This is a genomic window from Shimia litoralis (assembly GCF_005518135.1).
Lineage (GTDB): Bacteria > Pseudomonadota > Alphaproteobacteria > Rhodobacterales > Rhodobacteraceae > Shimia_E > Shimia_E litoralis.
Genome location: NZ_SULI01000003.1, coordinates 171,543 through 283,459, shown reverse-complemented (window position 1 = coordinate 283,459; position 111,917 = coordinate 171,543). Strand labels below are relative to the sequence as shown.

At 55.1% G+C, this 111,917-nt stretch carries 121 protein-coding genes and 1 tRNA gene (2 of these 122 cut by a window edge); 84 read left to right on the top strand and 38 right to left on the bottom strand.

Annotated features, from left to right (window positions below):
- A protein-coding gene (locus FAP39_RS04875; RefSeq protein ID WP_246058937.1) for a DUF167 domain-containing protein crosses the window boundary here: on the top strand, window positions 1-65 show its 3' end. The gene continues 190 nt to the left of window position 1, outside the view; 65 of the gene's 255 nt are visible here — the last part of the coding sequence; its start codon lies beyond the left edge, outside the window; its stop codon occupies window positions 63-65.
- Here the strand turns inward: FAP39_RS04875 and FAP39_RS04870 are convergent.
- Window positions 55-303, bottom strand: coding sequence for a hypothetical protein (locus FAP39_RS04870; RefSeq protein WP_138015289.1), 249 nt, complete (start codon window positions 301-303; stop codon window positions 55-57). The genes FAP39_RS04875 and FAP39_RS04870 overlap by 11 nt on opposite strands.
- A gap of 141 nt (window positions 304-444) precedes the next feature.
- Between FAP39_RS04870 and FAP39_RS04865 the strand changes: the two genes are divergently transcribed.
- The 7 genes from FAP39_RS04865 (at window position 445) to FAP39_RS04835 (ending at window position 3,105) form a co-directional block, all read left to right on the top strand.
- Entirely contained in the window at window positions 445-1,149 is a 705-nt protein-coding gene (locus FAP39_RS04865) for a M48 family metalloprotease (protein ID WP_138015257.1), read from the top strand.
- A 5-nt stretch (window positions 1,150-1,154) separates the two neighbouring features.
- Window positions 1,155-1,511, top strand: coding sequence for a YigZ family protein (locus tag FAP39_RS04860; RefSeq protein WP_138015256.1), 357 nt, complete (start codon window positions 1,155-1,157; stop codon window positions 1,509-1,511).
- 96 nt (window positions 1,512-1,607) lie between these two features.
- Window positions 1,608-1,871, top strand: coding sequence for a DUF6455 family protein (locus FAP39_RS04855; RefSeq protein ID WP_138015255.1), 264 nt, complete (start codon window positions 1,608-1,610; stop codon window positions 1,869-1,871).
- Window positions 1,868-2,143: a DUF6455 family protein gene (locus FAP39_RS04850; RefSeq protein ID WP_138015254.1), complete on the top strand. Its 276-nt coding sequence runs from the start codon at window positions 1,868-1,870 to the stop codon at window positions 2,141-2,143. Before FAP39_RS04855 ends, FAP39_RS04850 begins: the two co-directional genes overlap by 4 nt.
- Window positions 2,140-2,409, top strand: a complete 270-nt coding sequence (locus FAP39_RS04845) for a DUF6455 family protein (protein WP_138015253.1) — start codon at window positions 2,140-2,142, stop codon at window positions 2,407-2,409. Before FAP39_RS04850 ends, FAP39_RS04845 begins: the two co-directional genes overlap by 4 nt.
- Window positions 2,410-2,434: 25 nt before the next feature.
- Window positions 2,435-2,689 (top strand): DUF6455 family protein, encoded by a 255-nt coding sequence (locus tag FAP39_RS04840; protein ID WP_138015252.1) that lies wholly within the window; start codon window positions 2,435-2,437, stop codon window positions 2,687-2,689.
- A 53-nt stretch (window positions 2,690-2,742) separates the two neighbouring features.
- A complete protein-coding gene (locus FAP39_RS04835; protein ID WP_138015251.1) occupies window positions 2,743-3,105 on the top strand; it encodes a diacylglycerol kinase in 363 nt (120 codons plus the stop codon).
- Window positions 3,106-3,127: 22 nt separating this feature from the next.
- On the opposite strand, the gene FAP39_RS04830 is transcribed toward FAP39_RS04835, so the two are convergent.
- Window positions 3,128-4,156: a COG3904 family protein gene (locus FAP39_RS04830; protein ID WP_138015250.1), complete on the bottom strand. Its 1,029-nt coding sequence runs from the start codon at window positions 4,154-4,156 to the stop codon at window positions 3,128-3,130.
- Between the two features lie 189 nt (window positions 4,157-4,345).
- Entirely contained in the window at window positions 4,346-5,755 is a 1,410-nt protein-coding gene (gene rimO / locus FAP39_RS04825; protein WP_138015249.1) for a 30S ribosomal protein S12 methylthiotransferase RimO, read from the bottom strand.
- Window positions 5,756-6,073: 318 nt separating this feature from the next.
- Between rimO and FAP39_RS04820 the strand changes: the two genes are divergently transcribed.
- On the top strand, window positions 6,074-6,829 hold the full coding sequence (locus FAP39_RS04820) for a pentapeptide repeat-containing protein (RefSeq protein WP_138015248.1): 756 nt from the start codon (window positions 6,074-6,076) through the stop codon (window positions 6,827-6,829).
- A 26-nt stretch (window positions 6,830-6,855) separates the two neighbouring features.
- Here the strand turns inward: FAP39_RS04820 and FAP39_RS04815 are convergent, their stop codons facing one another.
- Window positions 6,856-8,070, bottom strand: a complete 1,215-nt coding sequence (locus tag FAP39_RS04815; RefSeq protein WP_138015247.1) for an IS256 family transposase — start codon at window positions 8,068-8,070, stop codon at window positions 6,856-6,858.
- A 126-nt stretch (window positions 8,071-8,196) separates the two neighbouring features.
- Here FAP39_RS04815 and FAP39_RS04810 point away from each other — a divergent pair, with 126 nt between their 5' ends.
- From FAP39_RS04810 to FAP39_RS04800, 3 genes are all read left to right on the top strand, one after another.
- The gene (locus tag FAP39_RS04810) at window positions 8,197-8,757 is read left to right on the top strand and encodes a hypothetical protein (protein WP_246058935.1); all 561 of its coding nucleotides are present in this window, start codon (window positions 8,197-8,199) and stop codon (window positions 8,755-8,757) included.
- 72 nt (window positions 8,758-8,829) lie between these two features.
- Window positions 8,830-10,743, top strand: coding sequence for an AsmA family protein (locus tag FAP39_RS04805; protein ID WP_138015246.1), 1,914 nt, complete (start codon window positions 8,830-8,832; stop codon window positions 10,741-10,743).
- 240 nt (window positions 10,744-10,983) lie between these two features.
- Entirely contained in the window at window positions 10,984-11,739 is a 756-nt protein-coding gene (locus FAP39_RS04800) for a prephenate dehydrogenase/arogenate dehydrogenase family protein (protein ID WP_212743402.1), read from the top strand.
- 61 nt (window positions 11,740-11,800) lie between these two features.
- Here FAP39_RS04800 and FAP39_RS04795 read toward each other — a convergent pair whose 3' ends face one another.
- Window positions 11,801-12,385, bottom strand: coding sequence for a GcrA family cell cycle regulator (locus FAP39_RS04795; protein WP_138015244.1), 585 nt, complete (start codon window positions 12,383-12,385; stop codon window positions 11,801-11,803).
- A 128-nt stretch (window positions 12,386-12,513) separates the two neighbouring features.
- Here FAP39_RS04795 and FAP39_RS04790 point away from each other — a divergent pair, with 128 nt between their 5' ends.
- Entirely contained in the window at window positions 12,514-13,314 is an 801-nt protein-coding gene (locus tag FAP39_RS04790) for an ABC transporter permease (protein WP_246058934.1), read from the top strand.
- 17 nt (window positions 13,315-13,331) lie between these two features.
- Here FAP39_RS04790 and FAP39_RS04785 read toward each other — a convergent pair whose 3' ends face one another.
- A complete protein-coding gene (locus FAP39_RS04785) occupies window positions 13,332-14,204 on the bottom strand; it encodes a DMT family transporter (protein WP_138015243.1) in 873 nt (290 codons plus the stop codon).
- Between the two features lie 299 nt (window positions 14,205-14,503).
- On the opposite strand from FAP39_RS04785, the gene FAP39_RS04780 reads away from it, so the two are divergent.
- The 4 genes from FAP39_RS04780 to gndA all read left to right on the top strand — a co-directional run bounded on the left by FAP39_RS04780 (window position 14,504) and on the right by gndA (window position 19,395).
- Window positions 14,504-15,685: an aspartate aminotransferase family protein gene (locus tag FAP39_RS04780; protein WP_138015242.1), complete on the top strand. Its 1,182-nt coding sequence runs from the start codon at window positions 14,504-14,506 to the stop codon at window positions 15,683-15,685.
- 4 nt (window positions 15,686-15,689) lie between these two features.
- Window positions 15,690-16,616 carry an ornithine carbamoyltransferase gene (gene argF / locus FAP39_RS04775; RefSeq protein ID WP_138015241.1) on the top strand — a complete coding sequence of 309 codons (927 nt, stop codon included), beginning with the start codon at window positions 15,690-15,692 and terminating at the stop codon, window positions 16,614-16,616.
- A gap of 257 nt (window positions 16,617-16,873) precedes the next feature.
- Window positions 16,874-17,902, top strand: coding sequence for a 2-dehydropantoate 2-reductase (locus FAP39_RS04770; protein ID WP_138015240.1), 1,029 nt, complete (start codon window positions 16,874-16,876; stop codon window positions 17,900-17,902).
- Between the two features lie 80 nt (window positions 17,903-17,982).
- On the top strand, window positions 17,983-19,395 hold the full coding sequence (gene gndA, locus FAP39_RS04765) for an NADP-dependent phosphogluconate dehydrogenase (RefSeq protein ID WP_138015239.1): 1,413 nt from the start codon (window positions 17,983-17,985) through the stop codon (window positions 19,393-19,395).
- A 72-nt stretch (window positions 19,396-19,467) separates the two neighbouring features.
- On the opposite strand, the gene FAP39_RS04760 is transcribed toward gndA, so the two are convergent.
- From FAP39_RS04760 to FAP39_RS04745, 4 genes are all read right to left on the bottom strand, one after another.
- Window positions 19,468-20,949, bottom strand: coding sequence for an inorganic phosphate transporter (locus tag FAP39_RS04760; RefSeq protein ID WP_138015238.1), 1,482 nt, complete (start codon window positions 20,947-20,949; stop codon window positions 19,468-19,470).
- Between the two features lie 90 nt (window positions 20,950-21,039).
- The gene (locus tag FAP39_RS04755) at window positions 21,040-21,498 is read right to left on the bottom strand and encodes an NUDIX hydrolase (protein ID WP_138015237.1); all 459 of its coding nucleotides are present in this window, start codon (window positions 21,496-21,498) and stop codon (window positions 21,040-21,042) included.
- Window positions 21,499-21,592: 94 nt separating this feature from the next.
- Complete coding sequence (gene hrpB, locus FAP39_RS04750) at window positions 21,593-24,037, bottom strand: ATP-dependent helicase HrpB (RefSeq protein ID WP_138015236.1); 2,445 nt, start codon at window positions 24,035-24,037, stop codon at window positions 21,593-21,595.
- A gap of 53 nt (window positions 24,038-24,090) precedes the next feature.
- Complete coding sequence (locus FAP39_RS04745) at window positions 24,091-24,762, bottom strand: DUF3108 domain-containing protein (RefSeq protein WP_171006777.1); 672 nt, start codon at window positions 24,760-24,762, stop codon at window positions 24,091-24,093.
- Window positions 24,763-24,909: 147 nt separating this feature from the next.
- Between FAP39_RS04745 and meaB the strand changes: the two genes are divergently transcribed.
- The 4 genes from meaB (at window position 24,910) to FAP39_RS04725 (ending at window position 27,404) form a co-directional block, all read left to right on the top strand.
- Window positions 24,910-25,893, top strand: a complete 984-nt coding sequence (gene meaB, locus FAP39_RS04740) for a methylmalonyl Co-A mutase-associated GTPase MeaB (protein WP_138015234.1) — start codon at window positions 24,910-24,912, stop codon at window positions 25,891-25,893.
- A 212-nt stretch (window positions 25,894-26,105) separates the two neighbouring features.
- Entirely contained in the window at window positions 26,106-26,396 is a 291-nt protein-coding gene (gene rpmB / locus FAP39_RS04735) for a 50S ribosomal protein L28 (RefSeq protein WP_138015233.1), read from the top strand.
- A gap of 58 nt (window positions 26,397-26,454) precedes the next feature.
- Window positions 26,455-26,844: a hypothetical protein gene (locus FAP39_RS04730; protein WP_212743401.1), complete on the top strand. Its 390-nt coding sequence runs from the start codon at window positions 26,455-26,457 to the stop codon at window positions 26,842-26,844.
- 59 nt (window positions 26,845-26,903) lie between these two features.
- Complete coding sequence (locus tag FAP39_RS04725; protein ID WP_138015232.1) at window positions 26,904-27,404, top strand: copper chaperone PCu(A)C; 501 nt, start codon at window positions 26,904-26,906, stop codon at window positions 27,402-27,404.
- 85 nt (window positions 27,405-27,489) lie between these two features.
- On the opposite strand, the gene FAP39_RS04720 is transcribed toward FAP39_RS04725, so the two are convergent.
- Window positions 27,490-28,188 (bottom strand): NAD-dependent deacylase, encoded by a 699-nt coding sequence (locus FAP39_RS04720; RefSeq protein ID WP_138015231.1) that lies wholly within the window; start codon window positions 28,186-28,188, stop codon window positions 27,490-27,492.
- 122 nt (window positions 28,189-28,310) lie between these two features.
- Between FAP39_RS04720 and FAP39_RS04715 the strand changes: the two genes are divergently transcribed.
- Both FAP39_RS04715 and FAP39_RS04710 read left to right on the top strand, forming a co-directional pair.
- Window positions 28,311-29,012 carry a 2-dehydro-3-deoxygalactonokinase gene (locus tag FAP39_RS04715; RefSeq protein WP_138015230.1) on the top strand — a complete coding sequence of 234 codons (702 nt, stop codon included), beginning with the start codon at window positions 28,311-28,313 and terminating at the stop codon, window positions 29,010-29,012.
- On the top strand, window positions 29,009-29,470 hold the full coding sequence (locus FAP39_RS04710; protein WP_138015229.1) for a low molecular weight protein-tyrosine-phosphatase: 462 nt from the start codon (window positions 29,009-29,011) through the stop codon (window positions 29,468-29,470). Before FAP39_RS04715 ends, FAP39_RS04710 begins: the two co-directional genes overlap by 4 nt.
- 30 nt (window positions 29,471-29,500) lie before the next feature.
- Here FAP39_RS04710 and FAP39_RS04705 read toward each other — a convergent pair whose 3' ends face one another.
- Window positions 29,501-31,903, bottom strand: a complete 2,403-nt coding sequence (locus FAP39_RS04705) for an FAD-dependent oxidoreductase (protein WP_138015228.1) — start codon at window positions 31,901-31,903, stop codon at window positions 29,501-29,503.
- A 185-nt stretch (window positions 31,904-32,088) separates the two neighbouring features.
- Here FAP39_RS04705 and FAP39_RS04700 point away from each other — a divergent pair, with 185 nt between their 5' ends.
- Window positions 32,089-33,621: a trimethylamine methyltransferase family protein gene (locus FAP39_RS04700; protein WP_138015227.1), complete on the top strand. Its 1,533-nt coding sequence runs from the start codon at window positions 32,089-32,091 to the stop codon at window positions 33,619-33,621.
- Between the two features lie 32 nt (window positions 33,622-33,653).
- Here FAP39_RS04700 and FAP39_RS04695 read toward each other — a convergent pair whose 3' ends face one another.
- Window positions 33,654-34,619: a LysR family transcriptional regulator gene (locus FAP39_RS04695; protein WP_138015226.1), complete on the bottom strand. Its 966-nt coding sequence runs from the start codon at window positions 34,617-34,619 to the stop codon at window positions 33,654-33,656.
- Window positions 34,620-34,710: 91 nt separating this feature from the next.
- Here FAP39_RS04695 and hisD point away from each other — a divergent pair, with 91 nt between their 5' ends.
- From hisD to cuyB, 3 genes are read left to right on the top strand one after another with little or no spacing between them, the layout of a single operon-like run.
- A complete protein-coding gene (gene hisD, locus FAP39_RS04690) occupies window positions 34,711-36,018 on the top strand; it encodes a histidinol dehydrogenase (protein ID WP_138015225.1) in 1,308 nt (435 codons plus the stop codon).
- 4 nt (window positions 36,019-36,022) lie between these two features.
- Complete coding sequence (gene cuyA, locus FAP39_RS04685) at window positions 36,023-37,027, top strand: D-cysteate sulfo-lyase (protein ID WP_138015224.1); 1,005 nt, start codon at window positions 36,023-36,025, stop codon at window positions 37,025-37,027.
- On the top strand, window positions 37,024-37,707 hold the full coding sequence (cuyB, locus tag FAP39_RS04680) for a cysteate racemase (RefSeq protein WP_138015223.1): 684 nt from the start codon (window positions 37,024-37,026) through the stop codon (window positions 37,705-37,707). The genes cuyA and cuyB overlap by 4 nt, the downstream gene beginning before the upstream one ends.
- On the opposite strand, the gene FAP39_RS04675 is transcribed toward cuyB, so the two are convergent.
- Together FAP39_RS04675 and FAP39_RS04670 are read right to left on the bottom strand one after the other, a co-directional pair.
- Window positions 37,704-38,024 (bottom strand): hypothetical protein, encoded by a 321-nt coding sequence (locus FAP39_RS04675; protein ID WP_138015222.1) that lies wholly within the window; start codon window positions 38,022-38,024, stop codon window positions 37,704-37,706. The two genes, cuyB and FAP39_RS04675, sit on opposite strands and share 4 nt — an antisense overlap.
- Window positions 38,025-38,141: 117 nt before the next feature.
- A complete protein-coding gene (locus FAP39_RS04670) occupies window positions 38,142-38,789 on the bottom strand; it encodes a hypothetical protein (RefSeq protein WP_138015221.1) in 648 nt (215 codons plus the stop codon).
- A 163-nt stretch (window positions 38,790-38,952) separates the two neighbouring features.
- On the opposite strand from FAP39_RS04670, the gene FAP39_RS04665 reads away from it, so the two are divergent.
- The 7 genes from FAP39_RS04665 to FAP39_RS04635 all read left to right on the top strand — a co-directional run bounded on the left by FAP39_RS04665 (window position 38,953) and on the right by FAP39_RS04635 (window position 42,786).
- The gene (locus tag FAP39_RS04665) at window positions 38,953-39,273 is read left to right on the top strand and encodes an antibiotic biosynthesis monooxygenase family protein (RefSeq protein WP_138015220.1); all 321 of its coding nucleotides are present in this window, start codon (window positions 38,953-38,955) and stop codon (window positions 39,271-39,273) included.
- Between the two features lie 73 nt (window positions 39,274-39,346).
- Window positions 39,347-39,754: a universal stress protein gene (locus tag FAP39_RS04660; protein WP_138015219.1), complete on the top strand. Its 408-nt coding sequence runs from the start codon at window positions 39,347-39,349 to the stop codon at window positions 39,752-39,754.
- Window positions 39,755-39,779: 25 nt separating this feature from the next.
- Window positions 39,780-40,187: a universal stress protein gene (locus tag FAP39_RS04655; RefSeq protein WP_138015218.1), complete on the top strand. Its 408-nt coding sequence runs from the start codon at window positions 39,780-39,782 to the stop codon at window positions 40,185-40,187.
- Between the two features lie 5 nt (window positions 40,188-40,192).
- Window positions 40,193-40,693, top strand: a complete 501-nt coding sequence (locus tag FAP39_RS04650) for a hypothetical protein (RefSeq protein ID WP_138015217.1) — start codon at window positions 40,193-40,195, stop codon at window positions 40,691-40,693.
- 30 nt (window positions 40,694-40,723) lie between these two features.
- On the top strand, window positions 40,724-41,305 hold the full coding sequence (locus FAP39_RS04645; RefSeq protein ID WP_138015216.1) for a rhodanese-like domain-containing protein: 582 nt from the start codon (window positions 40,724-40,726) through the stop codon (window positions 41,303-41,305).
- 66 nt (window positions 41,306-41,371) lie between these two features.
- Complete coding sequence (locus tag FAP39_RS04640) at window positions 41,372-42,187, top strand: sugar phosphate isomerase/epimerase family protein (RefSeq protein WP_138015215.1); 816 nt, start codon at window positions 41,372-41,374, stop codon at window positions 42,185-42,187.
- 41 nt (window positions 42,188-42,228) lie between these two features.
- Window positions 42,229-42,786: an NYN domain-containing protein gene (locus FAP39_RS04635; protein ID WP_138015214.1), complete on the top strand. Its 558-nt coding sequence runs from the start codon at window positions 42,229-42,231 to the stop codon at window positions 42,784-42,786.
- Between the two features lie 54 nt (window positions 42,787-42,840).
- On the opposite strand, the gene uvrB is transcribed toward FAP39_RS04635, so the two are convergent.
- A complete protein-coding gene (uvrB, locus tag FAP39_RS04630) occupies window positions 42,841-45,024 on the bottom strand; it encodes an excinuclease ABC subunit UvrB (protein ID WP_138015213.1) in 2,184 nt (727 codons plus the stop codon).
- A 631-nt stretch (window positions 45,025-45,655) separates the two neighbouring features.
- Here uvrB and FAP39_RS04625 point away from each other — a divergent pair.
- From FAP39_RS04625 to FAP39_RS04600, 6 genes are all read left to right on the top strand, one after another.
- Window positions 45,656-45,967: an ETC complex I subunit gene (locus FAP39_RS04625; protein ID WP_138015212.1), complete on the top strand. Its 312-nt coding sequence runs from the start codon at window positions 45,656-45,658 to the stop codon at window positions 45,965-45,967.
- A 125-nt stretch (window positions 45,968-46,092) separates the two neighbouring features.
- A complete protein-coding gene (locus FAP39_RS04620; RefSeq protein WP_138015211.1) occupies window positions 46,093-46,599 on the top strand; it encodes a toxin-activating lysine-acyltransferase in 507 nt (168 codons plus the stop codon).
- On the top strand, window positions 46,599-47,627 hold the full coding sequence (locus FAP39_RS04615) for a Hint domain-containing protein (RefSeq protein WP_138015210.1): 1,029 nt from the start codon (window positions 46,599-46,601) through the stop codon (window positions 47,625-47,627). The genes FAP39_RS04620 and FAP39_RS04615 overlap by 1 nt, the downstream gene beginning before the upstream one ends.
- 127 nt (window positions 47,628-47,754) lie before the next feature.
- A tRNA-Arg gene (locus FAP39_RS04610) sits at window positions 47,755-47,832 on the top strand.
- Between the two features lie 457 nt (window positions 47,833-48,289).
- A complete protein-coding gene (locus FAP39_RS04605; protein WP_138015209.1) occupies window positions 48,290-49,111 on the top strand; it encodes a bifunctional allantoicase/(S)-ureidoglycine aminohydrolase in 822 nt (273 codons plus the stop codon).
- A 112-nt stretch (window positions 49,112-49,223) separates the two neighbouring features.
- A complete protein-coding gene (locus FAP39_RS04600; protein WP_138015208.1) occupies window positions 49,224-50,225 on the top strand; it encodes a type I glyceraldehyde-3-phosphate dehydrogenase in 1,002 nt (333 codons plus the stop codon).
- On the opposite strand, the gene FAP39_RS04595 is transcribed toward FAP39_RS04600, so the two are convergent.
- Complete coding sequence (locus FAP39_RS04595) at window positions 50,222-51,994, bottom strand: SLC13 family permease (RefSeq protein ID WP_138015207.1); 1,773 nt, start codon at window positions 51,992-51,994, stop codon at window positions 50,222-50,224. The genes FAP39_RS04600 and FAP39_RS04595 overlap by 4 nt on opposite strands.
- 134 nt (window positions 51,995-52,128) lie before the next feature.
- On the opposite strand from FAP39_RS04595, the gene FAP39_RS04590 reads away from it, so the two are divergent.
- Complete coding sequence (locus tag FAP39_RS04590) at window positions 52,129-52,869, top strand: YebC/PmpR family DNA-binding transcriptional regulator (protein WP_138015206.1); 741 nt, start codon at window positions 52,129-52,131, stop codon at window positions 52,867-52,869.
- Window positions 52,870-52,962: 93 nt separating this feature from the next.
- Here FAP39_RS04590 and FAP39_RS04585 read toward each other — a convergent pair whose 3' ends face one another.
- A complete protein-coding gene (locus tag FAP39_RS04585; RefSeq protein ID WP_138015205.1) occupies window positions 52,963-53,853 on the bottom strand; it encodes a LysR family transcriptional regulator ArgP in 891 nt (296 codons plus the stop codon).
- A 95-nt stretch (window positions 53,854-53,948) separates the two neighbouring features.
- Here FAP39_RS04585 and FAP39_RS04580 point away from each other — a divergent pair, with 95 nt between their 5' ends.
- The 3 genes from FAP39_RS04580 (at window position 53,949) to betC (ending at window position 57,160) form a co-directional block, all read left to right on the top strand.
- Entirely contained in the window at window positions 53,949-54,545 is a 597-nt protein-coding gene (locus FAP39_RS04580) for a LysE/ArgO family amino acid transporter (protein ID WP_138015286.1), read from the top strand.
- A gap of 100 nt (window positions 54,546-54,645) precedes the next feature.
- Window positions 54,646-55,551: a DMT family transporter gene (locus FAP39_RS04575; protein ID WP_138015204.1), complete on the top strand. Its 906-nt coding sequence runs from the start codon at window positions 54,646-54,648 to the stop codon at window positions 55,549-55,551.
- 100 nt (window positions 55,552-55,651) lie between these two features.
- On the top strand, window positions 55,652-57,160 hold the full coding sequence (gene betC, locus FAP39_RS04570) for a choline-sulfatase (RefSeq protein WP_138015203.1): 1,509 nt from the start codon (window positions 55,652-55,654) through the stop codon (window positions 57,158-57,160).
- A 119-nt stretch (window positions 57,161-57,279) separates the two neighbouring features.
- On the opposite strand, the gene betI is transcribed toward betC, so the two are convergent.
- On the bottom strand, window positions 57,280-57,888 hold the full coding sequence (gene betI, locus FAP39_RS04565) for a choline-binding transcriptional repressor BetI (RefSeq protein ID WP_138015202.1): 609 nt from the start codon (window positions 57,886-57,888) through the stop codon (window positions 57,280-57,282).
- Between the two features lie 300 nt (window positions 57,889-58,188).
- Here betI and betB point away from each other — a divergent pair, with 300 nt between their 5' ends.
- From betB to FAP39_RS04550, 3 genes are all read left to right on the top strand, one after another.
- Window positions 58,189-59,640, top strand: coding sequence for a betaine-aldehyde dehydrogenase (betB, locus tag FAP39_RS04560; protein WP_138015201.1), 1,452 nt, complete (start codon window positions 58,189-58,191; stop codon window positions 59,638-59,640).
- Window positions 59,641-59,723: 83 nt separating this feature from the next.
- Window positions 59,724-61,382, top strand: a complete 1,659-nt coding sequence (gene betA, locus FAP39_RS04555) for a choline dehydrogenase (protein ID WP_138015200.1) — start codon at window positions 59,724-59,726, stop codon at window positions 61,380-61,382.
- Window positions 61,383-61,482: 100 nt separating this feature from the next.
- Window positions 61,483-61,719, top strand: a complete 237-nt coding sequence (locus FAP39_RS04550) for an HP1242/YdcH family protein (RefSeq protein WP_138015199.1) — start codon at window positions 61,483-61,485, stop codon at window positions 61,717-61,719.
- Here FAP39_RS04550 and FAP39_RS04545 read toward each other — a convergent pair.
- The 3 genes from FAP39_RS04545 to FAP39_RS04535 form a co-directional block, all read right to left on the bottom strand.
- Window positions 61,704-62,549 carry an alpha/beta hydrolase gene (locus FAP39_RS04545; protein ID WP_138015198.1) on the bottom strand — a complete coding sequence of 282 codons (846 nt, stop codon included), beginning with the start codon at window positions 62,547-62,549 and terminating at the stop codon, window positions 61,704-61,706. The two genes, FAP39_RS04550 and FAP39_RS04545, sit on opposite strands and share 16 nt — an antisense overlap.
- A 33-nt stretch (window positions 62,550-62,582) precedes the next feature.
- Window positions 62,583-63,983, bottom strand: coding sequence for a helix-turn-helix domain-containing protein (locus FAP39_RS04540; RefSeq protein WP_138015197.1), 1,401 nt, complete (start codon window positions 63,981-63,983; stop codon window positions 62,583-62,585).
- 160 nt (window positions 63,984-64,143) lie between these two features.
- The gene (locus tag FAP39_RS04535) at window positions 64,144-65,361 is read right to left on the bottom strand and encodes a multidrug effflux MFS transporter (RefSeq protein WP_138015196.1); all 1,218 of its coding nucleotides are present in this window, start codon (window positions 65,359-65,361) and stop codon (window positions 64,144-64,146) included.
- 172 nt (window positions 65,362-65,533) lie between these two features.
- On the opposite strand from FAP39_RS04535, the gene FAP39_RS04530 reads away from it, so the two are divergent.
- The 7 genes from FAP39_RS04530 (at window position 65,534) to FAP39_RS04505 (ending at window position 71,510) form a co-directional block, all read left to right on the top strand.
- Window positions 65,534-67,066, top strand: a complete 1,533-nt coding sequence (locus tag FAP39_RS04530) for an acyl-CoA carboxylase subunit beta (protein ID WP_138015195.1) — start codon at window positions 65,534-65,536, stop codon at window positions 67,064-67,066.
- A 164-nt stretch (window positions 67,067-67,230) separates the two neighbouring features.
- Window positions 67,231-67,587 carry a hypothetical protein gene (locus tag FAP39_RS04525; RefSeq protein WP_138015194.1) on the top strand — a complete coding sequence of 119 codons (357 nt, stop codon included), beginning with the start codon at window positions 67,231-67,233 and terminating at the stop codon, window positions 67,585-67,587.
- The gene (locus FAP39_RS04520) at window positions 67,580-67,990 is read left to right on the top strand and encodes a DUF6497 family protein (protein ID WP_138015193.1); all 411 of its coding nucleotides are present in this window, start codon (window positions 67,580-67,582) and stop codon (window positions 67,988-67,990) included. Before FAP39_RS04525 ends, FAP39_RS04520 begins: the two co-directional genes overlap by 8 nt.
- A gap of 214 nt (window positions 67,991-68,204) precedes the next feature.
- A complete protein-coding gene (locus FAP39_RS17475; protein ID WP_171006775.1) occupies window positions 68,205-68,351 on the top strand; it encodes a hypothetical protein in 147 nt (48 codons plus the stop codon).
- Window positions 68,352-68,423: 72 nt separating this feature from the next.
- A complete protein-coding gene (locus tag FAP39_RS04515; protein WP_138015192.1) occupies window positions 68,424-68,780 on the top strand; it encodes a hypothetical protein in 357 nt (118 codons plus the stop codon).
- The gene (locus tag FAP39_RS17960; protein ID WP_171006774.1) at window positions 68,777-69,463 is read left to right on the top strand and encodes a hypothetical protein; all 687 of its coding nucleotides are present in this window, start codon (window positions 68,777-68,779) and stop codon (window positions 69,461-69,463) included. The genes FAP39_RS04515 and FAP39_RS17960 overlap by 4 nt, the downstream gene beginning before the upstream one ends.
- Before the next feature lies 1 nt (window position 69,464).
- Entirely contained in the window at window positions 69,465-71,510 is a 2,046-nt protein-coding gene (locus tag FAP39_RS04505) for an acetyl-CoA carboxylase biotin carboxylase subunit (protein ID WP_138015190.1), read from the top strand.
- A gap of 84 nt (window positions 71,511-71,594) precedes the next feature.
- Here the strand turns inward: FAP39_RS04505 and FAP39_RS04500 are convergent, their stop codons facing one another.
- Window positions 71,595-72,047: a DUF4174 domain-containing protein gene (locus FAP39_RS04500; RefSeq protein ID WP_138015189.1), complete on the bottom strand. Its 453-nt coding sequence runs from the start codon at window positions 72,045-72,047 to the stop codon at window positions 71,595-71,597.
- Between the two features lie 111 nt (window positions 72,048-72,158).
- Here FAP39_RS04500 and FAP39_RS04495 point away from each other — a divergent pair, with 111 nt between their 5' ends.
- From FAP39_RS04495 to FAP39_RS04465, 7 genes are all read left to right on the top strand, one after another.
- The gene (locus FAP39_RS04495; RefSeq protein WP_138015188.1) at window positions 72,159-73,094 is read left to right on the top strand and encodes a hypothetical protein; all 936 of its coding nucleotides are present in this window, start codon (window positions 72,159-72,161) and stop codon (window positions 73,092-73,094) included.
- Window positions 73,095-73,104: 10 nt separating this feature from the next.
- Window positions 73,105-75,231, top strand: a complete 2,127-nt coding sequence (gene scpA, locus FAP39_RS04490; RefSeq protein WP_138015187.1) for a methylmalonyl-CoA mutase — start codon at window positions 73,105-73,107, stop codon at window positions 75,229-75,231.
- A gap of 213 nt (window positions 75,232-75,444) precedes the next feature.
- Window positions 75,445-76,050 (top strand): VOC family protein, encoded by a 606-nt coding sequence (locus FAP39_RS04485; protein ID WP_138015186.1) that lies wholly within the window; start codon window positions 75,445-75,447, stop codon window positions 76,048-76,050.
- Window positions 76,047-76,526 carry a GNAT family N-acetyltransferase gene (locus FAP39_RS04480; protein WP_138015185.1) on the top strand — a complete coding sequence of 160 codons (480 nt, stop codon included), beginning with the start codon at window positions 76,047-76,049 and terminating at the stop codon, window positions 76,524-76,526. The genes FAP39_RS04485 and FAP39_RS04480 overlap by 4 nt, the downstream gene beginning before the upstream one ends.
- Before the next feature lie 42 nt (window positions 76,527-76,568).
- The gene (locus FAP39_RS04475; protein WP_138015184.1) at window positions 76,569-77,249 is read left to right on the top strand and encodes a molecular chaperone DjiA; all 681 of its coding nucleotides are present in this window, start codon (window positions 76,569-76,571) and stop codon (window positions 77,247-77,249) included.
- Window positions 77,249-78,274, top strand: a complete 1,026-nt coding sequence (locus FAP39_RS04470) for an endonuclease/exonuclease/phosphatase family protein (protein ID WP_138015183.1) — start codon at window positions 77,249-77,251, stop codon at window positions 78,272-78,274. The genes FAP39_RS04475 and FAP39_RS04470 overlap by 1 nt, the downstream gene beginning before the upstream one ends.
- 37 nt (window positions 78,275-78,311) lie before the next feature.
- Window positions 78,312-78,668 (top strand): hypothetical protein, encoded by a 357-nt coding sequence (locus FAP39_RS04465; RefSeq protein WP_138015285.1) that lies wholly within the window; start codon window positions 78,312-78,314, stop codon window positions 78,666-78,668.
- 45 nt (window positions 78,669-78,713) lie between these two features.
- On the opposite strand, the gene FAP39_RS04460 is transcribed toward FAP39_RS04465, so the two are convergent.
- The 4 genes from FAP39_RS04460 to FAP39_RS04445 all read right to left on the bottom strand — a co-directional run bounded on the left by FAP39_RS04460 (window position 78,714) and on the right by FAP39_RS04445 (window position 84,315).
- Window positions 78,714-80,255 (bottom strand): Ppx/GppA family phosphatase, encoded by a 1,542-nt coding sequence (locus tag FAP39_RS04460; RefSeq protein ID WP_138015182.1) that lies wholly within the window; start codon window positions 80,253-80,255, stop codon window positions 78,714-78,716.
- Between the two features lie 52 nt (window positions 80,256-80,307).
- Window positions 80,308-82,482 carry an RNA degradosome polyphosphate kinase gene (locus FAP39_RS04455; RefSeq protein ID WP_138015181.1) on the bottom strand — a complete coding sequence of 725 codons (2,175 nt, stop codon included), beginning with the start codon at window positions 82,480-82,482 and terminating at the stop codon, window positions 80,308-80,310.
- Between the two features lie 92 nt (window positions 82,483-82,574).
- Complete coding sequence (locus FAP39_RS04450) at window positions 82,575-83,246, bottom strand: P-loop NTPase family protein (RefSeq protein ID WP_138015180.1); 672 nt, start codon at window positions 83,244-83,246, stop codon at window positions 82,575-82,577.
- 1 nt (window position 83,247) lies between these two features.
- Window positions 83,248-84,315: an AI-2E family transporter gene (locus FAP39_RS04445; RefSeq protein ID WP_138015179.1), complete on the bottom strand. Its 1,068-nt coding sequence runs from the start codon at window positions 84,313-84,315 to the stop codon at window positions 83,248-83,250.
- Window positions 84,316-84,532: 217 nt separating this feature from the next.
- On the opposite strand from FAP39_RS04445, the gene proS reads away from it, so the two are divergent.
- The 3 genes from proS (at window position 84,533) to FAP39_RS04430 (ending at window position 88,016) form a co-directional block, all read left to right on the top strand.
- Complete coding sequence (gene proS, locus FAP39_RS04440; protein ID WP_138015178.1) at window positions 84,533-85,870, top strand: proline--tRNA ligase; 1,338 nt, start codon at window positions 84,533-84,535, stop codon at window positions 85,868-85,870.
- 183 nt (window positions 85,871-86,053) lie between these two features.
- Window positions 86,054-87,340, top strand: a complete 1,287-nt coding sequence (locus FAP39_RS04435; protein ID WP_138015177.1) for a lipoprotein-releasing ABC transporter permease subunit — start codon at window positions 86,054-86,056, stop codon at window positions 87,338-87,340.
- A complete protein-coding gene (locus FAP39_RS04430) occupies window positions 87,333-88,016 on the top strand; it encodes an ABC transporter ATP-binding protein (protein ID WP_138015176.1) in 684 nt (227 codons plus the stop codon). Before FAP39_RS04435 ends, FAP39_RS04430 begins: the two co-directional genes overlap by 8 nt.
- Before the next feature lie 31 nt (window positions 88,017-88,047).
- On the opposite strand, the gene FAP39_RS04425 is transcribed toward FAP39_RS04430, so the two are convergent.
- The gene (locus tag FAP39_RS04425; RefSeq protein ID WP_138015175.1) at window positions 88,048-88,464 is read right to left on the bottom strand and encodes a PaaI family thioesterase; all 417 of its coding nucleotides are present in this window, start codon (window positions 88,462-88,464) and stop codon (window positions 88,048-88,050) included.
- Window positions 88,465-88,624: 160 nt separating this feature from the next.
- Between FAP39_RS04425 and FAP39_RS04420 the strand changes: the two genes are divergently transcribed.
- From FAP39_RS04420 to FAP39_RS04410, 3 genes are read left to right on the top strand one after another with little or no spacing between them, the layout of a single operon-like run.
- The gene (locus tag FAP39_RS04420) at window positions 88,625-88,987 is read left to right on the top strand and encodes a c-type cytochrome (RefSeq protein WP_138015174.1); all 363 of its coding nucleotides are present in this window, start codon (window positions 88,625-88,627) and stop codon (window positions 88,985-88,987) included.
- Window positions 88,988-89,011: 24 nt separating this feature from the next.
- On the top strand, window positions 89,012-89,419 hold the full coding sequence (locus tag FAP39_RS04415) for a c-type cytochrome (RefSeq protein ID WP_246058932.1): 408 nt from the start codon (window positions 89,012-89,014) through the stop codon (window positions 89,417-89,419).
- Entirely contained in the window at window positions 89,416-89,823 is a 408-nt protein-coding gene (locus tag FAP39_RS04410; protein ID WP_246058930.1) for a c-type cytochrome, read from the top strand. The genes FAP39_RS04415 and FAP39_RS04410 overlap by 4 nt, the downstream gene beginning before the upstream one ends.
- On the opposite strand, the gene FAP39_RS04405 is transcribed toward FAP39_RS04410, so the two are convergent.
- The 5 genes from FAP39_RS04405 to FAP39_RS04385 all read right to left on the bottom strand — a co-directional run bounded on the left by FAP39_RS04405 (window position 89,820) and on the right by FAP39_RS04385 (window position 92,922).
- Window positions 89,820-90,482, bottom strand: a complete 663-nt coding sequence (locus tag FAP39_RS04405) for a DNA-3-methyladenine glycosylase I (RefSeq protein ID WP_138015173.1) — start codon at window positions 90,480-90,482, stop codon at window positions 89,820-89,822. The genes FAP39_RS04410 and FAP39_RS04405 overlap by 4 nt on opposite strands.
- 48 nt (window positions 90,483-90,530) lie before the next feature.
- The gene (locus FAP39_RS04400) at window positions 90,531-91,589 is read right to left on the bottom strand and encodes a YeeE/YedE family protein (protein WP_138015172.1); all 1,059 of its coding nucleotides are present in this window, start codon (window positions 91,587-91,589) and stop codon (window positions 90,531-90,533) included.
- Between the two features lie 75 nt (window positions 91,590-91,664).
- Window positions 91,665-92,003, bottom strand: a complete 339-nt coding sequence (locus FAP39_RS04395; protein ID WP_138015171.1) for an ArsR/SmtB family transcription factor — start codon at window positions 92,001-92,003, stop codon at window positions 91,665-91,667.
- Window positions 92,004-92,059: 56 nt separating this feature from the next.
- The gene (locus tag FAP39_RS04390; RefSeq protein ID WP_138015170.1) at window positions 92,060-92,557 is read right to left on the bottom strand and encodes a GlcG/HbpS family heme-binding protein; all 498 of its coding nucleotides are present in this window, start codon (window positions 92,555-92,557) and stop codon (window positions 92,060-92,062) included.
- Entirely contained in the window at window positions 92,554-92,922 is a 369-nt protein-coding gene (locus FAP39_RS04385) for a thioredoxin domain-containing protein (RefSeq protein ID WP_138015169.1), read from the bottom strand. Before FAP39_RS04385 ends, FAP39_RS04390 begins: the two co-directional genes overlap by 4 nt.
- Before the next feature lie 70 nt (window positions 92,923-92,992).
- Between FAP39_RS04385 and FAP39_RS04380 the strand changes: the two genes are divergently transcribed.
- The 16 genes from FAP39_RS04380 (at window position 92,993) to FAP39_RS04305 (ending at window position 106,718) form a co-directional block, all read left to right on the top strand.
- Window positions 92,993-93,730: a cytochrome c biogenesis CcdA family protein gene (locus tag FAP39_RS04380; RefSeq protein WP_138015168.1), complete on the top strand. Its 738-nt coding sequence runs from the start codon at window positions 92,993-92,995 to the stop codon at window positions 93,728-93,730.
- A gap of 85 nt (window positions 93,731-93,815) precedes the next feature.
- Window positions 93,816-94,394 (top strand): thioredoxin family protein, encoded by a 579-nt coding sequence (locus FAP39_RS04375; protein ID WP_138015167.1) that lies wholly within the window; start codon window positions 93,816-93,818, stop codon window positions 94,392-94,394.
- Between the two features lie 181 nt (window positions 94,395-94,575).
- Window positions 94,576-95,049 (top strand): sulfur oxidation c-type cytochrome SoxX, encoded by a 474-nt coding sequence (gene soxX / locus FAP39_RS04370; protein WP_138015166.1) that lies wholly within the window; start codon window positions 94,576-94,578, stop codon window positions 95,047-95,049.
- A 31-nt stretch (window positions 95,050-95,080) separates the two neighbouring features.
- The gene (soxY, locus tag FAP39_RS04365) at window positions 95,081-95,512 is read left to right on the top strand and encodes a thiosulfate oxidation carrier protein SoxY (RefSeq protein WP_138015165.1); all 432 of its coding nucleotides are present in this window, start codon (window positions 95,081-95,083) and stop codon (window positions 95,510-95,512) included.
- Between the two features lie 19 nt (window positions 95,513-95,531).
- The gene (gene soxZ / locus FAP39_RS04360) at window positions 95,532-95,861 is read left to right on the top strand and encodes a thiosulfate oxidation carrier complex protein SoxZ (protein WP_138015164.1); all 330 of its coding nucleotides are present in this window, start codon (window positions 95,532-95,534) and stop codon (window positions 95,859-95,861) included.
- 73 nt (window positions 95,862-95,934) lie between these two features.
- On the top strand, window positions 95,935-96,783 hold the full coding sequence (gene soxA, locus FAP39_RS04355; RefSeq protein WP_138015163.1) for a sulfur oxidation c-type cytochrome SoxA: 849 nt from the start codon (window positions 95,935-95,937) through the stop codon (window positions 96,781-96,783).
- Between the two features lie 114 nt (window positions 96,784-96,897).
- Window positions 96,898-98,595 carry a thiosulfohydrolase SoxB gene (gene soxB / locus FAP39_RS04350; protein ID WP_138015162.1) on the top strand — a complete coding sequence of 566 codons (1,698 nt, stop codon included), beginning with the start codon at window positions 96,898-96,900 and terminating at the stop codon, window positions 98,593-98,595.
- Window positions 98,596-98,678: 83 nt separating this feature from the next.
- Entirely contained in the window at window positions 98,679-99,944 is a 1,266-nt protein-coding gene (soxC, locus tag FAP39_RS04345) for a sulfite dehydrogenase (RefSeq protein WP_138015161.1), read from the top strand.
- Window positions 99,928-100,983: a c-type cytochrome gene (locus FAP39_RS04340; RefSeq protein ID WP_138015160.1), complete on the top strand. Its 1,056-nt coding sequence runs from the start codon at window positions 99,928-99,930 to the stop codon at window positions 100,981-100,983. The genes soxC and FAP39_RS04340 overlap by 17 nt, the downstream gene beginning before the upstream one ends.
- A gap of 3 nt (window positions 100,984-100,986) precedes the next feature.
- Window positions 100,987-101,697 (top strand): c-type cytochrome, encoded by a 711-nt coding sequence (locus FAP39_RS04335; RefSeq protein WP_138015159.1) that lies wholly within the window; start codon window positions 100,987-100,989, stop codon window positions 101,695-101,697.
- A gap of 30 nt (window positions 101,698-101,727) precedes the next feature.
- Window positions 101,728-102,996, top strand: coding sequence for an NAD(P)/FAD-dependent oxidoreductase (locus FAP39_RS04330; protein ID WP_138015158.1), 1,269 nt, complete (start codon window positions 101,728-101,730; stop codon window positions 102,994-102,996).
- Between the two features lie 240 nt (window positions 102,997-103,236).
- Window positions 103,237-103,869 carry an ATP-dependent Clp protease proteolytic subunit gene (locus FAP39_RS04325; protein ID WP_138015157.1) on the top strand — a complete coding sequence of 211 codons (633 nt, stop codon included), beginning with the start codon at window positions 103,237-103,239 and terminating at the stop codon, window positions 103,867-103,869.
- A gap of 139 nt (window positions 103,870-104,008) precedes the next feature.
- On the top strand, window positions 104,009-105,277 hold the full coding sequence (gene clpX, locus FAP39_RS04320; RefSeq protein ID WP_138015156.1) for an ATP-dependent Clp protease ATP-binding subunit ClpX: 1,269 nt from the start codon (window positions 104,009-104,011) through the stop codon (window positions 105,275-105,277).
- 117 nt (window positions 105,278-105,394) lie between these two features.
- The gene (locus tag FAP39_RS04315; protein ID WP_138015155.1) at window positions 105,395-105,778 is read left to right on the top strand and encodes an NADH:ubiquinone oxidoreductase subunit NDUFA12; all 384 of its coding nucleotides are present in this window, start codon (window positions 105,395-105,397) and stop codon (window positions 105,776-105,778) included.
- A 17-nt stretch (window positions 105,779-105,795) separates the two neighbouring features.
- A complete protein-coding gene (gene mlaD, locus FAP39_RS04310; protein ID WP_138015154.1) occupies window positions 105,796-106,245 on the top strand; it encodes an outer membrane lipid asymmetry maintenance protein MlaD in 450 nt (149 codons plus the stop codon).
- The gene (locus FAP39_RS04305; protein ID WP_246058928.1) at window positions 106,242-106,718 is read left to right on the top strand and encodes a DUF2155 domain-containing protein; all 477 of its coding nucleotides are present in this window, start codon (window positions 106,242-106,244) and stop codon (window positions 106,716-106,718) included. Before mlaD ends, FAP39_RS04305 begins: the two co-directional genes overlap by 4 nt.
- Here the strand turns inward: FAP39_RS04305 and aat are convergent.
- The 4 genes from aat to FAP39_RS04285 all read right to left on the bottom strand — a co-directional run bounded on the left by aat (window position 106,682) and on the right by FAP39_RS04285 (window position 109,915).
- Window positions 106,682-107,293: a leucyl/phenylalanyl-tRNA--protein transferase gene (gene aat / locus FAP39_RS04300; protein ID WP_246058927.1), complete on the bottom strand. Its 612-nt coding sequence runs from the start codon at window positions 107,291-107,293 to the stop codon at window positions 106,682-106,684. The two genes, FAP39_RS04305 and aat, sit on opposite strands and share 37 nt — an antisense overlap.
- Before the next feature lie 50 nt (window positions 107,294-107,343).
- Window positions 107,344-108,696, bottom strand: coding sequence for an acetyl-CoA carboxylase biotin carboxylase subunit (accC, locus tag FAP39_RS04295; protein WP_138015152.1), 1,353 nt, complete (start codon window positions 108,694-108,696; stop codon window positions 107,344-107,346).
- Window positions 108,697-108,705: 9 nt separating this feature from the next.
- Window positions 108,706-109,197 (bottom strand): acetyl-CoA carboxylase biotin carboxyl carrier protein, encoded by a 492-nt coding sequence (gene accB / locus FAP39_RS04290; protein ID WP_138015151.1) that lies wholly within the window; start codon window positions 109,195-109,197, stop codon window positions 108,706-108,708.
- 175 nt (window positions 109,198-109,372) lie between these two features.
- Window positions 109,373-109,915, bottom strand: coding sequence for a LuxR C-terminal-related transcriptional regulator (locus tag FAP39_RS04285; RefSeq protein WP_138015150.1), 543 nt, complete (start codon window positions 109,913-109,915; stop codon window positions 109,373-109,375).
- Window positions 109,916-110,031: 116 nt separating this feature from the next.
- Between FAP39_RS04285 and FAP39_RS04280 the strand changes: the two genes are divergently transcribed.
- Window positions 110,032-111,531: a class I adenylate-forming enzyme family protein gene (locus tag FAP39_RS04280; RefSeq protein WP_138015149.1), complete on the top strand. Its 1,500-nt coding sequence runs from the start codon at window positions 110,032-110,034 to the stop codon at window positions 111,529-111,531.
- 66 nt (window positions 111,532-111,597) lie between these two features.
- Here FAP39_RS04280 and FAP39_RS04275 read toward each other — a convergent pair whose 3' ends face one another.
- On the bottom strand, window positions 111,598-111,917 hold the 3' portion of the coding sequence (locus FAP39_RS04275) for a 3-oxoacid CoA-transferase subunit B (RefSeq protein ID WP_138015148.1). 310 nt of this gene lie beyond the right edge of the window; 320 of the gene's 630 nt are visible here — the last part of the coding sequence; its start codon lies off the right edge, out of view; its stop codon occupies window positions 111,598-111,600.

The following is a 111,917-nucleotide window of genomic DNA, read 5'->3' as shown; positions in this document are numbered from 1 at the left end:
AATCACGTGTGGCACTGGTCAAGGGGCAGGTGTCTCGAGACAAGGTGTTTGTGGTCACGGATTAGATTCAGCATCGCGCTGAAGCGTATACACGCCCTCGGGTAAATCCAGCGCGGCGGCCAGTTCCTGAACCTGTCCCAGTGAAAACGTGATTTTCTGAACCTGATCTGTGCGCGGATCCAATTGTTCTACGGTCACACAATCTTCGAACATGTTGATTGTGATGTCTTCCACAAGCGGTGCAGTCCCCTCATCGACAAGGGTTACAACGGTTGCGTCAAATTCGTGCTCGATGCTGAACATAACCATAGAGTAGCGATTGTGATCGCAATAACAAGCCTCAACCCCGGTGTGTCCGATGAACGCCTTTGCAAAATAGGGCTGGAAACCGTGTGGTCCGCGGCCTAGTTTTAAATCTGTATTGCCAAGAAAGTACCCTGTGCCATGCGATGGATGATTGTTGCCGCAGCGATTGGCGGGCTGACCGCCTGTACCACAACGACCACGTCACCGACGCCACAGGCGGCTCCGGCTGCCAAACCCGTTGCCACGATCAGTGTGGCCCAAGCCCAAAGCCGACTTGCCCCGATCAAGCGCCGAATGGAGCCCGTGGCCGAACGCGAATGCAAACGGCTGACACAGGGGGTGAATTGTGACTTCCTGATTTCTGTTGACCCGCGCCAGAACGCGGCGCCCAATGCGTATCAATCCCTGAGCAAATCTGGTCGTCCGACCATCACCTTTACTGCGGCGCTCGTTTCGCAGGCGCGAAATAACGATGAACTGGCATTTGTGATGGGCCACGAGGCTGCGCATCACCTTATGGGTCACCTGGCGCGCCAGCAGCGTGATGCGATGGCAGGGGCCGCGATTGCGGGTATTCTTGTCGCTGTGGCAGGGGCTGATGCCAGCACGCTCGAGGCAGCTATGGATTTGGGCGCAGGGGTCGGCGCACGCAGCTATTCCAAAGCCTATGAATTGGAAGCAGACCAATTGGGCACAATCATTACGCATAAAGCAGGCTATAGCCCGGCGCGGGGTGTTGAATTTTTCTCGCGTATTCCTGATCCCGGCAATGTCTTTTTGGGCACGCACCCGCCCAACGCCCAGCGTGTTGCGATCGTGAAAAAGACCGCAGCAGGCTTGTAGACGTGATGCGTCAACTGACAAATGTGATCACCGATCGCGGGTCGAAATACGCCGTATCCGGGGGCGCAGCGCGCTCGCGTGCCGAGGTGGACGCCTTTCTCAAGGCGCTTAAAAAGGACAGAAAATTTGCCAAAGCCACCCACAACACTTGGGCGGTTTTGATGGACGAGTCTGGCCCGCTAAAGGGGGATGACGGTGAAAGCGGCGCGGGAATGGTCATTCTGCGCATGCTGGAACGCGAAGGTCTCAAAGATCATGTCATCGTCGTAACGCGTTGGTATGGCGGCGTAAAATTGGGCGGAGACAGGTTCCGGCGCGTTCAGGATTGTGTGCGTGCTTATCTCGGCGAGCTTCGCAGCTAGACCCAAAATACCGCTGACTGCACGAATTGACGCAGGTCAAGGGCATCGCAAAAAGGCTGTGTTAGCCTGAATCCCATGCAACAAGCGGAGCATGGGATGCCTGATATCGCAAAAATGAAACGGCATGCGTCACTGGTGGACACAGCTGCGGCGCGTCTGGGAATTGATCTCGAGGAACAGGCGCTGTCCGGTGCGCTGCGTTTTGACGAAATTTCGGATGCGGTGCTGAAATGTATGAGCTGCACCAATCCTGATGATTGTGCCCATTGGTTGTCCCGCAACGAACCTGTCGCTGAAAGTCCTCCGGTCTACTGCCGCAATAAATCCCTGATGCGTCGCCTCAAAGAGGTGCCTGCATGAGACCTCTGGGCGATCAAAATGTGCATTTCTGGCTCGCGCAGCGAATGGCCAAGGCGACGGAAACGGATTTGGTTGCCGCCACAGATGCCGCGCACCTCTCCCAGCAGGAATGGGCCGATCTCGTGGCTCAATGTCGGACCTGTGACTGGGCAGATGGGTGTAAGCGGTGGCTGCAAACTCCGCATGATACACACGATGCCCCCCCGAATACATGCGTCAACCAGCAGAGGTTTGTCGCCCTAAAATCTGCCATGGAGGCGTTGGATCAATGAGTACACTTCATCAAATGGGGGATCCGGCACGCCATTTCTGGATGACCCGCAGCGTGGCCCGTACGATGGGCGTTTCGTTAAGTGAAGCGATGGCCGAAGGCCGACTGTCCCACAAAGATTATGCGGATTTGGTCACAAATTGTCGAAGCTGCTGTTTCGTAGAGACCTGCGAACAGTGGCTGGCGGAACAATCCGGTCGCGCAGATGCGGCCCCGCCATGTTGTCAACACGCCCAGCTTTTTTCATCCCTCAAGGATGTGTCCTGAAGGGCCAAGAGATTAGGAAATACAGATGAACATATTCAAGAAAATGGACGATCACGCCCAACTGATGGGCGATATGTCCGAAAAAGTCGGCGTTAAATGGAGCGAGAAACTGGCAGACAATCCAGAGCTTGCCAAAACATATCGAAGTGCCGTGATGACATGCACGCACTGTCAGTCCGTCGGGGAGTGCAAGGGCTGGCAGGCCACGCATAAAACCGCAGACGATGCGCCAGATTATTGCCTGAACAAGGACTTTCTGGCTGGACTTAGCCAAGGCTAAAGTGCTTGAAATGTTGGGTTTATCCGGTCCATTGTATTTGGATCGGAGGGCCAATGATCTATTTTCTCAAACGTTTACGGCTGCGCATCATCTGGAGCTGGGCAGGCTGCCAGAATGCGTGGCGCAACGAACATTCTTTTCGCTCTTGGGTCTGGGCCAATCTGATCTCGGGTGGCTTGGCGATTTTGTTGCCATTGGCCACGGGCGAACGCGCATTGATTTTGGCGCTGGGCGTGCTGGTTCTGGCGGCTGAATTGTTCAACACAGCGATTGAACGTGCCGTTGATTACATCTCGACCGATGAGCACCCTCTGGCAGGCCAAGCCAAGGACGCAGGCAGCGCTGCGGTGGCAGTCACTGCGGTGGCCGCGGGCGTCGCTTGGTTGGTGATACTCCTACGCCTTCTCGGCGCTTAGTTCGATACATTCGATCTTTTGCTTATAGGCAAAGCTTGAATGCTGCGGACAACATCTTGCGATCCATATCACTTAGCTCGAAATGCGTGCTGTATGACCCACCTTCGGCACGGCTAAAGCGAAAACCTGTGGCCAGCGTCTTGGCCCCAGAGATCGCGTTGGCGATATCTCTCGGGAGAGTGACTTCCAAATAGGCCTGTTGCTTTGAGGCGCGGATTTTCACATTTTTGGCAGCGACCGTCAGGTTCTTGGTATCTGTGTTGACAACCATATCCACGGGATCGCTCTGCGAAAGGCCGTGCTGCGGTGCATAAAACAACAGCTTGGCCTTGCCCTTTTTGCAAAACGCGGTGACCTGCTGAACCAAATCATACGGGTCGGTTTTGGTTTTACGAACGGACGCAGCGACAACACCGTTGCCATAAGGTTCTAAAAAGAAATCCTGATATCCGTGTGGTGTGACCAGGTCATATTCTTCGGCTTCTTCAGCGGGCACAAAATACATCTCGCCTTCGCCTGCGGTACTGGCCAGCGAGAATACACGCGCATCCACATTCATCTCGATAAGATAGCGGATCAAACCGCCCGAGACGGATTGGGCAGAATGGCCGTCCATGGTCTGACCTTTGATGAAAAATCGGTGAAACCCAAGTTTGCTTCCCTCAGTGAGGTGCCGGTTGTTCCCCCCGACAAACGCATAGGCACAAGCGCTTTGACAGGTCGCGGGCCCGGGCAGCCCCGTACGGTTGCGTACGGCATCCCCATTCCCCACAACGGTATTAAGATTGAGGCTACGAAACACACGCCCCAAGGCGACTCCGGCACTCAGGCTTCCGCCTGGACTGTTGAGCAGGATTTGATTGCCGTCGATTTGCCCTGTGCCCCAAAATTCCGAGAACCGCTTGGGCGTGTCTTTGGTGATGGTGCCTTGTGCGATCACATAACAACTTTCGACCGCATTTCCCGCGCACTCGAGTTCAAACGTCATGTCAGAGGCTTGGGCAAAGGTTGGTAACGACAGGCACAAGGCCGCGGCAAGGGTTTTGAACATAATGAGCCTTTTGATAAATTCAGGATCACTCAAGCAAAATCAGATCGAAATGTGAATGGGGATTTGCGGCGGTTGGCAATGGGATGCAGGGAAATGAGCTCTGATCGCGTGGATCAAATAGGCAGACGGCGGCATTCTCCGACAATAACCGGAGGACGCCGCACAGGTGCTGTCGGATGTGGGGCGGACCTAGGCGGTCGGCTTGAGCGCCCCCCACAGGTCGTATTCGCCCGCCTCATCCACTTCGACCGTGACGATCTCGCCCACGGTCAGTCCCTCGGTGCCTTCGTCAATAAACAGGTTTCCGTCGATTTCGGGCGCGTCGGCCTTGGTGCGGCACGTCGCAATCCCGTCCTCATCAATGTCGTCCACGATGACGTCCATTGTCTGGCCAACCTTGGCTTGCAGCTTGGCCTCGGAAATCGCTTGTGCCTTTTCCATAAACCGATCCCAACGCTCTTGCTTGACCGCTTCGGGCACATGATCGGGCAGGGCGTTTGAACGTGCACCATCGACATTTTCGTACTTAAAACACCCGACGCGATCCAGTTGTGCCTCGTCCATCCAATCCAACAGATGCTGGAATTCGGCTTCGGTTTCACCGGGATATCCGACGATAAAGGTCGATCGCAGGGTGATATCGGGGCAAATGTCGCGCCACGCGGCGATCTCGGTCAGGGTCTTGGCGGTGTGGGCAGGGCGCGCCATCCGTTTGAGCACATCAGGGTGCGAATGCTGGAACGGGATGTCCATATAGGGCAATAGCGCATTGTCTGGGTCCGCCATCAGCGGGATCAGGTCGCGCACATGCGGATACGGATACACATAATGCAGCCGCACCCATAGATCGCGCGCGTTACCCAATTGCCCCAACTCGCGTGCCAGATCGGTGATATGGCTGCGCACCTCGCCGTCTTTCCACGGGTTCACATCATATTTGCGATCCAGCCCATAGGCCGAGGTATCCTGCGAGATCACCAACAATTCGCGCACACCTGCGGTCACCAGCTTTTCAGCCTCGCGTAATACGGCATGGGCGGGGCGGCTGGCCAGCTTGCCACGCATATCGGGAATAATGCAGAATTTGCACTTGTGGTTACAGCCCTCTGAAATCTTAAGATAACTAAAGTGCCGCGGTGTCAGTTTGACACCAGAGGCGGGCAGCAAATCAATGAACGGGTTGGGGTCGGCAGGCACGGCGCTGTGCACGGCATCCAGGACCTGTTCGTATTGATGCGGGCCAGTGACGGCCAAAATCTTGGGATGGTGTTCGCGAATGTAATCGGGTTCGGCACCCAAACACCCCGTGACGATCACCTTGCCGTTTTCATTCAGGGCCTCGCCGATGGCATCAAGGCTTTCGGCTTTGGCGGAATCCAGAAATCCACAGGTGTTCACAATGACCGCATCGGCCCCGGAATAGTCGGGCGAGACCCCGTATCCTTCGGCCCGCAGGCGGGTCAGGATGCGTTCGCTGTCAACCAAGGCTTTTGGACAGCCAAGCGAGACCATACCGATGGTCGGCTGGCCGGGGCGTTGATCGCTAAGGACGCGGGCATTGGCGAGGTCGGGGCGCAAGCTGGGCGGGTTCTGGGTCATGTGGCGGCATATAGGCGATATCCACGGTTTTGGGAATTGCTGATTTTTGCGGGGTCCGTCATGTTAGGGTTGCATGTGAGTAAGAGGCAAAGCGGTATGGGCGAGTTAAAGCCAGCAAACCAGAACCCTTGGTATGTTCTGATGACGCAATTTGGGGAGCAGACAGGGGATAAAATCGATTGGGTCTTGCACGAGAAGAACCGCGAGGCGTGGAATAAGCAGTATGTTGCTGTTTTACCTTCGAGCGTGAATGAGGCGTTTAGAGAGTTTAGACTCCCTATTCATTCAAGAGATGGGTATCGCGCGCCGACGATCCCCGTGACCGACTCTTTTTCAACAGCCTTTGCGGCAAGAAACGGAGAAGCTGACGCTATTCCCAAATTACCGGGCCCAGGTATTCCGATCGAATTTGATGGCCACCACTTTGAGCATCTCTTTTGCGCAAAGGGAATGATTTTTCCAAAGGGTCTCACATTCGAGAATTGCCGGTTTTCACGCGACGTAGATTTGCGGCAGGCCGGAGTTGCGGGTGATCTGCGTATGTTCAAGTGTACGCTTGAACAACAGCTTGGCGCAGAGAGACTGTTTGTAACTGGTGGCCTTAGGATTAAGCGTAGCTCGCTGGTGGGCTTTGACCTCATGGGGGCAAAGGTCTCCGACGATATCGAGATGGAAAATATCAAGGTGCAGGGGCCGACCAATCTGGCGGATGTTCAGATCGAGCAGAACCTACGTGTTGTAGATGCGAACCTTGCAGAGGAGTTCGATTGCACCTCGCTTGAGGTAAGAGGCACATCGTCCTTTGCAAATCTGAAGGTCAGAGGAGGGACATACTTCCAACAGGCCGTTTTTGAAAAAGCTGCGATTTGGCAGCTTTCAAGGTTTGATGGCGATGCGTTTTTTGCAGGAAGTCAGTTCAAAGCCCAAGCGACATTTCGGGCCGTGACGTTTGAGGCGAGGGTCGGATTTGAGGCGTGTCAGTTTGATGGCGTAACTGATTTTGCGGAAAGCAAATTTTTGGGGCAGGGCACCCCGCAGCTTGCGATCAGGGAGTATCCGAAACTCTGTGTATGAGGCTCAGCCCATGCAGGTTTGACGGGTCATCTGTTGAACCGTTCTGGGTATAGGATAGCGAACTGATTGCGAGCGGCAACCCATTCTCTGACACATCTGCCCGCCTTTTCGAAGCTGCGGATCGCCAGATAGATCAGCTTGGTTGCGGCATCGTCGGTTGGAAAGCTACCGCGCGTTTTGGTGGTTTTTCGGATGACGCGGTTCAGGCTTTCAATCGCATTTGTCGTGTAGATTATTTTGCGGACTGCGGGCGGGAAGGCAAAGAACGGGATGACTTCTTGCCATGCACGCCGCCAGCTTGGGGCGATTGAAGGGTATTTCTGACCCCATTCCGCCTCAAAATCAGCGAGGGCCTTCTCGGCCTCAACATCATCTGTGGCCTGATAAACCCGCTTCAGATCTTTGGCGACGTTCTTGCGATCCTTCCATCCGCAGAAGTTCAGGGAATGACGCACCAGATGCACGATGCAGGTCTGGACGGTCGTATCAGGGAAGGCTGCATTGATGGCATCAGGGAAGCCTTTGAGGCCGTCGACAACGGCGATCAGGATGTCTTCGACCCCGCGATTGCGCAGATTGTTCATCACCGAGAGCCAGAATTTGGCCCCTTCATTGGCGGCGATCCACAGCCCCAGAACCTCGCGTTCGCCCTCGGCGTTGACGCCCAGGGCCACGTAAACGGCCTTGTTTTTGACCTGGCGGCTTTCTGCGTCGCGGATTTTGACGCGTAGGGCATCGAGAAAAACAATCGGATACATCGGTTCCAGAGCGCGGTTCTGCCAATCCGATACCTCCTCCAGAACGGCATCGGTGACCCGGCTGACAAGATCGGCTGATACCTTCAGGCCGTAGACCTCCTCAAGGTGGGCGCGGATATCGCGGGTTGATAATCCGGCGGCATACAGACCGATGATTTTGTCATCCATGCCGTCGATCCGGGTCTGGCCCTTCTTGATCAGCTCAGGCTCAAAACTGCCGTCCCGGTCGCGGGGGACATCAATCGGCAACGCCCCATCATTGCCCTTCAGCGTTTTGCGCGTCGTGCCATTGCGGCGGTTGTTCTGTTGGTTCGAGGGTTCCGCATCCGGTTCATAGCCCAGATGGTCGGTCAGTTCCGCACCCAGCATCCGCTCCATCAGGCGGACCTTCAGCTCCTTCATCAAGCCTTGATCGCCCAGTAAATCGTCCGCGTTCTCAACGCCGCTCAGCAGCTCGTCTAAAACGTCCTTGGAAATCGTCATTGTGGTCATGCTCCTTCAGTTTGGAAGCATGGGCCAAATTACTCATACACAGAAGATCGGACACTCTCTGCGATCATTCGTTTCAACGACAGCGGCTTTGCGAAACCCACGTCTTTTAGGCAATGCGTGTTCACGCAATCCTTCCCCGAGTTCACAAATGTTGACTTTCATCCTGTGACAGATTTCACGGCAGAGACAAAAAACTGGCCTGATCAGATTGTCGAACCGCAAAAAGAAGCGCGGGAAACCTGTGGGATTATTCGCAATCTTCTTACCAAAAAGGGTCTGCACGAGGATCAACATTTCTTTTTTCGGCTAGAAATGAGTTTCGCGGCTGCGCAATCTGATCCGCTCAAACGGCTGACGTATTGGATCTATGAATTGTTGTCAGATTACGGGGACTCGATCCAACGCCCTGTGATTGGGTTGGCATGGGTCTGGGCGCTGGGGTTTGCGGCCTTTTGCGGGTATTTCGCAAGCATCGGCGCTTACAATATCTGGACCGCGATAGGGTTAAGTTTCTCTAATCTCTTTCCACTATTTGGTTTCGGGCGGCTTCATCTGAACTCGGTTATTGATACCTTACCACAGGCGTTGACGGCATTGTCGGGGTTTCAGACGGTGGTTAGCTTTCCCTTGCTGTTTTGCCTTGGGCTTGGGCTGCGTCAAAGGTTTCGGTTGCGATAACAGGGCTTTGTGTTGCGGGGGGGCGGGTGCGCGGCTAGGCTGAGGAAAACAGGTTGTTTTACGAGGTGCCCGATGCGTTTGATCCGTATTCTGTTGATGGTTGTTGTGGCCGTTGTGATTGGTCTTGTGGTCTTGGTTGTGGCCTTGCCCGGCGAAAAGATCGCCAAAATCGCCGCGGATCAGGTCAAAGCCCAAACGGGTCGTGATTTGGTCTTCAAAGGTGATGTCGGAATAAGCTGGTATCCGGTGTTTGGCGTGTCGACCGGCCCCGTTAGCCTGAGCAACGCCGACTGGTCAGACGCAGGGCCGATGTTTTCTGCAGAGAGCGCCGCAATCGGTGTGGATGTGATGGCAGCGATCGGGGGCAATATCCGGATCACCAAGATCGAGGCCGCGCGCCCCGAGGTGTTGCTTGAGCTGGCCAAAGACGGGCGCGCCAATTGGGAACTTTTCCCGACGTCCGGCGGGGGTGAACAACCCGAAACCGCCGAGACCGCCAGTGGCTTTGGCGCGATCACTTTGGAACACCTTCTGATTTCTGATGCCAAGCTGCGCTATGTGGATCATGGCGGGGATAGCTTTGAACTGGCCAAGCTTGATGTAGATTTGCGGTGGCCTGACATCTCTGGCCCTGCGGATATTGCGCTGACGCTTCGTCCGGCGAAAGACGACGTATCGATTTCGGGGCAGGTGGCTGATCTGCAAGGTTTGCTTGAGGGGCGTGTGTCTAATGTGACCCTGAACCTCGCGACTGCCGGCGGCAAAGTTACGTTTGACGGACGCAGCAGTATCACCCCAGAAATTGCCGGCAACCTCACCATAGACGCGCCGAACCCGGATGCGGTGATGGCGGCGCTGGGGCTGGATGCGACGGGGCTTGCGGGACCGGTTGGCCTAGAAGGCGTCATCACTCTGACGAAAGCTGGCCAGATAAGCCTGCGCAAAGGTGTGGTCCGTGCATTGGGCAACACGGTGAGTGTGCAGGCCGATTTGGAGACCAGCGGTACACGCCCAAAGGTGACGGCCCAAATCGCAGCGGGCAAGCTTGACCTAAGTGCCTTTGGGGGGGCGTCTGAGGGCGAGACCAGCACCGCGGCTGGAGACAGCGGCTGGTCCAAAGCCGCAATTGATGCCAGCGGTTTGTCAGCGGTGGATGGCGAAGTCTTGTTGGTGGCGGATGCAATTGATCTGGGCAATCTCAAGCTTGGCAAATCTCGGATGGTTGCCACGATCGACAATGCACGCGCTGTCTTTAGCCTGCGCGAGATCCAAGCCTATGAGGGGATCATTACAGGCGAGTTTGTGGCGAACAACCGAAATGGACTTTCTGTCGGGGGTAAAATGTCGGCCAAAGGGCTCGAGCTGAAAACCTTGCTGGCGGATACGATGGATTTGTCGCGGTTCTCGGGCAAGGTGACCACCGATGTTGCATTTTTGGGGGTAGGGCAGTCTGTGCATGCGATCATGAATTCCCTCAAGGGCAATGGCTCTGTTGATGTGGGACAAGGCACCATTTCTGGACTGGATTTGGATCGTTTGTTGCGCGGCATGCCGGGCGGTGGCACCACAGTGTTTGACAGCCTGACGGGCACCATGGTGATTGAAAAAGGTGTGATGACCAATCAGGATTTGTTGTTGTCACTTCCAAGTGTTCTGGCCAAAGGCGATGGATGGGTTGGATTGGGTGCGCGCAACCTTGACTATCTGTTTACCCCGCAAATTCGCCGCAGTGACGAACAAGGTCTGGCCGTACCGATCCGTATCAAAGGCAGTTGGGACGATCCAAGCATCCGGCCAGAGCTTGATAAAGCGCTGGGCGTTGATCTGGACGCTGAGAAAGAAAAGCTCAAAGACAAGGCGGATGAAAAGCTAAAGAAAGAGCTGGGAATTCAGGACCAAGAGGGCGTGTCGAGCGAAGAGGCCGTCAAAGACAGTCTTGAAGATGCCGCCAAGAAAGAGCTTCTTAAAATTCTGGGCGGAAACTAGGCGCAGCTGGGCGGGTGGATATGCCGACGGGGTAGAACCAATTGGTTGACGCTTCTTGACAGGCACCCGACCAATATGAGACCTAACCCGCATGACACGTCATTGCCTCTTTTCTATCGCGTATTATCCCCTGCTCACATAAGTGGCGGGGTCGTAAGTATATTCAATCGCCGCATGGTCGGGGATTGAATACAGAGGCAGATTTTCCCGATTGCGCGGCCCAGTACACGGGAAATTGTTGTGGAACTTTTGGAAAGACAACGTTTGGGAATTGTCGGCTTTGGGGCCTTTGGTCGGCTTGTGGCAGAGGTGCTTGGACCGCATTTTGATCTTAAGGTGCATGACCCCGCCTATACACACGCAACGCTGGCAGATGGATCAGACATTGCGATGGGGCCTCTGCAAGATATCGCGCGCTGTGATGTGGTTGTGCTTGCGGTGCCCGTGGCGGCGATGCGGGGGCTTTGCCTGGAACTCGGGCCGATGCTGGCAGAGGGCACCCTGTTGGTGGATGTCGGTTCGGTCAAAATGCACCCTATGGCGATTATGGTGGAGCTTATTCCAGCGCATATCGAAATTGTTGGAACGCATCCGTTGTTTGGCCCGCAGAGTATTGGCAATACAGTGGCCGGGAAAAAGATTGCACTTTGTCCTGTGCGGGGCACGCGCTGGCGCTGGGTTTCGGCCTTTCTACGCCGCCTTGGATTGGACGTGATTGTCACGACCGCGCGGGAACATGACCAAGAGTTGGCGACCGTTCAGGGCCTGACCCACTTGATTGCCAAGGTGATTGTGGAAATGGGTCCGCTGCCTGACCGAATGACCACTGCCAGCTTTGATTGTCTGGTGGATGCAGTGAATATGGTGAAAGATGACTCGGCTGCGGTGCTTGATGCGATTGAGGCCTCCAATCCATATGCCGCTGACGTGCGAGACACTTTTTTTGAGAGGGCAGCCCATCTGCGTGGTCAGTTTGACGCGCAATCAACGCCCTAATGAAAATACCCTCCAAAGCATGGCTTTGGAGGGTACATCACATAGGTTTCCGTGCTGGCGTTCAGCGTTTGCGATCGCGGCGCGACGACATCGGTTGGAAGGCAACGCCGACGTGGGCCTCGCAATATGGCTTGCCCGCTTGCACATTCAGGCCGCAGAACCAAAATTCGTCTGTGGCCGGATCGCCAACGGGCCATTTGCACGTGTGTTCGGTCAGTTCCATCAAAGACAGCTTTTTCGCGGTCTTCTCGACTTCGTTGACTTTGGCCAAAGCCTCGGGGCTGATTTCATTGGCAGACGGTTGCGGTGGCAAAGGTTGTCCCGCAGGAATAATCGCCCGTCGCGCCGCAGACATTGCTGGCTTTTGCGGCACAGCGGGTTCTGTCTTTGGTTCGGGTTTAGGTTCAGGCGCAGGTGCCGGCTTGACCGCGACCTTGGGTTTTGGCGTCGGCTTGGCCTTTGGCTCTGCCTTCGGTTTTGCATCGGCTTTGTTGGGCGTTGTACGATTGGACAGGCCCAAGCGATGGACTTTGCCGATCACAGCATTGCGTGTCACACCGCCAAGCTCTTTGGCGATCTGGCTCGCAGACTGGCCTTCGCCCCACATTTTTTTCAACAGCTCTACACGCTCGTCGGTCCAGGACATACACTGTTTCCTTAGCTAAAAAGCGGTCCTCTCCGGAACCGCCTCGCATTTCTTCGTCAGAGCCCTATTTTAGACACCCCTGCCCGAGTTACAAGGCAGAGAATCAGTCTATCGGGGGCCAAGAGGCAATGAATCAGGTTGAAATGGGTGTTCGTCGGTTCGGTCGGGTCAATTGGCTTGGGCTGTACACGCTGGCATCGCGAGAAATTTCGCGGTTTGTGGTGGTGTGGACACAAACGCTTTTGGCACCCTTGGTGACGGCGGGGCTGTTTCTTATGATCTTTAACATTGCGATCGGGCCGCGTCGTGGCGACGTAATGGGCGTGCCCTTTATCGAGTTTCTCGCGCCGGGTATCCTGATGATGGCGGTCATCCAAAATAGTTTTGCCAATACGTCCTCGTCGTTGGTGATCTCAAAGGTTCAGGGCAACATCGTCGACACGTTGATGCCCCCGCTTGCGCCGCTTGAATTGGTTCTCGGGTATCTTGCCGGTGGTGTGGCGCGTGGGCTGTTTGTGGCAAGCGCCATCTCGGTCGGGCTTTGGCTGACACTTGGGATCGGTATTTCACATCCCGTTTGGGCGCTGGTATTCGTGACGCTTGGCGGTGTGTTTTTGGGGGCTGTTGGGGTGATCGCTGGTATTTTCGCGAACAAATTCGATCAGATGGCGGCCATCACCAACTTTATTGTGACACCTTTGGCTTTCTTATCCGGTACGTTTTATTCGGTTCAGGCCCTGCCACCGGTTCTTGAAACTTTTACACGTCTAAACCCAATCTTTTATCTGATTGATGGGGCACGGTTTGGTTTGATCGGCGTCTCAGACTCGAACCCTTGGTTGGGGTTGGCGGTTGTGTCCGGTGCTTGTGCCGTCCTGATTTTTGCGGCGTGGCAAATGATCCGAACAGGATATCGGCTTAAGACCTAGGCGACCTTCGCGGGTCTCTAGCGCCGTGTTTCCCGCCACGCCAGAATGGCCGCGCTGATCAGGATCAGGGCGGCGCCAGCCCAAGAAATGGCGTCTGGGATCACGTTGAACAAGATCACGTCGTAAAGCGTGGCAAAGGCTAACGTCGTATAAAAAAACGGCGACACAAAGCTGGCATCCGCAAAGCGCATCGCATTCACAAAGCACGTTTGCGCAGCGGCCATCAGCGCCCCAATCGCAGCAAGAGCGATCCATTGAACAGGTGTCGCAGTCTGCCAGACAAAATATGCCGCCACCGATGCAAGGATCACGCCAATTGTGTTGTTGATGAGCAAAATTTGAAACGGCTTTTCCCGCCGCGATAGCAATTTGATGAAAATGAGCTCAGACCCCATCATGATGGCCGCACATACCGCCAGCAAAGCTCCGGCCTGAATGGCACCAGCGCCGGGACGCATCAGAATGATTGCACCCAGCAGAGCCAAGCCAGCCGAAAAGATCCGCCATGGGCCGACGCGCTCTCCCAAAAACGGAATGGCGAGCATCATGCCAATCACCGGATTCAGAAAACTGATCGCGGTTGCATCCGATAGCGGGATAAAAGCAGCTGACGCAAACATGAGCGTCACACCACCCCAACCGAGTGCCGAGCGCCCGACATGAAGACCCAACGCGGGGCGTGTGATGGTTGGGCGACGCAGGACAGCCACGCACGCAAATATCAAAAAGGCGAACATAAACCGCCCTTGGCTGATTTGTAGCGCGTGTAAAGGCGTGCCGAGCACACCTGTCCCCAAGGCTTTGGCCAACAATGTGGTGCCGGCGACAAACGCAGACGCACAGACAGTCAACAGTGCCGCAAGGGCTGGCTTGTGATCAGAAGTTCCCATGTTGTTGACATATCCTGTGCGCGTTCGCTGGCAAAGGAAAAGAAACGCCGCGCAAAATAGGGGTTCTCAAAGTGTGCCGATCTGGCTAAAGAGACGCCATGGATACCAATCAAACATATTTTGGCCTTCGACGCCTTCGATGTGACCGACGCCGCTAAAGCGGTTGTGATTGGAATGTTGCGCATGCGCAGCAATATGTATCCCTAAATTGCGCCTGATGCGCGCAGATTATTCCGACATTGTTGACTTGATCGCTCGCGTGGGGCAACCACGGGGCTTCTTTATCTAAGGACAGGACCATGATCCCCTCTGTTTTGCCGACTTATAACCGTGCTGATTTGACCTTTGTCAAAGGCGAAGGCGTTTGGATGACCGAGGCAGATGGCCGACGTTTTCTGGATTTGGGAGCGGGGATCGCGGTCAATGTGCTTGGCCATGCGAACCCGACGCTTGTGTCCGCGCTGACCGAACAAGCGCAGGCGCTTTGGCATGTGTCTAACCTGTATAATATACCCCAACAGCAGACGCTGGCCGATGCGCTGGTCGCGCAAAGCTTTGCTGATACCGTGTTCTTTACCAACTCTGGCACCGAAGCGTGCGAGCTTGCGGTCAAGATGGCGCGGAAATATTGGTTTGACAAAGGACATCCCGAAAAGGTCGATATTCTTGGTTTTGAAGGGTCGTTCCACGGCCGGTCTTCGGCGGGAATCGCAGCGGCCGGTGGAGAAAAGTTGACCAAAGGATTTGGCCCGCTTCTGCCCGGGTTCTCGCATTTGACATGGGGGGACATTGCGGCAGTAAACGACGCGATCACCGACACCACTGCTGCGGTCATTGTAGAGCCTGTCCAAGGCGAGGGTGGCATCCGCCCAATGGAAGATGATGACCTGAGAGAGCTGCGTCATATCTGTGAGGAAGCGGGCGTTCTGCTGATCTTGGACGAGGTCCAATGTGGCGTTGGCCGGACTGGCAAATTGTTTGCGCATGAGTGGGCCGGAATTACACCTGATATCATGATGGTCGCCAAAGGCATCGGCGGGGGCTTTCCTTTGGGGGCAGTGCTGGCCACGCAAGACGCCGCCAGCGGGATGACCGCAGGCACGCATGGGTCCACATATGGCGGTAATCCGTTGGCGTGCGCGGTGGGCAATGCGGTCATGAACACGGTGGCAACACCAGAGTTTCTGTCGGATGTGATGCGCAAAAGTGGATTGTTCCGCCAAAAACTCGAAGGTTTGGTGGCGTCGCATCCCGATGTTTTCGAAGAAGTGCGTGGCACCGGACTGATGCTGGGCCTCAAGTGCAAGGCACTGAACATGGATGTGGTGAATGCCGGATATGACGCCCAAGTCGTCACCGTTCCGGCAGCCGACAATGTGGTGCGCTTGTTGCCACCGCTGAACATTACTGATGATGAAATTACGCAAGCTGTAGAGCGGCTAGAGCAGGCAGCGATCCAAGTCGCAGCGCAAAAGGATTAAGACGATGAACCATTTTCTAGATATTCACAAAACGGGTGTGTCCGATCTTCGGGGCATGATCGACAGTGCCAAAGCCGTCAAAAATGCGCGCAACGGACTGCCCAAAGGGGCGTTGGACGCCGATCAGCCGCTCAAGGATCGCATGGTGGCGTTGATTTTTGAAAAACCATCCACACGGACACGCGTTTCGTTTGATGTTGGTGTCCGTCAGATGGGCGGACAAACCATGGTGCTGTCTGGCAAGGAAATGCAGCTGGGGCACGGGGAAACGATTGCCGATACCGCGCGTGTTCTCAGCCGCTATGTGGACATGATCATGATCCGGACATTTGAAGAGCAGGTTCTTCTGGAACTGGCTGAATACTCTGATGTGCCGGTCATCAATGGCCTTACCGATCGGACCCACCCGTGCCAAATCATGGCCGATATCCTGACCTATGAAGAGCACCGCGGTTCGATTGCGGGCAAAAAAGTGGTGTGGTCTGGGGACGGCAACAATGTCTGCGCATCGTTCCTGCATGCCGCCGGTCAATTCGGGTTTGATGTGACGTTTACCGGTCCACAAGTGTTGGATCCCGAGCAGGAGTTTGTAGATCTCGCGCGCTCCAAGGGCGCAAAGGTCGAAATCGAACGAGACCCTGTCAAGGCTGTGCAAGGTGCAGACCTTGTTGTCACCGATACATGGGTGTCGATGCATGACGCCCAATCCGCACGCGAGCGTCGGCACAATCAGCTGCGGCCGTATCAGGTCAATGACGAACTGATGGCACACGCAAAACCGGATGCGTTGTTTATGCATTGTTTGCCTGCACATCGCGATGAAGAAGCCACAAGCGCGGTCATGGACGGCGCTCATTCCGTTGTCTTTGATGAAGCTGAAAACAGATTGCATGCCCAAAAAGCGGTCATGCGCTGGTGTATCGGCGCGTAAGGCTCTCTACATTTGAACTGAACGGCCTCAAACCTTGTTTGGGGCCGTTTTTATGTGGCCAGGTCTGTTGTTTGATGCGCGTTTTACGCGAGGTTTGCATTTTCTGCTCAATCATCACAATATTGCCTTAAATCGGCTTTAATCAGTTTGAGTGATTTATCTGGACGGCTTTTCGACCGTCTTGATGTGTGGGTGACGAGTTTCGGGATTTTCCATGGATAGTGCAGGGGTAAGTCCTGCAGCATCTCGAGGACGCTATGACCAAAGAACCAGACCACAACGAGGTCCATCCACATATCGTTATCGCGGGGGCCGGCAGCATCGGATGTTTTGTTGGTGGCATGCTGGTACGCGGGGCACATCGGGTCACATTCTTGATGCGAGAGCGCATGGTTGACGAGATTTCGCGTCAAGGTCTGACGTTAACTGATTTTCTGGATTTGGACGAAGAGCTCTCGCCGGACTTGTTTGCGATGGCGTCTGACCCAGAGTGCCTTGCCAGTGCAGATATTGTTTTGGTCACCGTCAAAAGCGGTGCGACCGAAGACATGGCACAGTTGATCCGTACACACGCCCCCAAAGAGGCCATCGTCGTCAGTCTGCAAAATGGCGTCGGGAATGCTGCCATTTTGAACGCGGCACTCCCAGATCGTGATGTGCGCGCCGGGATGGTGCCGTTTAATGTGGTCAACATGGGGGGCGGGCGGTTCCATCGTGGTACCAGCGGTGACATCGTGATTGCAAAAGGTCCCGATCATGTGGCGCGCAGTCTGTCGGTGCCAGACATGCCGATCCATGAGCGCAGTGAAATGACGCCCATTCAATGGGGCAAACTTCTGATCAATCTGAACAATGCGCTGAATGCCCTGTCGGGGCTGACGCTCCGAGAGCAACTGCGCAGTATGGCGTGGCGCCGTCTTATGTCTGACCAAATGGCCGAGGCCGTCAAAGTTCTTGAAAAAGCCGAGATCAAGGTGGTTGTCCCCCTGCCAGTGGCGCTGCCCGTTCGATTTTTGCCGAAAATTTTACGGCTCCCATCCGTGCTGTTCAATCGTGTGGCGCGCGCAATGCTGACCATTGATCCGCGCGCCAGAAGCTCAATGTGGGAAGATCTTGAGATGGGGCGCATGACCGAGATCGAAGAGCTTCAGGGGCTGATTGTGGAACTGGCCAAGCAAAAAGGTGTTCCGGTTCCGATCAACGCACATGTTGCCGCCCTTATTCGCGTGGCCGAAACCGCCGGGTCCGGGGCGCCGAAGCTTACCCCAAAACAAGTCCGGCCATAGGCGCAAGCCCTTGCAGTCAAGGGGTTTTCGGCGCAATGTAGGGTGTCATTCGAAATACATCCGGCACGGAGACACGCACCATGAAGCAGGCAAAAATCGGGGTCTACGGCCTTGGCACCATGGGAAGCGCATTGGCGCTTAATTTTGCGGAGCACGGGTTTGACGTGGCTGTCAGTAACCGCGAGGTGGACTGGATACCTGATTTCGTCCGTGAAGCAGGATCTCTGGGATCACACATTGTGCCCTGTGAGACGCTCGAGTCACTGGTCGGATCACTTGCCATACCGCGTGTTATCTTATTCATGATCCCATCCGGAAAACCGATGGATCAGATGATTGAAAAAGTGCTGCCCCTGCTGGATCAAGGCGACACGATCATCGATGCGGGGAACGCAGATTTCAACGCCACACGCCGCCGCTTTGCCGATCTTCAGGTCAAAGATATCCATTATGTGGGGATGGGCGTGTCCGGCGGTGAAAAAGGTGCACGTCATGGTCCGTCGATGATGGTTGGTGGCACCACGCACAGTTGGCAACAGCTCAAGCCCATGGCCCAGGCGATTGCGGCCAAGTTTGAGGGCACGCCCTGTGTTGCGCATCTTGGCCCAGACGGGGCCGGACATTTTGTGAAAACGGTCCACAACGGGATCGAATACGCCGATATGCAAATGATCGCAGAAATTTATGGTGTTTTGCGTGACGGGGCAGGGTGGTCTGCCCACGACATCGGTACGATGTTTGCAGAATGGAACAAGGGCCCTCTGCAGAGTTATCTGATCGAAGCATCTGCAGAGGTCTTGCACGCAGTTGACCCCGAAACGGGGCAAGCAATGGTTGATGTGATCCAAGATCAAGCCGGTCAAAAAGGAACCGGACGTTGGACAGTGATCGAGGCCCTCAAATTGGGGCAATCTGCCAGCGGTATCGAAGCCGCCGTCGGCGCACGAAGCTGGTCAGCAGACAAAGGTGCGCGCGAGTTGGCACAATCCATTTTGTCTGGCGGCACACTCGCACAGGACGTCCCGGACCAACGCACACTTGCTGCGGCGTTTGAAGCGGCGCGCATTCTGGCGCACGCACAAGGGTTTGCGGTGATGCAGGCAGCGTCCGAGGAATATGACTGGGCGCTCGATCTTGCGGAAATCGCCAAGATTTGGCGCGCCGGCTGTATTATTCGATCAGAGCTTCTGGATGACTTGGCTGAGGTGCTTGGCCAAAAAATGCCTGCCGGATCGTTGGTGTTGTCGGACAAGCTGCAACCACGTTTGGACACGGGGATCCCTGCGCTCCGCAAGGTTGTCGGTGCCGCGGTAATGGCCGGATGGCCAGTGCCTGCATTATCTGCGGTACTGGGATGGTATGACAGCTTGCGATGTGGGCGCGGCACGACCAATCTTATTCAGGCTCAGCGGGACTTTTTCGGTGCCCACGGCTTCGAGCGCGTCGATGCACAAGGACGTCATCATGGCCCGTGGGGGACGTCAGAAACGTGATCTTGTCATCTGATGCACCCACGCGATGGGCCTGAGTTCAGGTCACTATCGCGAGGGTGCGTGATTTGGTGACTAGTGAATAAACGCGTTGAGGATCAAGAAGATCGTTCCAGACATCAATGCGGCTGCTGGCACGGTGATGACCCATGCCGCGACAATTGTCATAAAGTGGCTGCGGCGAACCAGCTTGCGGCGGCGGCGCTCTTCGGGGGCGATGCGCTTGGCTGGAGCACGCGTAGCTGCCGATTTCTTCAATCGGCGTTCGGCATGCCATTCGCGGAAGAACCCGACCCCAAACACACCGCCGACGGCGATGTGTGTCGAGGATACTGGCAGGCCCAACCATGATGCGACAATCACGGTGATCGCCGCCGAGAGGGCAACGCAATAGGCGCGCATGGGGTTCAGTTTGGTGATCTGGGATCCGACCATGCGGATCAGTTTTGGCCCAAACAAGAACAGGCCAAACGAGATCCCAAATGCGCCGATGATCATCACCCACGTGGGAATGGCCACCTTGGAAGAAAAATCGCCGAACTCCGAAGCGTGGACGATTGCGGCCAGTGGCCCCACAGCATTGGCCACGTCGTTTGCACCGTGCGCAAATGACAGAAGAGCCGCAGAAAACACCAGCGGAATACCAAACAACACCTTGAGAGATTTGTTGCGGTTTTCAAGCCCCTCGGATTGTCTGCGCACAAGTGGGGCTGAAATCACATAGGTGAGCGCGCCACAGGCCAGGCCAATCAGCAATGATGTTTGAATGTCGATCTTGACGATCCGTTTCAGGCCCTTGAGGGCAAGATATGACGAAAACGCAGCCGCCATAATGGCGATCAGAACTGGAACCCAGCGGCGGGCAGCAGCGATCTTGTCTTCCTGATAGATGATCTTGGCTTTGATAAAGGCCAAACAGCCCGCGGCGATCGCGCCGCCCAAAACTGGCGAAATGACCCAAGATGCTGCGATTTTGCCCATTGTGGGCCAATTCACTGCGGCAAACCCTGCGGCGGCGATCCCTGCGCCCATGACGCCCCCCACAACAGAGTGGGTCGTGGAGACGGGCGCGCCCACGAATGTTGCCAAGTTCACCCAAAGGGCAGACGAAATCAAAGCGGCCATCATGGCCCAGATGAAAATTTGCGAGTTTTCGATGCCAGCAGGGTCAATAATGCCCTTGGAAATCGTCGAGACCACGTCGCCGCCCGCCAATAGTGCACCGGCACTTTCGAACAATGCGGCGATGACAATTGCGCCGCCCATTGTCAGCGCATTCGCGCCCACTGCGGGACCCATGTTGTTGGCGACATCGTTGGCACCGATGTTGATGGCCATGTATGCGCCAAATCCGGCGGCCGCGACCACGATCATGTTCGACGGAAAACTGCCAAAAAAGATGCCGGCGGCAAGGCCTGCAACCACAATAAATACAAGCGCTACACCCAATCCGACCATTGGTTTGGCAACATAGGCCGTTGCGTATTCAATATTGGAAATCTTGTTGAGATCTTTGTCCAGTGTGGACCAGCTGTTGCCTGAATTGTCCGATGCCATGAGTCCATGCCCCCTATTCCATCGGGGATGGGGGTTAGACCGGAAATCGAGTCGGGGCAACGGGTGTGTTACAAAACCGTTATAGTTTTGTCACAATTGTCGCAGTATGGACTGCAAGCCCGGTTCTTGGACCATCTGCGCGGCTTCTTCAGGGGCAACCCACTTAAGAGTGCGCTCATCGGCTTCGGGGAACTCGTCTTTCATTTTTTCGACCTCAACCGCGAACACTTTGGTTTCCACGGCGACTTCGGCGCCATTATCAAGCTGTTTGTCATATTCAAACGACCCGATCGATGTAGGGTCGATGTCACCTTTTGTGACGCCAGCTTCTTCCCACGCTTCTTGCATCGCAGCACCCGCAGCATCCAGCCCGTCAATCGGCCATCCTTTGGGTACAACCCAACGGCCACTATCGCGGCTGGTGATCAAAAGAACTTTTTTCTGCGGCCCGTCCTGACGATAACACAGCGCCGCCACTTGCAGCCGTTTTGGCCGTCGCAGCAAAGGTGATACAACGCTTGTCAGCGCATTTTTCAGGGCGTTTGTCATAGGTTCTGCTCGCATTCGCGTTTTTTGTCTGTGCAATGTATATACGAATTGTATCCCATTGTTCAAGGGGTTCGCAAAATTCAACACTATGGCGCTAGGTTTTGCGCCTTTTTGCCCGCAACGTCGGGTCCGCTTGTGTCGGGTCCTCGGGCCACGGATGTTTGGGGTATCTGCCCCGCATGTCCTTGCGCACATCTGCATAGGAACTGGCCCAGAAGCCCGGAATATCCATTGTCGTCTGCACCGGTTTTTGCCCCGGCGAAAGCAGCGTGACACGCAAAGGCGTATGCCCGACCATTGGATGTGTGGTTTGTCCGAACAGTTCCCCAAGACGCAGCGTGATCCCTGGATGCTCACCAGAATAATCAATCGGAATTTTGCGCCCAAGAGGCGTCGTGAAGTGTGCAGGGGCGTGTTGATTCAGAGTCTGGGTTTGCGTCCAATCCAGTCTGGCCTTGAGCGCATCCAACACATCAAATTTTTTCCACTGCGCTGCGGTTTTGATGCCTTGGATATGAGGCAACAACCAGTTTTCGAGATCAGCCATCAGGGCGTCCGGGGACATGTCTGGCAAATCTTGGCCTGCGTCACGCACGAGGTTAACCCGTGCCACAAACCGATTGGCGGCAGGTGACAGTGTCAGTCCAAGATCACGCACCCCCGCCAACATGGCCACGGCAACGTCTTCCTGTGGGGCGTCTTTCCAGATTTGGTCGGTCAGCACGAGCGCACCGAAGCATTCTTGTTTGCGTGCCGTCACCTGTCGGTCGCGCTTTGACCACGCGCATGTCGTACGCCACGTGATTTGGTCTGCAAACACGTCGCAAACCTCGCGATAGGACAAGGGGGCGGCAAGACGAATTTTGGCCTCGCGCGGGTTGCCATCTGTATCGGTCACCACCAGAAACGGCGCCGCGCCCTGACCGTCTTGGGGGTCCATAATCGCCCCTTTGCCGCCGGATAACACAAATCTGTGCTCGGTGGTGTTGCGGCGTTTGCCCACGCGATCCGGATAGGCCAACGCGGCCATTTCGCCTAGCCCCATGGCTGGGGCATCATGGGTGAGCCGCGCAAGGCGTTTGGATTCGTCACGCAGCGTGGCGATTGCAGCTCGGTTCACCTGATCCGGATGGCGTTCGGTAAACCCGCGCAGGTCGCGCATGGCCGCGACGCGCAGCGCTAAATCAGAGGATGATCCGCGCCCCAGAGGGTCACGCCCCGCCAACAAGGCTGCAACGGGCGCTGCCTGCTTTCCGGCCACGACAAGCATATGCGCCAAGCGCGGGTGCAGGGGGAACGCCGCAAGCTTCCTGCCGTGAGGGGTGATCCGTGATTGGGCATCCAATGCGCCGAGCATGCGAAGCACGTTGCGCGCTTCTTCAAAGCTTCCTGTCGGGGGCGGTGTCAAGAACGCCAGATCGTCGGGTTGCGCACCCCAAAGCGCCATCTCAAGCGCCAGCCCCGTCAGGTCGGCGGCTTCAATCTCTGCGGGTGGAAACGGGGCAAGCCCGCCGTCTTCGCCTTTGGTCCACAGGCGATAGCAAATACCTTGGGCAACGCGTCCGGCACGCCCTTGGCGTTGGGTGGCTTCGGCGCGTGTGACCCGATCTGTGACAAGGCGCGACATCCCTGATCCCGGATCAAATCGCGCGCGGCGGGCGCGGCCTGCATCCACCACCACGCGAATATCCTGAATCGTCAGAGACGTTTCTGCGATCGATGTGGCCAACACGATCTTGCGGCCTTGTGTTGTGGGTTGGATTGCCGCGCGTTGATCTTGAAACGGCATCGCACCAAACAGCGGTCGAATGGTACAATCATCCGGCACCGCATGTTGTAACCGCGATTGCACGCGACGAATTTCGCCTTCGCCCGGTAGAAAAACCAGCACGCCACCTTGGGTTTCTGACACGGCTTGCAGGACAAGGGCTGCGGTGGCGTCCTCAAGTCTTTGGGTTTTGGGCACGGGGCGATCCAGCCACCGCGTTTCCACCGGAAAACTGCGCCCCTGTGAGGTAATGACCGGCACCCCTCCCATCAAGGCTGCGACGGGCGCGGCATCCAATGTCGCCGACATGGCAATCAGCATCAGGTCATCGCGCAGGGCATCCGCAATCTCTAAACACAAGGCCAACCCGAAGTCCGCGTTCAGCGAACGCTCGTGAAATTCGTCAAAGATCACTGCGCCGATGCCTGTGAGCTCGGGATCAGATTGGATCATGCGGGTCAAAATGCCTTCGGTGACCACCTCGATCCGCGTGTCTTTGCTGGTTTTGCTCTCGGCGCGCACCCGATATCCGACGGTTTTGCCTGTGGGTTCTCCCAAGGTTTGGGCCATGCGCTCTGCTGCGGCGCGCGCTGCAAGCCGGCGCGGTTCCAACATGAGAATTTTGCCCGTGACCAGACCCGCCTCGTGCAAGGCAAGCGGCACCACGGTGGTTTTCCCCGCACCTGGGGGGGCTTGCAATACGGCGCGCGTGTGGCTTCGCAATGCAGCGATCAGAGGGTCAAGAACGTCATGAATGGGTAGGGATGTCATAGGCCCTTTATCCGGCAAGGGGCGCAGCAGGTCCAGAGGTCTCTGTATGCGGCCTAGTCGCGACGATGCAACGTCGCTGTGCCGTGGCGGGTCGTGACCTTGACCTTGATGGCACGCCACAGATCGCCGGATTTCTGATAGGTGACCGAGACCGGAGATGTCGACATCTCCGCAAGCTCCTGTGCGGTATATCCAGCCAGACGATCATAGGTGCCGATGCATGTGACATCCGCGCCGTCCTGTTGGCGTGTGGCCATACGGATGGCTGCGACGCGCGTGCCGTCATATTGAGTGCCATCAAGGGTGCACAGGTCTGTGTCTTGCCGGTCTCTCAGGCTTTGCCACATCATCGTCATCGGGTCGATCACGCCCCGCAAGGCTTGCGCAGGGATTGGGACACTCTCGGGGCGCGACCCCGAAACCTTTTGTACGGTGCCCTCCGCGAACGCCAGCTCGGTCTTTGAGACGCGCTTGCCCGTATCAATGTGACCTTTGTATTGGCTGGGTTGATACCCTGTGGTGGTGATGCGGCCTTGCGATGTCACGTCGAATTTGATGCGCGCCAACAGCCTGACCATGCCGGTGGTTTGAAACAATCCGCTGCCGTCGTAGTGCGTGCCATTTTGGGAAAATGACACACGCAGTTCACCGACCTTGACCCCCAAAGCGTGCACCGACCACAGCTGTGTGGTGTCTTGGGCAAGGGCCGGCGTGGTCAACATCATCCCGACCAGCACTGCGGCGCATCGAAGCGCGCGCACAGGAAAATGTGATTTGCGAGCTCTCTGGTCTGGACAAGCAAGTGGCGGACAAGGCATGTAATTACCCCAGATAAAAGGCGCTCTGGCGCGCGGAAAAAAACGGATACATCAATGGACATCGCACAACTGCGTGACAAGATATTGAAACAGGACCGACGGGCGCTGGCAAGAGCGATTACGTTGGTCGAAAGCGCCCGCGAAGACCACCGTCATCAAGCTAGTCATTTGTTGGAGACGTTGCGCGGTGCGGGCAAACAGGCCTTGCGTATCGGTCTTTCTGGGACGCCTGGGGTGGGCAAGTCGACCTTTATCGAAAGCTTTGGCATGATGCTGACCGCGCAGGGGTTGCGGGTGGCTGTGCTTGCCGTCGATCCAAGTTCTGCACGGTCTGGCGGGTCCATTCTGGGGGATAAGACCCGCATGGATCGTCTGTCGCGCGACCCAAATGCCTATATCCGTCCATCCCCAAGCCAGACCCATCTGGGGGGCGTGGCACGCCGCACCAGAGAAGCGGTTGCCTTGTGCGAAGCCGCAGGGTTTGATGTGGTGCTGATCGAAACCGTGGGTGTCGGGCAATCGGAAACGGTTGTGGCGGAAATGTCCGACCTGTTCTTATTGTTGCTGGCGCCTGCCGGTGGCGATGAATTGCAAGGCGTCAAGCGCGGCATCATGGAAATGGCCGATATCATTCTGGTGAACAAAGCAGACGGCGATCTCAAGTCCGCCGCGATGCGCACCTGTGCAGATTATTCTGGGGCATTGCGTTTGTTACGCAAGCGACCTCAAGACCCGCAGGGATATCCCAAGGCAATGACAGTGTCGGCATTGCAGGAAAATGGCCTCGAGACCGCGTGGCAGGATATGCAGACCTTGATAGAGTGGCGACGCGAAACTGGGCATTGGGCCGGGCGTCGCACCCAACAGGCCCAGTATTGGTTCCACGAAGAGGTCCGACAGGGCGTTCTGGCGCTTTTGGAGCAGGGAGACGCACGCGCAGCCCTAGATCGGCTGGAAACCTCTGTCGCCAAGGGCGAAATCACACCCGCCGCTGCTGCAGATCAGGTGCTGGCGGTCTTGAACATCAGGGCGGATTAGGCGCGCCTTTGGCGCGTATGGACGGGCTTTGGGCGACAATCAGGGCCAGATTGCAAAATTCGCAAGCTTGCCCCAAAGCTTTTGCCTGAATCACTTGACGCCCCCTGAAATACGGCCTAATGACGCCAGACGAAATTCAGGGTACTGCCAGTCGGTGCCCCTTTGCATTGACGGGGGCCGATCTCCCGTGAACACAAAACGAGGATGAACCCATGTCGCGCCGTTGCGAACTGACCGGAAAAGGCCCGATGACTGGCAACAATGTCAGCCATGCCAAAAACAGAACCCGCCGCCGGTTTCTGCCGAACCTGAACGATGTAACCCTGCAGTCTGAAGCACTGGGTCGCGGCGTCAAGTTCCGTATCTCTGCGGCTGCCCTGCGTACAGTCGACCACCGTGGTGGTCTTGACGGCTTCATGGCGAAAGCCAAAGATGACGAGCTGTCAGATAACGCGCTGAAAGTTAAAAAAGAGATTGCAAAAGCTTTGGCCGTAAGCGCCTAAGTTTTGACGATCGGACAGTGAATAAGCCCTAGCTGATTTTCAGCTGGGGCTTTTCCTTTTGCGCTATACATTCCCGCGCTGGAATGCCTATATCTGCGCTATGATCAGGTTGCGTACCTATATTGCGATTCTGTTGGTGTCTGTGCTGGGTTTGACCAGTCACAGCATGGCAATTGCGCGCGGGATGCCGACTGCGTCCGGCTATATGGAGCTTTGCACCGGCACTGGCCCGGTGATGATCCCCGTAGATGCCGACGGCAATCCCACTGGTCCGTCCCATATTTGTCCCGAGTTCAGTCTTTCATTGATGGATGCTGTGGCCACTGTCCCTGTGGTTGCCGCCCTGTCCGAAGGTCGTGGGCAAAGGATCGGAGATGCCTATGAGGTTTCTTGCCGGGTGATTCGACCGGTAACGGCCTCGGCGCGTGACCCGCCTGTTGTTGTGTAAGTTTCTTACGCAACACCACTCCCCTCACGATCTTGATCCTTACAACACAGGAGAGACACATGTCTTTCAAATCATTTTCTTTCGCGGCTGCTGCCGCCGTTTGCCTTGCCGTTCCAGCCTTTGCCGAGTCGGTGATTTCCGTCGATGACCCGTATGCACGTGTGTCCGCCAAGAGCTCTAAGTCAGGTGCGGCCTTTATGGTCATCGAAAACACCGGCGACGAAGCCGATCAATTAATTGATGCACGTTCCGACGTGTCTAAGCGGGTTGAACTGCATACGCACAAAGAAACATCCGATGGCGTCATGCAGATGCTGCATGTTCCCGAAGGCTTCGCTATTCCGGCAGGCGGCAAACACATGTTGATGCGTGGTGGTGACCACGTGATGTTTATGGGTCTGACACAGTCCCTGAGCCACGGGGATGTTGTGCCGGTGACTTTGGTATTTGAAAAAGCCGGAGAGATCACAATCGACGTTCCCGTAGACCTCGAGCGCAAGCCTGCGCATGGCATGAAGCACATGAACCATGGCACCATGAACAAAGGCGCCAGCAACTAAGAACGTATGTTCTTGAGAGTTGCTGAGGCATCATAGCCAACTACAGGTCGGGCCAGTGCCCGGCCTGTTTGCGTTTCGTATGGGGTCAGCGGGCCAGTTCTTGTGTCACCCACAGAGGGACAATTTCGGTTGCTGGGCCAAAACAGGTTTCGGCAAAATCCGACACCCGTGACGACGGGGCAAGGTTCAACTCAATTGTGTGGGCTCCGCTGGCCTTGGCGTCTTGGACAAATGCGGCCGCGGGATAGACCTCGCCAGAAGTTCCGATGGCTGCAAATAGGTCCGCACCCTCAAGATGTTGCCAAATTTCGTCCATGTCATAGGGCATTTCACCGAACCACACGATGTCGGGGCGCGTCGTGGGGGCGCTGCAATTGGGGCAGGTGTCAGATGTGCGCATTTCGGGCGGTGCGGTCCATCGATGATCACAAGTGGCACATAACGCCCCGTCCAAGCGTCCGTGCATATGCAGAACGTTTTTGGACCCCGCCTTTTCATGCAATCCGTCGACATTCTGGGTGATAATCAACACCTCGCCGGCGTGCTCTTTTTCAAGACGTGCCAAGGCGATGTGCGCCGCATTGGGGGTGGCCGCGGCGGATTGTTGGCGACGGGCATTATAAAACGCATGCACCAGATCTGGATCGCGGTGAAACCCTTCGGGGGTGGCGACGTCTTCGATACGGTGCTGTGCCCAAAGCCCCCCTTCGTCGCGAAACGTCCCAAGGCCGCTTTCTGCTGAAATTCCGGCACCCGTTAAGATCACGATTTTTTCGTTTTGCATGGGGGTGGGCCTTTTCTATATCCTCAGAGATGCACCTATCGTGACAACTGCGGCGCGGCAGGGCAAGAGAGTGTTGACGCAGGTCCCGAGATTGGCAAAACGGGACAAGAAGGAGACATCGGATGACCAACTGGATCGCAGCAGACAAACAAGGCCGCAGCGTGCGGATGTGGCAGATGCCATCGCGCCAAGAGGTCGAGACTGCAGATGACCCGATCGTGATGGTCGGAAGTACGACGGTTGCGGCCAGATCGTTGCCGTGTGCTGCGGTGCCCGATGCGTTGATCCGCGGTGATGCGGGGGGATGGCAGATGTCGCCATTTGAATGGGATGGTGACCACAGCGCTGGGGCCGAAGCATGCATCGCGGGCTACGCCTCTGAAAATGCCAATTGGGATGGCGTGATCTGTGTGGTACGTGACAGCACGGTCTGGGCGCATGTCAGCGCCGGAGAGGTCATCAGTTTTCAACGATTTGTCACAGGCACGCTTGCTGCGGCGCTGAGTGTGGCGGATCAATGGGATCAAGATCGGTTCTTGGCCGCACTTTCTGATGCCATGTCGCGGCCCGAGCGTCTTGCCGCGCATCTTGCCAAAGCCACGCAGTCCTCGGATATGTGGGGGGCTTTGTTGGGGGCTGAATTGACGGCCGCACGCCCGTATTGGCTGGGGCAACAGGTGGTTGTGATCGGGCAGGGGCGCGGGGCAAGCGCACTTGGGGATGCGTTGAAAACGCAAGGCGTGCCGGTTGAATTTGCCGACGAAACCGACATGTTTCTGACAGGGTTGGCTGCGGCGGTGTCTGCCCAAGGTGGCGTGGCATGAATGTATTGTTCGTCTGTCTGGGAAACATTTGCCGGTCACCGTCGGCCGAGGGCGTGTTTCGCACCAAAGCGCCGGATATCGATACTGACAGCGCCGGAACAAGTGCATGGCACGTGGGCGAGCCCCCGTATGGCCCGATGCAGCAGGCGGCTTTGGCGCGCGGGTTCAATCTGTCGGATTTACGTGCCCGCCAGATTACGCCAGTTGATTTTGACCGCTTTGACCTGATCGTTGCGATGGATGATGCCAATGTCACGGACATTGAAGACCTGCGCCCGCGCGGGAATACGACATCCGTCGTGTTGATGACAGATTTTGGGCCCGATCAAGACGTCTCGCATGTGCCAGACCCCTATTACACACGCGACTTTGATGGCGTGTTGACCTTGCTTGAGGTCTGTGCCGACGGGTTGGTGGCGGCGATCCACAGCGGCACCATCGCCAAACGTGCGGTCTAGGTAGGTACTGTACCACCCGTCGTGTGCGGATCACGTGCGCAGGTGTGCGCCCTTGGGGTCATACCGTACGGGATCTACAACTTTTGCCGCCACTTGCCGACCCAAGATGTCGACATAGATCGGGCCGTCTGTGATGTCGACAAAGGCCATCGCAAGGTTCTCGTGCACGCGGTGCCCCCAGTCTGCGGATGTGACCGTGCCAATGATTCCCGCGTTCGAGCGCACAGAGGCACCGGGTTGAGCAGGGGCCTCGTCTGTATTTAGAACAAGGGTGACAAAGGTTTTTGAAGACGGGGCCGCCTGACGTTTCATTAGCGCATCCTTCCCTACGAACTCTGGTTTGCCCATGTCCACAAATCGGTCCAGGCTCGATTCAAAGGGATCAAATTCGGTGATTAAGTCAGATTTCCAATGCCGATACCCCTTTTCCAGCCGCATCGACTCGATGGCGCGTGCGCCAAACAGGCTCAGGCCGTGCGCTTTGCCCGCGGCACGCACCGCGCGATAGGCGGCAAAGAGCGACGCATTGGGAATGTGAAGTTCATAGGCAAGCTCACCGGAAAAGCTCACGGCCATGACGGTGGCAGGGGCGATGCCGATATAGGCGTTTCGCACGCTGAGCCATGGAAAGGCGGTCGCGGACCAGTCTTCGCGCGAGATATCAGACAGCACGGCGCGGGCTTTGGGCCCTGCCAGCACCAAGATTGTCATGTCGTTGGTCAGGCTTTTGATCGTGATGTTGCCGGGGGCGTGGCTGCGCAACCAATCCAGATCATGAAATTCCGATGCGGCGGCTGATCCATACCAGATACGTCCGTCAGGCAGGTTGGCCAGAGTGGCTTCGGCTTTGATGCAGCCATGTGAATTGAGCAAGTAACCCAAGCCAACCCGTCCAGTCTTGCGCTGGATGCGCCCGCAAAACAGGGTCTCAAGCCAGTCATGCGCGCCATCGCCGGAAATTTCGATGCGGTTGAACCCGTTGACTTCGCTCAGGCCGACGTTGGTCTGTAAGGCGGCAACCTCTTGGGCGACGACATCAAAGGTTTCGTTGAAGCGGTAACTATGGGTTTCGTGAAAATTTGGGGAGGGTTTGAAATAGTCTACACGTTCCCAGCCATTGATCGGTGTGAACACGGCATTTTCGGCCTGCATGATCGGTGTCAGGGGGGTGGTCTTTGCAAAGCGTCCTGCCGGGCGATGCTCGTGGGGCAGATGAAAGCGAAATTCGTTTTGATAGTCCTCAATTGCCTTGAGCGCGGTCAGCTCGACATTTGCATGGCCGGTAAAACGGCGTGGGTCCAAACACCACGTGTCATAGCAGGCTTCACCGTGCACAATTTGTTGCGCCAGCAACCACCCATGCCCGCCACCTTCGCCAAGACCCGCGCGCAGCCCGATAATGCAAAACGCATTTCGCGTGTTGGGAATTGGCCCCACCAGCGGCGCGCCATCAATGGTATAGGTGATGGGGCCATTGACGACGGCGCGAATGCCCGTGTTTTGCAGGGCAGGCATACGCGCGAATGCCCCCTCGAGAACATCCATCACCCGATCCAGATCGTCCGGACACAGCGCATTGACGAAATTTGGATCAATTCCGTCCATGCCCCATGTTTTACAGGCTTGTTCATAGAAGCCGACCAGCAAGCCATTTTTTTCCTGTCGGCAATAATAGTCTGAAATTGGGCAGCGTAGCAAAGGCATGCGTGTTTTGGATTGGCTGATTTCAGGGATATCCTCTGTCAGGAAATACTGGTGCTCCATGGACATCACCGGATGATGGACCCCCATCATGGCCCCGACTTCGTTGACGCGATACCCACAGGCATTCACGATGATGTCACACTCAATGTCGCCGTTTTCTGTATGCACTGTCCAGCTGTCATCCGCGTGCTGAGTAAGGGCGGTGACGGCGGTGTTGCGATACACAGCAGCGCCTGCAAGACGCGCGCGGCGCGCGAGGGCTTGGCATAACTGAGCGGGGTCGATGTCCCCGTCATGCGGATCCCAAAGGCCGCCGACCAGATTGTCGGTCGAGATCAAGGGGTGTCGCCGTGCGCATTCTTCCGCATCGATCACCTCAAAGTCGATCCCCATGCCTGCGGCTTGGCTGACAAAATGACGATACCCGTCCATTTGGGCGTGTGTATTGGCAAGACGGATTCCGCCATCGCCGTAGTGGTATCCAACAGGGTAGTCAGGGTCTGCTGCAAGCTCTTGATAGAGTTTGATCGAGTGTGATTTGAGGCCTAGCATGGTCTGGTTCATGCCAAAGTTGGTGACCTGCGCTGCAGAGTGCCAAGTTGTGCCACTGGTCAGCTCGTTGCGTTCGACCAGAACCACATCGGACCATCCTTCTTGGGTCAGATGGTACAAAGTCGAACAGCCGGCAATACCGCCTCCGATGACAACAACGCGCGCAGTAGATCTCATGCTGTTTCCCTTTTTGTAAATCTGTGGGGTCATTTTTGTCCGAAAGCCTTGCAATCGAGCAATAGGCTGGCTGCAAATTTGGAAAAATGGAAACTGTGGATTTCAGTTTTTGAAACCGAAAAACGAGTCTTGCTCCAACAGAGAGGATTGCGTGATGTGAGGGGCGCATTTGCTCAGGATACCCAATGAACGATCTGCCTCTCTCTTCCTCGCGGCGATCCGGCCGTAGCCGGAAAAAGGCTCAACGCGCTGTGGCACCAGTGCATAACCCATGCCCTTCAGGGGCCATCGGGGGGGCGTATCAACCGCTGAGCGAGAAAGACTGCCAAGATATCTATCACACCGCCTTGCGGCTGTTGGATGACTTGGGAATGGGTGAGGTGCCAGATGGCTTGCGTGCGCAACTGGTGTCTCACGGGGCACGGGAACATGGCGGGCGCGTCCAAATTCCTGTGACGCTGGTTGAGGCGGCCATTGCCTCTGCCCCAACAGAATTCACGTTGCATGGGCGCGATCCTGCGCGGTCGATCTTGGTGGGGGGCGCGCGCGTACATTTTGGAACTGGGGGCGCTGCTGTTCAGGTTCTCGATATCGAAACAGCGGATTACCGTCCCGCCACATTGCGTGATCTGTATGATTTTACGCGCCTTCAGGATGGGCTGGACAATGTCAGTTGGTTCACCCGCTGTTGCGTGGCCACCGATATGCCAGATGCGTGGATGTTGGATGTAAACACGGTTTTTGCGCTTATGAAAGGCACCACAAAACCTGTTGCGACGGCATTTACGTTGGCAGAACATGTTGCGCCCATTCTCAAGATGGTCGACATGGCCGATGGCGCTGGCAGCTTTGCCCGAAACCCGTGGATCAAAGCGCATATCTCACCTGTGATTTCTCCAATGCGCTATGGCCAAGATGCGGTGGATGTCGCGCTTGAGTGCATCCGGCATCATGTGCCGATCAGCTGCATCACTGCGGCACAATCTGGTGCCACCGCACCCGCCACACTGGCGGGGTTTCTGGCGCAATCCTTGGCCGAGACATTGGCCTCCTTGGTGATGGTGCATGTGTACGCCCCCGGCTATCCGATGGTTTTTTCCAATTGGCCCTTGGTTGTGGATTTACGCACAGGGTCGTTTTGCGGGGGGGGCGGTGAAATCAGTGTTCTCAACGCCGCATCAGCCCAGTTGTCAAATTGGCTGGGTCTGGTCAGCGGGGTCGCGTCATCAATGACCGATGCCAAGGCTCTGGATGCGCAATACGGTATGGAAAAAGGCATCTCGGCGTTGGCGGCAGGGTTGGCAGGCGGCAATCTGGTCTATGAAAGCTCGGGCATGACTGCGTCGTTGTTAGGTGCATCGTTCGAGGCGTTCCTTTTGGACAACGACATGCTCGCGCATATCTACCGCAGTCTGCGCGGTATTGAGGTGTCGCAAGACACGTTGGGATATGATGCCATTGTTCAGGCCGTATTGGGGCAGGGGCATTTTCTTGGAGAGGCCCAAACGTTGGGCGCGATGGAGCGTGATTTCTATTATCCAACCTTGGCGGACCGCGATCCGCCGGTGACATGGTCGGAAAAAGGCGGGCTGGATGCTTGGGCGCAAGCCAACTTGCGTGTGAAAGACATGTTGGCCAAGCCAGACCCCGGATATCTGGAGCCATCGGCCGATCACAAAATTCGCCAAGCCTTTGATATCCGATTGGAGACATCTTGATGTCACGCGCGATGCATGGGGAGAAACGGGGATTACTCTGTAAGGACGCGAAAGTCTTTTTCGAGCCAAGGCAAATTCCGCAACGCCGGATCGATGATTTGGGCCTGTACCAATCTGCGCATAGTTTGCGCCACATCACGCGGCACGCGGTCAGCCCAATCGGCTCCGGCAAACAAAGAGATGTTTCGGCTGAACGGGCTAAAGGGCAGCGGATGGACATCAATTTGGTCATGAAAGCGCGTGGCGCGCATGTATCCAAGTGGCGTGGTGACGGCCCAACCAATGCCACGTGCGACCAAGGCCATCAACGACAGGTGGCTGCCAATTTCGAACCTTGCGGGAAAATCCAGCTTTTGGCGTGCAAGGTGGGATTCAATTTGGCGGCTGATAAGCTGTTTGCGCTCGTATCTGAGCAGCGGAAATCCTTGCAACGTGTCCAGAGCCGGTGTCTGTGTGGCGACCTTTCCGCGCGGAGTGACGACGATAAACGGATCTCGGACAAGCGGGTATTCCGTGACGCCGTTCAACATTTCTCCGGTACTGGCCGCCACGCCAATGTGCAGATGCCGATCTTTCATTGCAGCCGAAATTTCGTGACTGGGAGCTGTGATCAGTTTGAACCGACAGCGGGTCAGACTCTCGGCCAATATGGTGACAAGCCGCGGCGTCAGATCATTATCAAAATCGTCAATGATCCCCATGTTAAGCGTACTCAGATGCGTCAGGTCCATCACCGTCAATTCGGATTGCGCCAGACGCAATTCGGACAGAACCGAGGCTGCGCGCACCAAAAAGCTTCGGCCAGCAGAAGTGACCTGCATCGGGCGTTTCCCGTGGTCGACAAGGTTGGTGCCAAGTGCGGTTTCCAGATTTCGAATTTGCTGGCTCACAGCGGGTTGCGAAAGGCCCGTAATTTCCGCGGCTTGCGCCACCGACCCCGAGGCGGCCAAGGCTTCAAAGACTTCCAGACCCTTCAGGGTCACACCCTTCATCAACATCGCGTCTCTCCAATAGATTTGCCTTTTGTGAATTTATGGACCGTAGGCGTCAAGTTCCGTTCTCAAGTGCGACCGCAAAAGGATGTCCTGAATGACACGTAAATATCTTAAGTCATCCCACGGAGCGCTGCCGACAGGATCGGCAGATGTTGGCGATCTTGTCCAGATCATGCTTGCACGGATCAAAGCGGGTGGAGAGCCTGTGGTCAAGAACTATGCGAGAGAATTGGACGATTGGCGCGGGGATATTCTTGTGGGCCGCGATGCCATGGAACAGGCCGCCGATGCGGTGCCGACATCGCTTCAGGATGACATTCACTATGCCCACGAAAATATCCAAAATTTCGCACGCGCGCAATTGGCAAGTATTTCAGAATTTGAAACCGAGGTGCGCCCGGGGTTGATCGCAGGTCAACGGCTCATCCCGCTAGAGGCTGCTGGATGTTATGTGCCGGGCGGACGCTATAGCCACATCGCGAGTGCGTTGATGACGATCACAACAGCACGTGTCGCTGGCGTGCATGATATCACGGCCTGTTCACCGCCGCGCAAAGGCGTTGGAATACCCCCGGCGATTTTGTTTGCCATGGGGGTTGCTGGTGCGGATCGCGCTCTGGCGCTGGGCGGCGTTCAGGGGGTTGCCGCGATGGCAGGGGGTATGTTCGGGGCTATTCCGGCAGATATTCTGGTTGGGCCGGGCAATCAATTTGTCGCTGAAGCCAAACGCCAGCTTTTTGGCAATGTTGGTATCGACATGTTTGCAGGGCCGACGGATTCAATGGTTGTCGCGGATCGCTTCGCTGATCCTGAGTTGGTGGCGTGGGATCTGGTCGGACAGGCCGAGCATGGGTTCAATTCTCCGGTCTGGTTGGTGACGGATTGCCCTCAGCTGGCGGACTCCGTCTTGGAATGCGTCGAGTTTTGTATTGCTGAACTGCAAGAACCGAACAAATCCAACGCGCGTCAGGCGTGGGATACATTGGGCGAAATCATTTTGTGTGACACGCGCGAAGAGATGGCGCAGGTGGCAGATGAGTATGGCCCCGAACACCTTCACATTCAGGCCAATGATCTTGATTGGTGGCGATGCCGGTTGCGGTCGTATGGATCGTTGTTCTTGGGTGCGGAAACCACCGTGCCTTTTGGGGACAAGGCATCAGGCCCCAATCATGTGCTGCCAACGTCGGGGGCAGCACGGTATACTGGCGGCCTTTCGGTTCACAAGTTTCTAAAGACCGTCACTTGGCAAAGGGTCGAGCCCCGCGCCTTGCCTGACCTCGCGCGCGTCAGCGCGAGTATCTCGCGGCATGAAGGCATGGAAGGCCACGCACGGAGCGCCGAAATTCGGCTGGAAAAATTTTGCGCGCCACTTAAGCGCGCTGTAAACGGACAAGGATAATCACATGAATCTCGCAAAATTTCCTCGCGTGCGCCTAGCGCATCTTTCCACCCCATTGGAATTCATGCCCAATCTGACAAAGATGTTGGGAGGTCCAGACATTTGGATCAAACGTGATGATTGCACAGGGCTGAGTACCGGCGGTAACAAAACGCGCAAACTTGAATTCTTGATGGCCGAAGCCGTTGCCCAAGGGGCTGACATGGTGCTGACCCAAGGTGCAACCCAATCTAACCACGCCCGACAAACGGCTGCAGCAGCGGCCAAGCTTGGGATGGATTGTCATATCTTGTTGGAAGATCGGACCGGCTATAACTATGAAAACTATAAACATAACGGCAACGTTCTGTTGGATGTTCTGCATGGCGCATCGATCGAGCATCGCGGTCCCGACTTGGACATGAATGCCGAGATGGAAGCCGTCGCAGATCAAATGCGCGCGCAAGGGCGCAACGCCTATACCATTCCCGGTGGTGGATCGAATGCAACGGGCGCATTGGGATATGTGAATTGTGCCTTTGAAATGCTGGCCCAGTTTGTCGATATGGGGTTGAACGTGGATCACATCGTGCACGCGACCGGCAGCGCCGGGACGCAGGCGGGGCTTGTCACAGGACTTAAGGCGATGAATGCGCAAATTCCGTTGCTCGGGATTGGTGTGCGGGCTCCCAAAGCCAAACAAGAAGAAAACGTTTTCAATTTGGCGGTCAAAACAGCCGAAAAGCTGGGGTGTCCAAACGTTGTGTCCCGCGATGATGTTGTGGCCAACACTGATTATGTCGGGCCGGGGTATGGCGTGCCGGCTGACAGCACCCTTGAGGCGATTGATATATTTGCCAAAACCGAGGCCATTCTTCTTGATCCGGTCTATTCGGGTAAAGGGGGGGCAGGGCTCATTGACTTGATCCGCAAGGGTCACTTCAAAAAGGGCGAAAAGGTTGTGTTCCTGCACACCGGCGGGGCAATTGGGTTGACCGGATATACACATTGTTTTGACGTGCCAAAATGAGACCCGTCGGCATTCTAGGCGGGATGGGGCCAGAGGCCACCATCCTGCTCATGCAAAAATGTATGGCTGCGATTGAGGCCAAGGATGACTCGGATCATGTTCCGCTGATTGTGCATCAAAACCCCCAAGTCCCAAGCCGCATTGCGGCCTTGATCCATGGGGACGGGGGTGATCCGGCACCTGTCTTGATCCAAATGGCGCAAGATTTGGAACATGCAGGTGCCAAGGCACTGGCGATGCCATGTAACACCGCCCATCATTATGCGCACTTGGTGGCGCAAAGCAGTCCTCTTGAGGTATTGAATATGGTGGACCTGACGGCTGCACATCTGGCCAAATGTGATGTGCGCAAGGTTGGGATGCTGGCCTCGCCAGCGGTCCGTCGCGTCGGCGTGTTTGATGCTGCCTTTCGGCGCAATGGCGTGACGCCGGTGTATCTAGCCCAAGATGATCCGGTGTTGGCCTTGATCCAGAAACTTAAGCGCGGGGCTCAAGATGGCCAATTGGCAGAACTTGAACGGCTTGCGCGGATGTTGCTGGCAGAGCAGTGTGATCACCTGTTGATTGCCTGTACCGAACTGTCGCTTTTGGCAGAGCATCTGCCCAAAGACGTGCCATGGACCGACACGCTGGATTGTCTGGTGTCTGAGATTGTCGCGTTTGCCCGTGATGAACTCTAGTTCAGGTGCCCACAGCTTGCGGCAAACGTTCCGCCAAACTGTTTGTATTTTTTCCAGAACTTTTCATGGCTTGCGCGGTCAGATTGCCGAATTTCCTGCGCTTTGTGGGGGTCCTTGAAAAAACTGGCGGCCAGTTTCTGATCGCGGCGAGACAGGTCTTGGTTCGCAACCTGTTGCAAACAATTGCACATCTTTCGCGATCGGGCCTTACGATCTGATCGCATACAGGCATTGGACATAATTCCAGCCTCTGAAAAACTGGGGATCACGGGGACCAATACAGCGGCAATCAGGGCCGCGCTTAGGAAGGTTTTCATGTTCTGTCTCGATCTTTTCACATCGCCCTGCGTGTATTCACGTCAGCCCGAATGTCGTTTGCCTGTCCGCAAGTATGACGCAGATTTACGCGGATTTCAATTCGTGTGCTGGCACGATCAAAATTCTTGCCAAATTCCGATCTTAAGTGTGTTTGGAAGGCGATTGTAGATTACGGCGCCAAACACCAGATGTGTCTGTTTTGACAGGCGGAGCGCCACACTCGGTGTCCAGGACACAATAACCGCGTTTCCATTTGGCGATTCTGCTGTGGCTTGCATCAACAGTTTCACGCGATCGTGGGCGGCCCAGCCAATTGTGCCCTCGACCTTGGGCCAGTGTGAATTGTCTTTGGGGCGGTAAGCATAAGTGGCATCCAGCGCCCACCAACCGCTCTGTTGCCCAAGGGAAAATCCACGTCCCCAAGACACGCCGGGGCGTACCACCGGAGAGATGTCCTGACCGTCACTGATCGCGCCAAATGCAAATTCGGCCGACAGTCTGTGAGGGCCGCGACTGGCACCAAGCGATGTTCTGGCGAACACCAACGCCTTGCCGACGCCATTGGCATCCAATCCTCCGTCAAACCCAAGCGTCACCTTGGGGCTAAGCCCATATTCATAATACACCGCCGTATATGGGTTTGCGGGCACCACCATGGGGTCCATTTCTGTTGATATGGACAAAAAGTGCGTTTCCGGCGCGCGAAGCCAAGGTCCAGCAGCGGCCCACGCGGGCAAACACAAGAGAATGATCACAAGGCGCATTTCAGAGACCTCTGCTCAAGGTATTGGCCAAGTTGGTAAATTATTGGTTAATGACGCAGGAGCCTACGAGCGGCCAATTTTGTCCGAACCTGCTCATTCTGACAAAAGCCACTGGCCAGATTTATAGATGCTGGTCTAAGCTGAGGGTAACGAGGAGATTGCCATGCCCCAAATTACAAAAGACTCGACCGCTCAAACCGTGATTACAACCTTTGAGATGACACCAGGTACGTGCGAAGACCTTATGGAAGCACTACAGGAGGCCTATGAGACCTTTATCTCAAAGCAGCCCGGTTTCATTGCGGCGGGGCTGCATGTCAACGATGCACAAACGCGGATCGCCAACTACTCACAGTGGGAAAGCCGGCAAGATTTCCAAGCAATGCTGCGCACCACGGAGATGCGGGAACGTAATCGCAAGATCAATCTGTTGTGTCGCAGCTTCGAGCCGGTGATGTACGATGTGGTTGCGGCCTTTGATTGAGATGACGTGACCTGTGTCAAAGCCTGACGGTATATTCAGGCCTAGATTTATATGATCGTTGCAGGAGAGAAAAATGTACTCACATATCCTAGTGCCGGTGTCATTTGATGATGACCGAAATGCAGAGGCCGCGATTGATGTCGCCAAAAAACTGGTTGCCACTGGCGGTAAAGTCACATTGTTTCATGTGATGGAGCAAATTCCCCGCTATGCCGTACAGTATATTCCAGACGGGTTTCACGATGATGCCCAAAAGGCCATTCTGGTCGCGTTGGCAGAGATGACCAGCGGCTTTGAAAAGGCCAACAGTGTGGTGGTCGATGGGCACTCGGGGCGCACTATTCTTGACTGGGCCGAAGAACATGATGTCGATTGTGTTGTGATCGCGTCGCATCGTCCGGGTATGCAGGATTACTTTTTGGGCAGCACGGCGTCGCAGGTTGTGCGGCATGCTAAGTGTGCGGTGCACGTCATACGCTGACGGATGTCACGAAAGGATTTACGCCATGTACAACAATATTTTGGTTCCAATCGCCACAGACCATGATCCGAATACGGATCAGGCCATTGAAATCGCGCGCAGACTCTCTGCGGAGCGCGCGCGCATCACGGCATTGACTGTGGTCGAATCCATTCCTGACTATATCGGCACGCATTTACCGCATGGGCATCTGGAGTTGGCGCGTCAGGAAATGCAAGCCGACCTTGAGGCCAGCCTCGGGCAGGCGGCGGACGTCAAGGTTGTGGTGGTGTCTGGGCATTCCGGCCGTACGATCTTGGATTGGGCTGATGAAAACGATGTTGATTGCATTGTCATGGCGTCACATCGGCCTGATCTCAGCGACTACTTCTTGGGCTCTACGGCATCCCGTGTTGTGCGTCATGCACAATGTGCCGTACATGTTTTACGGTAATGGAGATGCGCAAAACATATGCTGCGGCACTTGTCCTTGTCTCGTGTGTGGCCGCAGGCACCGTGTCTGCGCAGGGCGCTGAGGGCTTGGGACTTAGCCCGTCACAGACCGCGCGCGTTGTGGGTGTGATGGACGAGGGGTTTCAGAGCTGCGTGACCGCGCCTGTGTTGTATCAGTCTGATTGCTTTTCTCAGGTCTATCGCAGCGGTAGCAAAATTTTGGGCAGCAATGCAGGATACTGGGAAGCCGAGGTCGCGTTGACGCGTGTGTCGCGAAACACCACGGCCTTTGTGCGGGCCAATACAGACAAGAGCGCGGGGCGTATCCGCGTCGGCGCTTTCAAGGTGAAAGCGATCCAAGCCGATGCTTTGAACGAGGCGAAAATGTCATATGCCCAAGATGCGACCCGTGCGGCAAAGCTTCTGACATCGGGGTCCGCAACCGAAAGTAAATATTTTAAACCAATTTCCGATTTGGTGATGCAATACAATGCCTTACGCCCCTAGGCGAAATTTAGGCAATTAGGAGATGTTAGAATGAAGTTAGTTACGTCAATGATTTTGGCTGCGTTCGCGGCCGCCCCGGTGTGTGCGGATGAGGTCAATATTCGACGGGATATCGCGTCAGTGACCGTGCAAACAGAAACTGGTCCTGTGGACATCAAACGCATTCAGGATACGGAAAACCAGATCACAGGTGAGTGGGCCAAAACGTCCCGGTCCTGTCCAAACTTTTGTATTCAGCCAATGTCGCCAGCCCCGGGTGTGACGACAATTGGGGAACTTGAAATGCTTGACCTGCTTCAAGATCCAGACGCCGTCGTCATCGATAGCCGTGTGGCGAAATGGTACACCAGCGGTGCCATACCGGGGGCTGTGAATATCCCCTATACCGAAGCAGCCGATCGTCTGGATGAACTTGGATGCGAAATAGATTTTGACGGGTTTGATTGCTCCGAAGCCAAAGTTGTGGCGCTGTATTGTAACGGCAATTGGTGTGGGCAATCGCCGACAGCCATCCGTCGTATGATCGAGGCCGGATACCCAGCAGAGAAGATCAATTATTATCGCGGCGGTATGCAAGCATGGCGCGTTTTGGGATTGACCGTCGTTAAGTAAGCGTATGCGTCCCGAGGTCCGCGTGGGCCTTGGGGCGTGCCGAACCTGAAGAGTAAAGGGCCCCCCATGTCAGAGTTGCCAGTGGTCGGTGCACAGCTCAGTGTGCTTGATTTGGATCGCCATCGGGATTGGTTGTTCGAAAAAGATCGCGATTTGGAATTGCCAGAGTTCTGTATGGCCGACATCCTGCGCAATCCTGAACCGTTTATCGATATGGCCCGCACCAAACTGGACGGATGGAACGGCAGGCTTGGGATACACGGGCCTTTCTCCGGCTTTGAGTTGCACACCAGTGATCGGGATGTCCGCGCCGTGGTGCAAACCCGTCTTGATCAGGCCCTGTCGGTCTGCGAAGCGCTGGGCGCTGTGCAAATGGTGATCCACTCGCCGTTTGATGCATGGGATCGTGATAACTTGGACAACGCGGCCAAGGACCGGAACAAACGCATCGGCGCCATACTTGACACATTGGCCCCCGCACTGACGCGCGCCGAAGATTTGGGCGTGGTGATGGTCATGGAAAACATCAAAGACACGGACCCTGCCGACCGTCTGGCGGTGGTACAGCAAGCCGACAGCACGGCGTTGCGCCTATCCGTGGATACAGGCCATGCACATTGGGCGCATACGCGGGCGGGGGCACCGCCTGCAGATCGGTTTATCTCGGGGGCAGGGGACATGCTTGGGCATGTGCATCTTCAGGACACGGACGGGCATGCCGACCGGCATTGGGCGTTGGGATGCGGCAACATCACGTGGCACGGGGTGTTCGAGGCCCTTCAGCGCTGTGGCTCCGCCCCGCATCTGATCGTCGAGATCAACGATTTTGACCGGGTCCAAGACAGCGTGGCCCATCTGGAACGGCTGGGACTGGCGCAATAGCGACCCGTCGGGGGATCGCGTAGTATTCAAGAGCCAAGTGTATGAGTGATAAGAGTAAGTATTTTTCGAAAGCCAGAGAGACCCCCGAGGCGATTTCAGACACCATTGATCCCGCAATGTTGGGATATGCAGGCGCTGGGTTGCTTGCGTTAGTCTTTGCGCTGGCGGTGATCTGGATTGTCCTTCGGCCCAAGCCACGACCCAAAATCGCAGTCGACGGCTCGAACGTGCTATATTGGGAGAACAACGTACCTTCGCTGGGTACTGTCCGCGAAGTTTTGGCACGCCTGTCGCATGCAGGATATGATCCGTATATCTGGTTTGATGCAAATGTTGGGTATCTTGTCTCTGACCGCTATCTGAACGAGCGTGCTCTTGGGAAAATGCTTCGGTTTCCAGCGGGCCGTATCCAGATTGCAGACAAGGGCACGCCTGCTGATCCACTGATCCTTGCATATGCGAGCAGAGCCAAAGTGCGGGTTGTCACAAATGACCGATTTCGCGACTGGACCCAAGAGTACGCACAGTTTCAGGATCAGCGTCTGTTTGTTCGAGGGTCAGTGAAAAATGGGCGGGCGTATTTCAACTTCAAGAAATGACCAGCCAAGGTTGGCTGATCTGGGACGTTCAGAAGCAGGCGGCGCGTGTCATCGTTAGTATTTTGTCTGCGCCTTGCCGCGATAAGTGCGTGTTCCGCCCTTGCCAGCCGAAGATCGGCCTTTGGACTTTTTCGCAGCCTCGCCTGCGGCCTGAACCGCATATTGACGTGCCATCGGATCGTCGGACACTGCAAGGTCCACGGCTTCGAGGCGCTTGACTTCGTCGCGCAGGCGCGCGGCCTCTTCAAACTCGAGATTTTCGGCAGCCTTGCGCATCTCTGTGCGCATGCCATCCAGCACGGCCTCGAGATTGCCGCCATGCAGCGGATTGTCGATGGTGGCTGTGACGCGCGACATGTCTGTATCGCCCTGATACAGACCCGACAGCACGTCCTCTACGTTCTTTTTGACGGTCGCAGGTGTGATACCGTGCTTTTCATTATACGCAATCTGGCGGTCCCGTCGGCGATCGGTTTCGCCGATGGCACGTTCCATGCTTCCTGTGATCCGGTCGGCATACATAATCACCCGCCCGTCGGCGTTTCGCGCGGCGCGCCCGATGGTTTGGATCAAGGACGTTTCAGAGCGCAGGAAACCCTCTTTGTCGGCATCTAGAATGGCCACCAATCCACATTCGGGTATGTCCAAGCCCTCGCGCAACAGGTTGATGCCAATCAACACGTCAAAGGCCCCCAAACGCAGATCGCGCAAAATTTCGATCCGCTCGAGCGTGTCGATGTCCGAATGCATATACCGCACGCGAATACCCTGTTCATGAAGGTATTCGGTCAAATCCTCCGCCATGCGTTTGGTCAGGGTCGTGACCAGCGTACGGAACCCTTGGTCGGCCATCTTGCGGACTTCGTCCAGAAGGTCATCGACCTGTGTGTCGACTGGCCGGATTTCGATTATAGGATCCAAAAGACCTGTGGGGCGAATGACCTGTTCGGTGAATACCCCGCCAGTTTGTTCCATTTCCCAATTGGCCGGCGTGGCAGACACAAAGACGGATTGGGGGCGCATGGCGTCCCATTCTTCGAACTTGAGCGGTCGGTTGTCCATACAAGACGGCAGTCGAAACCCGTGTTCCGCCAGCGTGAATTTACGTCGATAGTCGCCTTTGTACATTCCCCCGATCTGGGGCACCGAGACGTGGGATTCATCAGCAAAGACAATGGCATTGTCGGGAATGAATTCAAACAGCGTGGGGGGCGGCTCTCCGGGGGCGCGCCCCGTCAGATAACGGGAATAGTTTTCAATGCCGCTACAGAACCCTTGAGCATCTATCATTTCGATATCAAAGTTGGTGCGCTGCTCAAGACGCTGTGCTTCCAAAAGTTTGCCTTCGCTGACCAACAAATCCAGCCGCTGACGCAGCTCGTTTTTGATATTGATGATCGCTTGGTTCAATGTCGGTTTGGGCGTGACATAATGCGAGTTGGCATAGACACGGATGGTGTCAAAGCTGCCGGTTTTTTCGCCTGTGAGGGGGTCAAACTCGGTGATTGCCTCAAGTTCTTCGCCAAAGAACGACAGCCGCCACGCGCGGTCCTCAAGGTGGGCGGGAAAGATTTCCAGACTATCGCCGCGCACGCGAAAGCTGCCCCGCTGAAAGGCCTGATCATTGCGGCGATATTGTTGTGTGACCAGTTCCGCCATCACAGAGCGCTGATTGTATTCTTTCCCAACACTCAGGTCTTGGGTCATTGCCGAATAGGTTTCGACCGACCCGATGCCGTAAATACAAGAAACCGATGCGACAATGATGACATCGTCTCGTTCGAGCAACGCGCGTGTCGCGGCGTGGCGCATTCTGTCGATCTGTTCGTTGATCTGGCTTTCTTTTTCAATAAACGTGTCGCTTCGAGCCACATAGGCTTCGGGCTGATAGTAGTCATAGAACGACACAAAGTACTCGACAGAGTTGTCGGGGAAAAACCCCTTCATCTCGCCATAAAGCTGTGCGGCCAGCGTCTTGTTTGGGGCCAGAATGATGGCAGGGCGCTGGGTCTCTTCAATGACCTTGGCCATGGTAAAGGTCTTGCCTGTCCCTGTTGCACCAAGGAGCACTTGGTTACGCTCGCCCTCGTTGATCGCTTGCGTGATTTCTGCAATCGCCGTCGGTTGATCCCCCGCAGGAGAAAACTCGGTTTCCATAACAAACCGCTTGCCGCCTTCTAGCTTCGGGCGTGCGGCAACAGGTTTTACGGGCGAGGTGTCAGAATGAACGTGGGGCATCTGGAATCCTTTGTTGCCCGTATTTTGTCCTCTTTTTGTTCTTGTTCAAGGCCTCTTTGGAAAAATGCTGCGTTTCTGGTGTTCAATTGAACGGGATATTCAAGCGCGGATGGCAAAATCCACGGTATCGGGGCTCCGACGTGTTCATGCGCAGAATCGCGTTGTTGAGCGACAATTGATGGAAAATGACACGCAAAATAGCCAAATATGATCAAATGTATTCTGCATTGCAGCGGCCATTTTGACGATTCTTTGAAGGAGATTCGCAAAAGTGACGTAAGGGCATGTGCATTAAAGCTGTCATAAATTACAGGTGTGAGGTGCAACTCGGGCCAAACTGGTAAGTAAAGCTGTCCGATGTGGTAACTTATGAAAAGAAAATGCGGCAACTGCGAAATAAATTAACATCATTGCTTGCTAAATGATTTATTTTCTCGCTATCTTTTAATTGCAAGCAGCAGATCTTGGCTACTGGACGGGCCGCACTTACACCCCTCGCTCCCCGTGGTTTATTCGGTAGTCAAGGCTGCTTGCGGCACTTTACCTCCCCTGAAATTCGTCATGTATTGCAATCGGAGCTTGCCCAGAGACATGGAATTTCGGATAAAGCCGCAAGTTCAAGGAGATTGCCATGATCGCGCGTATCTATCAGCCCGCCCGCAACGCTATGACGTCTGGTACAGCCAAGACCAAAGACTGGGTTTTGGAATATACCTCTGCGGAGGCCAAAGATGTTGACCCGTTGATGGGCTGGACGAGCTCTGGCGATACGCAATCTCAGGTAAAAATCCGCTTTTCCACAAAACAAGCAGCGCTTGATTATGCAAAAGAGCATAAGATCGATGCGCAGGTTAGTGAGCCCCATAAACGTAAGCCGAATATTCGTGCCGGTGGATATGGTGAGAACTTTGCGACCAACCGCAAGGCCGTCTGGACCCACTAAGCTGATCCAGTGATCTTTCAAAGCCCGCCATTTGGTGGGCTTTTTCTTTTTTGACATGTGATTCGCCGTGACGTAACCTGTTGCCAGACCCCAAAATAAAAAACGGGGCAGGCAGGTACGTGAGCATGACATCCAAGACGCCGCATTTGCGGGCCGTTGGGCCTACAGATGCCGAATTGCTTTCTTTGGGAAAGCTTCATTTTTTGGCGGGCTTTTGCGCGTACCATAAACGCATGCCTGCGGCTCTTTTGGCGAGAATATTTCATCCGGCCATTAACCATGACTGTGTGCGGTTTTTTGAAAATGAAAATGGGCGTACTGCGGCGGCCCTGATTTGGGCGCGGCTGTCGGACGACGTCAGCGCAAGAATGTTGACCAAAGGCGATCTTCCAAAAGAGGCCGAATGGGCAAGCGGTAGCACGTTGTGGTTTTTGGATATTTTGGCGCCATTTGGCCAGGGGCGGCTTGTGGCGCGCCAAATTGCCCGCACTCCGCCGACCGAACCTTTTTATTTTGCGCGTGTGGATGCGACCGGAGCCTTGCGAAAGGTCGTGCGGGGAGACGCATCGTTGAAGGGCAAAGATCGTATTCAAACATGGTATGATCTGCCGTCGAACCAGAGTGCGCTCTAATGGGTTTTCCTGTCGCAGACACAGGGGCCGTGACAGAAGATACCGGCGTTGTCGGTGGCTTCCTAAGCACCAGCGGTGATGTCGACTATTTTGTAACGGATGACACAGGCCAATGGACCGCGGAAACCATATCTGGATCTTATGGCGGTGGCTTGGTGATCGATAGCGATGGCGTCTGGACGTATACGGCCCTGAATGACCATCCAGCGATTGACGCACTGGACGACGGTGACACCTTGACCGAAGTCTTCACCGTGACGTCGTTGAATGGGACGACAACGGTCACAATCACCATCAATGGTGCCACCGACCCGCCGTGTTTTGTGCAAGGAACATTGATCGACACGCCGCGCGGGCCACGCCTGATCGAAACGCTAGAGCTGGGGGACGTGGTTTTGACGCGTGATGCCGGGCCCCAGCGGATCAGATGGATTGGGGGCTCGAAAATTGATATTCTGAACCCTGATGCTGCCGAGGCGTATCAACCGATCCGGTTGCACGCCCATGCATTTGGCCCGGGTGTGCCTGAACGGGATATTCTGGTGTCTCCGATGCATCGCGTGGTGTTGTCACATGTGGATGTGCCGCTGTTGTTTGGCGAGACAGAGGTGCTCTGTGCAGCCCAGCATCTTGTGAACGGGTTTACGATAACGCGAGAAAACCTGTCGAATGTCACCTATTTTCATATGATTTTTGATGACCATCAGATCGTTAAGGCCAGTGGCGTTTTAAGCGAGAGTTTTTATCCGGGAAATGTAGGTTTGGACCGTTTGGGTCAACGTCAACAAGATGAGTTGTTCTCGCTGTTTCCCGACTTGCGGAGTTTGCCAGAAAGCTATGGGCGTACGGCCAGAATGGTGTTGCGTGGCTACGAGGCCCGCGTCATGCGGGACCGATTGTTGCCCGTTGTGGACGAGGCCGTTCCTGGGCAGGTTCCTGTGCAAAAGGTATCGAATCTGTCACATGATGTGCCGAGTACTCCGGGCACGACGAGGGCAGGTCGCCCAGAATTTCGCGCATGTGTTTAGGTCCGGCCAGTGCGCGAATGTGGGGATGCCCTGAGTTGTTTCGCAAAAACACCTCACTCCGCAGGGTTTGATGCGTTGCGGCGTTGACAAAGGCGAGGCTCTGTAAGAAACGTGACTTAGAAATCGCGGGCTGTTAGCTCAGCTGGATTAGAGCAGGGAACTTCTAATTCTCAGGTCGGGGGTTCGAGTCCTCCACAGCTCGCCATTTCTTTTCGTGTGCGACTTCTTTTATTACCAGTTTCACAATGCGCCTCATCTTCCCTCAATCTCAGTTCCGAAGAACCAGAACCTTCTCGCCTTCTGACAAGTGCTGTTCTCCGACGCCATACAATTCGATTGAATTGCCAAGGCCATCAACGATGATGACACTATCCGACCTCAGTTTAAACAGGCCATGTCTGCCTTGGGTTAGAAACTGCCAACAGTAGCGTTTTCAAACATTTGTGGTTTTCGGGCAATTACGATGGGATCTGTTGCAGATCGGATCGGTTCTTAAAAAGGGCATGGGCCTCCTTTGACGACGGACACTGGCCGATCAGCGCAATTGCACAGGATTTTCAAATTATTCAAATGAATGTTTCAGGGGCCTTGGGCACGGTTCTCATTGGACCAAACGGATTTGACAGCCCATGATGGGCCTGCACATCAAATTGGAAATTTTCATGTCCAAGCCAAACTATTACGCCCCGACTGGGGGTCTGCCTCCACAAACGCAGCTTCTGACAGATCGCGCTATGTTTACAGAAGCTTACGCGGTCATACCCAAAGGTACGATGAGCGATATTGTGACATCGTTTCTGCCTTTCTGGGACAAAACCCGCGTTTGGGTGTTGTCGCGCCCATTGTCAGGGTTTGCCGAAACATTTTCGCAATACATCGTCGAGGTATCGCCGCAAGGCGGGAGCACGCACCCAGAAACGGATCCTCAGGCGCAAGGCGTATTGTTCGTCGTTGATGGGTGTGTCGAGCTTACAATCGGCAATGATGTGCATTCCATGGTCGAAGGGGGCTATGCGTATTTGCCTGCTGGCTGTGATTGGACTTTGCGCAATGTGTCGGACGCACCGGCACGGTTCCATTGGTTGCGCAAAGCCTACGAAGCGGTGGACGGGCTCGACGCGCCGGATGCGTTTGTCACCAATGAACAAGATCATGCCCCAAACGCGATGCCTGGCACCGACGGAAAATGGGCCACCACCCGGTTTGTCGAACCTGATGATCTACGCCATGACATGCATGTGAATATTGTAACCTTTGAACCGGGTGCCGTGATTCCGTTTGCTGAAACCCACGTGATGGAGCACGGCTTGTATGTGTTAGAGGGCAAGGCGGTGTATCGTTTGAATCAGGATTGGGTCGAAGTCGAAGCCGGAGATTATATGTGGTTGCGCGCATTTTGCCCCCAAGCGTGTTACGCAGGTGGCCCCGGAAAATTCCGGTATTTGCTCTATAAGGACGTGAACCGTCACATGAAGCTGCGCTGAGGCGCGGCGTATGTGTCAGGGTCGTTGATCGAGATACATTTGGTACTCTCAAAAAAATGACTGGCCTTTCGGCTTCAAACGCGCTGAAACAGGCGTAAGCACGGAGGCTCTGATGGGTGATCGCAAAATACGTATCTTTTTGAATGGGTTTGGTCGGATTGGCCGCACGATCTTGCGGATCATGATGCAGGGGGCGCATGGCGATATTGAAATCGTCGGGATCAACGATATCGAGCCGTTGGAAACCTGCGCATACCTATTTGAATACGACAGTGTTTTTGGCACATTTCAGGGCAAAGTCGACACCAGCGAGCGCAGGCTGCATGTGAATGGCCATGTCATTCCGTTCTATGACGTCAGAGACCTGCGGGATCTGGACTTGTCCAACGTCGATGTGGTGCTCGAGTGCACCGGAATGGCGGGGGCGCGCGCCATGGCAGAGCGGGGTCTTGAGGCGGGGGCACGTGATGTCCTTATTTCCGGCCCATCGGAAGAAGCAGATATCACGCTCGTGATGGGGGCAAATGAAGACTGCCTTGCGGATCACCGGATCGTGTCAAATGCGTCTTGCACCACCAATGCGTTGGCGCCACTGCTCAAGCTCTTGGATGGCGAGTTTGGATTGATCAGCGGTCACATGACCACAGTCCATTGTTATACCGGTAGCCAACCAACAGTGGACAAACCACGCGGTGATCTTGCCCGAAGTCGGGCTGCGGCCTTGTCTATGGTGCCGACCACCACAAGTGCTGGACGTCTGATTGATAGTGTCTTGCCACATCTGTCGGGCAGGGTGCTGGCACGGGCGATCCGTGTGCCCACCGCCAGCGTGTCAGCCATTGATTTGACCATCCAAACCGAAACGCCCACGCATGTGGAAACCGTGAATGCGCTTTTGAAATCCGAAGCCGCCAAAGCGCATATGCTGGGCTGGACCGAAAAGCCGCTGGTGTCGACAGATTTGCGTGCGCGCCCTGAATCCCTGATCGTCTCGGCGCGCGAGACATCGGTGTCTGTTGGCGGCTTGCTGCGGGTCTTTGGGTGGTATGACAACGAATGGGGCTTTTCCAACCGGATGTTGGACATGGCGCGGCTGATGGGGCGCCGAGGTTAAAGCGGCCAGAAGAGCAAAATTGACGGAATAGAGACCGTCACAACAATGATCTCAAGCGGCAGACCCATGCGCCAGTAATCCCCAAAGCTATAGCCGCCGGGCCCCATAATAAGCGTGTTGTTCTTGTGACCGATTGGCGTGAGAAAAGCCGAGCTAGCGGCCACAGCCACGGCCATCAAAAACGGATCGGCCGAGACACCAAGCGAGTTTGCCATCTGAATGCCGACCGGGGCGGCCACAATCGTTGTCGCTGTGTTGTTCAACACGTCCGACAAGGTCATGGTGACCAGCATCAAAACAGTGAGAATGGCCCATGCTGGCATCCCAGATGTGAGCCCCACCAAAGAATCCGCGATCAGCTTGGTGCCACCAGCATCCTCAAGCGCCGCCCCCAGCGGAATCATTGATCCCAACAGAACCACAACCGGCCATTCGATATGGGTGTACAGCTCGGAAATAGGGACAATTTTTGTGAGCACATAGGCGACAACCACCAAGCCCAAGGCAATCGGAAGATACACAAGGCCAATAGATGCCGCGACGACCGCGCCGAGAAACAGGCCAATCGCCAACCAGATTTTGGTGTTGTCAGTCACCACATATCCCCGATCTGCCAATGGCAGGCATCCAAGCCAATCGGTGATGTCCTGCCCGCGATCACGCGGGACGAGCAGCAACAAAATGTCGCCTGCGCGGATTTCTGTTTGGCGCACATGGCTTGTCACGCGGCGGCCTTCTCGGGAAATGCCCATCAAGACGGCGCCGCGCCGCCACGCCAGCCCCAGCGCTTGCGCGGTTTTTCCCGCAATGCGCGCAGTTTCCGGTACCACCAGTTCGAGAATCTCAAGTCCGTCGCCTGCGGCCTTGAGGTGCTCTTCGCGTTTTTCGTCTGAGAAATCCAGCGACAGGGCGGACCGGAATTCGTCCAGGGCATCCGGGGTTGCCTCGAGAATCAAGGTGTCCCCCCCAAGCAGTGCCACATTGCGCGCCGACCCATACCGGCGTTTGCCATCACGGATCAACCCGATCAGCGCGACATCGGCTTCATCGGCGGCATCTTGCAATTCTGCAAGGCGTTGTCCGATCAGTTTGCTTTCCAAGGGTACAGTCAACTCGGCAATATAGCTTCCCATGTCGCTGATGGATTTTCCGGCGTCTTCACGTGCCGGAATCAGTCGCCAGCCAATCAAGGCCACGAACACCATGCCCGCAAGAGTCGTGACCACACCCACAGGGGCAAAATCGAACATCTTGAACGGTGCCCCAAGCGCATCGTTTCGGATGGATGCAATAATGATATTCGGAGGGGTCCCGATCAGCGTCGCCATGCCGCCAAGGATGGTGGCAAAAGACAACGGCATGAGAGATAACGCCGGGCTGCGCCCGGCTTTGCGTGCCGTTTGAATGTCGACAGGCATCAAAAGCGCCAGAGCAGCGACGTTATTCATGAACGCCGACAGAATAGCACCGATGCCGCCCATCAAGGCAATATGACCGCCCAATCCGCGGGCACTGTCGACCAATGTGCGTGTGATCAGAAATACCGCGCCAGAGCGCACCAAGCCCGCTGACACCACAAGGACCAGCGCCACCACGATTGTGGCAGGGTGCCCAAAGCCGGAAAACGCCTTGTCGACGTGGACCACGCCGGTGACCACACCGACCAATAGGGCAGAAAATGCCACCAAGTCATACCGGAACCTGCCCCAAAGCAAGAGCCCAAACACCGCGCCAAAAAGGGAAAACAGAATGATTTGGTCGGTTGTCATTTGGCACCTTTGTCTTTTGTCCCAGACTCTCTCAGAGCGGCTCGGAACGCAAGCGGGTTGAAGCTTGTCCCATGCCTGCCGTATAGAAGCATCCAGATAGTGAAGATCAGAACAACTAAAAGGCGGAGGCACCAATGGCCGGCCACTCAAAATGGGCAAACATCCAGCACCGCAAAGGGCGTCAGGACGCTCTGCGGTCCAAGCTGTTTTCAAAACTTTCCAAAGAAATCACCGTCGCTGCTAAAATGGGCGACCCTGACCCGGATAAAAACCCGCGTCTACGCATGGCGATCAAAGAAGGCAAAAGCCAATCTTTGCCAAAAGACGTCATCGACCGCGCGATCAAGAAATCCCAAGTCGGTGAAGGCGATGACTACGAAGAAATCCGGTACGAGGGCTATGGCCCTAACGGGGTTGCGGTGATTGTCGAAGCCATGACAGACAACCGCAATCGCACCGCGTCGACTGTGCGGTCTACATTCACCAAGAATGGCGGGAACTTGGGCGAAACTGGCTCGGTCGGATTTATGTTCGATCGCAAAGGCCAAGTCACGTACCCTGCGGACATTGGCGATGCGGATACGGTCATGATGGCCGCGATCGAAGCGGGCGCCGAAGATGTCGAAAGCACTGACGATGGCCATGTGATTATCTGTGCGGATACGGATTTGAACGAAGTCTCGACGGCACTTGAGGCCGAGCTGGGCGAAACCACATCCACCAAATTGATCTGGCAGCCAAATATTGCCACTGAAATGGATTTGGAAGGCATGCAAAAGCTGATGAAGTTGGTGGATGCGTTGGAAGATGACGATGATATCCAACGTGTGACAACCAACTTTGAAGCATCTGACGAGGTCATGTCACAGCTCTGATCCGAGCAGTGACAACACGCATTATCGAAAAACGGCGCTCTTGCGGGTGCCGTTTTTTTGTGGTCGGCGATCATTGTCTGGGAAGACCCGCGATCAACTGGAAATCTGGGGTAATGCCACTTGGGCCGCACGGCGCACAGCGCGCGTGAACGGGGCCAGAGCCCCGCGCAACATACGCGTGCTTTGCAGGTGCAGCGGCATGGGATACGCAGAGTTCGGCAACAGCGGCACCAACCTGCCGGCTGCGATATGGTCGCGTACAAGCAAGTCGGGGTTCATCCCCCATCCCAACCCTAAAAGGCAGGCATCGACGAACCCTTGCGAAGACGGCAGCCGGTGGCTTGGTGGTGATAATTTGGGGCCAATATGTGCGCGCATCCATTGGGCCTGTAGGTCGTCTTTCTGATCAAACCTTAGCATTGGTGCTTGGGCGATGGCTTCGGGGGTGGGGCCGTTTGGAAAATGCCGCGCCACATAGGCCGGGCTTGCCGTCGCCTGATAGCGCATGTCGCCAAGCGGAACACTGTCACACCCAGCCACAGGTTTGGCGTGGGCCGTGATGGCGGCAGAGACCTCGCCTTTGCGCAGCCAGTCCGCCGAGAAGTCCTGATCGTCAACCACAAGGTCAAACAGCATTTCTGGAATACCTGCCAACGCGGGCAGAAACCATGTAGCAAGGCTGTCGGCGGTCACCGCAATGCGAATGCGCATGTTAGGTTTCGGGATCAGCCCCTTGAGATCGCGCGAAAGTTGACCTTCGAGCAAGCCAACATGATCCATATGGGCCGCAAGCCGGCGTCCGGCATCAGTTCCAACACAGGGCTGTCCCCGATGCACCAAAAGAGTGCCTACTTGCTCTTCCAAGGCCTTAAGCCGTTGGGAAATCGCCGATTGCGTGATGCCAAGTTCATGCGCTGCCCCTTCAAAGCTGCCCGATTTCAAAATGGCTGTGAGGGCCGCGATTTGCGCATAATCTAGGTGCATTAGAAATTCTTATCCAACATCAGCAACTTTAATTTGGATAACTTGAACGGCTCCCCTAATCAAGCGTCACATACCTTAGGGAGTTCAGAGGCATGATCGAAGCAGGCATGGCAGGTTTTGTATTGGGGATATCGCTGATCATGGCGATTGGAGCCCAGAACGCGTTTGTGTTGCGACAAGGCTTGCGCGGTGAACATGTTTTGCCGTTGGTTTTGACCTGCGCGACGTCTGATATGATCCTGATCGCAGCTGGTGTTGCGGGTTTTGGTGTGTTGGTTGAATCTTATCCGATCGCGGTTGATTTGGCGCGTTGGGGCGGGGCTCTATTTCTGGTGGTCTATGGAGCAATGAATTTTCGCTCTGCGTTTGCGGGTGGGGACGCATTGGAGGACGCCGGGCGCAGTTCCGTCAGCCGCAAGGTCGCTGTTATGACCTGCCTGATGCTGACATGGGCAAACCCGCATGTGTATCTGGATACGGTTGTGCTGCTTGGTGGGTTGTCGTCACAATATGACCCGTCATATGCGTTCGGGATCGGTGCTGCGCTCTCAAGTTATTTCTTTTTCTTTTCATTGGGGTATGGCGCGCGTTTGCTCCGCCCGTTGTTCACAAGCCCGCGCGCATGGCAGGTGTTGGACGGATTTGTTGGTGTCACCATGTGGATCATTGCCCTGACATTGATGTTAGGGTGAAGCAGCAAGCGGCGTTCCAAGATCAAAGTCAGATCACTCAGAAAATAATTAACCTGTTTCCTATCTCGACAAGGTGGGGGGAAAGGGTCTTAATGCGCCTATGACTGAGGTTTCATCTGCGCGTCCGGTTGCCGGAGTTTTTTGGATGCTCGTGACAGGGGTGAACTTTGTCGCGGTCACAGCTTTGGTCAAATATTTGGGGCCACGGGTACCGGCGGCAGAAGCTGCGTTTTTGCGCTATTTGCTTGGGCTTGTGTTCCTCATTCCGATGATCCGTCCCATTCTGCGTGCACATCTCACCAAACGCCAAGTTGGTCTTTTTGGATTGCGTGGTGTGGTGCATACGTTGGGCGTAGTGATGTGGTTTTATGCCATGACCCAAATTCCCATCGCCGAAGTCACCGCCATGAATTACCTATCGCCGGTTTATGTGACGCTGGGGGCTGCGCTGTTTTTGGGCGAGACTCTCGCTGCGCGTCGAATTTTGGCCGTGGTGGTCGCCCTGATCGGGGCATTGATCATTTTGCGACCGGGATTTCGCGAGGTGAATTCCGGCCACTTGGCCATGTTGGGCACCGCCATCTTGTTCGCTGTGGGATATCTGGTTGCCAAGGTCATGTCCGAAGAAGTCAGCCCGGCCGTGGTGGTCGGAATGCTGTCGATCACGGTCACGATCGGGTTGGCGCCGATTGCCTATTCGGTTTGGGTGACGCCCACCCTTGGCGATTTGGCGATATTATTTGCAATTGCCTCATTTGCGACCGCCGGTCACTATAGCATGACCTTGGCGTTTGCTGCGGCCCCGATCACAGTGACACAACCGGTGTCGTTCCTTCAGTTGGTATGGGCGGTTTTGTTGGGGTGGATTGTTTTTGACGAAAGCGTCGATGCTTGGGTGATCACAGGTGGGTTGGTGATTATCAGTGCTATCAGCTTTATCACATGGCGCGAGGCTGTGCTAAAGCGCAAGCAAGTCACGCCGTTGGTGAATGCCACCAAAGTGTAGAATCCCGTTTTCGTTCTTTGCGAATGTCGCATTTAGACTTGCGCCATAGCGGTGTGGGGCGTCTGATCGTGGAGAATGATAACCCGTGAAAGGCATCGCCATGACCAAACCCAATATTTTGATTTTTATGGTGGACCAACTGAATGGAACGTTCTTCCCTGACGGTCCTGCGGACTGGTTGCATGCACCGAATCTTAAGAAACTTGCCGCGCGATCCACACGGTTTAAAAACGCATACACGGCGTCGCCGCTGTGTGCGCCGGGGCGTGCCAGCTTTATGTCGGGGCAACTTCCCAGTGCGACACGGGTTTATGACAATGCGGCTGAATTTGCGTCTAGCATTCCGACCTATGCGCACCACCTGCGCCGTGCGGGGTATCAAACCTGTTTGTCAGGTAAAATGCATTTTGTCGGCCCAGATCAATTGCATGGGTTCGAGGAACGCCTGACAACCGATATTTATCCGCCTGATTTTGGCTGGACCCCGGATTATCGCAAACCGGGTGAACGGATTGAGTGGTGGTATCACAATATGGGGTCTGTCACGGGCGCGGGGGTGGCTGAAATCAGCAACCAGATGGAATATGATGATGAGGTGGCCTATCATGCAACGCGCAAAGTGTATGATCTGGCGCGTGGGCATGATGACCGCCCGTGGTGTCTGACGGTCAGTTTCACGCATCCGCATGATCCGTATGTGGCCCGTAAGAAGTATTGGGATCTGTACAACGATTGCGCCCATTTGCTGCCGGAAGTGCCCGCCATTCCCTATGAGGAACAAGATGCCCATTCAAAGCGTATCTTTGATGCAAATGACTGGCGCTCTTTTGATATCACACAAGAAGATATTCGCCGGTCAAGACAGGCCTATTTCGCCAATATTTCCTATCTGGATGACAAGGTTGGTGAGGTCATGGAGGCATTGGAAGCGACCCGGCAGGAAGCCATCATTCTGTTTGTCAGTGACCATGGCGAAATGTTGGGAGAACGCGGCTTGTGGTTCAAAATGTCGTTTTTTGAAGGCTCAGCACGCGTGCCTTTGATGGTGTGCGCGCCGCAAATGGCGGCAGGCCGCATTGATACTCCGGTCAGCAACATCGACGTCTGCCCGACTCTCTGTGATTTGGCCGGTGTGAGCATGCAAGAGGTCATGCCATGGACAAGCGGCGAGAGCCTTGTGCCGCTGGGGCAGGGACAAGAACGCACGTCTCCGGTGGCGATGGAATACGCAGCAGAAGCGTCTTATGCGCCGATGGTGTCGCTGCGGTATGGAAAATGGAAATATAACCGCTGTGCGCTTGATCCTGATCAGCTTTTCGATCTGGATGCAGATCCGCACGAATTGACCAACCTTGCAGATGTGCCGGCACATCAGGGCACGCTGGACACATTGCGGGCCAAAGCCGACGCACGCTGGAACCTTGAGGCGTTCGATTCTGATGTGCGAGAAAGCCAAGCGCGGCGGTGGGTGGTGTACGAAGCGTTACGTCAGGGGGGGTATTTCCCGTGGGATTACCAGCCTTTGCAGAAAGCCAGCGAGCGCTATATGCGCAACCATATGGATTTGAATGTTGTCGAGGACAATCAGAGATTTCCACGGAACGAATAAATGGCTCCCGCCCCTTGTTCAAAGCAGCATGCTGCTCTGAAAAGCGTTGGGCGAGGCACTTCGCGGTGCTCAGTGCGTGTGTGGCATGTATCTGGGCCCACTGCCTTGGCCGCCGTCGCTTAGCCCCGAGTGTGGGGCGCGCCGGAAGTGGCGATGTCAAGCATCAGGTCGGCGACACGCCGTGCCTCGGCGCGGGTTGTGGCAGCGTCGGGGTTTTTGTCAGACTGCGTGGCCTCGAGCCAAACGCCATCCATATAGGCCTGAAGAGCTTCGCGCACTGTTTCACGCCGGTCTTGCGGCAGCAAAACCCGGAGCTCGGCGCGAAAATGGGTGCGGACCCGTGCGCGGTTGATGTGGTGCAGGCGGCTTAGAGAGGCCGCGTAGGGCGCATTGGCCCAAAACTGCATCCAGAGGCTGCACTGTTCCACGGTGAACAGGCGATCGTCAAAGTTGGCATCCAGAATGGCCAAAAGCCGCTCGCGCGGGGTGCGCGCAAGCGCGAGGCGTTCGAGCAAGATGGATTTCAGCATCCCCAAGAGATGCCGCATGGTGGCCTCGATCAGCTTTTCTTTGGAGCCGAAGTAATAGTTGATGCTGGCCGCCGACGCGTCGGCCTCGCGTGCAATCTCGACCATCGTGACATCGCTGTAGCCATGGTGATGCACCGCACGAATCGTGGCGTCGATCAGCTCTTGGTTGCGAATATCTCTAATGCGTTTGCGAGTCATGGGGCTAGTGTCGTCAAGTTGAGCTGTGTTGCAACCGGAATTCTTGCCATATCTTCCGCCTTTTGCGAAAAACTTGTATGACCATTTAAGTTTTTGCTTTGGTGTTTAGAATATTGCTGCTAATCCTTGTGGCGGTTCTGCACGACCTTGTTGTGCCATGCTTCAAGTGTGGCTTGGTTCGACGTCGGCGGGATCACTGACGCCGGATCGTGACACGTCCCGAACCCAGTTTTCGGAATGCCCCTGATCCAACAACTTCTAATTACGCAGGACTTTGCGGATAACTCACACAGGGCACCTATGTCGCAGCAACCAACAGCAAGCCATTTTATCAATGGCGCTTATGTCGAAGACACTTCGGGGACACCGATTCAGGTCATCTTTCCCGCTACGGGCGAAGTGATTGCAACAGTCTATGCTGCGACGCCACAGATTGTGGATCAGGCGATTGAGGCGGCGCGGGCCGCCCAAAAACAGTGGGCCAAGATGTCCGGTACGGAAAGAGGGCGAGTTTTGCGGCGTGCCGCAGATATTATGCGTGAGCGCAACCACGAGCTTTCTGTTCTTGAAACCTATGATACTGGCAAACCGCTTCAGGAAACTCTTGTGGCAGATGCGACTTCTGGCGCGGATGCCTTGGAATACTTTGGCGGATTGGCCGCGACTTTGACCGGCGAGCACATCCCGCTTGGCGAAGATTGGGTATACACGGTGCGTGAACCATTGGGTGTTTGTGTTGGCATTGGGGCGTGGAACTATCCAACCCAGATTGCATGCTGGAAAGGCGCACCCGCGTTGGCTTGTGGCAATGCGATGATTTTCAAGCCTTCCGAAACAACTCCATTGTGCGCGCTTAAGGTTGCGGAAATCCTGATCGAAGCTGGCCTTCCGGCCGGGCTATATAACGTTGTGCAGGGTCTTGGGGATGTCGGCGCGTCTCTGGTTACGGATCCGCGCGTTGATAAGGTGTCTTTGACGGGGTCTGTTCCCACTGGGCGCAAGGTATATTCCGCGGCCGCAGCAGGTATGAAACATGTCACGATGGAGCTGGGAGGCAAGTCGCCGCTGATTGTTTTTGATGATGCGGATTTGGACAATGCCGTGGGGGGCGCGATCAACGGAAACTTCTATGCGTCCGGGCAGGTCTGTAGCAATGGCACGCGTGTGTTCGTGCAAAAGGGGATCAAAGACGCCTTTTTGAAGCGGCTTGCAGAGCGCATGCAATCCGCCGTGATCGGCGACCCCTTGGACGAGGCGACGAACTTTGGCCCAATGGTCAGCGCATCCCAAATGGACATTGTCAAAGGCTATATCGCCAAAGGCCTCGACGAGGGTGCGCGGCTTGTGGCCGGTGGCGGGCAACTCGAGCGTGACGGTTTTTACCTTGAACCCACCGTGTTTGCAGATGTCACCGATGATATGACGATTGCACGTGAGGAAATATTTGGCCCCGTGATGGCGGTCTTGGATTTTGAGGACGAAGCAGAAGTGATCGCCCGTGCCAATGCGACAGACTTTGGTCTCTCGGCAGGGGTGTTTACCCGTGATCTGAGCCGTGCGCACCGCGTGATTGGGGCACTCGAAGCAGGCAGCTGCTTTATCAACTCGTATAACGATGCCCCTGTCGAAGCTCCGTTTGGCGGTGTCAAAGCCTCGGGCGTGGGGCGGGAGAATTCCAAAGAAGCCATCCAGCACTATAGCCAGGTCAAATCGGTCTATGTGCGGATGGGAGACGTCGAAGCCGCCTTTTAGAAACCATTGAACTGCGTGCACGCCCGATGATCTTTGCAGTTTCGCAGGATTGGAACGGGCGCAATCACGAACCGGAGAACCAAATGAACGCGGATTATGTCATTGTAGGTGCAGGCAGCGCAGGGTGCGCGATGGCGTATCGGTTGTCAGAGGCGGGTAAATCCGTGCTTGTCATCGAATACGGCGGAACCGATATGGGGCCTTTGATTCAGATGCCAGCGGCGCTGTCGTATCCGATGAACATGAAGCTGTACGACTGGGGGTACAAGTCACAACCAGAGCCGCATCTTGATGGGCGCGAACTGGTTTGCCCACGTGGCAAGGTGGTCGGTGGGTCATCTTCGATCAACGGTATGGTCTATGTGCGCGGTCACGCCGGGGACTATGATCATTGGGCACAAAGTGGCGCGCATGGTTGGGGATATGCAGATGTCCTGCCGTATTTTAAACGTATGGAAACATGGCATGATGGCGGACATGGCGGGGATCCCGCATGGCGGGGGACTGACGGACCTTTGCACGTGTCACGCGGACCACGGGATAATCCGTTGCATGATGCATTTGTCACGTCCGGAAAACAGGCAGGATATCCGGTCACTGATGACTATAACGGCGCGCAACAAGAGGGCTTTGGCCCGATGGAGCAAACGGTTTGGAAGGGGCGGCGGTGGTCGGCTGCGAATGCGTATCTTCGGCCCGCGCTCAAACGCCCAAATTGTGATATCGTCAAAGGCCTTGCGCGTCGGGTTGTCATCAAGGATGGCCGGGCGACGGGCGTCGAGATTGAACGCAATGGCAAGGTAGAAGTCATCCATGCCAATCAAGAGGTGATCCTCTCTTCAAGTTCGATCAATTCACCAAAGTTGTTGATGTTGTCGGGTATTGGTCCGGCAGAGCATCTTGCCGAGCATGGCATTGAGGTGATCGCGGATCGCGCGGGCGTTGGCCAAAACCTACAGGATCATCTCGAGCTGTATATTCAGATGGCCGCAAGCAAACCCATCACTCTGTTCAAATACTGGAACCTGATCGGCAAAGCCGCAATTGGGGCACAGTGGCTGTTTCTCAAGTCGGGGCTTGGGGCGTCGAATCAATTTGAATCTGCCGCGTTTATCCGATCTGCGGCGGGGGTGGATTATCCGGATATCCAGTATCACTTTTTGCCGATCGCTGTGCGCTATGATGGTCAAGCCGCCGCCGAAGGTCACGGTTTTCAGGCGCATGTGGGGCCGATGCGGGCTGAATCTCGTGGGGCCGTCACCTTGGCAAGCGCCGATCCCAAGGCCGCACCAAATATCTTGTTTAACTATATGAGCGAAGAAAAAGACTGGGAAGATTTCCGTAAGTGCATCCGCCTGACACGCGAGATTTTTGCACAGGATGCCTTTAAGCCGTATGTGAAACACGAAATCCAGCCCGGCGCTGCGGTCCAGTCAGATGATGAACTTGACGCCTTTATTCGCGAACATGCAGAAAGCGCGTACCACCCCTGTGGCACCTGTAAAATGGGCGCGGTCGATGATCCGATGGCCGTGGTTGATCCCGAATGTCGGGTGATCGGTGTTGAAGGGCTTCGGGTGGCTGACAGCTCGATCTTTCCACGGATTACCAACGGAAACCTGAACGGTCCGTCGATCATGACCGGCGAAAAAGCTGCCGATCATATTCTGGGGCGGGGTATGCTGGCCCCCGCAAATGATGCCCCTTGGATCAATCCAAACTGGCAGACATCCCAGCGTTAAAAAAATGTCATAACTGGTGGCGATTTGATCCCTGTCAAAGCAGGTGTCTGTGGCCACCAGATAGGCTCTGTTCGAACACATGGAAATAGGAGCGCAAAACATGTCTCATACCCCTCACGAACTGGCCGAAGAGTTTCCGGAATTCGTTGAAAAGATGCACGAGCTGAAGGTCTCGGATGCACACTTTGCAAAGCTGGCTGATGAATATCACGAGCTGAACCGCAAGGTGCACCGCGCGGAAACCAACGTTGAGCCCCGCGAAGAGCTTGCCGAGGTTGACCTGCGCAAGCGTCGTGCGGCCGTCAAAGACGAGGTCTATGCCTATTTGACCAAATAGGTATCTATGAACTGCCAAAGACGAGGCAGGGTGTCCGTGCGCCAAAGGTCGGTATGTCCGGCACCTTTGACGGTCACAAATGATTTTTGATTGGACGGGGCGGCAGAGAATATCTGTCGCCCTTGTTCTATTGGGATCAAGGTATCTCTGGTGCCGTGAAGCACCAGCAAAGGCGGGGTAAGGGCACGCGCACGCGTAAGGCTTGGCCATGTATCATCCAGCTTTAGCGCGAGTTGATAGGTGCCCGGGTAGTGAGTTTCAGCCAAATCCGGCAGCGAGGTAAAAGGGGCCTCAAGGATCACGCCAGCAGGCACCTTCTGTGCACCCTCTGAGGCCGCAATTGTCTCTAATAGCCCAAGAGTGACAGCGGTTCCCAGAGATTCCCCATAGACAATGACGTTTGCAGACTTTGCCGTGGGCAAGAGCAAGGGGATTTGACCGTATATTGCGGTAACATCCGTGATGAGCGCCGTTTCCGTTGGCCAGCCGGTGCTGCCGCTTGATCCGCGATATGCAGGCGCCACAAGCCCATATCCACGGGCGAGGAACCGTTTGAAGCGACCGTCTCGGGTGGCGAGGTTGCCAGCGTTCCCATGCAGATAGAAAATCACCGGTTTCCCGCGTTTGGCAGGTGCAGTCCATACGGTGAGGGTCTCTTGGTTGATGTCGAGTTCGCGGGCGGTGACGGTTGCAAGCCCAACATCTGCCGGAGCGACGGTGCGCGGATCAAATGGATAGATCAACGCCCGCTCGGCAAACGCCCCAAGGGCGATGCCGCCCGCAATGATGACACCCAATATGATGCACAGTCTTATGAGGATACGTCGCATATCTGCTCTCGTTGCGTTGTTGAGGTCGGCGGATTAGTCCACATCATATGGCAAAACGCCCCGCCTGTTTTCGTCAATAGACACTTTGCGTTCCAGCGGAGGAACCGAGCGTTGATGGCAGTGGGTTCGCTCGCAAATCCGGCATGATATGCCAATGGGTTCAAAGGCCTCTGGTGTCGAGATGTCCATATGATCCGCATATACAAGAGCATCGGCATGGGCGATTTCGCAGCCCAAAGCGATGGCATAGCGCCGGACTGGCGCGCCGTAATGCCCACCGGTTTTTGAAACGTCCCGCGCAAGGCTGATATAACGCACACCATCCGGCGTTTCAGCCAACTGTCTTAGGAACCGCCCCGGCGTTTCAAACGCACGGTGTACGTTCCAGAGCGGGCAGGCGCCGCCAAAACGGGCAAATTGCAAGCGCGTGGCGCTGTGGCGTTTGGTGATTGTGCCAGCTTGATCCACGCGGGAAAAAAAGAACGGGATGCCTTTGGCCGCAGGGCGTTGCAATGTCGAAAGACGATGGGCAACTTGTTCGATCGAGGCCCCGAACCTGTTTGCGAGGACTTCGAGGTCATGGCGCGTTTCGCGTGCGGCCTGAAGGAATTCAGTATAGGGCATGAGCGCTGCACCAGCGAAATAGTTGGCCAAGCCAATTTTGGCGATGGCACGGGCGGCATCGGTTTGGAAACGCGCCAAATCAAGCGTGGCCTCGAGCAATTTGTCAGAGCGCAACAACGCAATTTGTAACAACAGTTGAAAGGTCTGGGTTTGTGGTGCAGCGCGATTTGAAATGCGGAGCGTTTTGGACGCAGGCTCGTAGTGGCGCAACGCTTCGATGTCCGCGAGCTCCACTTGGATGCCTGCATCCTTAAGCGATCTGACGGCAGCTTGACGGATGCCACCTGCTGCGTGGCTGCGCGAAGCAAAGCTTTCGGCAGAGTGATCAACCGCATCAATATAGTTGTCACAATAGTGAAAGAAATCACGCACCTCATCCCAAGGGCTGGCCAAGGTTTGCACATCTTGTCGGCCAAGAGCTTCGTCCAGTGACGCCAGCCGTTCATGGGTTTGGCGGTAAGCGCGGTGTAATTCCAAGAATGCGCGTGCCAAGGCCGGGGCGTTTGATGCGGTCAGCCGCAGGTCTGCCAGCGGGGCAGTGGTATCGGCCAGAACGGGATCGGCCATTGCTTCGCGCATATCGCTGATCAGACGTTCAGCATCCCCGCTGCCCAGCTCGGTGACATCAAACCCGAACTCTTGCGCCAAGGCCAAGACAACCGTGGTGGAAACCGGACGGTTGTTGTTTTCCATCTGGTTGAGATAGGGCAGGGAGACGCCAAGCTTTTGCGCAAACTCTTTTTGGGTGAGGGCCAGACGCGTGCGCACTTCGCGCAACTTTGCACCAGCATAGAGTTTTTGAGGGGCCATAGATGTCTCCTGAGCGTGCGGGCACTGTAACGGCGTTTGCTAACTGCAAAGCTAACTTTGCAAAGTTACTCCGAATTCTCGAGATTTGAAACCGGCTTTCAGTGCGGGGTATGGTCACGACCTTAAGAGGTAAGGCGAGCGGCGATGTTCAGGCGTCGAATTACAAACCAGTCAGGCGTTTCTCGCGCTTTATGACCGCCAATATGGTTACAACAGCCATCACCGATACGATCAACATAATCCACAGCAAGGGATAGGCTCCGCGTTCAGGTGTCAGCAATGCACCTGCCAGAGCTGACAAGGCTGCGCCGCCGCCGATCATGATGGCGCCGGCAAGGCCAGATGCTGTGCCAGCAAGGTGTGGACGCACCGAGAGCGCACCGGCTGTGGCATTGGGGATTGTCATGCCGTTCCCTAGGCCTACAAAGACGACCAGCCCAAAAAAGCTCTCTTCGGTCCCTGCGCCCGCAAGGAAGATCGCCAAAGATAGCGCCATTCCGAACACATTCACGTAACAGCCCCAAAGGATCATTCGATTCACGCCGATTCTGGCCGAGTATCGGCCCGACGCAAAATTCCCCAGAAAGTACCCGACGGCAGGTGCGCTAAAGTAGATGCCAATTTTGGCCGCATCCATGTCGAAAACTTCGGTCGCGACGAAGGGGGCGCCACCGAGATAGGCAAAGAATGCGCCTGACGACAATGCGCTTGCCAAGGAGTATCCCCAAAACCGCGGGCTTTTCAAAAGCTCTGGATACTCGCGAAACTGGCGTGACAGAGACAAGCCGCTTTTGCGTCCGGTTTCCCCCAAATCGGCCCAAGTCATCGCAAAAATGACCGCCCCCAAGACAAAGAGAATCCAGAAGTTGGCTTTCCAGCCAAAGGACTCGTCCAAAAACCCGCCGATGGCAGGGCCGATCATCGGGACGATGGCCATGCCCATGGTGACATATCCGATCATCGACGCCGCCTGATCCTCTGGGACGATGTCACGTACGACGGCGCGACTGAGGACCATTGCGACAACAACAACGGCTTGTGCCATACGAAATGCTAGGAAAATCTCGGTATTGGGCGCGTATATGCATCCCAGAGTGGCCAATAGGAACAGCCCAAGGCCCCATAGGATGACAGGGCGGCGTCCGAACTTGTCCGACACTGGCCCAACGACAATTTGCATGATGGCATTCACGCCCAAATAGATCGCAACCGAAAGCTGCATGATCTGATATTCGGTGTCGAAATATGCGGTCATTCCAGGCAGTGAAGGCAGGAAAATGTTCATGCACAGCGCAGATAGGCCCGCGAGCAGGATCAGGGTGCTGATGTGAGGAGCGCTTGTGCGGCTAAGGAACCGCGGAGTCGTGTGTTGAGCCATGGCTCAATTGGTATGGCGTCAACGTTTGAAAGTCCAATGTTACCTCAGGGAAAAATTTGCAGATTTGCAATATTCAAAACTTTGGTTATCCAAATTTTGCAAATTTGCCGAAAATTCCTTCCGAAAAACCCTTCTTGGTCGTAGGGTATGTCCAAATTTAAGGGGACTTACCATGAAAGATATCCTCCAGGAACTGGAAGAACGCCGCAGCGCAGCCCGTATGGGGGGTGGTGAGCGTCGGATCAAGGCTCAGCATGCCAAAGGCAAGTTGACCGCACGCGAACGCATCGAGCTTTTGCTCGACGAGGACAGCTTTGAAGAATTCGACATGTTCGTGTCACACCGCTGTACCGACTTTGGTATGGAGCAGGATAAACCTGCAGGGGACGGCGTTGTAACCGGTTGGGGCACCATCAACGGCCGGATGGTCTATGTGTTCTCGCAAGATTTCACAGTGTTTGGTGGGTCGCTTTCTGAAACCCACGCTCAGAAGATCTGTAAGATCCAAGATATGGCGATCCAGAATGGCGCGCCTGTCATTGGTCTGAACGACTCGGGTGGTGCGCGTATTCAGGAAGGCGTGGCGTCCTTGGCGGGCTATGCCGAGGTGTTCCAGCGCAATATCATGGCGTCTGGCGTTGTGCCGCAGATCAGCGTGATTATGGGGCCATGTGCGGGCGGCGCGGTGTACTCGCCAGCGATGACTGACTTTATCTTTATGGTCAAAGACAGCTCTTACATGTTCGTCACTGGTCCTGATGTGGTGAAAACCGTGACAAACGAAGTTGTCACTGCCGAAGAGTTGGGTGGGGCATCTACGCATACACGCAAGTCATCGGTCGCGGATGGCGCATTTGAAAATGATGTTGAGGCCATGGCCGAAGTACGCCGCTTGGTGGATTTTCTGCCGCTCAACAACCGTGAAAAAGCTCCCGTGCGCCCGTTCTTTGATGAGCCGGGTCGTGTTGAAGCATCGCTTGATACCTTGATTCCTGCGAATGCCAACGCGCCATACGATATGAAAGAGCTGATTCATAAGCTTGCCGACGAAGGCGATTTTTATGAAATTCAGGAAGACTACGCAAAAAACATCATCACCGGGTTTGTGCGCCTTGAAGGTCAGACCGTGGGTGTGGTTGCAAACCAGCCAATGGTTTTGGCGGGATGTCTGGATATCGACAGTTCGCGCAAGGCAGCACGTTTTGTGCGCTTCTGCGATGCGTTCGAAATTCCAATTCTGACGCTTGTTGATGTCCCTGGCTTCTTGCCTGGCACGTCGCAAGAATATGGCGGCGTTATCAAGCACGGTGCCAAGCTGTTGTTTGCTTATGGTGAAGCGACGGTGCCAAAAGTCACCGTGATTACACGCAAAGCGTATGGTGGGGCATATGACGTTATGGCGTCCAAGCACCTGCGTGGCGACTTCAACTATGCTTGGCCCACAGCCGAGATTGCGGTGATGGGCGCGAAAGGCGCGACCGAGATTATTCATCGTGCCGATCTGGATGATGCCGAGAAAATTGCGCAGCATGCTGCAGATTATGAAGACCGTTTTGCCACCCCGTTTGTGGCGGCCGAGCGTGGCTTTATTGATGAGGTTATCCAGCCGCGCAGCACACGCAAACGCGTCAGCCGCGCATTTGCGAGCCTGCGCACCAAAAAACTGACAAACCCGTGGAAAAAGCACGACAATATCCCGCTTTAATCTACGGAAATCTCTCGTGAAATCCCTGCCGGCGCTGTCTCTTTTAGGCACCGGCGGGCACTCAAGTGGACACACATCATGGCAAAGCTCTGTATACCTCGGATCTTTTCCTGCGCCCTTGTCTTGACTGACAAAATTTGGGGCGGGTGTGTGTGTGTGCGTGGATGAGCCGCAAAAACTGGCATATTCTACGAGACGAAACGTCTGTTACGGTGACGCGCCGCGTTCCAGCCGCCTTTGATGTCAGCGCGAAAACGCTGATGCCAGCGGTGGGTCGCAGACGGCTCGCTCAGCAAATTCGGCAGGATCTTTGGCGCGAACTGCGTGGGTTGCGCGGTTTCGCACCTGTAGTCAAAGTCGAGAGCAAAGATGGTCAAGTCTGCGTGACAGCGGGTGGCACGGTTCGGGGGGCGTTTCCGCGGGCCAAAACAAAAGGTCAAATTGAAGATTTACTAGCTAATCCCCAGTTGCGCGCGCGCTGGAGCGCATGCGCAGCGCATCGTGAGGTGCGTCATGACTAAATGGGGAACACTGTTTGCCGCGATTGGAGGGGCCTTTATCGGCGCCGCGGCCACGGCCAAAGGTTTGGAGGAACCTTTGGTCGTGCCCTCCGGCTATGATGTATATTTGCATGAGATGTTGTTTGAGAACCGGCAGGATCACAGCCGTGTTGCGCGGTTCCGGTATGTCATGCCCATCATCGGACAAGAGGGCATCACCTTTGAGAATGTCGAAGGTGATTTTGTGCACCTTTGTGAAGTTCAGGCCCTTCCGGTTTTGGTCTCGCAAGATCAACAGGTTGGGCAAATAATTGTGTCTCTCTCTGACCGTGACACCGAATTTGGTGTGATTTCCTCTGTTGCTACCCAGTTTTTCGAGGCATTCAGCGTCCAAGACGGGTCCTGCATCTGGGAGGGTTTTTGATGCCACCACTATATCTTGCGCTAGCGACGGCCAGCGCACCACGAAATGCGACTTTGGGGTCACAGCACATTAGCTTGGACTGCTATCCATTTATTTTTAGGTCTGAATCCGCTATTCTTGGCAGCGGTCACCACGGTGTGGCGACCAACCAAGAATTGAGGCACGCAGGGCAAACTAGCCCTGTCGCAACAGAACAAAAGAAATGGAGAAAGACATGTCGAACAGCATCAAATCGCTGCTGGCCCTCGGTCTGGTTGCGCTCGTCGCAGCCTGTGCAGACACAGCACCAGTTGAAGAATACGTTGTCGTTGATCCCGAGCCGATCTCGCAAGAGCCGGTCTATACCGGTAAATACAAGTAATTCCGCCATTCAGGCAGGGTGGGCCTCGCGGCCCGCCCACTTCCGCCCCTTGACCAATCTGGAGGGTGCGGCATGATTAAGCATCGTGGTTTCCCAGGGCGTTTGCCCGGTACAGATTATCAATTCACAGTCCGACGCCCCAACCCCAAAGGTGTGACAGCCATCACCCGTCGGGAACGGTTCAATGACCGCCGCCCTGCAGACCGGCGTGCGGATGCCGGATTCATGCAGGCGCTGTGGGACTATTTTGGGGACGAGCCGTTTGAGCGCGGCAATCTAGATGCGGGTCGTCTGAGCTGGCTGTTTGGCCGCGAGGTTATCCCAGCCGAAGATCCCTTTGATCCTGCAAGCTATGACGCGATGCTGGTCATCGACGTGAATGCGGTGCGTGTGTCATTTCCGGATGTTATGGACGGAGATTGGGCATGAAATCGCCGATTCATCATGAAAATGCGCAAGAAGCGGCCAATGGGCGCTCTGTAGCATGCATGATGGTTGCCGAGGCGCCGAGTGCCCCCAATAGTAATTCTCAGGATCGCGAGTTGACCAGAACTCGTCCTAGTAACAGTGTATTCCGTTACCCTTCCCCTAGCGGGTGGTCCGGTGGCGTCTCTACCGGATCACCTGTTTTTTCCCGTTTTGATGCGCCACGACTGTTTGAACGGCGGGTTTCTGCCGCGATGGGCGTGAGTCGCCTGTCTTGCTGGCACCTGCTGAAAATTCTGCCACAGTCGCCGAAACTTGGACGTCAGGCATCAAAGGCGACATCACTATGCGATATTTCAAACTCACGGCGTTTGCCCTCTGTGCCACTGCAACGTTATCTGCCTGTGGTGACAACTTTGGCGAACAAGCCCTCTTTGGTGGTGCCGCAGGCGCCGTCACTGCCGAAGTCTTTGGCGGCAATGCCGGCACTGGCGCACTCGTTGGCAGCGCGGCCAATGTGCTTTTCTGTAAAGAAAACCCAGGAAAATGTAGCTAACTCAAATTCCTTGGCCGGTTCCCGGCTGATGTCTGAAATCAAAACCATCGGGGCCCGCGTGGCTGCGATGGTTTTTTTGTTGTCACTGTCTGCGGGACTGCCCGTGGGCCAAGAACCGGAAGGGACATAACATGTTCGACAAAATTCTGATTGCGAACCGGGGCGAGATCGCCTGCCGTGTGATCAAGACTGCACGTAAGATGGGTGTGAAAACCGTCGCCATCTATTCAGATGCAGATAAAGAAGCGCTGCACGTGCAAATGGCGGACGAGGCCGTTCATATTGGTCCGCCCCCGGCAAACCAATCCTATATCGTGATCGACAAGGTTATGGATGCCATCCGCCAAACAGGCGCACAGGCTGTGCATCCCGGGTATGGCTTTTTGTCAGAAAACAGCAAATTTGCCGAGGCGCTGGCCGCCGAAGGCGTTGCATTCGTCGGGCCTCCTGTCGGGGCAATTGAAAAGATGGGTGACAAGATCACCTCCAAGAAAATCGCGCAGGATGCAAACGTGTCGACTGTGCCCGGATATATGGGCCTGATCGAAGACGCAGAAGAAGCCGTCAAAATTTCGAACCAAATTGGCTATCCGGTGATGATCAAAGCGTCTGCCGGTGGCGGCGGGAAGGGCATGCGGATCGCGTGGAATGATGACGAGGCCCGCGAAGGCTTCCAGTCGTCCAAAAACGAAGCTGCCAACAGCTTTGGTGATGACCGTATTTTCATCGAAAAGTTCATCACGCAACCGCGCCACATCGAAATTCAGGTGCTGTGTGACAGCCATGGGAACGGCGTCTATCTGGGTGAGCGCGAATGTTCGATCCAACGCCGCCAGCAAAAGGTTGTGGAAGAAGCCCCGTCGCCCTTCTTGGACGAAGCAACCCGCAAAGCCATGGGTGAACAGGCCGTCGCTTTGGCCCATGCGGTGGATTATGCCAGCGCAGGGACTGTCGAGTTCATCGTGGACGGTGACAAGAACTTCTACTTCTTGGAAATGAACACCCGTTTGCAGGTGGAACATCCGGTGACAGAGTTGATCACGGGCGTCGACCTTGTCGAACAGATGATCCGTGTTGCAAATGGCGAAGCGCTGAGCATCTCGCAAGACGACGTGAAATTGAACGGTTGGGCGATTGAAAACCGCCTGTACGCAGAAGATCCATATCGTGGGTTCTTGCCATCCATTGGCCGTTTGACACGCTATCGCCCACCAGAAGAACTGGCTGCGGGTCCATTGTTGGTGAACGACAAATGGCAAGGCGATGCGCCCGAAGGTGTCGTCGCTGTGCGCAATGATACCGGTGTCTATGAAGGCGGCGAGATCAGCATGTATTATGACCCCATGATTGCTAAGCTTTGCACATGGGCGCCGACACGTGATGCGGCGATCGAAGCCATGCGCAATGCGTTGGACGGCTTCGAAGTCGAAGGCATTGGCCATAACTTGCCATTCCTAAGTGCGGTTATGGACCACCCTGTCTTTATGGCAGGTGAAATGACCACGGCCTTTATCGAAGAGCAATATCCAGAAGGCTTTGAAGGTGTGGATCTTCCAGAGGCTTCGTTGCGTCAGATCGCGGCCTCTGCTGCGGCCATGCACCGGGTTGCTGAAATTCGCCGGACACGCGTGTCGGGTCGGATGGACAACCACGAACGCCGTGTCGGAACAGACTGGGTTGTGACATTGCAAGGTCAAAGCTTTGCCACCAGCATTCAAGCGGATCACGAAGGATCGACCGTGCGCTTTGAGGATGGCACAGAAGTCCGCGTTTCAAGCGACTGGACCCCGGGTGACCAATTGGCCACTTTGGATATCGACGGCGCGCCACTGGTTTTGAAAGTAGGCAAAATCTCAGGTGGTTTCCGCATTCGCAGCCGTGGTGCTGACATGAAGGTCCATGTGCGCACGCCACGTCAGGCCGAACTGGCGTCTCTGATGCCCGAAAAGCTGCCGCCAGATACATCGAAAATGTTGCTCTGCCCAATGCCGGGCTTGGTGGTTGCCATCAATGTTCAGGTCGGTGACGAAGTGCAAGAAGGTCAAGCGCTGTGCACAATCGAAGCCATGAAGATGGAAAACATCCTGCGTGCGGAGAAAAAGTCGGTCGTCGCCAAAATCAACGCTGAAGCAGGCGATAGCCTTGCTGTTGATGAAGTGATCATCGAGTTCGAATGATCCAATGATCTCAGGACGTCCCCACATCACCGATTGGCGCAGCGCGGAAAACCCGCTGTGCCCGTCGGGGTGGGGGCGGCTTACTTATCGGATGGGGGCTTCGCGCCGGTCTTTGATCTCTTGTTGCCGCAATGGGAGCTTGTCGATCGAGCGGGTGATTTCGCGTACATCCCACGGCGCAGGTTTGCGCAAATACACCACGCCATCTTTGCCAATCAGAACCATCATGAAACCGCGCGGGCGCAGGGTGTTTCGCAAGGCCGAGCGCGCCTCGGGGTCCGTATCAGACAACACAACAACATCCCGCGTTGCCAAAGCGCTGGGTTGGGCGTGCAACAAGGACATTTGTTGGACGAAGCGTGGATCACTCGGGCTATATGCGAATACGACGATGGGGCGTTTGACCCATTTATATTGTTCCAGTGTCACGCCTGTCTCCTGTACAAAAACCGGATCGGTTTCTGGTGCGGCGACATCTGCGGCCTGTGCAGCCCCTGCGAAAAAAGACAATAGAACGAATGCGATGCGAAGTTTCATGGTCTCTCCTGTTGGGGTCAATATAAGCGCGTGTGCTGTGATTGCGATCCCGTTCTTGTCTGAAACATCAAAAAACAGAGCTGTTAACGGCATTCTGACGGGTATCTGCGCATGATGGCCGCCCAAGTATATCCTCACGGGGTGCCAACCGCGCCTCTTGATAAGGTGCGCGCGCAGATGGACGTCATTTTTCATATTGGGGCCCGGTTCCCGCTTGCCCAAAAATTTGGGTCTTTTGTACAGTCTCAAAAAGAGACGCTGCACCAGACTGGGGTACGCGTTTGGGGCGATGCAGAAATCCGGTCTGGTGTGCTTGACGGGGTGACCCTTCCGAGCGGACGGCGTGGTGTCAGGGATCGCAGGCGTCGCGGCGTCGGGCGTTCTCAGATATATCTTAAGCGCTATGCGCAGGAGGGTGTGTACGGGCTTTTTGTGTCGGCACCTGACGCATTGGGGCCGGTTGCACAGTGCATTGACATGGCACAAGTGTATCCCGGCGCGGGCGAGCGCATGGCCCGTTTGGCGTACGCGTTTCAGGGCGGTGCCCAAACAGTTTTGATCACAATTTGTGCACTCGAGGATTTTTGGAATCTTCATATATCCAATGTCCCGATCCGTGACATGGTCGGGGGGCGTGCCGATCCTCTGGATCGGTTTGTGACACACCCCCGAAGCTGGCAGGCGATCATCGAAGATGTGGCCTGCGCGATGCCAAATGCCCAGATATATGTGACCACGGATGACCATTTGTCCAACCACCCCGGCGCCGTTCTGGGGGTTGTTTTGGGGGATCGCCAGGCGGGGGGGCGCACGCGTGCAAACCATGCCCCCTTTGGGCTTGCGGATTTTCCTGTCGATAACGTCACATCATTCCACGACGATCGCCACGTGCAACGATTTGCCCCATCGCAGCGCGCGGCCTTGCAAGAGAAATACGCCAAAGACCTGAACTGGCTTCGCGCTGGTGCAGATGGTTTGGCTTTGTTCATTGAAGAAACCGGACCGGATTGGATGGGGTTGCCCCATGAATCTGGCGACAAACTATGAGGGAATTGACATGACCAACAAAGACGAGTGGTCCAAGCTAGCGCAAAAAGAACTGCGTGGGCGGGATTTGGAGGATTTGACCTGGAACACCCTTGAGGGGATCGAGGTTCAACCGCTGTACACAGAAGAAGACACCAAGGATCTGCCCCACATGGGGTCGCTGCCGGGGTTCGGTCCGTTTACACGCGGCGTCAAAGCCACCATGTATGCTGGCCGCCCTTGGACAATCCGCCAGTACGCCGGGTTTTCCACCGCCGAAGAATCCAACGCCTTTTACCGTCGCAATCTGGCGGCAGGTCAGCAAGGTGTGTCCGTGGCGTTCGATTTGGCCACCCACCGCGGCTATGACAGTGATCACCCCCGTGTGGAAGGCGACGTTGGCAAGGCCGGCGTGGCGATCGACTCGGTCGAGGATATGAAAATTTTGTTTGATGGCATCCCGCTGGACAAAGTTTCCGTGTCGATGACAATGAACGGTGCGGTGATCCCGATTTTGGCCAGCTTTATTGTGGCTGGGCAAGAACAGGGGCACGACAAGGCGCTGCTGGCAGGCACCATTCAGAACGATATTCTCAAAGAGTTCATGGTGCGCAATACCTACATTTATCCGCCAGAACCTTCGATGCGCATTATCAGCGACATCATCGAATATACGTCGAACGAAATGCCCAAGTTTAACTCGATCTCGATCTCGGGTTATCACATGCAAGAGGCCGGTGCGAACCTTGTTCAGGAGCTCGCATATACGCTGGCGGATGGGCGTGAATATGTGCGTGCTGCGATTGATGCAGGCATGGACGTCGACAAATTTGCGGGACGTTTGTCGTTCTTCTTTGCCATTGGTATGAACTTCTTCATGGAAGCGGCCAAGCTTCGTGCGGCACGTCTCTTGTGGCACCGGATCATGACAGAGTTTGGGGCAAAATCCGAGCGTTCCAAAATGTTGCGGACCCACTGTCAGACATCTGGTGTATCGCTTCAGGAACAAGACCCGTACAACAACGTCATCCGCACCGCCTACGAGGCGATGTCGGCGGCGCTTGGCGGTACGCAATCCCTGCACACCAATGCCTTGGACGAAGCGATTGCCCTGCCTACCGATTTCTCGGCACGGATTGCGCGTAACACACAGATTATCTTGCAAGAAGAGACGGGCGTGACCAACGTGGTCGACCCATTGGCGGGTTCCTACTATGTGGAAAGCCTGACAGCCGAGCTTGCTGACAAAGCTTGGGCCTTGATCGAAGAAGTCGAAGAAATGGGCGGTATGACCAAAGCGGTGGCCAGCGGCATGCCCAAGTTGCGGATTGAAGAATCTGCTGCAACCCGTCAGGCGATGATTGACAAAGGCGACGAAGTTGTCGTTGGCGTGAACAAATATCGTTTGGATAAACAGGACCCGATCGACATCTTGGATGTGGACAATGTTGCGGTTCGTGAAAGCCAGATTGAACGTCTGAACAGCATCCGCGCAAGCCGTGACGAAGCTGCCTGTCAGGCGGCCTTGGCCGAGTTGACGCGTATGGCCAAAGAAGGTGGTAACCTTCTGGCTGGCGCCGTCGAAGCCGCCCGAGCGCGCGCAACCGTTGGAGAAATCAGCATGGCTATGGAAAAAGAGTTTGGCCGTCATCGCGCCGAAGTCAAAACATTGGCTGGTGTGTATGGCGCGGCTTATGAAGGCGACGAAGGGTTTGCGGCCATTCAAAAATCCGTGGACGATTTCGCCACCGAAGAAGGCCGCCGTCCACGCATGTTGGTGGTGAAAATGGGCCAAGACGGCCACGACCGCGGTGCCAAGGTGATTGCAACGGCGTTTGCTGACATCGGGTTTGACGTCGATGTTGGCCCATTGTTCCAGACACCTGCCGAAGCAGCACAAGATGCCGTGGATAATGACGTGCACGTCGTCGGCATTTCGTCGCAGGCTGCGGGGCACAAAACCCTAGCGCCTCAGTTGATTGCCGCCCTCAAGGACAATGATGCCGAAGATATCATCGTGATCTGTGGCGGTGTCATTCCACAGCAAGATTATGAATTCCTGCAAAAGGCTGGGGTTAAGGCGATCTTTGGACCGGGCACCAACATTCCCGAAGCTGCACAGGACATTCTCCGGCTTATCCGTGAAGCACGCAGCTAGGATCACTCGGGGTCATGCCCTGATGTGAGCTATTTGATTATCATGAATGCGGCCCTGAAAGGGGCCGCATTTTTCGTAAAAGCGCTGCGTGTGCACTCCAATCACAATGCCAGCGACACACCTGTTCATTGACCTGGAAACAAGGCAAGCTGTGGGGAACGACATTGAAAGCTGGCGTCGTAGAACCGCGATGACACGTACAGGAGAGCAACTATGATATTAGATCATTTAGCTGTAGCTGGCGAAAGCCTTGCAGACGCTGTTGCACACGTCGAAGATGCTTTGGGTGTGCGGATGGGGGCAGGGGGGCAGCATGCCCGTTATGGCACCCATAATCGTCTCATCGGGCTGGACGACGGGCTGTATCTCGAGGCCATTGCGATCGATCCTGACGCCACGCCGCCCACATACTCGCGTTGGTTCGACCTTGATCGATTTACAGGCGCTGCGCGTTTGGCGAACTGGATTTGCCGAACATCAAATTTGCAAGCTGCGCTTGATGGAATTGCGCAAGATGCAGGCGTGCCAGTCAAAATGGAACGCGGGGATTTACGATGGTTGATGGCTGTGCCGGAAACCGGAATCCTCCCGATGCAGGGGGCGTTCCCTGCCGTGTTGCAATGGCAGGTGCCAATACCGCCCGGCGAAAGGTTGGCCAGCTCTGGCTGTCGCTTGGCGCACTTAGATGTGGCTCATCCCGAAGCGTCCAGCCTTGCCGCAAGTCTTGGCCTGCAAGATACGCGCGTGCGCTTTGTGGCTGGAGCATTTGCATTGCAGGCCACATTTGACACACCTCACGGGCGGCGTGTGCTGTCGTGATCATTCGCGCAGCAACCCCGGATGATGCTGATCATATCGCCATGATTTGGAACGCGGAAATTCGGCATGGCGTCAGCACGTTTACGTCGCAAGAAAAAGCTGTCAGCGATATTGCACAGTGGATTGCAAACGATCGCGACGGCTTTTGTGTCGTGCAGAACGCAGAGCATCAATTGGGGTTTGGACGATTGTCACAGTTTCGGTCTGGTGACGGATATGCACACAGCATGGAACACAGTATTTATGTAGCACCCCAAGCTCAGGGTATGGGGGTTGGGCGGAATATTATGGCATATTTGGAAGATGTGGCCACCAACCGCGGCGCACGTTCTTTGATTGCGGGCATCGGGGCTGAAAACACGGCCGCAATTGCCTTCCACACACATTTGGGGTTTCGCGCTGTCGGGCGGGTGCAAGACGCGGGGCGGAAATTTGATCGCTGGATGGACCTTGTGCTTATGCAGAAAATCCTTTGAATGGGCGCTGACTCTGTGACGTACACCCGCTAGGATATCTTTATGTCTGTCTGGACCCGCATTTCTGACGCTGTATCTGCTCTGGCACAAGGTGAAAGCCTTGCGGCTGTTTTCGAGAAACTGCGTACCCCGCCTGAACGTTCCGTGGCTTTTGCGATTGCGGTTGTGGCGCTCGGGGCCAAAATGGCCAAGGCCGATGGTCTGGTGACCCGCGATGAAGTGACGGCCTTTCGCGAGGTGTTTCAGATTGCCCGAGATGACGAGGCAGGTGCCGCCAAGGTGTTCAACCTTGCACGTCAAGACGTCGCCGGTTTCGAAGAATATGCCATGAAAATCAAGACGCTCTTTGGAGATGGTCATGGGTGTTACAGCGACCTGATGGAAGGGTTGTTTCACATCGCCCTTGCTGATGGCGATTATCACCCCAACGAAGATCTGTTTCTTGAACGGGTCGCAGAGATTTTCGGCATGCCCGCAGCCCAGTTCCAAGCGTTGCGCTCGCGGTTTGTACCGGATGGTGCGCCTGATCCCTATTCGGTGCTTGGAGTGCCGGCGGATATGCCTCTCAAAGATATCCGCAAGGTCTGGTTGCAGATGGTGCGTGATACGCACCCCGACAGCATGATGGCGCGCGGTGTTCCCGAAGAAGCTGTCAAATTGGCTGAAAAGCGGATGATGGATATCAATCGGGCTTGGGACGAAATCAACCGGACAGCAGCCTGATGCGGATCGCCACGTATAACGTGGAATGGTTTTCAAACCTGTTTGATAGCACTGATAATTTGCTGATGGATGACGGGTGGTCGGGGCGGCGGGACGTTACGCGCGCCCAACAGATCGAAGCGCTTGGGATCGTCTTTACGGCCTTGGATGCTGATGCGATCATGATCATCGAGGCCCCAGACCAAAACGGTAAGCATTCGACCGTTCAAGCGCTTGAAAACTTTGCGGCCGCTTTTGAGTTGCGCGCCTGCCGTGCGATCATCGGCTTTCGGAACGATACCCAGCAAGAGATTGCGTTGTTGTATGACCCAGAGGCGTTAAGCGCGGCGCACGATCCGCGGGGTGGGGAAACTGGCAAGAAGGGCACAGGCGACGCCCCACGTTTTGACGGGGTGTTTCGCATTGATCTGGATGTGGATGCGACCGAGGATTTGGTTAAATTTTCAAAGCCCCCTTTGGAACTGGCCGTCACCACGGCTTCGGGCCATGATTTACGATTGATCGGGGTGCATCTGAAATCCAAAGCTCCTCATGGTGCGCGGAACCGCGATGAAGTGATGCGGCTGTCAATTGCGAACCGGCGCAAGCAACTTGCCCAAGCCATTTGGTTGCGGCAACGGGTCGAAAATCATCTTGCCGCCAAAGAGTCCGTGATCGTGCTGGGTGATCTGAATGACGGGCCTGGATTGGATGAATATGAACATCTGTTTGGGCGATCGTCAGTTGAAATTGTAATGGGAGAACAGGGCGAGCATTGTCTGTTTGACCCGCATGCCCGACGGGCATTGTCGTCGAGACTGGGTGGGGCAAATACCACCTCGAGGTTTTATTTATCCAAACAAAAACGGTATCTTCAGGCACTTTTGGATTACGTCATGATTTCCGAGGATTTACGCGCGACGTCACCAAAGTGGCGTATCTGGCATCCCTTTGATGACGTGGACTGCTGGTCAATTCCTGAATTGCGCGATGCTCTGATTATGGCGTCTGATCATTTTCCGGTGACGTTGGATATTGATGTGTGACCTTACAATAAGGCCTTCGAGGACCTATATATTGGCTATGAAACCTTTGATGATTGCTGTGTGTCTTGGTCTGATGGCGATGCCCGTTTCGGCCGAGGAAAAAGAAGATGGTCTAAGCCTGATGGAACAAGGAGCGTTGCTCTTTTTCAAAGGGTTGGAGCAAGAGGTTGCGCCCGCACTTGATGGGTTCAAGGAACTTGCGGACTCCATGGGCCCATCACTCCAAGCGTTTGCCTTGGAAATGGGTCCCGCGCTGACGGACCTGATGAACGAAGTTGAAGATTGGTCATCGTATCACCCGCCGGAAATACTGCCGAACGGGGATATAATTTTGCGCAAAAAACAGACGGAAGATGCTCTTCCCGCGCCAGAAACCGATGAAATTGATCTATAGGTTTGATGCCTCCGGCCATGGATCAGTTGGCCACAAGGCCTGATCTTACCGGATAATCTTGATAAAGGTTTCCGCATCCAGCGACTCTGCCAATGACTGAAACCGTGCAGAGGCCACTTCGCCAAACAGAGCTTCTGACGAGGCCGGAAGATGTAAATGAAGCTCGCGTTTCTTTGGGCGCCATTTCAGGGTGCCCATGTCGCCAGACGCATCCATCCAGAGCATGGCCCCGAACCGAAGCGCCTTGCCAAGGACTTCGGCTTGTTTCTGGGCGCGCTCATCTATCAAGTCATAGAGGTTTTCAAAACGCGTGCCTTCGCGTTTGTTCCGGTATCGGTGCAAGAGTGCGAGGCCAAGGTACACGCGTTCTGAATGCCGTAGCCCACCAAGGTTGGCACGTGTGGCGTTGTCAAAGCACACCTCTGCGCGATAATCTGGGTGCGCCCGCCAGCTGACGTCATGCAAGAGACATGCCGCCTTAACCAGTCGTTTGCGTTCTGGCGTATATGCTGAAAACAAGGGCAACACAAAATCATACAGCGATTTGCCAAAGCCGGGCATGCGGGCATCTTTGGCTTCTGCAAACCGCGCTGCTTCGATCAGCGGGTCGCGTTCGCGCAACCGGTCGGGCATCTGTTCGTACAGCATGCCTTCACGGATGCCATAGGAACTGACGGCAATGTCATGGGGTTTGAAACGGCGGATAACGCCTTTGAGGACATCAATGGCATAGGGGACAAGGGACATTCGGCTTGATGACACACCACAGCGCTGTCGCAGTGTATCCAAATCGTTTTCGGCGATATACGCAGCGGTCGCATGAATGGATTTCGCGTTCATTCGATATTCATGCAGCACATGCAAAGGATACCCGCGGCGTTCCATGTCGATCCGCGCGATGGCGCGCCATGATCCCCCAACAAGAAACAGCCGATTTCGCTGACTGCCCATGCTGTCCTTGAGGACATCAAGCGTTTCGTTGATATACGCGCGGCGACCTTTTTTGCCGCCTTTGATATCGCGCAGTTTCAGCGGCCCAAGTGCCGATGTCACACGCCGCCCGACTTGCCCGTCGTTGATTTCAGCAAGCTCCATCGAAGACCCACCGATGTCGCACACAAGGCCGTAAGATCCGGGCCAGCCCAGCAAGACACCCTGTGCAGACAAACGGGCTTCTTCGGTGCCATCGATGATATGAATGTTTAGGCCCGTTTCACGCAGGACCTGATCGCAAAAATCGCGGCCATCGTCGGCTTCGCGAACGGCGGCCGTCGCAACAGCGGTCAGCCCCCCATGGCAAATTTGTTTGGCAAGAATTTGGAACCTGCGTATCGCGGACAAAGCCCGTTCGCGCCCTTCGGGATTCAAATGACCGGTTTCGGACAGGCCGGATCCCAGCGCGCACATGATTTTTTCATTATAGAAATATGCAGGGCTTCTTGCAGCACCGTCAAAGACCACAAGCCGTACCGAGTTGGACCCCACGTCGACGACCCCGATGCGCGACAGAGCACGGGCAGAGGGATCATCGAAAAGCGGGCGACCAAACGGCCCCCATTCCTGTACGGGTTCGGAAGTCGCTGTCATATTTTGTCCCAAGATCGTCTTTGGATTAATGTGCGATAGCGGTCGCGCGGGGTCAATCTTCGGTGTGGGTCAATTTCGGCACATCGGCTGCGCCGGCAGAGCCACGACCAGACAGGGAAGGGTTTTCCATAAAGAACCTGTGGCAATTGAACGCAAATTCACCCTCTGGTGTCGGCGTGCGTGTGAAGGACCCATCTGGCGCCATCACCCAACTTTGGGCGACATCGGCAAGATTCGCGGCCATGACCTGACTGACGATCTGGGCTTTGACGGTGGGGTTCAGAATTTCCACCAGAGTTTCGACACGTCTGTTTAGGTTCCGCCCCATCCAGTCAGCAGACGAGATGAAAACCCGTGCCTTTTTGTGGGGCAAACCAAATCCGTTGCCAAAGCAAACGATGCGCGAGTGTTCCAGAAAACGCCCGACAATAGATTTCACCCGAATGTTCTCGGACAGTCCGGCAATGCCAGGTCGCAGACCGCAAATCCCGCGGATCACAAGGCTGATTTTCACACCTGCCTGAGATGCGGCATAGAGGGCGTCAATGACTTCGGGGTCAATGAGCGAATTCATCTTGGCCCAGATTTCAGCGGGTTTTCCCGCGCGGGCGTGATCGGCTTCTGCAGCAATTCTCTCTAATAGGCGGCGCTTAAGGCTGATCGGGGAAATCGCAAGATTGTCCAAGCGTTCTGGCTCTACGTAACCAGACAAAAAGTTGAAGACTTTTGTCGCATCCCGCCCCAGATCGGTGTCACAGGTGAACAAGCTGAGGTCGGTGTAAATTTTGGCCGTGATCGGGTGATAGTTTCCTGTGCCATAGTGGGTATAGGTCACAAGTTTATCGCCTTCGCGGCGGACCACAGTCGAAATCTTGGCGTGCGTTTTGAGATCCAGAAATCCATAGACCACGTGGGCGCCTGCGCGTTCCAAGCGCCGCGATTGCCGGATATTGGCAGCTTCGTCAAAGCGTGCCTTAAGCTCGACCAGCGCCGTTACAGATTTTCCATCTTCGGCCGCCTCGCACAGCGCGCTGACGATGGGGGAATTCTTGGATGTGCGATACAGTGTCTGTTTGATCGCAACCACGTTTGGATCGCGCGCGGCTTGTTGCAGGAACCTGACAACCATATCAAAGGTTTCATAAGGGTGATGCAGCAGCATGTCTTTTTGGCTTATGGCCGCAAACATGTCGCCATCATGATCCTGAACGCGTTCGGGGACACGCGGTACAAAGGTCTGCCACAACAAATCGGGCCGTTCGTCGAGCACCAACTCTTTGAGGTCGGCCAACCCGATCATGCCTTCTGTTTCAACCACCTCGTCTTCGGTTACATGCAATTCTTGCTTGATGAGTTTGCGCAGACCTGCCGGTGCATCCGCCGAGATTTTCATGCGCACGACTTCGCCACGCCGCCGCCGTTTCAGCGCGACTTCGAATTCGCGCACAAGGTCTTCGGCCTCGTCTTCGACTTCAAGGTCACTGTCGCGCAACACCCGAAAGGTACAATGCCCTTTGGCTTTGTAACCGGGGAAAAGACTGTCGAGATGTAGCAGCAATAATTCCTCAAGCGGAAGTGCGCGGGTCATCCCATCCGGGGCTGGCAAGAAAATAAAGCGATCAATCTGGTGTGGAATCGGCAGCAGGGCCTGCAAGGAACTCTTGGTTTTGTTGCGCTCAAGCTGAAGTGCGAGCGAATAGCCCGTGTTGGGGATAAACGGGAAGGGGTGTGCGGGATCGATGGCCAGCGGAGACAGCACCGGAAAGACGTTGTTCAGAAATATGTCAGCCAGAAAATCTTTGTCGTCTTGGGTCAATGATTTGTGGTCAAGGATGGTGATGTTTTCATCTTCCATCTTGGCACGCAGTACGCTGTACATGCGTTGCTGTTCTTGGAGCAGCGCGCGCGCGTCGTCGTTGATCAAGACAAGCTGTTCGGCAGGGGTCAGGCCATCTTGTCCGGGCGTGTTGTGGTTTTCACGGACAAGTTCGCGCAATCCCGCAACACGGACCGTGTAAAATTCATCAAGGTTTGTTGCCGAAATAGACAGAAAGCGCAGACGTTCCAACAAAGGGACGCGCGGATTGCTGGCCTCTTCCAAAACGCGCCAGTTGAAGGCAAGCCAGCTTAACTCGCGGTTGTAAAAACGCCCCGGACCTTTGGTGTCCAGATCAGGTAGATCAACGGGAGTGGCGAAGTCGGATTTTAGAAAGTCTGCGTAAGTCATGGGTTACGTATGCCAGCACCTAGTAACGGGGAAATGACAGTATCTGCCTGTTCTGGCCGGAAGTCCATATTCGCGATCAGAAGGAGACGGGATCACAGCGTGTCTTGCAGAACTCTTTTGGCCAATGCACGTGTGACGGGCCGTTTTTCTGACATCGACAGGGAGTCAAGTCGCGCAACTAAGGATTGCGCCGTTTCAAAGGACCGATCCATGTGCTTGACCAAATAGGGAATGGTATCAAGCGACGGCATCAACTGGCGATCATTAAACAATTTGGCCATGACCACCGACAGCAACATGTCATCCGGTTGATCCAATGTGGCAACGGTGGTGCCTTGCATGCGGCTCATGAGATCGGGCAGTTCAAGTGCCCAGTGTTTGGGATCAGCAGCGCCCGTCAGCAAAAGGGTATTTCCTTCGGCCAGTGTCAGGTTGTGCAAGTGAAACAGCGCTTTTTGGGCCGCAAGGTCGCCTCTGATGGCGTGCACGTCTTCTACGGCGACGGGCCCCTGCGCCAAGAATGGAATGTCAGCATCAACCAGGTCTGTGGCTGGGATGATTTTGGCTTGGCTGACGGTGGCCCACACATGCACAAGATGGGTTTTTCCTGATCCGGCGGCTCCGGCCAGCACAAGCTTGCCACTTGGCCAGTTGGGCCAACTGTCGATAAGCCCGATTGCCATCGCATTTGCCGGGCTGACAAAGAAATCATCGCGGCCCAACGCCGTTCGGAACGGAAGGGTAAGGTTCAGTTGCTTGTGCATGTCAGATGTCGGTGGGCTGGTCGTGGCCGGTGTACATCTTCGACGACGTGTACTGCTGGATGACAAATCGGGTCAAGACGCCGATGACGGCCGCCAGCGGAACCGCGACAAGCATCCCGACAAAGCCGAACAAGCTGCCAAATACAGAGAGTGCAAAGATCAACCACACAGGGTGCAAGCCAACCGAGCTACCGACCAGTTTGGGCGTCAGGACATTGCCTTCGATGATTTGACCAAACACAAACACACCTGCCACAAGGCCAAGCGACCACCAGTCGCCCCAGAATTGGAACAACCCCAACCCGATCGCCAGCGCGCCGCCCAGCAATGCGCCGACATACGGAATAAACGTAACGAGGCCCGCAAAGAACCCGACGACAAGGCCAAATTGTAGCCCGACCAGCATGAGCGACACAGCGTAATATGTCCCAAGAATGGCACAGACAGACCCCATACCGCGAATGAACGATGCCAAGGTGTGGTCAATTTCGCTTGCGAGCTTGCGAACCACTTTGGCATGGTCGCGCGGCAACAGACCATCGACTTTGGCAACCATACGATCCCAGTCCAAAAGCAAGTAAAATGCAACGACCGGAACAATGACCAGCAGCATCGCAACATTTAGCAAAGAGACGGCAGATGACAGCACACCAGACAGGACCTGACCGCCGCGTTCTTTGATCATCTCGCCGATGCTGAGCAACGTTTGCTGTATGACAGAATTCTCCCGAAGTAAGTCGGGGAAGCGCTGGGTCAAAAAGGCCCTGAGCTCTCGCATGACTTCGGGGGCAGCATTGAACAATGCAATTGTTTGTTCCACCAAAGTCGGAATGACGGCAAGCACCATCACGACAAATATCACGACGTTGAACAGCGTGATAACCACAGTTGCCATAACCCGTGACATGCCAAGGCGCTCGAGCCGATCCGCAACAGGGTCCAGAAAATAGGCGACAGCACCGCCCAAGACAAAGGGCAAGATAATGTCGCCTAAGAACCACAGCGTCAAAATAAGCGCGATGGCGACAAAACCCCAATATTTCAATTGTACTTTGACAGGCAGAGCCATGAGGACCTCGATACATCAATTTCCTTAGACATCGCTCATGCTGTGCGGCGTTGCAAGGGCACGTAGGTCATTCAAGCGGCACAGTAAGGCCCGTTGCGGTGGGGCGGGTATCTGCTTGGGTGGTCTTTGTTGTGGGAAATGTGGCCTTGCCCTTGTCTGGCAAGGCGCAAACCCATAAACGGGGCGCAACTCTTATTTAAAAGCTCAAGGAGCGAATATGCGCCTGTCCCGCTATTTTCTGCCAGTCCTAAAAGAAAACCCTTCCGAGGCCCAAATTGTCAGCCATCGTTTGATGCTGCGTGCGGGGATGATTAAGCAATCAGCCGCTGGAATTTATTCGTGGTTGCCGATGGGCTTTAAGGTGCTGCGCAAGCTCGAAAATATCGTTCACGAGGAACAAGCCCGCGCAGGTCACATCGCGATGCAGATGCCGATTTTGCAGTCGGCGGATTTGTGGCGCGAATCTGGTCGGTATGATGATTATGGCGAAGAAATGCTGCGCATGCAGGACCGTCATGGCCGTGATATGTTGTTTACGCCCACTGCAGAAGAGTTGATCACCGATATTTTCCGCAGCCATGTTGGCAGCTATAAAGATCTGCCTTTGACGATGTACCAGATTCAATGGAAGTTCCGCGATGAAATCCGGCCACGGTTTGGTGTGATGCGCGGCCGTGAATTCTATATGAAAGACGGTTACAACTTTGATCTGACCAAAGAAGATGCATTGCATGCCTATAACCGCCATCTGGTCAGCTATTTGCGCACCTATGAGCGTATGGGCCTTCAGGCGATCCCAATGCGTGCCGACTCTGGTCCGATTGGCGGCGATGACACGCATGAATTTCTTGTGCTGGCCGACACTGGCGAGTCCGAAGTGTTTTATGACAGCGCAGTCACCGACCTGACGTTTGGCGACCGCGAGATCGATTACGATGATGTCGCGCAATGTCAGGCTGTGCTTGAAGAATTCACCAGCAAATATGCCCGCACGGACGAAACCCATGATCAGGCCTTGTTTGATGCGGTTCCAGAAGATCGCCGACGTACCGCGCGCGGGATCGAAGTTGGTCAAATTTTCTATTTTGGCACCAAATACTCCGAAGCCATGGGGGCAACTGTTCAGGGGCCGGATGGCAAACCTGTGCCAGTGCATATGGGCAGCCACGGTATCGGTGTGTCGCGCCTGTTGGGGGCCATCATTGAAGCCAGCCATGACGACAAGGGTATCATCTGGCCCGAAGGCGTGACGCCGTTCCATTGCGGTATCGTGAACCTCAAGCAGGGTGACGACGAGGCTGATGCTGCGTGTAGCGCATTGTACAAGTCGCTCACTGCGTTGGGTCTTGAGCCATTGTATGACGATCGCAAAGAACGCGCTGGTGGAAAATTTGCCACCATGGATTTGATTGGTTTGCCTTGGCGCATCACGGTTGGGCCACGCGGCCTGAAAAATGGCGTTGTCGAGGTGACCTGTCGCCGTACTGGCGAAAGCGAAGAGCTGCCGCCAGAGCAGGCCATCGAGAAGATCGCAAAAATCTACGCCAATATCTAAACGTCGCTAAAGGGCCTTTGAAGTATCAAAGGCCCTTGGTGGGTGCTCTGGGTTTGGGTCGTTGAAAAACGGCGGATTACGGCGCACTTAAGCAGCATTCGGCCCAAGCGTGCGCTGGGCTGTGCCTTGACGCTGCGCACGTCTCGCCGCACTCTGCGCGAAAGAAAACGAGCAGGACCCGAAATGGCCACGAACCCACCCCCGTTTGCCGCCTTTGAATGGATGATCGCGTGGCGATACTTGCGCGCCCGCCGCGCCGAGGGCGGTGTCAGTGTCATGACCTGGATCAGCTTGGTCGGCATTACGCTGGCGGTTTTCGCTTTGATTGCGACACTGGCGGTGCGCTCTGGGTTTCGTGCAGAGTTTGTCGATACCATTCTGGGGGCGAATGCGCATGTGACGGTCTATAAATCTGGGGCCGTGAATGCGCAGGGCCAGATTGATCGCACAATTTCGGACTATCAAGAGCTTGCGCTGCGTCTGGCGGATGTGGACGGTGTGATCCGCACGGCCCCATTGGTCAAAGGGCAGGTTATGGCCAATCTGCGCAGTCGGAACGCTGGCGTCGAAGTCTTTGGCATTCATCAAGAGAATCTTAAGGAATTGCCGCGTATCGCGAACCCGGAGACAGGGCGTGGCAATATCGACGATTTTGGCAACGGGATTGCAATCGGATCCGGCGTCGCCCGGGAACTGGGCGCCGTTGTGGGCGACAAGATCAAGATCATTTCCCCGAATGGCGTCAAAACAGCGTTTGGCACATCACCGCGCATCAATGCCTATGAGGTGGTCTATGTGTTTTCGGCGGGGCGGTACGATATCGACCGCACACGCGTCTATTTACCGTTCGCCGAAGCACAATCGTTTTTTAACAGAGACGGCGTCGCCGACGAAATTGAAGTCATGGTGACCGAACCAGATGCCGTGGACGACATGGCGCTGGACCTGCTGCGCGCAGGCGGAGAGCGCACCTTGTTGTGGACATGGCGAGATGCGTCGGGTGGATTTTTGCGCGCGCTTGAGGTCGAAGACAACGTGATGTTTATCATCCTGTCGATCCTTGTGCTGATCGCTGCGATGAACATTGTGTCTGGTTTGATTATGCTGGTGAAGAACAAGGGGCGCGACATCGGAATTCTGCGCACAATGGGTCTGACCGAGGGGTCTGTCCTGCGTGTGTTTTTCATCTGCGGTGCGTTCACGGGGGTGCTTGGCACGGTTTTGGGTGTGGCGCTTGGCTGCCTGTTTGCGATCTATATCGATCCGGTGTTTTCCTTTGTGAACATGGTGATGGGGGGCGGAGTCTGGGACCCGTCCATTCGTGGTATTTATCATTTGCCAGCCAAACTTGAACTGGCCGATGTCATGAGTGCTGTGATGCTGTCGTTGGGGTTATCGTTTGTTGTGACCATTTTTCCGGCGCGGCGTGCGGCACGGATGAACCCAGTGGAGGCCCTGCGCTATGAGTGATGTTGTGTTGCGCCTGAAGCAGGTGAGCAAGACCTATAAAAAAGGGTTAGCGGGCGAGGTTGATGTCTTGCGCGGCGTGGATTTGACGTTATCGCAAGGAGAAACGGTCGCGCTGGTGGCCCCGTCAGGAGCAGGCAAGTCAACGTTGCTGCATGTGGCGGGATTGTTGGATGCGCCCGACGCGGGACAGGTCGAGATTGACGGACAGATCCTGACGGGAAAATCCGACCGCAAGCGCACAGTGGCGCGGCGTCGCGATGTTGGGTTCGTGTATCAGTTTCACCATTTGCTGCCAGAGTTCAGCGCGCTGGAGAATATTGTGTTACCGCAGCTGGCGAACGGTGTATCCCAAAATCAGGCCACCTCGCGCGCCCAAGATTTGTTGGCGCGGGTCGGCGTGGATCATCGGGCAGATCATCGTCCGGCTGCGTTATCTGGTGGTGAACAGCAACGGGTGGCATTCTGTCGGGCGCTGGCCAACGCGCCCAAGCTCTTGCTTGCAGATGAACCAACCGGAAACCTTGATCCGGCCACTTCAGACCAAGTGTTCACCGCGTTGATGGACCTTGTGAAGGGCACCGGCCTGTCGGCTGTGATTGCGACCCATAACATGGAGCTTGCCGCGAAAATGGACCGTGTGTTGCGCCTGCAGGATGGGGTCTTGGTGGCGGTATAGCGACAAGGTCTTTTGATCTGGTGCTAGGTGGTTATTTCGGAGGGATGTAAAACGTTGCTGTTGCCGTGGCGACGATTTTCTCGGACGGCATTGCCACCATGGTTGCGCGTGCAAACATCAGGGCTTTGCCAGCCCGTACAATTTCTGCGTCACAACGGACGGCTTCGCCGGTGGCTGGGCGCAAGAATTGGGTATCCAAATTTGTGGTTGCGACGGGATGTGCAGCTTGCAGATGACCAAAAGCGGCAAACACCATTGCCGTGTCGGCCATCGATGCCAAGGCTTGTCCGCAGACAATGCCACCAACACGTGCCAAATCTGGTGTGATTGGCATCATCAATGTTGCACCTGAATTAGAGATATCGGTGATGGTCAGGCCAAGGGCTTGAATCCATGGGGCAAAATTCTCGGAGAAGATGTCCTGAGCCTGTTGTGGAGAGAGTGACATGATGGCGTAACCTTCTGAGAATGAAAAGTTGATTACCCTAGAATGGACGCTGTTCAAGGGGTTGTCATCAACAGTATGATACGGATCAATGAAAAGAGGTCGCCCGTGTGCAAGAATTCACACAAGGGCAAGTACCCGTCGTAAAACAAAGGGATGTGCTATGCGCAGTCTATGGGGAGTTGCAGGATTTTTGGCTTTGGGCACGCTCGTGGCGTGTTCTCAGAGTTTTGGCGCGGGGCGGTCGGTGTATAACGAGCATTGTGTCATGTGTCATGGCGCGAGCGGGCAGGGGGATGGTGAATTTGCCAACCAGCTTCTTAAGCTTCCGCCAGATTTGACCCGGTTGACGCGTGAAAACGGCGGAACTTTTCCGCGTCTGCGCGTTGAACAGGTGATCACTGGATCGGGACGCGGCGAGCATTTCAGCGGTGCCATGCCAGAGTTTGCGGATTTCGGAGCAAATGAAGCAACACCGCAGACCCTGCAAGCGATTGTAGAGTACGTCGAGAGCATCCAAATTTAGCGACACAAGAGCGAGGAGAATACCATGTCTAAGAATATGCGGATGAGCGCGCTAGCTGTCGTTGCAACCTGTTTGGTGGCCCAGCCATCTGTCGGTGATGTTGCGCAAGGCGAGGCACTGTATCTAGAGAACTGTGCGACGTGCCACGGGCTCGATTTGGATGGAAATGGCCCTATGTCCGGTGTGATGGTCATCAAACCTACAGACCTGACGATGCTGACCGAAACCAACGCCGGAGAGTTTCCCGTCGCACGTATCGTGAAGCGCATTGACGGACGCGACCCGTTGGTGTCGCATGGTAGTCCGATGCCAGTCTATGGTGATTTTTTTGAAGGCGACGATACTGCGCTTAAGACGGCGTCTGGCCAACCTATTTTGACCAGCCGCGCTGTTGCTGATCTGGTCGCCTATTTGGAAGGAATGCAACAGTGAATCCCATCCACATCGCGCCCCTCGGGCTGTTTTTACTGGTCGCGGGATGTATCAACCAAGATATGCCAGATGCCGACGAAGGCGCCAAAATTTATTCGGAAAATTGTGCGATGTGCCATGGACCCGACGGGCGCGGGAACGGTGAAAATGCCGCCGGTTTGAGCCCCAAGCCAGTGGATTTGACGCAGGAAACCCGTCGCAACGGCGGCAGTTTTCCAGTGAACAAAGTTCTGAGCCAGATCGACGGATATACCCGCGACGGTGTTGCAGGAGACGGCATGCCGGAATTCGGCACCCTCCTTGAAGGGGATTTGGTGCCTGTTGAAACCGCACCTGACACCTTTACGCCGACGCCGCGCCCACTGGCGGCTCTGTTGGCCTATCTTGAGAGCATCCAGCGCTAAAGACTACAGGCCAAGACGCGGCTGATTTCGGTCAGGCCGCGTCCGGATTCCTCCATCCATGTGTTAAACGCAGCTTGCACAGCGCGCATTGCGGATTTGGAGGTCGCTGGCTTGTCGATGACGTTCTCGGCAATAAGGCGTGCTGTGACATCGCGGCTTAGGATAAATCCGTCGCGCCCTGCAAATCGCATAGCATACTGGCCCGATACGCCGCCAAGTCTGGCCCCGTCTTTTTTCAACATATCCAAGAGGCCGATGTAATCCGTCGACGGCCAGCCGCCAAAAACAGCGCTTGCCCCACCTTTCTCGCGAAGCCGTTGCAAGAAATGGGCATTTTCCATGACCGTACGTAGCTTTTGACCATTTCGAACGATCGCGGTGTTGGACATCAACCGGTCCATGTCTTCGTCATGCAGAAAGGCGCAATAGTCGATATTAAACCCTTGAAACGTCTCTTCGAAACCATCCCATTTGGCTTCGATCACTTTCCAGTTAAAGCCCGCCTGAAAGATGCATTTGGTCATAATGGCCAACCAGCGATCCTCGGGGATGGCCGCGACTTCGGCGTCAGGCAATGGCTTGGTCAAGGTCGCTTCGAAAGTGTCCACGCCTCCGTGACGCGCCGCTGAAATTGCATAGAGGTCTTCGAAAGAACGCATGGCAAACCTATTGCTTAGGGTACAGGACAGGGATCAGTGTGCTTTGGATTACTCAGCCGGTTGGAAACCTTCGATTAACTGACGTAATCCAATGGCGGCACCTGCAAAAATGGACAAAAAGGTAACAGGAGCCGATATCGCCAACAGAGAAAAGGCGGTGATGCCTTGGCCGACAGTACAGCCGATTGCCAGAATGGCGCCCGCCCCCATAATGATTGCCCCAAGAATTTGACGGCGTAATTCGCGGGGGTCTTCGCAGGCCTCCCAGCGAAAGTGCCCCTTGATCATGGATCCAGCAAAGGCTCCGATCCAGACACCCGCAACAGAGCCAACAGCAAAGGATAGGGGCCGTACAGATCCATTCATGGCGTAGAGGATGGTTTCGCCGACGGGGGCGGAAAAGCTGTGCGACACCACGTTCAACCCGTCAAATCCGTTGGTTGCGATCCATTGCGATCCTGCCCAGCCCGACACCACAGCCAAGCCGACCACGACAGACCAGAATATTGCCGAGATATCCGTGCGTAATTCGACTGACCACAAAGCACCGATCAGCATTAAGGTTCCGATGCTCAAGCCCACAGGCACCGCTGAAATCCCCATTATGTCAGCGAGATAATGCGCAATTCCAGGTGGGACCGTGTTGGTGACTTCTATTTGTGGAAACAGCCAGTTGCGTAAAGGGGCAAGTGGGCCAGCCAACACCACATAGGCGCTGACGCCCATGACCAGTACAATAACAAAGCTACGCAGATCGCCGCCGCCAAGTCTTGCGATGGCCCCAAAGCCACAGTTTCCAGCCAAGGCCATCCCATAGCCAAACATGAGTCCGCCAATCACAGTGGCAAGCGGCATCCATCTGATCGAGAAGTAAAAGGATTCACCTGGGTCAAGCAGACCCAAACCAATCAGCGAAAATGATCCGAGAATGGCCGTGGCGATGGCCAATATCCACATTCTCATCCGTGTAGACGATCCACCATACAGTAAATCTTCAATCGCACCGAGCGTGCAAAATCGGCCCACTCGGGCAGCGAGGCCAAGCAATACGCCACCAAACAGCCCAATTAGGGCAGCAAGGTTACTGTCTCCCATCATATCCAGCATGGCCGGATCCTCCCTGTTCGAGCCGGTGTGCCAATCCTGATCTGGCGAGAGACGGCCCTGAGAAAATGTGGAGTGTCAGGTTTTGTCGTCGCAAAAAAGATCGTAGACCACTTCAAGTATACGGCGCGGACGATGATCCGCCAAACGATAATAAATAGTCTTGCCGTCGCGCCGAGGTATGACCAATCCTTCGAGGCGCAATCGTGACAGTTGCTGTGACACGGCGGCCTGCCGCGCGGACAATAAATCCTCTAGCTCGGTCACCGATTTTTCGCCCGATACCAAATGGCACAGGATCATGAGCCGACCTTCGTGGCTGATGGCTTTTAGGAAATTGGATGCAGTGGTGGCGTTATCCACCATTTGATCCATTTCCGCATCTGATATGTCATCCGAAAAAACCGGAAGTGCCATATGATGTTCCCCTCGTTCTCGCTCTTCGCCCTGTACAGCACGGCGTCTTTGCGGCGTCAAAAGGCGATTTGGTCCTCAACTGCCGCGATGCCCGCTTGGGCGCATTCTTCGTCAAGATCAGGCCCCGGGGCGCCAGATACACCAATCCCCGCCACAATGGAACCTTCGCCGTTAAACACTGGCAAGCCGCCCCCTAAGGGCAGCGCATCATCCAAGAAGCGTATCCCATAGGCCAGTTCCCCCGGTTGGGTGGTTTTATCCAATTCAAGGGTCGATGTGCGAAAGCTGACGGCTGTCCATGCTTTGCGTTCGGCGGTTTCGTAAACATGTGCTCCGGCGAAGCGGTCGCGCACAAAAATCTGTGGAATACCAAAGCGATCCACGACAGTGACCCCAACCTGGTATCCTGCGTCGCGGCAAGCAACCATGGCTGTCGTCGCCATTTCAAGTGCGACTTCGGGCTTGAGCGTTTGAAAGGACACAAAGGGTGTGTCTTCATCGGCAAATGCCGTCGATGAGACCAAGGCAGCGGCCAAAGTTAGGGCATATTTCATCGTTTGGCTCCTTCAAAACCAGCGTTTTCAGTCAACATGTTCTCTATGTGCCACCAAAAGAAATCCTCGCCAGGATACCCTTCGAGTCGCGCCAGTTCTTGACCATCATCAACCAGAATAAAGGTTGGTGTAAAATTCACTGGCCGCGCATAGGTCAAATCGTCGGGCTTTTGGCGTAGTTCCTCGCGACGCAGGGGCGCAAATTCACCCGCCTCGGTCTTCGGGTATATCGGGGCAATCTCTTCATTCCAGAGCTTGCAGGTATAACACCCGGCCTGTTCCACCATCACCAGCTCTAGAGCCCAAGTCGGAAGTGCGGTCGTAATCGTGATTGCGGCGGCGGACAGTATAGTGCGAATGTGCATGAAACACCTGATTGACGTATGAACTACACTCAACGTAATCTGAATATGTGAATTAATCAAGGAGACCGCCATGTTGGATATGTCGTTTGCCGGGGCGGCTCTTGCGGGGCTGTTGTCATTCTTTACGCCCTGTATCCTTCCGATGGTTCCGTTCTATTTGTGCTACATGGCCGGCATCTCGATGTCTGAACTTCAGGGTGATGGCAAGATCGCCCCAGGCGCGCAAAAGCGGCTGGTTTTGTCGTCGATCTGCTTTGCGTTGGGTGTGACAACAATCTTTGTCTTATTGGGGTTGGGGGCGACTGCTCTTGGACAAGCTTTTGCTCAATGGAAAGAACCGCTCAGCTATGTAGCTGCGATGGTTTTGGCAATTTTTGGCCTGCATTTCTTGGGTGTTCTGCGCATTCCCTTGCTGTATCGCGAGGCACGCGTGGAAAGTTCCGCCGAGCCGACGACAATTGTGGGTGCCTATGTGATGGGCTTGGCGTTTGGGTTCGGATGGACACCTTGCGTTGGCCCGGCACTGGCCTCGATCCTGATGATTGCCAGCGGCATGGGCGACCTTTGGCGCGGCGGCTTGCTGTTGGCGGTTTATGGAATTTCGATGACAGCACCGTTCATCGTGGCGGCGTTGTTTGCCAAACCCTTCCTTGCATGGATGCAGCGCAACCGTCGGTATCTTCCGATTGTGGAAAAGGTCATGGGTGCAATGTTGCTGATTTTTGCTATTCTGATTGCCACGAACGCTGTGAACCTGATTGCGGCGGCGATGATTGAATGGATGCCCGGATTGATGGGGTTAGGGTAAATGCTAGGTCGGCTGGCGCAGGCATCGGTATTGCACCCAGACAGGAGCTGGACATCCTGAATACACACCTGAGGAGGACCTGAACATGATACGGTTACTAACGGCATTCGCGGCACTTGTATTTGCACTGCCCGTTTTGGCAAGCGAACTTGGCGATGATGGCCTGCACAAGGCGGCGTGGTTTCAGGACACTTTTAAGGACCTTCAGGAAGATCAGGCAGAAGCGCAGGCAGAAGGCAAACAGCTGCTGCTTATCGTCGAGCAACGCGGCTGTCTGTATTGCAAGGATATGCACGAAGGCGCGTTCATGGATGCACGGGTGCTCGAGTTGTTGAGTGATGTGTATTATCCGGTTCAGATCAATTTACATGGCGATACCGAAATGGTTGATACTGACGGTGAAGCCCTGTCGGAAAAAAATGCTGCGCGCAAATGGGGTGTCTTGTTTACCCCAACAATGGTGTTTTTGCCGCCCGAGGTCGATTTCACCAAACCCGCGACCCATCAGGCTGTTGCCGTGATGCCAGGGGCGTTTTCGGCAGGCACCACGCTTGATCTGATGACGTGGGTTGCGCAAAAGCGGTATTTGGACCAATCTGAAGAAGACTTCCAACGGTACCACGCACGCATGATTCGAGAGCGTAACGATGGAGACACCCGATAGGCCCTTTGTTGCGGTAAGTTGCGCGAAGATCGGGAAATACATAATATTGATAAATTAAAGAAGCTTGCGGCAAACAATCGCAATAATTCATTTTCGTGAATTTGTTGTTGCGTTATCTATGCGCGGTAGCCTACGGTATACCGAGCTTACCTAGCCGACAATGGTAGCCAAGGGAGGAAACATGAAGCTTTCAACACTGACACTGGTGGCGTCTTTCGCTGCTGGCGCCGCAATGGCAGGGCCGGTGGCCCCTGCGGATGTGGCCTTTAATGATGAGGGTGCTGTGGAAGCATCGCTGTCTGGAATGGCAGGCGACGCGGCAAATGGCGCGGAGATCATGAAAAGTAAGAAAAAGGGCAATTGCATTTCTTGCCATGAAGTAACTGCGCTAAATGATGCGCCGTTCCACGGTGAAGTTGGGCCCATGCTGGATGGTGCTGGCGATCGTTGGACCGAAGCCCAGCTTCGCGGCATTCTTGCAAACTCGAAAATGACCTTTGAGGGCACAGTGATGCCAGCATATTACAAGGTCGATGGATTTACGCGTCCAGGAAACGCTTATACTGGCAAAGCTGCCGAAGGCGCCCTGGATCCGTTGCTGAACGCGCAACAAATTGAAGATGTGGTCGCATTCCTGATGACGCTCAAAGACTGAGCCTCAGGACCACTTGACTAAGGAGACAGAGATGGAATTCACGAGACGTGATACTCTGGCACTCGGCCTGGGCGCAGCTGCTGTCGCAGCTTTGCCAATGCAGGTGTTTGCCGGATCGCACGGCGGCAAGGTCGATGAGGCCGTTGCGGCCTTTACTGGCGGTGCAGAGATTGGCGAGGGTGGCGTAGAGCTGACCGCACCGGAAATTGCAGAGAACGGCAACACCGTTCCTGTAGAGGTATCGGCCCCAGGCGCAAGCGCGATCATGTTGTTGGCAACTGGCAACCCGACACCGGGTGTGGCCACGTTCAACTTTGGCCCGTTGGCAGGCGCACAGTCCGCTGCGACCCGTATTCGTTTGGCCGGAACGCAAGATGTTGTTGCGATCGCCAAAATGGCAGATGGCAGCTTTGTCAAAGCATCCTCGACCGTCAAAGTGACCATCGGCGGCTGCGGCGGCTAAGGCAAAGGAGAACAAGAATATGGCATCTGGTGTAAAACCCCGCGTCAAAGTCCCCAAGAAAGCAGCAGCAGGTGACGTTATCGTCATCAAGACACTGATTTCGCACAAAATGGAATCTGGTCAGCGTAAGGACAAAGAGGGCAACCTTATCCCGCGTTCGATCATCAACCGCTTCACATGCGACTTTAACGGTCAGTCCGTCATGGACGCGACATTTGAATCGGCGATTTCTACCAACCCTTACGTTCAGTTCGAGGCCACCGTGCCCGAAGCCGGTGAATTCAAATTCACTTGGTATGACGATGATGGGTCGGTCTACGAAGAGAGCAAGAAAGTCGCTATCGGTTAATCAACCGATGGACCAAGGCACAGTCCGTCTTGTCCCTGTTGTGGGGCAAGACGGTACCAAGGGAGGAAATGCGATGAAATTCAAGGCAATGACAGCAATAGCTGCACTGCTTCTGTCTGCCCCGGCAGCAATGGCTGACGAAGAGGCGGAACTGGTCGTTAATGGGGACCTGAATTTGGTAACCCGTACGGCAGCACCGGCACATCTTGCAGACAGTTTGGACGAAGTCCTGTCTGGCTGGCGGTTTCGGTCTGACGAAACACAAGCGCTGCAACTGGATGACTTTGACAACCCCGGCATGATCTTTGTGGACCAGGCAATGGACACATGGGGCACTGTTGACGGCGAAAAAGGCAAATCCTGTGCAAGCTGCCACGATGACGTGGAAACCAGCATGAAGGGCGTGCGCGCCGTCTATCCCAAGTGGAATGACAGCGCTGAAGAAGTTCGCACAATCGCCATGCAGGTCAATGATTGCCGCGAAAACGGCATGGGTGCCGAAAAATGGAAATATACCGGTGGCAAAATGGCCGCGATGGAAGCGCTGATTTCGCTTCAATCACGCGGCATGCCAGTCGATGTTGCCATTGATGGCCCGGCAGAGGTCATGTGGGAAGAAGGCAAAGAGCTGTATTACACACGCACAGGCCAACTTGATCTGTCCTGCGCCAATTGCCACGAAGACAACTATGGCAACCTGATCCGCGCTGATCACCTTTCACAAGGTCACATCAACGGCTTTCCGGCCTACCGTTTGAAAAATGCAAAGCTGAACACAGTGCATGCACGTTTCAAAGGGTGTGTGCGTGATACACGCGCCGAGACATACAAACCCGGTTCCGCCGAGTTCGTTGCGCTGGAACTTTATGTTGCGTCGCGCGGCAACGGTCTGTCCGTCGAAGGACCTTCGGTTCGTAACTAACGCTCAAAAGCCCGTTCTGGATGATCCAGAGCGGGCTTTTGTCACATTACACAAATTCATACATGCGAATATAAGCTGTATGCGTGATACACATTTAGAAAAGGCGCTTCGTCTATGATCTCTCGTCGCGATTTCCTTCAGGTCTCAATGGCCGCTTCAGCAATGGTTGGTGGTTCAGGTTTCGGCAATTGGGCCCGCTTGGCGGCTCAACAGTCGTTGACACAGGATGACTTGCTTCAATTTGATACATTTGGGAATGTATCTTTGATCCACGTCACCGATATTCACGCACAGCTCAAGCCGATCTATTTCCGCGAACCAGAGATCAATCTGGGTGTGGGCGAGGCCTATGGTAATGTCCCACACGTGACGGGGGCTGATTTCCGCAAGATGTATGGCATCGAAGACGGATCGCCCAGCCACTATGCGCTGACGTACAATGACTTTACCTCGCTCGCAAAAACTTATGGCCGCGTTGGTGGTCTGGATCGCGTATCGACAGTGATCAATGCCATTCGCGCGGATCGTCCGGATGCGATCCTTTTGGATGGCGGGGACACGTGGCACGGGTCATACACCTGTCATCACACTGAAGGCCAAGACATGGTCAACGTGATGAACGCGTTGAAACCAGACGCCATGACGTTCCACTGGGAATTTACTTTGGGATCTGATCGCGTGAACGAGATCGTCGAAGGTCTGCCGTTTGCCGCATTGGGCCAAAACATCTTTGACGCAGAGTGGGACGAACCTGCGGAGTTGTTCAAACCATACAAATTCTTTGAACGTGGTGGTGCCAAGATCGCTGTGATCGGTCAGGCTTTCCCATATATGCCGATTGCCAACCCGCGCTGGATGTTCCCCGAGTACTCCTTTGGTATCCGCGATGAAAACATGGCGGAAATGGTAACCGAAGTCCGTGAAATGGGCGCTGATCTTGTGGTGGTTCTGTCGCACAATGGCTTTGACGTCGATAAGAAAATGGCGGGACGCGTTCCTGGTATTGACGTCATCTTGTCCGGTCACACGCATGATGCATTGCCTGAGCCAGTCTTGGTCGGGGAAACCATCATTGTGGCCTCTGGATCGAACGGCAAATTTGTGAGCCGTGTTGATCTGGATGTGCGTGACGGCAAGATGATGGGCTTCCGTCACAAGTTGATCCCGATTTTCTCGGATGTGATCGCGCCGGACCCTGTGATTACCAAGCTGATTGACGAACAACGCGCGCCATATCTGGACCAATTGACTGAGGTAATCGGCCAAACCGACAGCTTGTTGTATCGTCGCGGGAACTTTAACGGCACTTGGGATGACTTGATCTGTCAGGCGCTGATTGAAGAACGTGAAGCCGATATTTCGATGTCACCTGGTGTGCGTTGGGGGCCGTCGATCTTGCCTGGTCAAGACATCACGCGTGAAGACATTTGGAATGTCACTTCGATGAGCTATGGCGAGGCCTATCGCTCTGAAATGACAGGCGAGTTCATTCACGTTATTCTCGAAGATGTTGCGGATAACCTGTTCAATGTTGACCCCTATTACCAACAAGGTGGCGACATGGTGCGCATCGGCGGCATGGCCTATCGGATCGACGTGAGCAAACCACAGGGTAGCCGCATCAGCGACATGACCCTGCTTAAAACGGGCGAAGCGATTGACCCTTCCAAAAACTATGTTGTGGCTGGTTGGGCCTCGGTGAACGAAGGCACAGAAGGCCCGCAGATTTGGGATGTGGTCGAAGATCACATTCGCAAAAAGGGTACTGTGACAGTCGAATCCCACGAGAACGTCAAGGTCGACGGCATCTAAGCCAGACAACCCATTGAAATTTAATTTGTATTTCGGCCGGCTTCTGTCGGTCGACCAATAAGATAAAGAGGAGGCATAGCCAGATGACAATGAGCTTCAAAGGCACACCCTCGCGCCGCGCGTTCCTAAAGGGCGCAGTCGCGGCCGGAGGTACTGTCGCCAGTGCCGGCGCCGCAAGCGCCGCTGGGGACCCGTTGATCACCGAGGTGCAAGAATGGGCATCGGCAACCGGAGAGGGCGTCGACGCGACGCCATATGGTCTGCCAATCAGTTATGAGTCCGATGTTGTGCGTCGCAATGTGGAGTGGCTGACGGCAGATACGATTTCGTCGATCAACTTTACACCGATTCACGCGCTTGACGGCACGATCACCCCGCAGGGATGCGCGTTTGAGCGGCATCACTCTGGGGCGATCGACCTCAAGAAAGAAGACTATCGGTTGATGATCAACGGCTTGGTCGATCAACCTCTGGTCTTTACATATGAAGATCTGGAACGGTTCCCGCGCGAAAACCGCGTATATTTCTGTGAATGTGCTGCGAACACCGGCATGGAGTGGGCGGGCGCACAGTTGAATGGCGCGCAATTCACCCACGGCATGATCCACAATATGGAATACTCCGGAATTCCACTGCGGACGTTGCTGGAAGAAGCTGGCGTGCAGACCGAAGGAAAATGGGTCTATGTTGAGGGCGCAGATGCGTCATCAAATGGCCGTTCCATTCCCTTGGAAAAAGCAATGGATGACGTTCTGGTGGCCTTTAAGGCCAACGGAGAAGCTCTGCGCAAAGAGCATGGTTACCCCGTGCGTCTGGTTGTTCCCGGATGGGAAGGCAATATGTGGATTAAGTGGCTTCGCCGAATCGAAGTCACCACGCAAGCCATTGAAAGCCGTGAGGAAACGTCGAAATACACTGACACGCTTGCAAACGGGATTGCGCGCAAATGGACGTGGGAAATGGATGCAAAATCTGTTGTCACAAGCCCAAGCCCGCAGGCCCCTATCAAGCATGGCCATGGTCCGCTTGTGATCACTGGTTTGGCATGGTCAGGCCGCGGTGCGATCACGGGCGTCGATGTGTCCGTGGATGGCGGGAAAACGTGGCAAGAGGCGCGTTTGGGGGCTCCGGGTCAGGACAAGGCGCTGAGCCGCTTCTATCTGGACTACAATTGGCAAGGCGAGGAAATGTTCCTGCAGTCGCGTGCCAAAGACAGCACCGGATACGTGCAGCCGACCAAGACACAACTGCGTGACGTACGTGGGCTGAACTCAATTTATCACAACAACTGTATCCAGACTTGGTGGGTCAAATCCAACGGGGAGGCCGAGAATGTCGAAGTTTCTTAATTTAGTTGCCGGGACCGCTCTGGCCTCGACATTGATCGCCGCGCCAGCGATGGCCGAAAAATACGGTTTGGGCCGTCCTGCTTTGGCAGATGAAATTGCGGCTTGGGACAAAGATGTGGCCCCTGATGGTACGGGTTTGCCTGCGGGTTCAGGTGATGTTCTGACTGGCGAAGAAGTCTTTGCGGACAACTGCGCGATCTGCCACGGCGATTTTGCCGAAGGTGTGGACAATTGGCCAAAACTGGCTGGTGGTGCAGGCACATTGGATCATGATGACCCCTTGAAAACCGTTGGGTCCTACTGGCCATATCTGTCGACAACTTGGGACTATGTGAACCGCTCGATGCCGTTTGGCGACGCGCAGTCTCTAAGCCCCGACGAGGTCTATGCAATTGTTGCCTATATTTTGTATTCCAATGACTTGGTGGACGAAGAATTCGTGTTGTCGAACGAAAACTTTACCGATGTGGCTTTGCCCAACGTCGACGGGTTCATTCTGGACGACCGTGAAGTGTCCGAAAAGCACTTCTGGAACCCAGAACCTTGCATGACCGACTGTAAGGACAGTGTGGAAATTACCATGCGTGCCTTGGTGCTTGATGTGACTCCGGAAAAATCCGGTGAGGACTCCGCTGCTGCACCTGCTGCCGCCGAAGAGGCCGCAGCACCAGTGCAAGAAGCAGCGCCGGAACCAGAGGTCGTTGCTGTTGTGATTGACGAAGAGCTGGCCAAAAAGGGCGAAAAGGTCTTCAAGAAATGCAAAGCCTGCCATCAGGTTGGTGAGGGTGCCAAAAACAAAACTGGCCCTGCACTGAATGGGATTGTGGGCAAAACGGTCGCGATGGCTGACGGCTTTAAATATTCTAAACCCATGGCGGCTTTGGGCGCTGAGGGCAAAGTCTGGAGCGAAGAAGAACTTGCTGCGTTCCTGACCAAGCCCAAAAAGTACCTCAAGGGAACCAAGATGTCCTTTTCCGGTTTAAAAAAGGAAAAAGACATCGCCGCGGTGACCGAATATCTAAAATCTTTTCAGGACTAATTGATGCGTCTGGTCCACGTAGCAACGATCTTTTGGATGGCGCTTGTTGGCGCCGTCCAAGCCGAGGAAAATCTTGTTGAAATTGGCGATCCGGAACGCGGCGCCAAAATGTTCAAACGCTGCCAATCCTGTCATCAGGTCGGCAAGGGGGCACGTCACAAGGTGGGCCCGCATTTGAACGGGATTTTCTTTCGACCTGTCGCAAATTTTCAAGATTACAAATACTCCAAATCCCTTAACGCTGCGCGTACCGACGGGATGATTTGGGATATCGAAGGGCTTTCGAGCTTTCTTGAGCATCCCAAAGACGTTTTGCCCGGTACAAAAATGAGCTTTCGGGGAATGAAAAAGGAAAAAGATCGGAATGATCTGCTGGCCTATTTGCGCCAGTTTTCCGATAATCCCCAAGATATCCCCGAGGCGGCACCAACAGCACGCAAAGTCGAAGTAGAGTTATCCCCCGAGATCCTCGCAATTGTGGGGGATCCCGAGTACGGCGAGTATTTGTCGAGCGAGTGCACGACCTGTCACCAAGTTGACGGTGATTATGATGGAATTCCGTCGATCACCCAATGGCCTACAGAGGAATTTGTGATCGCAATGCATGCTTACAAGGTCAAGCAGCGCTCGCATCCCGTCATGCAAATGATGGCTGGCCGACTGTCAGATGAAGAAATTGCTGCACTGGCGGCATATTTCGCGGAATTGGAGTGAGCGGAACATAAAATCAAGGGAGGACGATCTATGACATTGAATAGAAGGACGTTTATTGGGGCAGGGGCCGCAGCTGCGGCGACATTGTCTGCGCCGATGGTAATGGGGGCAAGTCACGGCAAGCCCCGTGTGGTGGTCATCGGTGGTGGCGCAGGTGGGGCAACTGCCGCGCGCTATATTGCCAAAGGATCAAAAGGCGCGATTGACGTGACTTTGGTTGAACCCAGCCGCAGCTACTACACCTGTTTTTTCTCAAATCTGTACATTGGTGGATTTAGGGAGCTGTCCAGTATTGCCCATTCTTATGGGACACTGGCCGCCAAATTCGGCGTGAACGTGGTGCATGACTGGGCTGTCGGGATTGATCGCGACGCGAAAATGGTGACCCTCGCCGGAGGTGCAAAGCTGCCTTATGATCGTTTGGTTCTGTCGCCGGGGATCGATTTTGTGGACGGTGCAGTGCCCGGGTGGGATGTGAGCGCGCAAAACAAGATGCCACATGCGTACAAGGCTGGATCACAGTCCGAGTTGCTTAAGGCCCAGATCGAGGCGATGCCTCAGGGCGGAACATTTGCGATGGTGGCGCCGCCCAATCCCTATCGCTGTCCCCCGGGTCCGTATGAACGGGTGTCGATGGTGGCGCACGTGCTCAAGGAAACCAATCCGACCGCTAAAATTATTGTGGCCGACCCTAAGCCGAAATTTTCCAAGATGGCATTGTTCCAAGAAGGTTGGGCCAATCATTATGAAGGCATGATTGATTGGGTTGGGTCAGACTTTGGCGGCGATAATGTCGAGGTCAACGCGGATGACATGACCGTCAGCATTGATGGCGAAGTCACCAAGGTTGATGTTTGCAATGTCATTCCTGCGATGAAGGCAGGTCGCATTTGCGAGATGGCAGGCGTCACTGAAGGCAACTGGGCACCTGTTATCGGCCATACAATGCAAAGTCGCCTGGATGAAAACATCCACGTGCTTGGCGATGCCTGTAGCCAAGGCGATATGCCCAAATCTGGGTTCTCGGCCAACAGCCAAGCCAAGGTCGCCGCGATGGCGATCCGGGGGGCTTTGACTGGGTCCAAAGTGTTCCCGGCCAAGTTCTCGAACACTTGCTGGTCATTGATCGATACCAATGATGGCGTCAAAGTCGGGGCTACCTACGAGGCCACCGACGAGAAAATTGCCAAGGTGGATGGATTTATCTCCAAAACCGGCGAAGACGCGGATCTGCGCAAGGCCACATTCGAAGAATCCGTGGGATGGTATGCGGGGATCACGTCGGACATGTTCGGCTAGGATCAACACAGTGAGAATTCGGGGGGGCTGCCTAAGGGTGGCCCTTTTTTTGTGGGCTGGGCCGAAATGGCGGCAGCCCGGGTGAATATCTGTGAGGTCGGTGGCTTGAGGGGCCCCTTCGTTTACGGTTCGTTTACTTTAAAATCGTTCCCTGCTCTTGCAGCCCCTAAAAGGCAATACTAAGACTCTGGGTGAGGCATGGGCATTCGGGCCCTGATGCGAGAGAACAGGCAGGCGGATATGAACGACCCTATTGACACATATATGAATACACTGGTGCCCATGGTTGTGGAGCAAACCAGCCGTGGCGAGCGCGCGTACGATATCTTCTCGCGTCTGCTCAAAGAGCGCATCATCTTCCTGAACGGACCTGTGCATGACGGAATGTCGAGCCTGATCGTTGCGCAGCTTTTGCACCTTGAGGCAGAGAACCCCTCAAAAGAAATCAGCATGTATATCAACTCGCCGGGTGGTGTCGTGACCTCTGGGCTGTCGATCTATGATACGATGCAATACATCAAACCCAAAGTGTCGACCTTGGTCATTGGCCAGGCGGCCTCTATGGGCTCGCTGCTGTTGACTGCTGGCGCCGCTGGCATGCGCTTTTCGCTGCCCAATTCCCGCGTGATGGTCCACCAACCGTCCGGTGGATATCAGGGTCAGGCCACCGACATTATGATTCACGCGCAAGAGACACAAAAGCTTAAGACGCGTTTGAACGAAATCTACGTGCGCCACACCGGTCAGAAACTCAAGGCTGTTGAAGCCGCGCTCGAGCGCGATAACTTTATGTCGCCAGAAGAGGCAAAGGACTGGGGTCTTATCGATGAGATCGTAGAAAGCCGTGCCAAAGGTGACGACGAAGAAAGCTAAGTTTGAGGGCCCTGTTTCTTTCGGGCGGCGGGGCCTTTTCGACATTGTACTCGGTTTCTGGCTGGCCTAAGCTGAGTGAAACGCGGGCGCTTGGACGTAAGATACGACCAAAAGCGCTATAGGGCCTGAAAGGTAGGACATGGCAAGCAACTCCGGCGGTGACAGCAAAAATACCCTCTATTGCAGCTTCTGCGGCAAGAGCCAGCACGAAGTGCGCAAACTGATTGCTGGTCCGACAGTGTTCATTTGTGATGAATGTGTTGAACTGTGCATGGACATCATTCGTGAAGAAACCAAGGCGTCCGGCCTCAAGGCTTCGGAAGGTGTGCCCACACCTCTGGAAATTTGTAATGTGCTGGATGATTACGTCATCGGCCAAGCCGTGGCCAAACGTGTGCTCTCGGTTGCGGTCCACAATCACTATAAACGTCTGAACCACGCTCAGAAATCCGGCGACATCGAACTGGCAAAATCAAATATCTTGCTGATCGGCCCGACAGGGTGCGGTAAGACATTGTTGGCACAGACTCTTGCGCGCATTCTTGATGTACCGTTTACGATGGCGGATGCGACGACATTGACCGAAGCGGGCTATGTCGGCGAAGACGTTGAAAACATCATTCTCAAGCTGTTGCAGGCCAGTGAATATAATGTTGAACGCGCGCAGCGTGGCATCGTCTATATTGATGAAGTCGACAAAATTACGCGCAAGTCCGAGAACCCGTCGATCACACGTGATGTGTCGGGCGAGGGTGTTCAGCAGGCGTTGCTCAAGTTGATGGAAGGCACCGTTGCCTCGGTGCCACCACAGGGCGGGCGTAAGCACCCCCAGCAAGAGTTCCTTCAGGTGGATACGACGAATATCCTGTTCATCTGTGGCGGCGCGTTTGCGGGTCTTGACCGGATCATTGCTGCACGCGGCAAAGGATCTGCAATGGGCTTTGGTGCGGATGTCCGTGACAATGATGACCGTGGTGTTGGCGAGATTTTCCAAGATCTTGAACCCGAAGATTTGCTGAAATTCGGTCTGATTCCAGAATTTGTCGGACGTTTGCCAGTGCTTGCGACGCTCGAAGATCTGGATGAAGATGCTCTGGTAACTATTCTGACCCAACCCAAGAATGCTCTGATCAAACAATACCAGCGTTTGTTCGAGCTCGAAGACACCCAGCTTAGCTTTACCGATGATGCATTGTCTGCGATCGCGAAACGCGCGATTGAGCGTAAAACGGGTGCACGTGGTTTGCGGTCTATCCTCGAGGATATTCTGCTTAACACAATGTTCGAGCTGCCGGGCATGGACAGCGTCACCGAAGTTGTGGTGAACGAAGATGCCGTGAAATCAGATGCCGAACCCCTGATGATCCATGGCGAGACCGAAAAAGAAGCCGTCAATAGCGCCGGCTAAGGACGTTTTTCGATCCAAATAGAGGGGCGGGCAATTTGCCCGCCTTTTTCATGTCGGGCTGTACTGGACCTTTGGTGTCAGATGAGTCATACGGAAAGAGAATTTGCGGAGGCACCCATGGGTATTGTGAACACTCTTTTGCGCTCGGTCACTTGGTGGAACGGAGCAACTCTGAACACATCTCTTTTTACTTGGCGTAAAGGCATCAAGGTTGGAGAGGATGATCAGGGGAATGTGTATTATCACAACCGTGATGACAGCAAACGCTGGGTGATGTTTAACGGCGAAATCGAAGCAACGCGAGTGAATGCCGATTGGCACGGCTGGTTGCATCGGACGTTTGACGAAATTCCATCGGAAAAGCCCCTTGTGCACAAAGCTTGGGAAAAGCCGCATCAGGAAAACCTTACCGGTACCGCTTTGGCCTATGCTCCATCCGGCTCGATTCGTCGTAGCCAACCCGCGGAGCGTCGCGACTATGAAGCGTGGGTTCCAGAATAATTCTGAGGCACTAAAGTATGTCGGCTGTTCGCACTGAAATCACTGTTGGCGCTGCGGTTGTTGCCGTAGCCATTGGCTTTCTTGTGTATGCAGGGCAAGTCAGCGGGTTCTCTGGCTCAACCACAGAATATCCTTTGACGGCGTCTTTCCGGACGCTTCAGGGTGTCGGCGTGGGTACAGATGTGCGATTGGCAGGCGTGAAAATTGGGGCTGTCACCGATATCAACCTGAACCCGCAGACATTCCGGGCCGAGACCGAGTTTTCGGTGCTAAATGGCATTGAATTACCTGATGACAGCTCGGTGGTGATTGCCTCAGAGGGGCTGTTGGGTGGAAACTTTGTTGAAATTGTTCCCGGAGGGTCGGCGTTCAATCTCGAACCGGGTGACGAAGTCATGAATACGCAAAGCGCTGTCAGCCTGATTTCATTGCTGATGAAGTTCGTGACCGGCGGAGACAGCGAGTGAAGCATCTGGTGCTGTCCATGATGGTTCTCTGCGGGGCCGCAAGTGCCCAGCAGACGATCGTGGTGGAAACCCTTGATGGCGGACCTGGCCAGATCGTGACAATGCCAGACGAACCCAGCCGCTTTAGCGTCGACAAAGATCTTGGGAATGTGACGTCAGAGGTGGCAACCCCTGCGGTCAAGGCCGGTGGTGCTATGCTGCGTGGCTTAGACAAGTTGAATGGGATTGTCGTCGATTTTGATCTCGATAATGGCTACAGCCGCACTTTTGGCGATCTGCGTGTCGATCTTGGTGAGTGTCGCCATCCCGAAGATAACGCAACCGGCGAAGGGTATGCATATTTGACCATTTATGACGGGCTGGACGCTGAGGGCCCGGTGTTCCAAGGATGGATGGTGGCATCGTCACCCGCTCTGAATGCTTTGGACCATGCGCGTTATGATGTGTGGGTGTTGCGCTGTAAGACGTCCTGAACGGAGGGCAGCGGGCGGTTTTCAATATCCGCTGACTGATCAAGCGCTGCGTTCAGACGCGATTTATAGACATTTCTTGGAACTTCTATCGCGCCCAGAGACGCGAGGTGCGGTGTGATGAATTGTGTATCAAACAATGAAAACCCGCATTGCTTCAGGTGGAGTGTCAAAAAAGCCAGGGCGATTTTGGACGCATCCTTACGTCGCGAAAACATGCTCTCGCCAAAAAACGCACCTCCAAGTGTTACGCCATAGACACCCCCAATAAGGGCGCCATGTGGGTCCCACACTTCGAGAGAGTGCGCCTGAGCCCTGTCATGAAGCGCAAGATATAGCGTGCGAATGCCTGTGCTGATCCACGTGTCACTGCGATCTGCGCAACCGTCCAGTACCCCCTCAAAATCATGGTTTAAAGAGATCGTATAGTTGGGGCGCTTGATGGATTTGGACAGCGAGCGGGACATATGAAACCCAGACAGAGGGAACACGCCGCGTAGGTGCGGATCGACCCAGAAAATTTCTGGGTCGTCCCGATGTTCGGCCATTGGGAAAACCCCCATGGCATAGGCGCGCATTAGAATTTCCGGAGTCACATCCCCAAAATCAGTTTGCGCGCCCAAAGGCATCAGCCCTCGGCCAAATTGGTTTCAAGCCAGTGTTCGAGCCAGTGGATATTATAGGAACCCGCTTGCACGGCCTCTTCCTCTAGCAAGGCATGAAACAGCGGTACGGTTGTGTCCACGCCGTCGACAATCAATTCCCCAAGTGCACGGTTCAAACGTGCCAGCGCCTCGGGGCGGTCCCGGCCGTGTACGATCAGTTTACCAATCAATGAATCGTAGAAAGGCGGGATAGAATACCCGTCATACAACGCCGAATCCATGCGCACGCCCAAACCGCCGGGGGCGTGATATTGCGTGATTCTGCCGGGGCAGGGTGCAAAATTTGGAAGGCGCTCGGCATTGATCCGTACTTCGATGGCATGCCCATTGATGGTCAGATCATCCTGAGTAAAGGACATCGGCAGACCTTCTGCCACGCGAATTTGTTCGCGCACCAAATCGACACCAAAGATGGCCTCTGTGACAGGGTGCTCGACCTGCAGGCGGGTGTTCATTTCGATGAAATAGAACTCGCCGTTCTCATACAAGAATTCGATCGTGCCAGCACCGATATAGTCGATTTTGGCAACTGCGTCCGCACAGGTCTTGCCGATTGCGGCGCGTTCTTCTGCTGAAATCGCGGGGCCGGGGGCTTCTTCGAATACTTTTTGATGGCGACGCTGCAAAGAGCAGTCACGCTCGCCGAGGTGAACGGCGTTGCCTTTGCCATCCCCAAAAACCTGAATCTCGATGTGGCGCGGTGTGGTCAGGTATTTTTCAATATAGACCTCGTCATTGCCGAAATTCGATTTGCCCTCGGCACGCGCCGTCATGAATGCGCTTTCCATGTCGGCTGCGGTTTGCGCAACTTTCATGCCGCGTCCGCCGCCGCCTGCCGTGGCCTTGATGATGACGGGATAGCCGATCTCTTCGCCAATACGTTTGGCGCTGGCCAAATCCGGCACACCCCCATCGGAACCGGGTACACATGGCACGCCAAGCGCCTTCATGGTGTCTTTGGCCGTGATCTTGTCGCCCATTACACGGATGTGTTCAGCGGTCGGGCCGATAAAGGTCAGGTCATGATCTTGGATGATCTGAACAAAATTGGCATTTTCCGACAGGAAGCCATATCCGGGGTGGATGGCTTGGGCTCCGGTCACTTCGCAGGCCGCAATAATAGAAGCCACGTTCAAATAGCTTTCTGTGCTTGGCGGGGGGCCAATACAGATGGCTTCGTCTGCCATACGCACGTGCATGGCGTCGGCATCCGCTGTGGAGTGAACCGCCACTGACTGGATGCCCATTTCGCGGCACGCGCGGATCACGCGCAGGGCGATCTCTCCGCGGTTAGCGATCAGGATTTTATCAAACATGTCTGGCCCTTACTCGATGATGACCAGCGGTGCGCCATATTCGACGGTGTCGCCATCGCCGACAAGCACACGTTTGATGGTGCCCGACTTGGGGGCTGGAATGTGGTTCATGGTTTTCATGGCTTCCACAATCATCAAAGTGTCACCTTCAGATACAGTATTTCCGACGCTCACAAATGCAGGCGCATCCGGCTCGGGCTGAAGATAGACGGTACCGACCATCGGTGATGTCACGGCACCGGGGTGCGAGGCAGGATCATCCGACGCGGTTGCCGCAGCAGGCGCAGCGGCAGCAGCAACAGGGGCTGCGGCGGCCACAGGTGCCACAGCGGGCTGGGCGACAACGGTTGCAACAGGCTGTTGGCGGCTAACACGTACGTTCAGGCTATCGTCTGATGCGTATTCCCGCATGACCTCAAGTTCGGTCAGATCATTTGCACGCAGAAGCTTTGCTAGGGCCTGAATGAAAGCGACATCGTTGTCGTGGTTTTTTTTGCTCATTTGTTTTGCATCCTCTGCAGCACTCGCTCGGCGCGGTTGAGTCTTGGTGGTTTCCCCTGGGTCGCCTTATAGGTCATCCAAGCGCCAGTGAAAAGCGCCTGTGCACACGGACAATTTGGGGGCGTCTGCACCAAATTGCGAGGGGAAAAATGCAAGGTGTTTTGCACATCCGTGGCTAAAGCGGCATCCCAGACAGTTTGGCCACCAGTTCCGCAAGTTTGCGGGCCCCAAACTTGCGCAGCAGGCGTGCGCGATATTCTTCTACGGTGCGATATGACAGGTTCAGTTCCAGACCGACTTCTTTGCTGGTGAGGCCACGACATGTCAAAATGGCCACTTCGCGCTCGCGTTGGGTCAATTCGACAATGGGGCGATCATCTGACAAATCCGCAAACGACCAGATCCCGCGCTGAAACGGGCTGTCGGGGGTCAGGGATTGGCCACGCACACGGCACCAGAACAGCGTCCCGTCGCGGCGGCGCATGACGCGTTCGTCATTATAGCGCCCTGTTTCACGCATCGCGGCAAGGCCGCGCTCTCCGATGGTTTGAAAATCTTGTTCTGACGCATAGAATTCGCCCAGAGAAACGCCTTCACATTTGACGGGCTGTTCCTGAAACATCTCGCCAAAGGCTTTGTTACAGCGCCGGATAATGCGGTTTTCCAGCATTACCAGACCCACGGGGGCGAAATCAAAGGCCAGTGCATCAAGTTCCATGCCTGCACAATGCACCGTGTGGGGCAAAAGGCCAAGTGCTCAACGTATTTCTACGACTTGTTCGTGCCTTGATGCCAAGCCTAGGTTGATCTGAACAACTGCATAGGACCTGTCGAATGAATATTGCCCTGTGGCTCGAGCGGACAGCGCGTTCAATGGCCGACCAACCCGCATTATTTGTTGGGCGGGACTGTGTCGCGACGTATGGAGAGTTTTCTCAACAGGCGATGGCAGTTGCCGGATGGCTGGCAGAGCAAGGCATCGGTGCGGGTGATCGCGTGGGATTGTTCATGAAGAACGTGCCTGAATATTTGATCGCACAGTATGGGGCGTGGGCATTGGGGGCTGTTGTTGTGCCCATGAACGCCAAGCTGCATGCGCGCGAAGCTGCGTGGATTCTTGAAAATGCCCAAGCCAGTTTGTGTTTCACGTCGTCTTCGTTGCACGAGCCGTTGGACAACGTCACTGATGTGCGGTGTTGCAATGTGCAAGGGGCAGGTTGGTCCGAAATTTTAGCGAAAACACCGATGGCGCAAGTCGCAGACCGCGCGCCAGATGATCTGAGCTGGCTTTTTTATACGTCGGGCACCACAGGGCGACCAAAAGGAGTGATGATCACCAATCGCATGCTGCACGCTATGGCGTTGGGGTATCTGGCGGACGTGGATGAGGTCACCGCAGCGGATACAGCACTTTATGCGGCCCCCCTGAGCCATGGGGCAGGGCTTTATAACGTTCTTCACGTTCTCAAGGGGGCACGGCATGTGATGCCAGAGACTGGCAGCTTTGATGAGAAAGAGATTTTTGAACTGGCGCGGCATCATATGCGCGTACACATGTTTTGTGCCCCGACAATGGTCAAACGCTTGACCGAGGTGGCCAAGGAAATCGGATACGATGGTCATGGACTTCGGTCCATTGTTTATGGTGGTGGGCCCATGTATGTGGCGGATATCATCGAGGCCCAAGATCATTTTGGCGCGATATTCATGCAAATCTATGGGCAGGGCGAATGCCCAATGTGCATTACCTGTCTTGCGCGGGATGATCTGGCAAATCGCGACGCGTCGGGCTGGGCGGATCGCCTTGCGTCCGTTGGGCGCGCGCAAAGTGTCGTTGAGTTGGCCGTGGGGGATGAGACAGGCCAGGGCCTGCCCGAGGGGCAGATTGGCGAAATCATGGTACGCGGGGATGCGGTGATGCCCGGGTATTGGCGTGACCCTGAAGCGACGAAAAAGGCCATTGTAAATGGCTGGTTGAGGACGGGCGATATGGGATCGATCAGCCCAGAGGGATATTTGACGCTTAAGGACCGCTCAAAAGATCTGATTATTTCGGGCGGGACAAATATCTATCCACGCGAGGTCGAAGAGGCGTTGTTGTTGCACCCGTCGGTTGTCGAAGCCTCTGTTGTGGGGCGTCCGCATGCCGAATGGGGCGAGGATGTCGTGGCCTTTGTCGTGGTGTCAGGTGCTTTGGACACAAAGGAACTGGATGCACATTGTCTGGATCATATTGCGCGCTTCAAGCGCCCCAAGACCTATGTGGTGTTGCCAGAGCTTCCCAAAAACAACTATGGAAAAGTGCTCAAGACCAAGCTGAGAGATTTGCTCTAGGTGCTCACGCACGAAAAACCCCAACGCCGGACAGGCGCTGGGGTAATAAGGTTTTAACCAAATGTCTTAGTCGACAATCGTGGCCAAGGTTGCTGCGCGCAGCTCTTCCTCGGATACACCATCAGCGCATTCGACGATTTTCAAACCACCTTCGACAACGTCGAGCACACCTAGGTTCGTAATGATACGATCCACCACCGATTTACCGGTCAACGGAAGCGTACACGCCGGAAGCACTTTTGAGTCGCCGTGTTTGTTGGTGTGATCCATCACAACCACCACGCGGCCAACGCCTGCGACAAGGTCCATCGCGCCGCCCATGCCTTTGACCAGTTTGCCGGGGATCATCCAGTTCGCCAAGTCGCCGTTCTCGGCCACTTCCATCG

Coding starts and splice junctions, on each gene's coding strand:
- FAP39_RS04420 (WP_138015174.1), top strand. CDS start 88,625: ATGCGCAGTCTATGGGGAGTTGCAGGATTTTTGGCTTTGGGCACGCTC.
- cuyB (WP_138015223.1), top strand. CDS start 37,024: ATGAGACCCGTCGGCATTCTAGGCGGGATGGGGCCAGAGGCCACCATC.
- betA (WP_138015200.1), top strand. CDS start 59,724: ATGAACGCGGATTATGTCATTGTAGGTGCAGGCAGCGCAGGGTGCGCG.
- FAP39_RS04455 (WP_138015181.1), bottom strand. CDS start 82,482: ATGACTTACGCAGACTTTCTAAAATCCGACTTCGCCACTCCCGTTGAT.
- FAP39_RS04545 (WP_138015198.1), bottom strand. CDS start 62,549: ATGCGACGTATCCTCATAAGACTGTGCATCATATTGGGTGTCATCATT.
- rpmB (WP_138015233.1), top strand. CDS start 26,106: ATGTCGCGCCGTTGCGAACTGACCGGAAAAGGCCCGATGACTGGCAAC.
- soxC (WP_138015161.1), top strand. CDS start 98,679: ATGACAATGAGCTTCAAAGGCACACCCTCGCGCCGCGCGTTCCTAAAG.
- betB (WP_138015201.1), top strand. CDS start 58,189: ATGTCGCAGCAACCAACAGCAAGCCATTTTATCAATGGCGCTTATGTC.
- FAP39_RS04395 (WP_138015171.1), bottom strand. CDS start 92,003: ATGGCACTTCCGGTTTTTTCGGATGACATATCAGATGCGGAAATGGAT.
- FAP39_RS04865 (WP_138015257.1), top strand. CDS start 445: ATGCGATGGATGATTGTTGCCGCAGCGATTGGCGGGCTGACCGCCTGT.
- FAP39_RS04485 (WP_138015186.1), top strand. CDS start 75,445: ATGATATTAGATCATTTAGCTGTAGCTGGCGAAAGCCTTGCAGACGCT.
- FAP39_RS04760 (WP_138015238.1), bottom strand. CDS start 20,949: ATGGCATCGGACAATTCAGGCAACAGCTGGTCCACACTGGACAAAGAT.
- FAP39_RS04625 (WP_138015212.1), top strand. CDS start 45,656: ATGATCGCGCGTATCTATCAGCCCGCCCGCAACGCTATGACGTCTGGT.
- FAP39_RS04645 (WP_138015216.1), top strand. CDS start 40,724: ATGAAGTTAGTTACGTCAATGATTTTGGCTGCGTTCGCGGCCGCCCCG.
- FAP39_RS04830 (WP_138015250.1), bottom strand. CDS start 4,156: ATGTTCAAAACCCTTGCCGCGGCCTTGTGCCTGTCGTTACCAACCTTT.
- FAP39_RS04520 (WP_138015193.1), top strand. CDS start 67,580: ATGACTAAATGGGGAACACTGTTTGCCGCGATTGGAGGGGCCTTTATC.
- argF (WP_138015241.1), top strand. CDS start 15,690: ATGAACCATTTTCTAGATATTCACAAAACGGGTGTGTCCGATCTTCGG.
- FAP39_RS04705 (WP_138015228.1), bottom strand. CDS start 31,903: ATGAGATCTACTGCGCGCGTTGTTGTCATCGGAGGCGGTATTGCCGGC.
- FAP39_RS04435 (WP_138015177.1), top strand. CDS start 86,054: ATGGCCACGAACCCACCCCCGTTTGCCGCCTTTGAATGGATGATCGCG.
- FAP39_RS04280 (WP_138015149.1), top strand. CDS start 110,032: ATGAATATTGCCCTGTGGCTCGAGCGGACAGCGCGTTCAATGGCCGAC.
- FAP39_RS04495 (WP_138015188.1), top strand. CDS start 72,159: ATGATGGCCGCCCAAGTATATCCTCACGGGGTGCCAACCGCGCCTCTT.
- FAP39_RS04475 (WP_138015184.1), top strand. CDS start 76,569: ATGTCTGTCTGGACCCGCATTTCTGACGCTGTATCTGCTCTGGCACAA.
- soxB (WP_138015162.1), top strand. CDS start 96,898: ATGATCTCTCGTCGCGATTTCCTTCAGGTCTCAATGGCCGCTTCAGCA.
- FAP39_RS04375 (WP_138015167.1), top strand. CDS start 93,816: ATGATACGGTTACTAACGGCATTCGCGGCACTTGTATTTGCACTGCCC.
- FAP39_RS04535 (WP_138015196.1), bottom strand. CDS start 65,361: ATGGCTCAACACACGACTCCGCGGTTCCTTAGCCGCACAAGCGCTCCT.
- FAP39_RS04840 (WP_138015252.1), top strand. CDS start 2,435: ATGAACATATTCAAGAAAATGGACGATCACGCCCAACTGATGGGCGAT.
- FAP39_RS04780 (WP_138015242.1), top strand. CDS start 14,504: ATGATCCCCTCTGTTTTGCCGACTTATAACCGTGCTGATTTGACCTTT.
- FAP39_RS04335 (WP_138015159.1), top strand. CDS start 100,987: ATGCGTCTGGTCCACGTAGCAACGATCTTTTGGATGGCGCTTGTTGGC.
- accC (WP_138015152.1), bottom strand. CDS start 108,696: ATGTTTGATAAAATCCTGATCGCTAACCGCGGAGAGATCGCCCTGCGC.
- scpA (WP_138015187.1), top strand. CDS start 73,105: ATGACCAACAAAGACGAGTGGTCCAAGCTAGCGCAAAAAGAACTGCGT.
- FAP39_RS04695 (WP_138015226.1), bottom strand. CDS start 34,619: ATGTTGATGAAGGGTGTGACCCTGAAGGGTCTGGAAGTCTTTGAAGCC.
- cuyA (WP_138015224.1), top strand. CDS start 36,023: ATGAATCTCGCAAAATTTCCTCGCGTGCGCCTAGCGCATCTTTCCACC.
- uvrB (WP_138015213.1), bottom strand. CDS start 45,024: ATGCCCCACGTTCATTCTGACACCTCGCCCGTAAAACCTGTTGCCGCA.
- FAP39_RS04540 (WP_138015197.1), bottom strand. CDS start 63,983: ATGGCCCCTCAAAAACTCTATGCTGGTGCAAAGTTGCGCGAAGTGCGC.
- FAP39_RS04330 (WP_138015158.1), top strand. CDS start 101,728: ATGACATTGAATAGAAGGACGTTTATTGGGGCAGGGGCCGCAGCTGCG.
- FAP39_RS04325 (WP_138015157.1), top strand. CDS start 103,237: ATGAACGACCCTATTGACACATATATGAATACACTGGTGCCCATGGTT.
- FAP39_RS04860 (WP_138015256.1), top strand. CDS start 1,155: ATGCGTCAACTGACAAATGTGATCACCGATCGCGGGTCGAAATACGCC.
- FAP39_RS04415 (WP_246058932.1), top strand. CDS start 89,012: ATGTCTAAGAATATGCGGATGAGCGCGCTAGCTGTCGTTGCAACCTGT.
- FAP39_RS17475 (WP_171006775.1), top strand. CDS start 68,205: ATGTCGAACAGCATCAAATCGCTGCTGGCCCTCGGTCTGGTTGCGCTC.
- accB (WP_138015151.1), bottom strand. CDS start 109,197: ATGAGCAAAAAAAACCACGACAACGATGTCGCTTTCATTCAGGCCCTA.
- FAP39_RS04650 (WP_138015217.1), top strand. CDS start 40,193: ATGCGCAAAACATATGCTGCGGCACTTGTCCTTGTCTCGTGTGTGGCC.
- FAP39_RS04470 (WP_138015183.1), top strand. CDS start 77,249: ATGCGGATCGCCACGTATAACGTGGAATGGTTTTCAAACCTGTTTGAT.
- FAP39_RS04405 (WP_138015173.1), bottom strand. CDS start 90,482: ATGCGTTCTTTCGAAGACCTCTATGCAATTTCAGCGGCGCGTCACGGA.
- FAP39_RS04720 (WP_138015231.1), bottom strand. CDS start 28,188: ATGCAAAACGAAAAAATCGTGATCTTAACGGGTGCCGGAATTTCAGCA.
- FAP39_RS04450 (WP_138015180.1), bottom strand. CDS start 83,246: ATGCACAAGCAACTGAACCTTACCCTTCCGTTCCGAACGGCGTTGGGC.
- FAP39_RS04445 (WP_138015179.1), bottom strand. CDS start 84,315: ATGGCTCTGCCTGTCAAAGTACAATTGAAATATTGGGGTTTTGTCGCC.
- proS (WP_138015178.1), top strand. CDS start 84,533: ATGCGCCTGTCCCGCTATTTTCTGCCAGTCCTAAAAGAAAACCCTTCC.
- mlaD (WP_138015154.1), top strand. CDS start 105,796: ATGTCGGCTGTTCGCACTGAAATCACTGTTGGCGCTGCGGTTGTTGCC.
- FAP39_RS04655 (WP_138015218.1), top strand. CDS start 39,780: ATGTACAACAATATTTTGGTTCCAATCGCCACAGACCATGATCCGAAT.
- FAP39_RS04710 (WP_138015229.1), top strand. CDS start 29,009: ATGAATGTATTGTTCGTCTGTCTGGGAAACATTTGCCGGTCACCGTCG.
- FAP39_RS04745 (WP_171006777.1), bottom strand. CDS start 24,762: ATGATGTTGACCACGCCGGCCCTTGCCCAAGACACCACACAGCTGTGG.
- FAP39_RS04670 (WP_138015221.1), bottom strand. CDS start 38,789: ATGCGCCTTGTGATCATTCTCTTGTGTTTGCCCGCGTGGGCCGCTGCT.
- FAP39_RS17960 (WP_171006774.1), top strand. CDS start 68,777: ATGAAATCGCCGATTCATCATGAAAATGCGCAAGAAGCGGCCAATGGG.
- FAP39_RS04620 (WP_138015211.1), top strand. CDS start 46,093: ATGACATCCAAGACGCCGCATTTGCGGGCCGTTGGGCCTACAGATGCC.
- FAP39_RS04815 (WP_138015247.1), bottom strand. CDS start 8,070: ATGACGATTTCCAAGGACGTTTTAGACGAGCTGCTGAGCGGCGTTGAG.
- FAP39_RS04505 (WP_138015190.1), top strand. CDS start 69,465: ATGTTCGACAAAATTCTGATTGCGAACCGGGGCGAGATCGCCTGCCGT.
- FAP39_RS04460 (WP_138015182.1), bottom strand. CDS start 80,255: ATGACAGCGACTTCCGAACCCGTACAGGAATGGGGGCCGTTTGGTCGC.
- FAP39_RS04870 (WP_138015289.1), bottom strand. CDS start 303: ATGTTCAGCATCGAGCACGAATTTGACGCAACCGTTGTAACCCTTGTC.
- soxY (WP_138015165.1), top strand. CDS start 95,081: ATGGAATTCACGAGACGTGATACTCTGGCACTCGGCCTGGGCGCAGCT.
- FAP39_RS04845 (WP_138015253.1), top strand. CDS start 2,140: ATGAGTACACTTCATCAAATGGGGGATCCGGCACGCCATTTCTGGATG.
- FAP39_RS04550 (WP_138015199.1), top strand. CDS start 61,483: ATGTCTCATACCCCTCACGAACTGGCCGAAGAGTTTCCGGAATTCGTT.
- FAP39_RS04855 (WP_138015255.1), top strand. CDS start 1,608: ATGCCTGATATCGCAAAAATGAAACGGCATGCGTCACTGGTGGACACA.
- FAP39_RS04340 (WP_138015160.1), top strand. CDS start 99,928: ATGTCGAAGTTTCTTAATTTAGTTGCCGGGACCGCTCTGGCCTCGACA.
- FAP39_RS04385 (WP_138015169.1), bottom strand. CDS start 92,922: ATGCACATTCGCACTATACTGTCCGCCGCCGCAATCACGATTACGACC.
- betC (WP_138015203.1), top strand. CDS start 55,652: ATGACCAAACCCAATATTTTGATTTTTATGGTGGACCAACTGAATGGA.
- FAP39_RS04835 (WP_138015251.1), top strand. CDS start 2,743: ATGATCTATTTTCTCAAACGTTTACGGCTGCGCATCATCTGGAGCTGG.
- rimO (WP_138015249.1), bottom strand. CDS start 5,755: ATGACCCAGAACCCGCCCAGCTTGCGCCCCGACCTCGCCAATGCCCGC.
- soxX (WP_138015166.1), top strand. CDS start 94,576: ATGAAGCTTTCAACACTGACACTGGTGGCGTCTTTCGCTGCTGGCGCC.
- FAP39_RS04715 (WP_138015230.1), top strand. CDS start 28,311: ATGACCAACTGGATCGCAGCAGACAAACAAGGCCGCAGCGTGCGGATG.
- FAP39_RS04530 (WP_138015195.1), top strand. CDS start 65,534: ATGAAAGATATCCTCCAGGAACTGGAAGAACGCCGCAGCGCAGCCCGT.
- FAP39_RS04665 (WP_138015220.1), top strand. CDS start 38,953: ATGCCCCAAATTACAAAAGACTCGACCGCTCAAACCGTGATTACAACC.
- FAP39_RS04380 (WP_138015168.1), top strand. CDS start 92,993: ATGTTGGATATGTCGTTTGCCGGGGCGGCTCTTGCGGGGCTGTTGTCA.
- FAP39_RS04315 (WP_138015155.1), top strand. CDS start 105,395: ATGGGTATTGTGAACACTCTTTTGCGCTCGGTCACTTGGTGGAACGGA.
- soxA (WP_138015163.1), top strand. CDS start 95,935: ATGAAATTCAAGGCAATGACAGCAATAGCTGCACTGCTTCTGTCTGCC.
- FAP39_RS04605 (WP_138015209.1), top strand. CDS start 48,290: ATGTCCAAGCCAAACTATTACGCCCCGACTGGGGGTCTGCCTCCACAA.
- FAP39_RS04675 (WP_138015222.1), bottom strand. CDS start 38,024: ATGAAAACCTTCCTAAGCGCGGCCCTGATTGCCGCTGTATTGGTCCCC.
- FAP39_RS04590 (WP_138015206.1), top strand. CDS start 52,129: ATGGCCGGCCACTCAAAATGGGCAAACATCCAGCACCGCAAAGGGCGT.
- FAP39_RS04790 (WP_246058934.1), top strand. CDS start 12,514: ATGAATCAGGTTGAAATGGGTGTTCGTCGGTTCGGTCGGGTCAATTGG.
- FAP39_RS04805 (WP_138015246.1), top strand. CDS start 8,830: ATGCGTTTGATCCGTATTCTGTTGATGGTTGTTGTGGCCGTTGTGATT.
- FAP39_RS04600 (WP_138015208.1), top strand. CDS start 49,224: ATGGGTGATCGCAAAATACGTATCTTTTTGAATGGGTTTGGTCGGATT.
- FAP39_RS04285 (WP_138015150.1), bottom strand. CDS start 109,915: ATGGAACTTGATGCACTGGCCTTTGATTTCGCCCCCGTGGGTCTGGTA.
- FAP39_RS04585 (WP_138015205.1), bottom strand. CDS start 53,853: ATGCACCTAGATTATGCGCAAATCGCGGCCCTCACAGCCATTTTGAAA.
- FAP39_RS04660 (WP_138015219.1), top strand. CDS start 39,347: ATGTACTCACATATCCTAGTGCCGGTGTCATTTGATGATGACCGAAAT.
- betI (WP_138015202.1), bottom strand. CDS start 57,888: ATGACTCGCAAACGCATTAGAGATATTCGCAACCAAGAGCTGATCGAC.
- FAP39_RS04615 (WP_138015210.1), top strand. CDS start 46,599: ATGGGTTTTCCTGTCGCAGACACAGGGGCCGTGACAGAAGATACCGGC.
- FAP39_RS04795 (WP_138015244.1), bottom strand. CDS start 12,385: ATGTCCTGGACCGACGAGCGTGTAGAGCTGTTGAAAAAAATGTGGGGC.
- FAP39_RS04770 (WP_138015240.1), top strand. CDS start 16,874: ATGACCAAAGAACCAGACCACAACGAGGTCCATCCACATATCGTTATC.
- FAP39_RS04595 (WP_138015207.1), bottom strand. CDS start 51,994: ATGACAACCGACCAAATCATTCTGTTTTCCCTTTTTGGCGCGGTGTTT.
- FAP39_RS04575 (WP_138015204.1), top strand. CDS start 54,646: ATGACTGAGGTTTCATCTGCGCGTCCGGTTGCCGGAGTTTTTTGGATG.
- FAP39_RS04525 (WP_138015194.1), top strand. CDS start 67,231: ATGAGCCGCAAAAACTGGCATATTCTACGAGACGAAACGTCTGTTACG.
- FAP39_RS04640 (WP_138015215.1), top strand. CDS start 41,372: ATGTCAGAGTTGCCAGTGGTCGGTGCACAGCTCAGTGTGCTTGATTTG.
- meaB (WP_138015234.1), top strand. CDS start 24,910: ATGGACATCGCACAACTGCGTGACAAGATATTGAAACAGGACCGACGG.
- FAP39_RS04725 (WP_138015232.1), top strand. CDS start 26,904: ATGTCTTTCAAATCATTTTCTTTCGCGGCTGCTGCCGCCGTTTGCCTT.
- FAP39_RS04425 (WP_138015175.1), bottom strand. CDS start 88,464: ATGTCACTCTCTCCACAACAGGCTCAGGACATCTTCTCCGAGAATTTT.
- FAP39_RS04500 (WP_138015189.1), bottom strand. CDS start 72,047: ATGAAACTTCGCATCGCATTCGTTCTATTGTCTTTTTTCGCAGGGGCT.
- FAP39_RS04755 (WP_138015237.1), bottom strand. CDS start 21,498: ATGACAAACGCCCTGAAAAATGCGCTGACAAGCGTTGTATCACCTTTG.
- FAP39_RS04390 (WP_138015170.1), bottom strand. CDS start 92,557: ATGAAATATGCCCTAACTTTGGCCGCTGCCTTGGTCTCATCGACGGCA.
- gndA (WP_138015239.1), top strand. CDS start 17,983: ATGAAGCAGGCAAAAATCGGGGTCTACGGCCTTGGCACCATGGGAAGC.
- clpX (WP_138015156.1), top strand. CDS start 104,009: ATGGCAAGCAACTCCGGCGGTGACAGCAAAAATACCCTCTATTGCAGC.
- aat (WP_246058927.1), bottom strand. CDS start 107,293: ATGCGCGCCTATGCCATGGGGGTTTTCCCAATGGCCGAACATCGGGAC.
- FAP39_RS04785 (WP_138015243.1), bottom strand. CDS start 14,204: ATGGGAACTTCTGATCACAAGCCAGCCCTTGCGGCACTGTTGACTGTC.
- soxZ (WP_138015164.1), top strand. CDS start 95,532: ATGGCATCTGGTGTAAAACCCCGCGTCAAAGTCCCCAAGAAAGCAGCA.
- hrpB (WP_138015236.1), bottom strand. CDS start 24,037: ATGACATCCCTACCCATTCATGACGTTCTTGACCCTCTGATCGCTGCA.
- FAP39_RS04430 (WP_138015176.1), top strand. CDS start 87,333: ATGAGTGATGTTGTGTTGCGCCTGAAGCAGGTGAGCAAGACCTATAAA.
- FAP39_RS04465 (WP_138015285.1), top strand. CDS start 78,312: ATGAAACCTTTGATGATTGCTGTGTGTCTTGGTCTGATGGCGATGCCC.
- FAP39_RS04850 (WP_138015254.1), top strand. CDS start 1,868: ATGAGACCTCTGGGCGATCAAAATGTGCATTTCTGGCTCGCGCAGCGA.
- FAP39_RS04700 (WP_138015227.1), top strand. CDS start 32,089: ATGAACGATCTGCCTCTCTCTTCCTCGCGGCGATCCGGCCGTAGCCGG.
- hisD (WP_138015225.1), top strand. CDS start 34,711: ATGACACGTAAATATCTTAAGTCATCCCACGGAGCGCTGCCGACAGGA.
- FAP39_RS04400 (WP_138015172.1), bottom strand. CDS start 91,589: ATGCTGGATATGATGGGAGACAGTAACCTTGCTGCCCTAATTGGGCTG.
- FAP39_RS04515 (WP_138015192.1), top strand. CDS start 68,424: ATGATTAAGCATCGTGGTTTCCCAGGGCGTTTGCCCGGTACAGATTAT.
- FAP39_RS04635 (WP_138015214.1), top strand. CDS start 42,229: ATGAGTGATAAGAGTAAGTATTTTTCGAAAGCCAGAGAGACCCCCGAG.